Origin of the sequence: Leptospira licerasiae serovar Varillal str. VAR 010, from assembly GCF_000244755.1 — a bacterium.
Taxonomy (GTDB): Bacteria; Spirochaetota; Leptospiria; order Leptospirales; family Leptospiraceae; genus Leptospira_B; species Leptospira_B licerasiae.
The window spans coordinates 2,501-117,160 of the sequence record NZ_AHOO02000014.1; the positions used below are offsets into that span (position 1 = coordinate 2,501).

At 41.3% G+C, this 114,660-nt stretch carries 114 protein-coding genes, 4 tRNA genes and 1 riboswitch (2 of these 119 only partly in view); of the genes, 52 read left to right on the plus strand and 66 right to left on the minus strand.

Annotation, left to right across the window (positions count from 1 at the left end):
• Positions 1-365, plus strand: partial view of a carboxymuconolactone decarboxylase family protein gene (locus LEP1GSC185_RS18495; protein ID WP_008593087.1) — the 3' portion only. The gene continues 76 nt to the left of window position 1, outside the view; 365 of the gene's 441 nt are visible here — the last part of the coding sequence; its start codon lies off the left edge, out of view; its stop codon occupies positions 363-365.
• Between the two features lie 90 nt (positions 366-455).
• Here LEP1GSC185_RS18495 and LEP1GSC185_RS18500 read toward each other — a convergent pair whose 3' ends face one another.
• Positions 456-2,030, minus strand: coding sequence for a methyl-accepting chemotaxis protein (locus LEP1GSC185_RS18500; RefSeq protein WP_008597407.1), 1,575 nt, complete (start codon positions 2,028-2,030; stop codon positions 456-458).
• Positions 2,031-2,126: 96 nt separating this feature from the next.
• Positions 2,127-3,206 (minus strand): hypothetical protein, encoded by a 1,080-nt coding sequence (locus LEP1GSC185_RS18505; protein ID WP_232298473.1) that lies wholly within the window; start codon positions 3,204-3,206, stop codon positions 2,127-2,129.
• Between the two features lie 108 nt (positions 3,207-3,314).
• Here LEP1GSC185_RS18505 and LEP1GSC185_RS18510 point away from each other — a divergent pair, with 108 nt between their 5' ends.
• Positions 3,315-4,232, plus strand: a complete 918-nt coding sequence (locus tag LEP1GSC185_RS18510) for a hypothetical protein (protein ID WP_008593357.1) — start codon at positions 3,315-3,317, stop codon at positions 4,230-4,232.
• Between the two features lie 2 nt (positions 4,233-4,234).
• Here the strand turns inward: LEP1GSC185_RS18510 and LEP1GSC185_RS18515 are convergent, their stop codons facing one another.
• From LEP1GSC185_RS18515 to LEP1GSC185_RS18535, 5 genes are all read right to left on the minus strand, one after another.
• Positions 4,235-5,464 (minus strand): hypothetical protein, encoded by a 1,230-nt coding sequence (locus LEP1GSC185_RS18515; RefSeq protein WP_008593405.1) that lies wholly within the window; start codon positions 5,462-5,464, stop codon positions 4,235-4,237.
• 82 nt (positions 5,465-5,546) lie between these two features.
• Positions 5,547-6,470 (minus strand): DMT family transporter, encoded by a 924-nt coding sequence (locus LEP1GSC185_RS18520; RefSeq protein ID WP_008593278.1) that lies wholly within the window; start codon positions 6,468-6,470, stop codon positions 5,547-5,549.
• Position 6,471: 1 nt separating this feature from the next.
• Positions 6,472-7,986 carry a M14 family zinc carboxypeptidase gene (locus LEP1GSC185_RS18525; RefSeq protein ID WP_008593177.1) on the minus strand — a complete coding sequence of 505 codons (1,515 nt, stop codon included), beginning with the start codon at positions 7,984-7,986 and terminating at the stop codon, positions 6,472-6,474.
• Positions 7,987-8,129: 143 nt separating this feature from the next.
• The gene (locus LEP1GSC185_RS18530) at positions 8,130-8,579 is read right to left on the minus strand and encodes a DUF2147 domain-containing protein (protein WP_008593141.1); all 450 of its coding nucleotides are present in this window, start codon (positions 8,577-8,579) and stop codon (positions 8,130-8,132) included.
• A gap of 58 nt (positions 8,580-8,637) precedes the next feature.
• Positions 8,638-9,087: a DUF2147 domain-containing protein gene (locus LEP1GSC185_RS18535; protein ID WP_008593319.1), complete on the minus strand. Its 450-nt coding sequence runs from the start codon at positions 9,085-9,087 to the stop codon at positions 8,638-8,640.
• A gap of 212 nt (positions 9,088-9,299) precedes the next feature.
• Between LEP1GSC185_RS18535 and LEP1GSC185_RS18540 the strand changes: the two genes are divergently transcribed.
• The 3 genes from LEP1GSC185_RS18540 to LEP1GSC185_RS18550 all read left to right on the plus strand — a co-directional run bounded on the left by LEP1GSC185_RS18540 (position 9,300) and on the right by LEP1GSC185_RS18550 (position 13,637).
• A complete protein-coding gene (locus tag LEP1GSC185_RS18540; protein WP_008593420.1) occupies positions 9,300-10,457 on the plus strand; it encodes a hypothetical protein in 1,158 nt (385 codons plus the stop codon).
• A 121-nt stretch (positions 10,458-10,578) separates the two neighbouring features.
• The gene (locus LEP1GSC185_RS18545; protein ID WP_008593192.1) at positions 10,579-11,469 is read left to right on the plus strand and encodes a formylglycine-generating enzyme family protein; all 891 of its coding nucleotides are present in this window, start codon (positions 10,579-10,581) and stop codon (positions 11,467-11,469) included.
• A gap of 62 nt (positions 11,470-11,531) precedes the next feature.
• On the plus strand, positions 11,532-13,637 hold the full coding sequence (locus LEP1GSC185_RS18550) for a PP2C family protein-serine/threonine phosphatase (RefSeq protein WP_008593381.1): 2,106 nt from the start codon (positions 11,532-11,534) through the stop codon (positions 13,635-13,637).
• Here LEP1GSC185_RS18550 and LEP1GSC185_RS18555 read toward each other — a convergent pair.
• Positions 13,629-14,555 carry a hypothetical protein gene (locus LEP1GSC185_RS18555; RefSeq protein ID WP_010515932.1) on the minus strand — a complete coding sequence of 309 codons (927 nt, stop codon included), beginning with the start codon at positions 14,553-14,555 and terminating at the stop codon, positions 13,629-13,631. The genes LEP1GSC185_RS18550 and LEP1GSC185_RS18555 overlap by 9 nt on opposite strands.
• 365 nt (positions 14,556-14,920) lie before the next feature.
• Between LEP1GSC185_RS18555 and LEP1GSC185_RS18560 the strand changes: the two genes are divergently transcribed.
• Positions 14,921-15,124: a hypothetical protein gene (locus LEP1GSC185_RS18560; RefSeq protein ID WP_008593165.1), complete on the plus strand. Its 204-nt coding sequence runs from the start codon at positions 14,921-14,923 to the stop codon at positions 15,122-15,124.
• A 75-nt stretch (positions 15,125-15,199) separates the two neighbouring features.
• Here LEP1GSC185_RS18560 and LEP1GSC185_RS18565 read toward each other — a convergent pair whose 3' ends face one another.
• Positions 15,200-15,934, minus strand: coding sequence for a hypothetical protein (locus tag LEP1GSC185_RS18565; RefSeq protein ID WP_008593377.1), 735 nt, complete (start codon positions 15,932-15,934; stop codon positions 15,200-15,202).
• A gap of 51 nt (positions 15,935-15,985) precedes the next feature.
• The gene (thiC, locus tag LEP1GSC185_RS18570; RefSeq protein WP_008593083.1) at positions 15,986-17,575 is read right to left on the minus strand and encodes a phosphomethylpyrimidine synthase ThiC; all 1,590 of its coding nucleotides are present in this window, start codon (positions 17,573-17,575) and stop codon (positions 15,986-15,988) included.
• A 114-nt stretch (positions 17,576-17,689) separates the two neighbouring features.
• Positions 17,690-17,782, minus strand: a riboswitch (TPP riboswitch).
• 342 nt (positions 17,783-18,124) lie between these two features.
• Between thiC and LEP1GSC185_RS18575 the strand changes: the two genes are divergently transcribed.
• Together LEP1GSC185_RS18575 and LEP1GSC185_RS18580 are read left to right on the plus strand one after the other, a co-directional pair.
• Complete coding sequence (locus LEP1GSC185_RS18575) at positions 18,125-19,021, plus strand: porin OmpL1 (RefSeq protein WP_008593180.1); 897 nt, start codon at positions 18,125-18,127, stop codon at positions 19,019-19,021.
• A gap of 160 nt (positions 19,022-19,181) precedes the next feature.
• Entirely contained in the window at positions 19,182-20,075 is an 894-nt protein-coding gene (locus tag LEP1GSC185_RS18580; RefSeq protein ID WP_008593418.1) for a porin OmpL1, read from the plus strand.
• 3 nt (positions 20,076-20,078) lie between these two features.
• Here the strand turns inward: LEP1GSC185_RS18580 and LEP1GSC185_RS18585 are convergent, their stop codons facing one another.
• Positions 20,079-20,780 carry a protein-L-isoaspartate O-methyltransferase family protein gene (locus LEP1GSC185_RS18585; RefSeq protein ID WP_008593231.1) on the minus strand — a complete coding sequence of 234 codons (702 nt, stop codon included), beginning with the start codon at positions 20,778-20,780 and terminating at the stop codon, positions 20,079-20,081.
• A 39-nt stretch (positions 20,781-20,819) separates the two neighbouring features.
• Between LEP1GSC185_RS18585 and LEP1GSC185_RS18590 the strand changes: the two genes are divergently transcribed.
• Positions 20,820-20,892: transfer RNA gene (locus LEP1GSC185_RS18590), tRNA-Phe, on the plus strand.
• Between the two features lie 8 nt (positions 20,893-20,900).
• Here the strand turns inward: LEP1GSC185_RS18590 and LEP1GSC185_RS18595 are convergent.
• Complete coding sequence (locus LEP1GSC185_RS18595) at positions 20,901-21,140, minus strand: hypothetical protein (RefSeq protein ID WP_008593308.1); 240 nt, start codon at positions 21,138-21,140, stop codon at positions 20,901-20,903.
• Between the two features lie 131 nt (positions 21,141-21,271).
• Here LEP1GSC185_RS18595 and coaE point away from each other — a divergent pair, with 131 nt between their 5' ends.
• From coaE to LEP1GSC185_RS18640, 9 genes are all read left to right on the plus strand, one after another.
• Positions 21,272-21,898: a dephospho-CoA kinase gene (coaE, locus tag LEP1GSC185_RS18600; RefSeq protein WP_008597316.1), complete on the plus strand. Its 627-nt coding sequence runs from the start codon at positions 21,272-21,274 to the stop codon at positions 21,896-21,898.
• Positions 21,895-22,551 (plus strand): SPOR domain-containing protein, encoded by a 657-nt coding sequence (locus tag LEP1GSC185_RS18605; protein ID WP_008593186.1) that lies wholly within the window; start codon positions 21,895-21,897, stop codon positions 22,549-22,551. Before coaE ends, LEP1GSC185_RS18605 begins: the two co-directional genes overlap by 4 nt.
• A gap of 86 nt (positions 22,552-22,637) precedes the next feature.
• Positions 22,638-23,288 (plus strand): FFLEELY motif protein, encoded by a 651-nt coding sequence (locus LEP1GSC185_RS18610; protein WP_008593379.1) that lies wholly within the window; start codon positions 22,638-22,640, stop codon positions 23,286-23,288.
• Positions 23,289-23,384: 96 nt separating this feature from the next.
• Positions 23,385-24,074 carry a hypothetical protein gene (locus tag LEP1GSC185_RS18615; RefSeq protein WP_008593243.1) on the plus strand — a complete coding sequence of 230 codons (690 nt, stop codon included), beginning with the start codon at positions 23,385-23,387 and terminating at the stop codon, positions 24,072-24,074.
• A 25-nt stretch (positions 24,075-24,099) separates the two neighbouring features.
• The gene (locus tag LEP1GSC185_RS18620; protein WP_008593348.1) at positions 24,100-24,918 is read left to right on the plus strand and encodes a CPBP family intramembrane glutamic endopeptidase; all 819 of its coding nucleotides are present in this window, start codon (positions 24,100-24,102) and stop codon (positions 24,916-24,918) included.
• A gap of 145 nt (positions 24,919-25,063) precedes the next feature.
• Entirely contained in the window at positions 25,064-26,635 is a 1,572-nt protein-coding gene (locus LEP1GSC185_RS18625) for a methyl-accepting chemotaxis protein (RefSeq protein WP_008593361.1), read from the plus strand.
• 197 nt (positions 26,636-26,832) lie between these two features.
• Positions 26,833-27,942 carry an NHL repeat-containing protein gene (locus LEP1GSC185_RS18630; protein ID WP_232298472.1) on the plus strand — a complete coding sequence of 370 codons (1,110 nt, stop codon included), beginning with the start codon at positions 26,833-26,835 and terminating at the stop codon, positions 27,940-27,942.
• 174 nt (positions 27,943-28,116) lie between these two features.
• Positions 28,117-28,198 (plus strand) — tRNA-Leu (locus tag LEP1GSC185_RS18635).
• A gap of 114 nt (positions 28,199-28,312) precedes the next feature.
• Positions 28,313-28,729 (plus strand): winged helix-turn-helix transcriptional regulator, encoded by a 417-nt coding sequence (locus LEP1GSC185_RS18640; protein ID WP_008593077.1) that lies wholly within the window; start codon positions 28,313-28,315, stop codon positions 28,727-28,729.
• A gap of 34 nt (positions 28,730-28,763) precedes the next feature.
• Here LEP1GSC185_RS18640 and LEP1GSC185_RS18645 read toward each other — a convergent pair whose 3' ends face one another.
• From LEP1GSC185_RS18645 to LEP1GSC185_RS18655, 3 genes are all read right to left on the minus strand, one after another.
• Positions 28,764-29,564, minus strand: coding sequence for an SDR family NAD(P)-dependent oxidoreductase (locus LEP1GSC185_RS18645; RefSeq protein ID WP_008593414.1), 801 nt, complete (start codon positions 29,562-29,564; stop codon positions 28,764-28,766).
• A gap of 109 nt (positions 29,565-29,673) precedes the next feature.
• Complete coding sequence (locus LEP1GSC185_RS18650) at positions 29,674-30,390, minus strand: IspD/TarI family cytidylyltransferase (protein ID WP_008597328.1); 717 nt, start codon at positions 30,388-30,390, stop codon at positions 29,674-29,676.
• A complete protein-coding gene (locus tag LEP1GSC185_RS18655; protein WP_008593339.1) occupies positions 30,365-31,636 on the minus strand; it encodes a diaminopimelate decarboxylase in 1,272 nt (423 codons plus the stop codon). Before LEP1GSC185_RS18655 ends, LEP1GSC185_RS18650 begins: the two co-directional genes overlap by 26 nt.
• A 77-nt stretch (positions 31,637-31,713) precedes the next feature.
• Between LEP1GSC185_RS18655 and LEP1GSC185_RS18660 the strand changes: the two genes are divergently transcribed.
• From LEP1GSC185_RS18660 to LEP1GSC185_RS18690, 7 genes are all read left to right on the plus strand, one after another.
• Positions 31,714-32,781, plus strand: a complete 1,068-nt coding sequence (locus tag LEP1GSC185_RS18660) for a zinc dependent phospholipase C family protein (protein WP_008593401.1) — start codon at positions 31,714-31,716, stop codon at positions 32,779-32,781.
• A gap of 17 nt (positions 32,782-32,798) precedes the next feature.
• Complete coding sequence (locus LEP1GSC185_RS18665; protein WP_008593235.1) at positions 32,799-35,273, plus strand: penicillin-binding protein 1A; 2,475 nt, start codon at positions 32,799-32,801, stop codon at positions 35,271-35,273.
• Between the two features lie 347 nt (positions 35,274-35,620).
• The gene (locus tag LEP1GSC185_RS18670; protein WP_008593196.1) at positions 35,621-36,031 is read left to right on the plus strand and encodes a bactofilin family protein; all 411 of its coding nucleotides are present in this window, start codon (positions 35,621-35,623) and stop codon (positions 36,029-36,031) included.
• A gap of 93 nt (positions 36,032-36,124) precedes the next feature.
• Positions 36,125-37,246, plus strand: coding sequence for a peptidoglycan DD-metalloendopeptidase family protein (locus tag LEP1GSC185_RS18675; RefSeq protein ID WP_008593205.1), 1,122 nt, complete (start codon positions 36,125-36,127; stop codon positions 37,244-37,246).
• Positions 37,247-37,255: 9 nt separating this feature from the next.
• A complete protein-coding gene (locus LEP1GSC185_RS18680) occupies positions 37,256-38,344 on the plus strand; it encodes an alpha/beta hydrolase (protein WP_008597343.1) in 1,089 nt (362 codons plus the stop codon).
• Positions 38,345-38,650: 306 nt separating this feature from the next.
• A complete protein-coding gene (locus LEP1GSC185_RS18685; RefSeq protein WP_008593399.1) occupies positions 38,651-40,024 on the plus strand; it encodes a histidine kinase dimerization/phosphoacceptor domain -containing protein in 1,374 nt (457 codons plus the stop codon).
• Between the two features lie 43 nt (positions 40,025-40,067).
• On the plus strand, positions 40,068-40,892 hold the full coding sequence (locus LEP1GSC185_RS18690; protein ID WP_008593201.1) for a crotonase/enoyl-CoA hydratase family protein: 825 nt from the start codon (positions 40,068-40,070) through the stop codon (positions 40,890-40,892).
• A 70-nt stretch (positions 40,893-40,962) separates the two neighbouring features.
• On the opposite strand, the gene LEP1GSC185_RS18695 is transcribed toward LEP1GSC185_RS18690, so the two are convergent.
• Positions 40,963-41,142: a hypothetical protein gene (locus tag LEP1GSC185_RS18695; protein ID WP_024864064.1), complete on the minus strand. Its 180-nt coding sequence runs from the start codon at positions 41,140-41,142 to the stop codon at positions 40,963-40,965.
• 113 nt (positions 41,143-41,255) lie between these two features.
• Here LEP1GSC185_RS18695 and LEP1GSC185_RS18700 point away from each other — a divergent pair, with 113 nt between their 5' ends.
• A complete protein-coding gene (locus LEP1GSC185_RS18700; RefSeq protein WP_008593350.1) occupies positions 41,256-42,104 on the plus strand; it encodes a tetratricopeptide repeat protein in 849 nt (282 codons plus the stop codon).
• A gap of 13 nt (positions 42,105-42,117) precedes the next feature.
• On the opposite strand, the gene LEP1GSC185_RS18705 is transcribed toward LEP1GSC185_RS18700, so the two are convergent.
• Complete coding sequence (locus tag LEP1GSC185_RS18705; RefSeq protein ID WP_008593408.1) at positions 42,118-43,602, minus strand: helix-turn-helix domain-containing protein; 1,485 nt, start codon at positions 43,600-43,602, stop codon at positions 42,118-42,120.
• Between the two features lie 429 nt (positions 43,603-44,031).
• On the opposite strand from LEP1GSC185_RS18705, the gene LEP1GSC185_RS18710 reads away from it, so the two are divergent.
• The 4 genes from LEP1GSC185_RS18710 to LEP1GSC185_RS18725 all read left to right on the plus strand — a co-directional run bounded on the left by LEP1GSC185_RS18710 (position 44,032) and on the right by LEP1GSC185_RS18725 (position 49,480).
• The gene (locus LEP1GSC185_RS18710; protein WP_008593106.1) at positions 44,032-44,364 is read left to right on the plus strand and encodes a hypothetical protein; all 333 of its coding nucleotides are present in this window, start codon (positions 44,032-44,034) and stop codon (positions 44,362-44,364) included.
• A gap of 132 nt (positions 44,365-44,496) precedes the next feature.
• Positions 44,497-47,724 carry an efflux RND transporter permease subunit gene (locus LEP1GSC185_RS18715; protein ID WP_008593434.1) on the plus strand — a complete coding sequence of 1,076 codons (3,228 nt, stop codon included), beginning with the start codon at positions 44,497-44,499 and terminating at the stop codon, positions 47,722-47,724.
• Positions 47,725-47,733: 9 nt separating this feature from the next.
• The gene (locus LEP1GSC185_RS18720) at positions 47,734-49,056 is read left to right on the plus strand and encodes a TolC family protein (protein WP_008593256.1); all 1,323 of its coding nucleotides are present in this window, start codon (positions 47,734-47,736) and stop codon (positions 49,054-49,056) included.
• Between the two features lie 10 nt (positions 49,057-49,066).
• Positions 49,067-49,480, plus strand: coding sequence for a hypothetical protein (locus LEP1GSC185_RS18725; protein WP_010515945.1), 414 nt, complete (start codon positions 49,067-49,069; stop codon positions 49,478-49,480).
• A gap of 37 nt (positions 49,481-49,517) precedes the next feature.
• On the opposite strand, the gene LEP1GSC185_RS18730 is transcribed toward LEP1GSC185_RS18725, so the two are convergent.
• Positions 49,518-50,216, minus strand: coding sequence for a FecR family protein (locus tag LEP1GSC185_RS18730; RefSeq protein ID WP_008597374.1), 699 nt, complete (start codon positions 50,214-50,216; stop codon positions 49,518-49,520).
• Between the two features lie 67 nt (positions 50,217-50,283).
• Positions 50,284-50,610 carry a DUF1330 domain-containing protein gene (locus LEP1GSC185_RS18735; protein ID WP_008593324.1) on the minus strand — a complete coding sequence of 109 codons (327 nt, stop codon included), beginning with the start codon at positions 50,608-50,610 and terminating at the stop codon, positions 50,284-50,286.
• Positions 50,611-50,807: 197 nt separating this feature from the next.
• Between LEP1GSC185_RS18735 and LEP1GSC185_RS18740 the strand changes: the two genes are divergently transcribed.
• On the plus strand, positions 50,808-52,259 hold the full coding sequence (locus LEP1GSC185_RS18740; RefSeq protein ID WP_008593393.1) for a flavin-containing monooxygenase: 1,452 nt from the start codon (positions 50,808-50,810) through the stop codon (positions 52,257-52,259).
• A gap of 31 nt (positions 52,260-52,290) precedes the next feature.
• Positions 52,291-53,130 carry an SDR family NAD(P)-dependent oxidoreductase gene (locus LEP1GSC185_RS18745; protein WP_008593321.1) on the plus strand — a complete coding sequence of 280 codons (840 nt, stop codon included), beginning with the start codon at positions 52,291-52,293 and terminating at the stop codon, positions 53,128-53,130.
• A gap of 63 nt (positions 53,131-53,193) precedes the next feature.
• On the opposite strand, the gene LEP1GSC185_RS18750 is transcribed toward LEP1GSC185_RS18745, so the two are convergent.
• From LEP1GSC185_RS18750 to LEP1GSC185_RS18780, 7 genes are read right to left on the minus strand one after another with little or no spacing between them, the layout of a single operon-like run.
• Entirely contained in the window at positions 53,194-53,556 is a 363-nt protein-coding gene (locus tag LEP1GSC185_RS18750; protein ID WP_008593373.1) for a response regulator, read from the minus strand.
• Between the two features lie 3 nt (positions 53,557-53,559).
• Positions 53,560-54,402, minus strand: coding sequence for a CheR family methyltransferase (locus tag LEP1GSC185_RS18755; protein WP_008593237.1), 843 nt, complete (start codon positions 54,400-54,402; stop codon positions 53,560-53,562).
• A gap of 5 nt (positions 54,403-54,407) precedes the next feature.
• The gene (locus LEP1GSC185_RS18760) at positions 54,408-55,496 is read right to left on the minus strand and encodes a protein-glutamate methylesterase/protein-glutamine glutaminase (RefSeq protein ID WP_008593410.1); all 1,089 of its coding nucleotides are present in this window, start codon (positions 55,494-55,496) and stop codon (positions 54,408-54,410) included.
• Positions 55,497-55,499: 3 nt separating this feature from the next.
• Positions 55,500-57,110, minus strand: coding sequence for a methyl-accepting chemotaxis protein (locus LEP1GSC185_RS18765; RefSeq protein ID WP_008593132.1), 1,611 nt, complete (start codon positions 57,108-57,110; stop codon positions 55,500-55,502).
• 10 nt (positions 57,111-57,120) lie between these two features.
• Complete coding sequence (locus LEP1GSC185_RS18770) at positions 57,121-57,564, minus strand: chemotaxis protein CheW (RefSeq protein WP_008593305.1); 444 nt, start codon at positions 57,562-57,564, stop codon at positions 57,121-57,123.
• Between the two features lie 3 nt (positions 57,565-57,567).
• Positions 57,568-60,105 carry a chemotaxis protein CheW gene (locus LEP1GSC185_RS18775; protein WP_008593363.1) on the minus strand — a complete coding sequence of 846 codons (2,538 nt, stop codon included), beginning with the start codon at positions 60,103-60,105 and terminating at the stop codon, positions 57,568-57,570.
• A gap of 12 nt (positions 60,106-60,117) precedes the next feature.
• Complete coding sequence (locus tag LEP1GSC185_RS18780; protein ID WP_008593391.1) at positions 60,118-61,401, minus strand: response regulator; 1,284 nt, start codon at positions 61,399-61,401, stop codon at positions 60,118-60,120.
• Positions 61,402-61,786: 385 nt separating this feature from the next.
• Here LEP1GSC185_RS18780 and LEP1GSC185_RS18785 point away from each other — a divergent pair, with 385 nt between their 5' ends.
• From LEP1GSC185_RS18785 to LEP1GSC185_RS18795, 3 genes are all read left to right on the plus strand, one after another.
• On the plus strand, positions 61,787-62,998 hold the full coding sequence (locus tag LEP1GSC185_RS18785; protein ID WP_010515949.1) for a DUF1577 domain-containing protein: 1,212 nt from the start codon (positions 61,787-61,789) through the stop codon (positions 62,996-62,998).
• Positions 62,999-63,054: 56 nt separating this feature from the next.
• Positions 63,055-63,738 (plus strand): YwaF family protein, encoded by a 684-nt coding sequence (locus LEP1GSC185_RS18790; protein ID WP_008593371.1) that lies wholly within the window; start codon positions 63,055-63,057, stop codon positions 63,736-63,738.
• Positions 63,739-63,943: 205 nt separating this feature from the next.
• A complete protein-coding gene (locus LEP1GSC185_RS18795) occupies positions 63,944-64,321 on the plus strand; it encodes a hypothetical protein (RefSeq protein WP_008597322.1) in 378 nt (125 codons plus the stop codon).
• A gap of 29 nt (positions 64,322-64,350) precedes the next feature.
• Here the strand turns inward: LEP1GSC185_RS18795 and LEP1GSC185_RS18800 are convergent, their stop codons facing one another.
• From LEP1GSC185_RS18800 to LEP1GSC185_RS18810, 3 genes are all read right to left on the minus strand, one after another.
• Positions 64,351-64,785, minus strand: a complete 435-nt coding sequence (locus tag LEP1GSC185_RS18800; RefSeq protein WP_008593167.1) for an OsmC family protein — start codon at positions 64,783-64,785, stop codon at positions 64,351-64,353.
• Positions 64,785-65,213 carry a MamS/MamX family magnetosome protein gene (locus LEP1GSC185_RS18805; protein ID WP_010515951.1) on the minus strand — a complete coding sequence of 143 codons (429 nt, stop codon included), beginning with the start codon at positions 65,211-65,213 and terminating at the stop codon, positions 64,785-64,787. Before LEP1GSC185_RS18805 ends, LEP1GSC185_RS18800 begins: the two co-directional genes overlap by 1 nt.
• 133 nt (positions 65,214-65,346) lie before the next feature.
• Positions 65,347-65,850, minus strand: coding sequence for a DUF1554 domain-containing protein (locus tag LEP1GSC185_RS18810; protein ID WP_232298471.1), 504 nt, complete (start codon positions 65,848-65,850; stop codon positions 65,347-65,349).
• Between the two features lie 631 nt (positions 65,851-66,481).
• On the opposite strand from LEP1GSC185_RS18810, the gene LEP1GSC185_RS18820 reads away from it, so the two are divergent.
• Positions 66,482-67,765 (plus strand): transposase, encoded by a 1,284-nt coding sequence (locus tag LEP1GSC185_RS18820; protein ID WP_232298474.1) that lies wholly within the window; start codon positions 66,482-66,484, stop codon positions 67,763-67,765.
• Here LEP1GSC185_RS18820 and LEP1GSC185_RS18825 read toward each other — a convergent pair.
• A complete protein-coding gene (locus LEP1GSC185_RS18825; RefSeq protein WP_008593353.1) occupies positions 67,718-68,995 on the minus strand; it encodes a PilZ domain-containing protein in 1,278 nt (425 codons plus the stop codon). The two genes, LEP1GSC185_RS18820 and LEP1GSC185_RS18825, sit on opposite strands and share 48 nt — an antisense overlap.
• 176 nt (positions 68,996-69,171) lie before the next feature.
• On the opposite strand from LEP1GSC185_RS18825, the gene LEP1GSC185_RS18830 reads away from it, so the two are divergent.
• A complete protein-coding gene (locus LEP1GSC185_RS18830) occupies positions 69,172-69,699 on the plus strand; it encodes a hypothetical protein (RefSeq protein ID WP_008593110.1) in 528 nt (175 codons plus the stop codon).
• Positions 69,699-70,487 (plus strand): enoyl-CoA hydratase/isomerase family protein, encoded by a 789-nt coding sequence (locus LEP1GSC185_RS18835; RefSeq protein WP_008593264.1) that lies wholly within the window; start codon positions 69,699-69,701, stop codon positions 70,485-70,487. The genes LEP1GSC185_RS18830 and LEP1GSC185_RS18835 overlap by 1 nt, the downstream gene beginning before the upstream one ends.
• A 56-nt stretch (positions 70,488-70,543) precedes the next feature.
• On the opposite strand, the gene LEP1GSC185_RS18840 is transcribed toward LEP1GSC185_RS18835, so the two are convergent.
• From LEP1GSC185_RS18840 to LEP1GSC185_RS18860, 5 genes are all read right to left on the minus strand, one after another.
• Positions 70,544-71,800, minus strand: a complete 1,257-nt coding sequence (locus tag LEP1GSC185_RS18840; protein WP_010515954.1) for a hypothetical protein — start codon at positions 71,798-71,800, stop codon at positions 70,544-70,546.
• Between the two features lie 88 nt (positions 71,801-71,888).
• Positions 71,889-72,650, minus strand: coding sequence for an LIC_10740 family protein (locus tag LEP1GSC185_RS18845; RefSeq protein WP_008593307.1), 762 nt, complete (start codon positions 72,648-72,650; stop codon positions 71,889-71,891).
• A complete protein-coding gene (locus tag LEP1GSC185_RS18850) occupies positions 72,631-73,722 on the minus strand; it encodes an N-acetylmuramoyl-L-alanine amidase family protein (protein WP_008593416.1) in 1,092 nt (363 codons plus the stop codon). Before LEP1GSC185_RS18850 ends, LEP1GSC185_RS18845 begins: the two co-directional genes overlap by 20 nt.
• Positions 73,689-75,359: a DEAD/DEAH box helicase gene (locus LEP1GSC185_RS18855; RefSeq protein WP_008593259.1), complete on the minus strand. Its 1,671-nt coding sequence runs from the start codon at positions 75,357-75,359 to the stop codon at positions 73,689-73,691. The genes LEP1GSC185_RS18850 and LEP1GSC185_RS18855 overlap by 34 nt, the downstream gene beginning before the upstream one ends.
• Positions 75,356-76,156 (minus strand): class I SAM-dependent methyltransferase, encoded by an 801-nt coding sequence (locus LEP1GSC185_RS18860; RefSeq protein WP_008593428.1) that lies wholly within the window; start codon positions 76,154-76,156, stop codon positions 75,356-75,358. Before LEP1GSC185_RS18860 ends, LEP1GSC185_RS18855 begins: the two co-directional genes overlap by 4 nt.
• Positions 76,157-76,293: 137 nt before the next feature.
• Between LEP1GSC185_RS18860 and LEP1GSC185_RS18865 the strand changes: the two genes are divergently transcribed.
• The 5 genes from LEP1GSC185_RS18865 to LEP1GSC185_RS18885 are packed head-to-tail and all read left to right on the plus strand — an operon-like array spanning position 76,294 to position 79,459.
• On the plus strand, positions 76,294-76,752 hold the full coding sequence (locus tag LEP1GSC185_RS18865) for a RidA family protein (protein WP_008593246.1): 459 nt from the start codon (positions 76,294-76,296) through the stop codon (positions 76,750-76,752).
• On the plus strand, positions 76,749-77,321 hold the full coding sequence (locus tag LEP1GSC185_RS18870) for a hypothetical protein (RefSeq protein ID WP_008593444.1): 573 nt from the start codon (positions 76,749-76,751) through the stop codon (positions 77,319-77,321). The genes LEP1GSC185_RS18865 and LEP1GSC185_RS18870 overlap by 4 nt, the downstream gene beginning before the upstream one ends.
• A gap of 8 nt (positions 77,322-77,329) precedes the next feature.
• Entirely contained in the window at positions 77,330-78,010 is a 681-nt protein-coding gene (gene modB / locus LEP1GSC185_RS18875; RefSeq protein ID WP_008593126.1) for a molybdate ABC transporter permease subunit, read from the plus strand.
• A gap of 13 nt (positions 78,011-78,023) precedes the next feature.
• Positions 78,024-78,788 carry a molybdate ABC transporter substrate-binding protein gene (modA, locus tag LEP1GSC185_RS18880; RefSeq protein ID WP_008593314.1) on the plus strand — a complete coding sequence of 255 codons (765 nt, stop codon included), beginning with the start codon at positions 78,024-78,026 and terminating at the stop codon, positions 78,786-78,788.
• Positions 78,788-79,459, plus strand: coding sequence for an ATP-binding cassette domain-containing protein (locus LEP1GSC185_RS18885; RefSeq protein ID WP_008593158.1), 672 nt, complete (start codon positions 78,788-78,790; stop codon positions 79,457-79,459). Before modA ends, LEP1GSC185_RS18885 begins: the two co-directional genes overlap by 1 nt.
• Here the strand turns inward: LEP1GSC185_RS18885 and LEP1GSC185_RS18890 are convergent.
• The 12 genes from LEP1GSC185_RS18890 to LEP1GSC185_RS18945 form a co-directional block, all read right to left on the minus strand.
• Positions 79,456-79,788, minus strand: coding sequence for a metal-sulfur cluster assembly factor (locus LEP1GSC185_RS18890; protein WP_008593331.1), 333 nt, complete (start codon positions 79,786-79,788; stop codon positions 79,456-79,458). The two genes, LEP1GSC185_RS18885 and LEP1GSC185_RS18890, sit on opposite strands and share 4 nt — an antisense overlap.
• 65 nt (positions 79,789-79,853) lie before the next feature.
• Complete coding sequence (chrA, locus tag LEP1GSC185_RS18895; protein WP_008593203.1) at positions 79,854-81,008, minus strand: chromate efflux transporter; 1,155 nt, start codon at positions 81,006-81,008, stop codon at positions 79,854-79,856.
• A 22-nt stretch (positions 81,009-81,030) separates the two neighbouring features.
• The gene (locus tag LEP1GSC185_RS18900; protein ID WP_008593415.1) at positions 81,031-81,240 is read right to left on the minus strand and encodes a helix-hairpin-helix domain-containing protein; all 210 of its coding nucleotides are present in this window, start codon (positions 81,238-81,240) and stop codon (positions 81,031-81,033) included.
• Positions 81,219-82,049: an AraC family transcriptional regulator gene (locus LEP1GSC185_RS18905; RefSeq protein ID WP_008593344.1), complete on the minus strand. Its 831-nt coding sequence runs from the start codon at positions 82,047-82,049 to the stop codon at positions 81,219-81,221. Before LEP1GSC185_RS18905 ends, LEP1GSC185_RS18900 begins: the two co-directional genes overlap by 22 nt.
• A gap of 95 nt (positions 82,050-82,144) precedes the next feature.
• Positions 82,145-82,582, minus strand: coding sequence for a PIN domain-containing protein (locus LEP1GSC185_RS18910; protein WP_008593074.1), 438 nt, complete (start codon positions 82,580-82,582; stop codon positions 82,145-82,147).
• A complete protein-coding gene (locus tag LEP1GSC185_RS18915) occupies positions 82,583-82,933 on the minus strand; it encodes a type II toxin-antitoxin system Phd/YefM family antitoxin (protein WP_010515965.1) in 351 nt (116 codons plus the stop codon). It lies immediately after the preceding gene.
• Positions 82,934-82,937: 4 nt separating this feature from the next.
• Positions 82,938-83,363: a Fe-S cluster assembly sulfur transfer protein SufU gene (sufU, locus tag LEP1GSC185_RS18920; protein WP_008593422.1), complete on the minus strand. Its 426-nt coding sequence runs from the start codon at positions 83,361-83,363 to the stop codon at positions 82,938-82,940.
• Positions 83,347-84,588, minus strand: coding sequence for a cysteine desulfurase (locus LEP1GSC185_RS18925; RefSeq protein WP_008593404.1), 1,242 nt, complete (start codon positions 84,586-84,588; stop codon positions 83,347-83,349). The genes sufU and LEP1GSC185_RS18925 overlap by 17 nt, the downstream gene beginning before the upstream one ends.
• A gap of 27 nt (positions 84,589-84,615) precedes the next feature.
• Positions 84,616-84,930 (minus strand): Rieske (2Fe-2S) protein, encoded by a 315-nt coding sequence (locus tag LEP1GSC185_RS18930; protein WP_008593389.1) that lies wholly within the window; start codon positions 84,928-84,930, stop codon positions 84,616-84,618.
• The gene (locus tag LEP1GSC185_RS18935) at positions 84,930-86,111 is read right to left on the minus strand and encodes a SufB/SufD family protein (protein ID WP_008593343.1); all 1,182 of its coding nucleotides are present in this window, start codon (positions 86,109-86,111) and stop codon (positions 84,930-84,932) included. The genes LEP1GSC185_RS18930 and LEP1GSC185_RS18935 overlap by 1 nt, the downstream gene beginning before the upstream one ends.
• A 4-nt stretch (positions 86,112-86,115) precedes the next feature.
• The gene (gene sufC / locus LEP1GSC185_RS18940) at positions 86,116-86,877 is read right to left on the minus strand and encodes a Fe-S cluster assembly ATPase SufC (RefSeq protein WP_008593171.1); all 762 of its coding nucleotides are present in this window, start codon (positions 86,875-86,877) and stop codon (positions 86,116-86,118) included.
• Positions 86,878-86,955: 78 nt separating this feature from the next.
• The gene (locus LEP1GSC185_RS18945) at positions 86,956-88,200 is read right to left on the minus strand and encodes an EAL domain-containing protein (protein ID WP_008593189.1); all 1,245 of its coding nucleotides are present in this window, start codon (positions 88,198-88,200) and stop codon (positions 86,956-86,958) included.
• A gap of 222 nt (positions 88,201-88,422) precedes the next feature.
• Between LEP1GSC185_RS18945 and LEP1GSC185_RS18950 the strand changes: the two genes are divergently transcribed.
• Positions 88,423-89,385 (plus strand): hypothetical protein, encoded by a 963-nt coding sequence (locus tag LEP1GSC185_RS18950; protein WP_008593190.1) that lies wholly within the window; start codon positions 88,423-88,425, stop codon positions 89,383-89,385.
• Here LEP1GSC185_RS18950 and purQ read toward each other — a convergent pair.
• Genes purQ through LEP1GSC185_RS18985 form a run of 7 tightly spaced genes read right to left on the minus strand, consistent with a single transcriptional unit; the run spans position 89,382 to position 94,347 of the window.
• A complete protein-coding gene (gene purQ / locus LEP1GSC185_RS18955) occupies positions 89,382-90,041 on the minus strand; it encodes a phosphoribosylformylglycinamidine synthase subunit PurQ (protein WP_008593370.1) in 660 nt (219 codons plus the stop codon). The genes LEP1GSC185_RS18950 and purQ overlap by 4 nt on opposite strands.
• Entirely contained in the window at positions 90,038-90,286 is a 249-nt protein-coding gene (gene purS, locus LEP1GSC185_RS18960) for a phosphoribosylformylglycinamidine synthase subunit PurS (protein ID WP_008593368.1), read from the minus strand. The genes purQ and purS overlap by 4 nt, the downstream gene beginning before the upstream one ends.
• Positions 90,262-91,131: a phosphoribosylaminoimidazolesuccinocarboxamide synthase gene (locus LEP1GSC185_RS18965; RefSeq protein WP_008593229.1), complete on the minus strand. Its 870-nt coding sequence runs from the start codon at positions 91,129-91,131 to the stop codon at positions 90,262-90,264. Before LEP1GSC185_RS18965 ends, purS begins: the two co-directional genes overlap by 25 nt.
• Positions 91,128-92,276: a PP2C family protein-serine/threonine phosphatase gene (locus tag LEP1GSC185_RS18970; RefSeq protein ID WP_008593440.1), complete on the minus strand. Its 1,149-nt coding sequence runs from the start codon at positions 92,274-92,276 to the stop codon at positions 91,128-91,130. The genes LEP1GSC185_RS18965 and LEP1GSC185_RS18970 overlap by 4 nt, the downstream gene beginning before the upstream one ends.
• Before the next feature lie 52 nt (positions 92,277-92,328).
• Positions 92,329-93,012, minus strand: coding sequence for a cytochrome c biogenesis protein CcsA (gene ccsA / locus LEP1GSC185_RS18975; RefSeq protein WP_008593412.1), 684 nt, complete (start codon positions 93,010-93,012; stop codon positions 92,329-92,331).
• Positions 93,013-93,058: 46 nt separating this feature from the next.
• Positions 93,059-93,727 (minus strand): heme exporter protein CcmB, encoded by a 669-nt coding sequence (locus LEP1GSC185_RS18980; RefSeq protein ID WP_008593426.1) that lies wholly within the window; start codon positions 93,725-93,727, stop codon positions 93,059-93,061.
• Positions 93,724-94,347, minus strand: coding sequence for an ABC transporter ATP-binding protein (locus LEP1GSC185_RS18985; protein WP_008593452.1), 624 nt, complete (start codon positions 94,345-94,347; stop codon positions 93,724-93,726). The genes LEP1GSC185_RS18980 and LEP1GSC185_RS18985 overlap by 4 nt, the downstream gene beginning before the upstream one ends.
• On the opposite strand from LEP1GSC185_RS18985, the gene LEP1GSC185_RS18990 reads away from it, so the two are divergent.
• Both LEP1GSC185_RS18990 and LEP1GSC185_RS18995 read left to right on the plus strand, forming a co-directional pair.
• Positions 94,347-95,390, plus strand: coding sequence for a tetratricopeptide repeat protein (locus LEP1GSC185_RS18990; protein ID WP_008597381.1), 1,044 nt, complete (start codon positions 94,347-94,349; stop codon positions 95,388-95,390). The two genes, LEP1GSC185_RS18985 and LEP1GSC185_RS18990, sit on opposite strands and share 1 nt — an antisense overlap.
• A 64-nt stretch (positions 95,391-95,454) precedes the next feature.
• The gene (locus tag LEP1GSC185_RS18995; protein ID WP_008593432.1) at positions 95,455-96,078 is read left to right on the plus strand and encodes a hypothetical protein; all 624 of its coding nucleotides are present in this window, start codon (positions 95,455-95,457) and stop codon (positions 96,076-96,078) included.
• A gap of 83 nt (positions 96,079-96,161) precedes the next feature.
• Here LEP1GSC185_RS18995 and LEP1GSC185_RS19000 read toward each other — a convergent pair whose 3' ends face one another.
• The gene (locus LEP1GSC185_RS19000) at positions 96,162-96,848 is read right to left on the minus strand and encodes an ABC transporter ATP-binding protein (protein WP_008593112.1); all 687 of its coding nucleotides are present in this window, start codon (positions 96,846-96,848) and stop codon (positions 96,162-96,164) included.
• A 52-nt stretch (positions 96,849-96,900) separates the two neighbouring features.
• On the opposite strand from LEP1GSC185_RS19000, the gene LEP1GSC185_RS19005 reads away from it, so the two are divergent.
• Positions 96,901-97,797, plus strand: coding sequence for a hydroxymethylglutaryl-CoA lyase (locus LEP1GSC185_RS19005; RefSeq protein WP_024864067.1), 897 nt, complete (start codon positions 96,901-96,903; stop codon positions 97,795-97,797).
• A gap of 23 nt (positions 97,798-97,820) precedes the next feature.
• Positions 97,821-98,735, plus strand: a complete 915-nt coding sequence (locus LEP1GSC185_RS19765) for a TIGR02757 family protein (protein WP_010515969.1) — start codon at positions 97,821-97,823, stop codon at positions 98,733-98,735.
• Here the strand turns inward: LEP1GSC185_RS19765 and LEP1GSC185_RS19010 are convergent.
• From LEP1GSC185_RS19010 to LEP1GSC185_RS19025, 4 genes are all read right to left on the minus strand, one after another.
• Positions 98,714-98,788 (minus strand) — tRNA-Glu (locus tag LEP1GSC185_RS19010). The two genes, LEP1GSC185_RS19765 and LEP1GSC185_RS19010, sit on opposite strands and share 22 nt — an antisense overlap.
• A gap of 20 nt (positions 98,789-98,808) precedes the next feature.
• Positions 98,809-98,881: transfer RNA gene (locus LEP1GSC185_RS19015), tRNA-Lys, on the minus strand.
• Between the two features lie 115 nt (positions 98,882-98,996).
• Positions 98,997-100,271 (minus strand): adenylosuccinate synthase, encoded by a 1,275-nt coding sequence (locus tag LEP1GSC185_RS19020; protein ID WP_008593070.1) that lies wholly within the window; start codon positions 100,269-100,271, stop codon positions 98,997-98,999.
• Between the two features lie 68 nt (positions 100,272-100,339).
• On the minus strand, positions 100,340-101,371 hold the full coding sequence (locus LEP1GSC185_RS19025) for an ATP phosphoribosyltransferase regulatory subunit (RefSeq protein ID WP_024864068.1): 1,032 nt from the start codon (positions 101,369-101,371) through the stop codon (positions 100,340-100,342).
• Positions 101,372-101,568: 197 nt separating this feature from the next.
• Here LEP1GSC185_RS19025 and LEP1GSC185_RS19030 point away from each other — a divergent pair, with 197 nt between their 5' ends.
• Positions 101,569-103,581, plus strand: a complete 2,013-nt coding sequence (locus LEP1GSC185_RS19030) for a 1-acyl-sn-glycerol-3-phosphate acyltransferase (RefSeq protein ID WP_008593423.1) — start codon at positions 101,569-101,571, stop codon at positions 103,579-103,581.
• A gap of 8 nt (positions 103,582-103,589) precedes the next feature.
• Here LEP1GSC185_RS19030 and LEP1GSC185_RS19035 read toward each other — a convergent pair whose 3' ends face one another.
• The 4 genes from LEP1GSC185_RS19035 to LEP1GSC185_RS19050 form a co-directional block, all read right to left on the minus strand.
• Entirely contained in the window at positions 103,590-104,264 is a 675-nt protein-coding gene (locus LEP1GSC185_RS19035; protein ID WP_008593119.1) for an SH3 domain-containing protein, read from the minus strand.
• Positions 104,265-104,355: 91 nt separating this feature from the next.
• The gene (locus LEP1GSC185_RS19040) at positions 104,356-105,030 is read right to left on the minus strand and encodes a TetR/AcrR family transcriptional regulator (RefSeq protein WP_008593341.1); all 675 of its coding nucleotides are present in this window, start codon (positions 105,028-105,030) and stop codon (positions 104,356-104,358) included.
• Positions 105,031-105,104: 74 nt separating this feature from the next.
• Positions 105,105-106,712: a xylulokinase gene (locus LEP1GSC185_RS19045; protein ID WP_008593115.1), complete on the minus strand. Its 1,608-nt coding sequence runs from the start codon at positions 106,710-106,712 to the stop codon at positions 105,105-105,107.
• A 280-nt stretch (positions 106,713-106,992) separates the two neighbouring features.
• Positions 106,993-108,087 carry an L-dopachrome tautomerase-related protein gene (locus LEP1GSC185_RS19050; RefSeq protein WP_008593269.1) on the minus strand — a complete coding sequence of 365 codons (1,095 nt, stop codon included), beginning with the start codon at positions 108,085-108,087 and terminating at the stop codon, positions 106,993-106,995.
• A gap of 424 nt (positions 108,088-108,511) precedes the next feature.
• Between LEP1GSC185_RS19050 and LEP1GSC185_RS19055 the strand changes: the two genes are divergently transcribed.
• Positions 108,512-109,753, plus strand: coding sequence for an MFS transporter (locus LEP1GSC185_RS19055; RefSeq protein ID WP_008593195.1), 1,242 nt, complete (start codon positions 108,512-108,514; stop codon positions 109,751-109,753).
• 174 nt (positions 109,754-109,927) lie between these two features.
• On the opposite strand, the gene LEP1GSC185_RS19060 is transcribed toward LEP1GSC185_RS19055, so the two are convergent.
• Positions 109,928-111,214, minus strand: coding sequence for an NADH:flavin oxidoreductase/NADH oxidase family protein (locus LEP1GSC185_RS19060; protein WP_008593450.1), 1,287 nt, complete (start codon positions 111,212-111,214; stop codon positions 109,928-109,930).
• Positions 111,215-111,347: 133 nt separating this feature from the next.
• Between LEP1GSC185_RS19060 and LEP1GSC185_RS19065 the strand changes: the two genes are divergently transcribed.
• The gene (locus tag LEP1GSC185_RS19065) at positions 111,348-111,980 is read left to right on the plus strand and encodes a TetR/AcrR family transcriptional regulator (protein WP_008593411.1); all 633 of its coding nucleotides are present in this window, start codon (positions 111,348-111,350) and stop codon (positions 111,978-111,980) included.
• Between the two features lie 382 nt (positions 111,981-112,362).
• Here LEP1GSC185_RS19065 and LEP1GSC185_RS19070 read toward each other — a convergent pair whose 3' ends face one another.
• Entirely contained in the window at positions 112,363-113,610 is a 1,248-nt protein-coding gene (locus LEP1GSC185_RS19070) for a beta propeller repeat protein (protein WP_008593403.1), read from the minus strand.
• A 104-nt stretch (positions 113,611-113,714) separates the two neighbouring features.
• Positions 113,715-114,155, minus strand: coding sequence for a hypothetical protein (locus tag LEP1GSC185_RS19075; RefSeq protein ID WP_008593421.1), 441 nt, complete (start codon positions 114,153-114,155; stop codon positions 113,715-113,717).
• A 70-nt stretch (positions 114,156-114,225) separates the two neighbouring features.
• On the opposite strand from LEP1GSC185_RS19075, the gene LEP1GSC185_RS19080 reads away from it, so the two are divergent.
• Positions 114,226-114,660 carry the 5' portion of a hypothetical protein gene (locus LEP1GSC185_RS19080; protein ID WP_008593227.1) on the plus strand. It continues 267 nt past the right edge of the window, so 435 of the gene's 702 nt are visible here — the first part of the coding sequence; it begins with the start codon at positions 114,226-114,228; the stop codon falls past the right edge of the window.

The window sequence follows — 114,660 nt, forward strand, 5'->3', positions numbered from 1 at the left end:
AAAGTTCAGGGATCGAAATCAAACTTTATGAGCTGATCAAGATCAGAGCTTCTCAGATCAACGGTTGCGCTTTTTGTATTAACATGCACACAGTGGATGCCAGAAAATTAGGTGAAGAAGAAAGAAGGATCTATCTCTTGAATGCCTGGAGAGAGGCTCCTTATTATTCGGAAAAAGAAAGAGCCGCTTTGGAATTAACGGAATACGTGACTAAAATTTCAGAGAAGGGAGTCCCGGACGATCTATATACAAGAGTCAGAGCTCATTTCGAAGAAAAGGAATTTATAGCATTGGTCGTAGTAATCAACACGATTAACTCCTGGAATCGGATTGCGATCTCTACCGGAATGACCGCTCCGAACTAAAACTAGACTCTATTTAAAATCTCATACGTGCCTTGGATCGGTTTTTCGATCGGAGGGCGTATGAAATCCTATTTGGGTGCCGACGGAATTTTAATCCAACTTAGTTGCTTCCAATGTTTTTGTCAAAGACAGGGAAGTTACTTTTAATCTTTCTAAACTAGTTCTGAGTTTTTCAGTGATCTCGGACATTTCCATGGACCTTCTACTCAGATATTCTATCCCATTCAGTATCTGTTTGGCCCCATTCGATTGTTCTAATGTAGAATTTTTCATCTCTTTAGCGAGATCACGGATATGTTTATTCTTATCTTCCACTTCTGTAGAAAGACTTTTTTGTTTATCCACTGAGTCCCCTACCTGAGCTAGCGCTTCTCCGATAGAACCGATCCCTGAAGTTAATTCTCGAAACGCTTGCACCAATTCCCCGAATTTTTCGGAACTTGTGTCGGAAGCTTCTCCTAAGGCGCCGATCTGCTTTACGATCTCTTTTGCATTTCTGGAAGATGAGTCCGCAAGCTTACTTACTTCTTCCGCGACCACTGAGAATCCTTTTCCAGCTTCTCCCGCTCTTGCCGCTTCGATAGCTGCATTCAAAGAAAGTAAATTTGTTTTTCCTGCAAGATCCTGGATCACTCCTAATATTTTACTCACTTCCTGGACAGTGCCCTTAAATTGTGAGAATACATCCAATGCTACTCGGACCGTGCCCTCTCCTTCGATCGCGGTGGCAGCCGAGCCTTCTCCCAAACTTCTGGCAAATGATACCGCCTCAAAGACTCTTACCATCTGGTCCTTCCATTTATCTATAGAAGAAGAAGTATCGTCCCCGAATTCGTCCTGCTGTTCCGCCATCTTTGCGATAGATTCTATACTTGCTCCCATCTCTTCCAGAGTGGCGGATGTTTCCTCTACCATACTTGCAAGATCGCGACTGCTATCTTCGTTTGCTCTAGCGACATCCTCTACATCTATTAGAGATTTGCGAAGTTCTTCCGCTACAGTTTCGGAACTTTGTAAGATCTCTTTTGCGGATGTATAATTTCGAATGGCTCTTTCTTCCGCATTTTGGGCTTCTTCTACTAATCTTCTTACGAACTTGGTCGCATAAGAAATGGTAACTCCGAATGCGAATAAAAATACTCCCATTAAAATTACCAGAGGAGACCTCAATCGGATCATTCCTTCGTAACCCATGGTAAGAAGTTGTGGGTTCAGAACGGTAAGCGTTAACGCCATTGCGGTGAACTGGATCGAAAGAACAGTGGAAGTGATAAATGTGAATCTAGGGTTGAACCTAAAGATGGTGCCGGATAGAATTAAGAAATAAATTCCATAATTAGCGGGACTCAAGATCCCATTCGGTTTCCATTGGTCTTCCGTTCCGAAATAACCTGCCTGCACGATCGCATAACCTATAAATTCCATGAAAACCGTAGCATATTTTAGCCAAGGTCTGTAGCCGAAAAACTTCATTACAAAAATGGAAAAGAAGATGATAAAGGAATACGCTATGATCCCGCCGATATAATATCCTAAAACCGCTTGGATCCCGCTTTTCCATATTAATCCGAACGCGGTCCCGAAAATAAAAACTATGGTTAAAAAAATCCGCAGATAGTTTGCGGCGACTTCACCTTGGCGTTCTAATTCCAAATTTCTATTCATTATCCCTCGGTTAGGCGGTTTCGGTTCTTGACCCAAAATCGTCTCAAATCGACCGAGTGTCAAGCAGGGATATTATACAGATCTAATTTAGAAGAATTAAAAGTCGATTGGGACCATCAAGGCAAGTTCCAACGTGCTCATATGGATCGTATATCCTGAATCCTTGAACAACGGTCCATGCCAACTAAGCCTGGCTTTTACAAACCCGAATTTAGGCGTTTCTACATAGATCATATAAGCGAAAACTTGCTTATCTTTAGTATTGATGCTGGTCCTTGACAATGCACTTAGAGCCAATAATTCCAAAGGATTGTATTTATCCTGCAAATTCGCATAAACTAAAAGCGATATTATATCCGTGGAAAAATGAGTGCCTTGGCTGGCAAGATAAGCACCCATCAATTCCAAATTGTTTCCTTGGCTTAAATTTACTAAAAGATAATTGAATATAGGATCTCCTTTTCTCAGATCCACCAAACCGGAACTCAATTGTAAAAAACTTAAGGTATCTAGAAATGTATTACGATCACCCATTGCACCGTACATTTTTCCTATCGTTTCTCCCGGATCCCTAAAGTCCACATTCCCTCTCATTCTCATATCCGCTAGCCCGAAACCAAACCCCATACGGAATCCATCCACTTCCGGATTTCCCCAATAGAACGTAGGTATTATATAATTGTAATCCACTTTGACGTTGGTCCCAAGATCGGCTGTAACGGAATTTTTATCGTTCTTGCCGGTGGTGCCGCTACCGGAAGAAGAGGAACTTGAATCGGAAGAAGCACCGGTATCAGGTGCGGGCACGGAATAAGATTGTTTATCGAATTCCTTTCTGGCAGAATGAAATAAAAGTTGTACCCCGAACGCCTCGTTGATCTTTAAATCCTTACTTCTTATATCAAAAAAGAAATTCGGTCTTTGAGACTCCGTCGTCATCGCAGCGGATCTCCCTCTTCCGCTGATATCCAGATCTGAAATAAAATCGTAACTTCCTCCAGGTTGTATGGAGAAAAATCTGGCCTTAGGAGTTTTAGGGACTCCCAAATCCCTATCAAACTTGTTCGCTTTCTGTCCGGAATCATAATGATCTCGGATCTCTTTCAGAACATCTTCGTCTAAATCTGTCTTTAGGGGAGAAGCAAAATTAGAAATTGGAGAAAGGATGCAGATCAAAAATAAAAAAAAGAATTTTGTCCGAATGTTTCGCTTCATGAATATAAAGAAGAATATTCCTTCTCTCGATACAATCCAAGTCAACTAACAAAACGGATTGAATAAGTAATGCTATCCTTTAAGATGGAAACAATGGATTGGAGATTTAGATCCCTACTCATACTTTGCGTATCCTCCCTAAGCTTAGGTTGTCTAAAAACATTTCCGGTATTAGAAGAGCCTACACCCGGGGAAGAAGGTTTAATAGCCTTCGGGCTAGTAGTTGCTAAAGGCGGTATCTCAAATGGGATATTCAAAGGTGTAGAAGAGTCCGTTCCGAAAGAGACTCATATTTCTTCTATCGAAGGCAATTCTCTGCGTATCAATTTAGAAGATCCAGGAAAAGAAATGGAAGGAGATGGAAATTACAGATTTATATGGGTCAAAAAACTGCAGTTAGGAAAATCCGAAGAAGGAGCTCCCAGATATTTCGTAGTTACCAGATTGCCTAAAAATCAATCCTTAATACTGGACAGCGCCTCCTATACGTATACTACGACTCATACTTACACTACAGTAAACAAATACGGGCATGTGCAAACACATACTTATACCGTTCTTCACACTAATTCCATTCCGATAGAATACGATCCATTAGAAAAATCTAAATTTTCATTCTACAATCCCGGAGGCTTAGAGATCAGATTTGTCGGGAATTTTATCGCACATCCGAAAGGAATTAATTTCTCCTACGGTGGTCCTTATACAGGCACTTACATTCTGACTAATATAGACACTTATCTCAAAGAAAATCCTAACCTTATCTCTGATTTCAAAAATAAATTTTACGGCAAAGAGGAAGTAAGCCCGAAAGGAGCAGAGATCCATTTTCTAAAAAGATTTATTAAAGAAAATAGATCTCGTTATTGGCAGGATATCGCTATCAAAAAACTTTTCAGATTAGATCCTAAAACCAAAGAAGCTGCGATCAATGCAAAGATCCCTATCCCAGTTCAGGATTTAAGTTCAGAAAATCATACTCAATAGAATTAAGGTTTAGAGATTAGCGTATTGATCGTTCCGCTAAAACCTGTCTCCAAGACGGTCCAAGAAGAAGGCTCCAATCCTGTTTCGGAATATACGACTCTTCCGGACCTTCCCGCCCCAACGAATTGTTTTACATAAGAATTATAAGTTACACTTAAAAAATCAGGCATTCCATTATCATAAGTGCAGCTTCCGATAGAAGCGTATGGAGTCCAGTTAGCTCCTGCATCCGTCGAATTCATCCAAGTACAAGCATCACCCAATGCCACTATTAAATTTCCTTTATATGCAGCTGAATTCAATAAAAGACCGTAAGTATAGGGAGCCATAAGTACGTTCGTGGCTACTTCTACCCAATCCCCACCGGGTAACTTTCGGTTTATGTAATTTGCGCTATCGCCCTGCCCGAACGTAAATCTGGAATGATTCGGTCCTCCGTAAAACCAGGAAGTACTCGGATTATAATTTGGAGGCGAATCCGGAAATGCTGCATAGCCCATATAACTCGGAAGATCTGCATCCGCCACCCAAACCCCGGAAGAAGAATTGTATTTTAAGATCGCATCTGAATAAGAACCGGTCTCTCCCGAGCATCTTGCTACACCATTGTCTATTTCCAAATAACAAGTGGTCATCAAACCGCCATCCACAGTAGGAGTGGGACCTAACTTTTTGAAAGCCCAGTTCATTCCATCCAGACTGACCAGTCCATAGTAGTCTTCATTTGCGGAGACTCCCATTTTATGACCAGCAGCAAAGAACATTCCGACGCCTCCCACGTTACCGAATACTACTGATCTAAGAGGAGTATTAGAAAAACTCAATATATTTGGACTAGGACAAATATGTCTTACCCAGTTCACACCGTCCGCACTACTCCAAAGACCACAATTGTTCGCAAAAGTCAGGTAATCGTTCGTCAAGGTCCCGACTGCCACCCATCTTCCGTTCCCTTGAGCCAATCCATAGATTACTCCACCGGAACAATTCGCAAACGGAGTGGAAGCACCTTGTAGTATATTCCAACTTATCCCATTGTTAGAGGTAAAAAGAGAACAATTATCTCCAGCTGCCATATACTCCGGCCCGGCATCTCTTCCATTAATCGCCTCGGAGATACTAATATCCATAAGGAGGCCGATAGGCGATTTTGCGGAGTCTATATCGATTGATTTAGCCTGATTACAAGCCCAAACAGAGGAGAAGAATATAATGAAATAAATACGCCTCATGGCAAGTACTCCTAGCTTTTATACGACAAACCGAGGCTTAAAAAATTGCTCAATTTTCACTAAAAAGGAGAATAAAATAGGTTTAGAATTTCTTTTCTCTTCCCAATAGTTCGGCTAACAAAACGCCGGTGAGCACCAGACTACACCCAATCAAACCGGTTGCATCCAATCTTTCTTCCAAAGTGAAATAGGCAAGAATAGCAGAGAATACAGGCTCTAAAGAAAAGATCAGGCCCGCTCTAGTGGGAGAGATCCCCTTTTGGTATTTTGTCTGTAAAAATGTGGTCCCCACAGAAGAGATCAAACCGTTATAAAATAATGCAGGCATTACCCTGGAATCCATTTTAATGAACAAAGGTTCGAATTCAGACCAATGCAAGACGAACGCTAAAATAAAAGCGAATACGCTTGTGACCAATGTTTGGGACAAAAGAAGAATGTCCAAAGGACAAGACTTACTCGCTTTATCTACATAAATAATGTATAAAGAAAAGAAGAATGCTCCACCTAACGTGAGAACATCGCCTAGATGATAGGATATTACAAGTTTATGATCTTCTCCCACCGACTCGGCGGAAAGGAAGAATAGACCGAACATTACTACAATCACTCCCAGCAGGTTTCCGGAACTGGGCATACGTTTCAAAAACAAAGTTTGTAAGATTGGAGTGATGACCACCAGGGTTCCGGTTAAAAATCCGGACTTAGTAGCGGTCGTATATTTTAATCCTACCGTCTCGAATGCGAATCCCATAAACATCCAGAAACCTAATAGGAATGCTAAAAAGTATATATGCTTGTTTGTCTTCCAATCCGGATAGGATACGGGATTCTTTCGGTTTTTAAGAAGAATATAAATTATGAAAACGAATGTTGCGATCGCAAATCTGATCCCGATAAATAAACAGGAAGAAATAGAAACTAAGCTCAGTTTTGTTGCGGTGAAGGTCCCGCCCCATATCAAAGTGCAAAAGATTAAGGCAGCCTCGTTTTTGTATCTGTTCATCCTATTGAGCCGGGACTTTTTTCCTCATAACTATATCGACTGCCTTCCAGGATCTCCAAGTGGTTCCTTCCCAATTGACCGTTTCATATCCTTCTTTTTCAACTTTTAATTTAATTCCGCGAATACCCGGGAAGGATTGGAAAAACATCCCATCTTCTTTACGGGAAGTTCTGACTTCTCCATGGTAAAAAATAACTTTATCGTATTTGATATTCGCTGCGATCGGATTCCCATGTTCGTCTTTGATCTTAAAATAAAGTTTACTTCCGTCTGCAATTTCTTCCAAGAGGATTGTCCAAGCAGGTCTCAAAGATTCCACAATTTTAGGAACATCCGAATAAGGCGGATTCAAATGGGAAGATTCTATTAAATATGCAAGAGTTCCGTACTTAAAGAAATAATAATCTTGGTCTACTCCATCCACACCGTAGATATTTTTTTTAGCGCTAAAATTATGATTTGGATTTTTACTTTCTACGGAAGAAGCGATCCTTTTTCCCAAACTCCAAACCAGATCAGGCTCCGGGTTAGAAGTTCCGTCTATCGTGTACGGGACTAAAATACAATTTGCAAATGCGTGATAACTGATAGAAGCTGCAAACCTTTCCTTCTCCGCTAAATTCATCATCGCTTGGGTCTCCGGCTCGGAACCAGGATAAGGTCCTCTAAAAAAAACGCTATTGGATACGGATGAAGTCTGATTCGATTTTGTTTTTCCCCAAAAGAACGGATAATTCCGATTTATATCCACTCCAGGATTATCTTTTTCTGTGACCTGCCCCCAACCGGGATATCCGTTCTTTCTTCCCATAGACATATTCTCATGCCAAAATACACGAGAACCGTCCGGGTTAACGATCGGAACCACCCAAATCTTTAATTTTGCGAGAATATCGCCATACTTCTTCTTATGAGCCAATAGCTCATAGATCACGTCGTAACAATGTTCTACAGAAACCACTTCGTTAGAATGATGAGCGCAATTGAATAGAACTGAAATTTTATCTTCGTCGGAAACAGTCGGATCGGTAAGTAAGATCGCAGGTATCTCTCTTCCTCTACTCGACTTGCCTATTATTTTGTATTGAGTATGTTTCGGAAATAAGCGATGCACCCAGTATAAATAATGAGAATTTAATATATTATCCTTATATCCTTTTTTAATATCAGCTAACGCAAAGATGGATTCGGATAGGGAATCCTGATAATTTCCAGAATAATATTTAAATGGCATCCCTTTTGCGATGTTGATCCCTTCTTTAGGAAAACCATACAATTTTAGTTTATCCTTATGGATCACTGCATAACTATGATCCTTTTCGATAAAAGTATAGGGAACTTTCCAAGAAGTCGCTCTCTCAAATTCTTCTCTGGCATTTTTATCAATTTTTAGAAGAATAGAAATAGAGCCGTCGTTCAGCGGTCGCGAAGGAATAGTTTCCCTAAGAATAGAACAGGAAACTATGGAAGAATAAAATAAAAAAACGAGTAGAAAGACCCGAAAGAAGCCCGTCACAGTTTAAATTTCGGAAAACGAATCGGAAAGAAAAGAAAGAATTCGGTTCTTAAAAGGAATATTTATAAAACTTATACAAGGAAGGAAAGATCGAAAATCGGGAAAAGGCAGTGCCCTTCCCCGAATTGAAAATGATCTTTGGATTATTTTTTCTGCCAGAATTGAGAACGACCTATTAAGGAAAATCCTATATAACCGCGGACTTCTAATTTCTTTCCGCCCTCGGTCGCTTTTAGGCTACATTTGTACCAAGTTCCATCGTTTGGATCCAAGATACGTCCTCCTGCCCATTTTTCTCCGTCAGGTCCTAATCCTTTGATAATGACCATTCCTAAGATTGGTTTATCTTTTTCAGGTCCGTCACACTCGGTGCAACGAGCAGGTTTTCCGTCTTTATCGTTTGGATCGACAAGACTCAGGATCTTTCCGAAAATCTTTCCGTCCTTCTCATAGATCTCAACCGTAGATTCTTCTTTGGTTCCTGCGTCGTTGAATGTTCTCCAAACTCCGGTAACTGGAGCTGGATCTGCGGAAAGACCGAATGCTCCCGCAAAAAATAAAGCGAATAAGAATATTGCGTTGATCCTCTTCATAAAATCACCTCATTAATATAGAAATAAACGGGGAGAATTCTCCCCGCTACTTGGAATTTTATTTTTTAAGCCAAGTTTGAGTTCTACCGATCAATGAAAAACCGATAAACCCTCTAACGCTCAATTTAGCACCACCGTCAGTGGCTTTTAATTTACATTTATATATTTTACCGTTGTTAGGATCCATGATGGTCCCGCCGGTATATTCGTCATCGTCCAAGCTCAGACCTTTGATGATAACAAGGCCGATAACCGGTTTATCTTTATCCGCACCTTCACATTTGGTGCAAACTTTCGGTTTACCGTCTTTATCTAAAGGATCTCTTAAGCTAGCGATCTTTCCGTAAATTTTGCCGCCTTGCTCGTAGATCTCTACTACGGACTTTTCTTTACCGTCTTCGTCATCAATGGTTTTCCATTTTCCGACTACAGGAAGCGCGTCAGCAAATGCGGATTCGCCGACTAAAAACGCCGCCAAAACGACAAACAAAACGAGTGATTTTTTCATTTTTGATGAACCCCTTAACGTTTCTATTGAAATCGGTTATATTTAGTCTTCTTTGGAAGCTAGCAAGCAAACTATTCTTTGAACCATTTTTTTTGCTCAAAAACCCGAATTTTGCAGGAAAGAAATAGGGTTTTACGCAAAAACATGCAGTCTTATAGGTTAATTTATAAGAGAAGGCCGGTTTTTGCCAGTTTTCTCAGAGTATTTCCTGTATGTTTACGAATCGTTTTCTCCCCTATTTGCGAGTTTTTTTATCAGTCCTTATCTCCGCATTCTTCCTATTTTATTGTTCGCAGGAAGATAAAAGTTCCAAAACAAACGATTTGATCACGTTATCCTTACTCACAAATAGGGACCAAATTGCAGAGGCTTTGACCTCGGCCATGGATCCGGTATCTGGTTCTATGGAAGGCTTAAGTGGAGAAGGTGCATCTGTTGCAATCCGAGGGAATCGTATCACTTTACCCGAAAGGATCAGCGCTTTAGGGCATCGTATTTGGAATAAAGGTCCTGATTTCGGAGAATTAGAGGCTTACAATTTTTCGTTCAACTGCTGGGGCGGAGGAAATTATTCCAGACAAGTTTTTTCTACCGATACAAACGCATACGATTTCTTAGATTATATATTGAACGGAAATGATCCGTCTTCTTCTTTCTTAGTCTCTAAAGAATTCGGGAATTGTAGATTTTTACCTTTCAGCAATTGGGTGATAGACGGGCTGACTGAAAATGTTTGGAGTAATCTTTCCGGTTCCTCTCCTTTTGTTCAAAACGGTACGAACCTGAAAATTGGAGTAAATCGAACGATCCAAAATTCGTTCCAGGGAATTTCAGTAAAAGTAACCGGAACTGGAGCACCACTTTCGTACGCTGCAGGAACTCCAACAACCAATCAAGCTTACTCTATGACTTGGAATAATATTCTAACAGGAGCTTCTCCGGGAATTTCTTCTTACTCGCAAGACGTTTCCGTTTTGAGAGAAGGTTACTCCGGTGGCGATCTCATCTTTTCTCATGAGGTAACCTCTTTAAGTTCTTTGCAGTACGGTGCGGATAGAAGCGACTCTAATCCTTTATCTTGGTACCGTCTCTGGAGTGCGGGTTCTTTACAAGTAGTCCATGTGGAGAAAAATTTCACACTAGCGGTTTCAGTAGATGAACCCGTGAAATGGAAATACGTAGATTGTCTTCCTAGATCCGGAAAAGTATCCTTCACGTTGAGCGGAGATCTGACCGGAACCGGAACAGTCTCCTTCTCCGGTGGCTCCGGCTACTATGTTTACACTGTAACGGATTCAAATGGGAATAATTCTACGGAACAAGGAAATCTAGACTTCTCCTCTTGCAGCGTCCCGCTTTTTATTCTCTAAAAATTTCCGGACCAAAAACTTTCGGATTTTGGAAAGAAGGCCCGCTTTTCAGAGTCAATTTTTCTCTTGCATAAGAACCTACCCGGACAGATCCTTTTGGGAAAGGACTCTTCCAGGTTTGATGAACTCATATTCCTTTCGTCCGATCCATTTTATTATTTTATGTTTATCCATAATCTTTCTGGTCGCTCCTCATGTACTTGGATCTCCGGACCCGAGCAAACCCTGCTACGGAAAAAAAATCAAAGGAATGCAATGTATTCCGGAAGGATATTTTATCCGGGGAAGTAATACCCACGATCCGGACGAGGCCCCCGAACAAAAAATTTATCTCAGCGACTTTTTCATAGATCTATACGAGGTCACAAACGAGGACTTCAGCAAATGTATAGAAGAAGGGTCCTGTAAAGACTGCCTATACAATGGGACCTGCGATTACATAGGCCCCGCATACGGCGATCTATATCTAAAACCGAAACAACCTGTACTCGGAGTAAGTTGGTATACCGCAAAAGAATACTGCGAGTGGGTGGGTAAAAGACTTCCGACGGAAGCGGAATGGGAGAAGGCGGCCAGAGGTCCAAAAGGAAATTTATTTCCTTGGGGAAACAAACCCGCAAACTGTAAGTTAGCCGTCATTGAAGAAGACGAACGAAAAGGTTGCGTGTATAAAAAGATCAATCCTCCAAATTTAATGCCTACGGCCCCTGTGGGGAGCAGACCCGCAGGGGTGTATGGGCTATTTGATATGGCCGGGAATTCCTGGGAATGGGTCCAAGATTGGTACTCCGAAAACTACAAAGTATGCGGAGAAGCATGCAGTGGAAAAGATCCGAAAGGCCCTTGCGAAGGAGAAGATAACTGTCCCGGTTTTGATAAAAAGACCTTAAAAGGCGGATCCTGGTGGTGGCCTTCAAGTTATGCAAGAGGCTCCAAAAGAAGAGCGCATGTCCCCCAAAATTTCCCTGAGTACCATCATTTTGGGTTCCGTTGCGCGAAAGACGCAGGTTAAAAAGCTATACAACGGACGGCGCTCTTATAAACAAACGTAAGAAGCCAAAATGGTTATGCGAAATGAAAATAAAAAATCTAAAGAGACCTATCGTTTCTGTCTGGCTGGTTCTTCTACTAGGATGCGGATCTTCGAAGCCTACTCCAATCCTAGGAACGGAAGTCCCATCTACGATATGGGAACAAGACAAGAGTCCTTATATAATTTCTAATTGGGAATTTGCAGAAATCCCTCCCGGAAATTTTTTCCACGGACATTTTCCCGTTTTACCCGGACAAAATCCAGATAAACCTTCCGGCAAGATCCCTGAGGACCGCGAAACGGACTATAACATAGAATCGTTTTTAGCCACCCCCTCCGATATTTCCAAATATAATCCTAAAAGAAACGATTCCTCTCTAGTATTCTTTCATTCGGTCAAGAGAAGTAAGAACGATCTAGATATATTACTTTCTGCTTATATACCTTTTTGTCCATCCGGCTGCTATCTAGGAGTAAAATCCGAAGGGAAAGAGCAGATGATCGTTCCGGGAGAATCGGAAGACTCCTCCAAACCAAGGATCGTAGTCATTCCTTTTCAAGATGAAGAAGTTACATTAGCCCTACAATTATTCCCTTTTAACGGGCCTAGGAACATGATGGAAAATCCTGTTGTAGGTAGTTTTTCGGAAATACAGACAGTCTACCTGGTAAAAGCGCTAAGAGTACTTCTATTCAGCTCTTTGGAATTTTTTTCCTTCTTCTTTTTTGCTTTCATATATATCAGAAGGCCACAAGACAAATTCAATCTTTCCTTTTCACTTTTAAATTTGTCTCTGGCGATCTGGTATCCCGCTTACGAAGGCTGGTTCCAATACATTGTGGATTCTCCCTGGACTTGGGTCATCTTCGGATATTCGTTGGGAGCGTTTCTTCCCATTTTATTTTACGAATTCACGATCGGTATTTTTCAGGCACCTAGAAATATTCCCGGTAGAACATTACAATTTCTTTTTATTCTACTGACCATATGGCCATCTCTAGAATATGGACTTACAGGAGGACATCAATATTTCGGAAAGATCGCTTTTCATATATTCTTAGTCATACTAGTATTCTTTTATTTGAATACATTGTATATCTTCTTCAGATATAGATGGAGCAGTATTCTTTCATTTCGATGGGTGGTGACGGGTCTAATTTTAGTCGCTGTATCTTCTTTTTATACTGTATTGAGTTTTGCCGGTTTCGGCCAAATCCAGCCTTGGGTAAACGAAAGCTTTTTAGTCTTAACATTACTTTTCAGTTTGGCTCTCGCCAAAAGATATGCGGAAGTTTTTAGAGCTTTAGAAAAATCGGAAGGCAAACTCAAATCCTTAAACGAATCTTTGGAAACAAAGGTAGAAGAAAGGACTAAAATTATAGAGCTTCAAAAAGCGGAACTTGTACAAAAAGGAAGAATTTTAGCCAAGGACTTGTCGATAGCGGGAAAGATCCAAAACGCACTTTTACCTAGAGAACTTCCCGTAATACCAAATGCAAGAATCTCCTACAGATACAAACCGATGATGGAGATCGGCGGAGACTTATTGGATGTGATCTACGATCCTTCCACAAGCTCCTTAGGAATGTTCATCGGAGATGTGACCGGCCATGGGGTTTCCGCCGCATTATTAGCATCCATGCTAAAAATGACCTTAGGAGACTGGTCCATTCTTCTGCAGGACCCATCTTCTCTTCTATTACATATTCGTAATCAATTTGAAGGAAAATTGGACGGTCATTTTATCACAGCAACCTTAGTGACGGTGGATCTAAGATCAGGCAAAACATTGATCGCAAACGCTGGGCATCCAGAATGTTTAGTTTTAAGAAAAGGTGGAGTTGTAGAATTTTACAGACCCAAAGGAGTCGCAATCTACGAGGCGATCCCAACCACTTACCAAACGGAATCAGTGGATCTTTTGCCTGGAGATAAAGTAGTATTGTATACAGATGGGATTCCTGATTCCAGAAATACAGAAGGAGAATTTTTTGGCGAAGATCGTTTATCCGATCTGCTAAGAAAAAATTCTTTTAGACCGCCTGAAGAACTATGCGATTCGGTTATCCGCGGAGTTCAGTCTTTTCAAGGAGAATTCCAGAACCAAGACGATATGGCGTTATTAGTTTTGGAGTATTTAGGTTAATTCACGCACCGCCGGCTCGGTAATTTTTAAGGAGAGCAAGGAGTTTGAATATTTCGGTAAATGTAAATCTTCCGCAAGCTTGGAAGCTTCGTTCAAATAAGAATTAATTAGATCGCCGATCTGTCTTTCCAACTGGATCTCTTGTAAAAGCCCTAAAGTTTCCCTTTTTTTGCTCCTTTTCCAATCTTGCCTTTTGTCTTCCGGAAGAAAATAGATCATTGAGGAAATATCTTCGTTCTCCAAATCCTCATTTAAATCCTGATAATCGTCCAAAAGCCTCCAAGCTATACCGAAGAATTCGTACATTCTTTTCACGAGTTCCGCTTGGTCCTTGGAAAAAAAAGACCTAGCAAGTAAGTAAGGTTGTAAGGACCAAATCCCGATTTGAGAACAAAATCTGGAAAGATGAGCCTCTAAACTTTCCGCAATTCCCAGATTTACTATGGACTTGAAGTATCGGTCGATGAATTCCTCTGCGATCAAAACGCCGTCATGCACTTCTCTGCCGAATAATTTACTGGATTGAGCATATCTTGTCCAAGCTTCGGTCCTAAGTTGCAGAATGATATGATTCGCTCTTAAAGATCCGTCCGTTAAATGGTCGTCAAGAGAATGAAGTAATAATGCAGAAGAATGGGATTCCAAAAGCAAGGTCAACCAAGGATTTTCCCAGGGCAATCCATGTGCGGATTCATTAATCCAATATAAGATAGAATAACTCGGACTATAATATTTTCTTAAAAAATTAAATCCTTCCGTTATGCTATTTTGGGAATATTTATATAAAAATAAGACCGCCTCGGTCCTGAGCGAAATTGGCAATCCATAACAAATACTTAAAGCGGAACGATTCAGTAACTTGCAGAATTCCTCCGCCTCTCCGGGGTTATCCGAAAGACCGAAATCAAGCCTTTGCATGGCCACATATTAGAGAATTTTCTTTTTTTTACCATTTATTTAATTTCTTCTAAGAAATTTTTGTGATAATTAAGGTTTTTTAAAGATTCTTTCCGGAATGAATATTCCATTTTAGTATTTTAGAATTTGATAACGGTTCTTACCCCAATCAAGGTAGGAGGATTTAACACGTTGAGCGAAACAATAGATTATGTCCCTTGATTCAAGAAAAAGACCCAAAAAAATATTCACCCCTACCTTTTGTTAATCGAAATCCAACCTTTCGAAGATTATAAAATTGGAATACATATTCCGCGATTTACTTAATATTTTTCTTGCAGATGCTAAATCTAGATAAAAATCTCTGGAGAGGGGCCTGAAATAGTTTGAGAACTTTTTTAGATTTTATTCATACGGAAAAAACAAATCATCCTCAATTCGTGCTTAGCATACAAAAAGAAGATCCTAATTTTCTACAAAATTGGTTCCAAACAATAGGATACGATGTTTCTGCTTGGGAATGCTCCAAGGTGATCGAAACATTTAAGACCACGATAGGTCACAAAACAATAGACTCCGAATCTTTCTAATACATTAAAAATTAATAATATAATCGCTCTCGCAGGCTTACAATTGTGCCCGCACAAAAAGCTATAAATTGATTTTCAGATCGCTATACCGAACAAGATCTGCAACTGGGCGCCGTACGGATTCTGATGAGTTCGAGCTTCTTTTTCAGGTTCTTGCCAATCTTTTTGTAATTGTCTATAATCCCAGCTCGTATTAGTGCCATAGGAACCCCGTTGTTCATGAGTGCCTCTTTCCGGATAGAATAGAATATTTCCACCTACATGAATAAAAAATCCAGATGTGAAAATGTATCTAAAACCGGCACCCGCAGAAAGAAAAAGTTTTTGTTGAGAAATATTCCAAGCATAATCTCTATAATTTCCACTCGGAACATAGGTCTCTGTCTTTCTTTGTTTTTCAGAATAAGTTTCCAATCCTCCCCCCGCCGCAAAATAATAAGGGCCGGAAAAAGGGAACCATTCCATTTGAAGCGCCAATTGTCTTTGGATCTTTTCCGAATTTGTAAGAGTGAATATTCCAGACAGATCTGACTGCACACCGTTCGCATCCAAATCGAATCTTTGGATCACTCTTTGCTCCTGCCATTGTAAAGAAGTAGCCAATTTAGAAGAAAATTGGATACCTGAACCGAACCAACTCAGACCGTTTGCAGTAAAACCTCCGATGAAAAACTTTCTGGAACTTCTTCGACCGGCCTGTTCCAGTTCGCCTGGAACAGGAGCAAGTTCGTTGTTTCCCTGAGCAAAAGCCGCGGGAGCGATCAATAAGAAGAATACGAAAATAATTTTTTGAACGAGGTTTTGTTTCATACGAGTCCGTCCAGCCGATCCAGGATTCCAAATTTATTTAGAAAGGTCAAGCTACTCGGAGGAGACGTAAACAGTTCCGCCTTTATTTAAAAATTCTTCCGATTTTTCTTTGAACCCCTCTTCCATGGCTTTTTCGTCCGAAATTCCTTTCTCTTCCGCATATTTTCTAAGCTCTTGGGTCAAATGCATAGAACAGAAATGAGGTCCGCACATAGAACAAAAATGTGCGGTTTTCATTCTGTCTTGGGGAAGTGTTTCGTCATGAAATGACTGAGCAGTATCCGGATCCAAGGAAAGTGCAAATTGATCGTCCCATCTAAATTCGAATCTCGCCTTACTTAAGAGATCGTCTCTCTCTTTTGCACCGGGATGTCCTTTAGCAAGATCGGCCGCATGAGCCGCGATCTTATAAGCGATCACTCCTTGTTTTACATCTTCTTTGTCCGGAAGTCCCAAATGTTCTTTTGGAGTTACATAACAAAGCATTGCAGTTCCATGCCAACCTATCATCGCAGCGCCGATCGCAGAAGTGATATGATCGTAACCTGGCGCAATATCGGTTACTAAAGGCCCTAACGTATAGAATGGAGCTTCCTTACAAATTTCCATCTGCAAGTCCACATTCTCTTTGATCTTATCCAATGGAACATGGCCCGGACCTTCTATCATTACTTGGATGTCTTCTTTCCAAGCAATCTGAGTGAGTTCTCCCAAGGTCCTTAATTCTGAGAATTGAGCCTCGTCGTTTGCATCTGCGATACTTCCTGGACGTAAACCGTCACCTAAGGAGAAGGACACTCCGTATTTTTTCATTACCTTGCAGATCTCTTCGAAACCTGTATAAAGAAAATTTTCCTGATGATGGGCCAAACACCATTTCGCAATAATGGAGCCACCTCTAGAAACAATGCCGGTTACTCTTTTGGAAGTCATCGGAATATATCTTAGGAGAACTCCGGAATGGATGGTAAAATAATCCACACCTTGTTCAGCCTGTTCTTCCAAAGTTTCCAGAAACACGGAAAGACTTAAATTCTCAGCCTTACCCTTTACCTTTTCCAAAGCCTGGTAGATAGGAACAGTTCCAATCGGAACCGGAGAATTACGAATGATCCATTCCCTAGTCTCGTGGATATTTTTTCCTGTCGAAAGATCCATTACGGTATCCGCGCCCCATTTGATGGACCAACGGAGTTTCTCCACTTCTTCTTCAATGGAAGAAGAAAGAGCGGAGTTCCCTATATTCGCATTTATTTTCACTAAGAAGTTTTTGCCGATAATCATCGGCTCCAGTTCAGGATGGTTTTTGTTGGAAGGGATGATCGCCCTACCTCTGGCAATCTCACTTCTCACGAATTCAGGATCCATTCCTTCTCGGAGTGCCACATATTTCATTTCTTCAGTTATCAATCCCTGTTTTGCGAAATACATTTGAGAATGATTTTGAACTGGAGAAGGACCCGAAACTCTTCTCTGGATCCATTCCGCCCTAAGTTTAGGGATTCCTGCCTTCCAGTCGGAAGGGTTCCATCCGTCTTTCCAAGGACCTTCTGTAGTGTAAGCGTTATAAACGGATCCGTTGCTTAATCGTATCTCTTTTCGAGGAATTTCGAATGGAGTAGTAGTTTGATTGGATTCCATAGTGTTTCTCCCATGTCGGGGAAAATTCCGGAATCTGAAAAAGAGGAAAAGAAAAAGGACCCAAGAAAAAGTTCCATACGAAATTTATAATCTTTCGCGGACCTAGTCTAGGATGTTTGTTTTTTTCCGTTTCCCTTCGCAGGCATTATCCTGATCAGGTTCCGGGGACTCTCTCAGAGACTTTTGGTCCCACCCCCAACGGTTCTTCTCCATTGGATTCCTAAATTCTAGTCTTGCAAGGAGTTTTTCCGAAACTTCCCATCCGAATTCGTGAGAGAAAATTCACTGATTTTTCTCAAAGCTTTAAAAATCAAAATTAGCGAACGGATGTTAGTCCTCTCACGAACGAGGAAGTGAATGTTTATTTTTTACAACAAATGTTCAAAATAAAATCTGATATAACGGACTTTTTTATTTTATCCAGAATATCTGTTTGACACCCAAGTCCGCGTCGATATTGTCCTGTCCAATGCTTGGGCCCCGCTATAGACATAAATGGTCCAGGTGAAAAACCACTCTACTATACGAAAAGTTTAAGGAGCTATTTAAATGGTTCGTAACATCACGAAAGCTTTGCTAGTTTTCGCCGTACTTTGTTCTTCATTCGGCTTAAGCGCAAAGTCTTACATCACTGGAGGCCTCGGTCTCCAATTTGACCTTGGATCATTGGGCGATACAATTGCAACTGATGGTTTGGATGCATCTGGAAGTTATAAAACAACTGACTCCACTGGAACTCAAGCAGGGGTTCTTCCTCGTCGTGCAATCATTCCTGAAAACCGTTTGTTAAGCTTACAGCACACCACAAACGGATTAATCAGCGCTAAAACCAGCGGTGCAATGACTGGACTTACTCTTTCCTTAGGATATGAGCAAGATTTCGGAAAAGCTTTCTTCTGGAGAGTTAACGCACACTACACTCGTAAAGTTATGGGTGGAGATACTTCCGCTAAATTCTTAGGCCAAGGGTTCTATGATATTACTTGGGACTACCATGCAATTCAAGTTCCAGTGAACGTAGGTATCAAACTTTCCGTTACTGAAGACACTGCTTTCTACATTGGAGCAGGGGTTCACTACTTTAACGGTGGATGGAGCTTAGCAGGAAGCAACCGTTTGAACGACGTTCATAACGCTCTTGTTGGAGCCGGTGTTACTAACACCACTATCTTAGGACTTGTTGCTGATGGAACTGATCCTTCTGCAAACTGGGAAAAAACTACCTTCCAAGTTTCTGGAGTTGCTCCAAACTGGTTGATCGGAGCTCAAACTAAAATTTCCGACAAAGGTTCTCTATATATGGAAGTTGAAACTCTATTCTCTTTCAAATATGGTATCGGTCACCCAAGATCAGCGGGTGGAGCGCAAGGTTTAGCGCCTTCCGTTGCTTATCCTCAAGTTCTTGGTGGAAACCAATACAGATTCGGATACAAACACGAAATCTAATTCTTAGATTTTTTGTTTGGATGCAAAGGCTCTCCGAAAGGAGGGCCTTTTTTATTTTTAAATGACAAATATAAACCTCATCCTACCCGAAAAATAGTCGCTGTTTTGGGGACTAATTTAATTCAATGGGCTTGTTTAAGAATAGTTAATGGAGAATACTATGATACAAGCTGCCAAAAGAACGATCGCAACATTTCTTCTCTTATTGCCGGGAATCTATTTAGAAGCAAAGTCATACGTAATGGGAAGCGCCGGATTACAATTTGATCTAGGGGCATTAGGAAACACAATCTCTACGGACGGTTTAGATTCTTCGAATAATTACAAAGCGACGTCCACAGATGGAGGAACCGGAGTTCTGCCACGTTTAGCGGTCATTCCGGAAAACCGTTTGCTAACATTACAACATTCTTCCAACGGATTAATTAGCGCCAAAACAAACGGTGGGATGACCGGTCTTACTCTGTCTTTCGGATACGAACAAGATTTTGGGAAAGCCTTCTTTTGGAGAGTAAACGCGCACTACACTCGTAAGGTTATGGGAGGAGATACAGAAGCAAAATTTGCAGGCCAATCCTTCTATCATATGATCTGGGATTATAATGCAATCCAGATCCCTATAAATATAGGTATCAAACTTTCCGTTTCGGAGGATGCAGCTATTTATATAGGAGCCGGGATACATTACTTCAAAGGTGGTTGGAGTTTAGCAGGTCATAATCGTTTAAATGATGTACATGAGGCCTTAGTGAATGCAGGTATTACAAATACTACCGTGCTCGGCTTGGTCGCGGATGGAACGGATCCTTCCGCAAACTGGGAAAATACTAAATTTAATGTCTCCGGAGTTGCTCCCAATTGGTTGATCGGGGCCCAAGCCAGAATGTCCGATAAGGGCCATATTTATATGGAAATGGAAACGTTATTTTCCTTTCAATATGGGATCGCTCATCCTTCTTCCTTGGGCGGCATCCAAGGTCTAGCACCGAGTGTAGCCTATCCCCAGGTTTTAGGCGGAACCCAGTATAGAATCGGATACAAACACGAGATCTGATCTTTAAACCAAATCCGTTCTTCCCAAAAGTGGAACGAATTTCACAGGCAAACGGTTTGTTTCAATGAATCCGTTTTGTTTTTTTTGGAGGGTGAGAAGTAACTGAACATCTTCTTTCCACTCTACCGGAAACACTGCGACCCCTTCTTCCAGAAGGGATTCGAAGATCAGACTTCCAGGTCCGGGAATTTTCGGGAAACATGCAGAAGATACGAATTTAGAAAATTTTTCTTTCGTTTGGGCGAGAAGTAATGCATCTCCAAACAAGATCTTGTTCCGTTTTGTAAATCCGGGAGACCAATTTTCCAAAACTTTCGACGATCTTTCGTACAATTCAGGTACGATTTCCGAAGAGACAAGTTTTGCTCCGAGTGAATCCAAGATCGCGGTCAAATATCCGGAGCCTGTGCCTATCTCTAAAATTGTATCTCCGGATCTCACATGGAGTTGGTCTGCGATATATGCGACTATATAAGGTTGAGAGATGGTTTGTTCTTCCCCGATCGGGACCGCTTTGTCTTCATAAGAATGTTCTCTGGTTTTTTCCGGAAGAAAGATATGTCTGGGAACTTTTAGAAATGCGGAAAGCAGGTTCGGGTCCTTGATCCCTCTTTCTGAGATTTGTGTTCGGACCATTCTCTCTCTTGCAAGAACAGTCTCCGCGTCATCAAATGGGGAGACGAAGCCTAAATCAGGATTTTCCATTGACGTATGGACCCGGCTCAGTAATTTGGTTATGGGTTCGGCTTTGTAGCTCAGTCGGTAGAGCAGAGGACTGAAAATCCTTGTGTCGGCAGTTCGATTCTGCCCGAAGCCAAAACCCGATTATCCGTTCTTTCTTTCCTCTCCTAGCTTCCATAATTCCGTAAATACCAGATCCTCTACTTGTTTACAAAGTTCGGGCTTATATAATTTTTTTACCGGTGGTTTAGGGTAGATATGTATCTCATCCGTGTCCGGTATATAAGTAAGCATCCGTAAAATCTGGTCCTCCCCTTCGATTTCATACATCGTGTAAGACATCCCCTTAGCTGGGATGATCTGAGAAGTTTCCAAGTATTTCATGATTCTACTTCTCTATCAAGTCTAGATCTTTTGGAAAGAGATTTATTCTCCCCTTTTGCCTCATCATTTTACTTATATGAGAGATTCTTAAAAAGCTTGTACTAAAAAGCCTTTTCTTATAATCTTTCCCAATGACTCGGTCCTCTCTTAGAACTGACGGGGCTTTTCTTGTCGGGATCACTGGGATGATCGGCGGAGGCAAATCCACTGCAACTAAGATCTTAGAAGAGATGGGCGGGATACGGATTAGCGCTGACGAGATCGCGCGTAAATATACCGATCCGGATAGTCCGATCTCTCAGGAACTGATCGATTCTTTAGGCCCTGAAATTCTGGATGAGTCCGGCAAAATTGATCGGAAAAGGATCGCAAAATTGGTGTTCGGGAATCCCGAAATGCTAAAGATCCTAAACTCTTTGACCCATCCAAGGATACGTAAGGAGTTTTTGGAAGTTCTGAACGGCTTGGAAAAAGGAAGCCTAGTTCTGTGGGAGGTCCCACTTCTATTCGAAACGGATTCATATACACTTTGTGATGCAACTGTATGTGTCATCTCTGACCCGGAAACTTCCCTTGATAGAACTGTCAAAAGGGACGGGATTAGCAGAGAAGAAGCGGAAGCGAGGGCAAAAAGCCAGCTTTCACTTCAGGAAAAAGCGAAGAAGGCCGACTATTCTATTAAGAACACAGGGGATTTGAATGACCTTCGTAAAGAATGCGAATATTTGTACGCTGAGTTAAAAGGAAGAATGAAATGAAGGAAAAAGTTTTCTACGTCATCAATCTGGACAATAAAAGGATCTCTCTACTCTCCCTATTTTTAGTGGGACTTCTTTTTTCATTCTTCTTCTTAGGAGTCTCCGTAGGCAGAAAGAGAGGCCAAGTGCAAGACGACCTGGCTCTGAACTCCAATAGAGAATCCTTATCTTCTTCTACTGTGAACCAAGCGATGGAAGAATCATCGGCTACCTCTGCCGTTAAAAAGGAAGAAGAAGTTAAATTCAGAAATCTTCCTCCTGGCGCCGAAGTTGTGGATCTAAGATCCGAAGTTTCTCCCAGCAAAAAAGAAGAGCCATCCAAAATAGATGTGGAAGCTCCGTCTTCTTCTCATCCTGAAAAAAAATTAGTCCGGAAAGAAAAGGAATCCAAAAAATCAATCCATACCTCTCCGCGTAAGACAGCGGTCCACAAAGCTGATAACGATTTTTTTGTTCAGGTAGCTGCGTTTAAGACCAAAGAGAAGGCTGATGAACTCAAGTCGTCTTTAGGTGGGAAGTCCTACGTGAAAAAAACCAAAAACGGTTACTTTACGGTCCGTATGGGAAATTTTCCATCCAAGGAGGACGCGGAAAGATCTATGAAAAAACTTCCAGGTAACTTGAAAGAAAACGCTTTGGTCTCTAAGGAATAATTTTTTTAGATATTTCGCCGGCCGATCTTCTATATTTTTTCAATTGACCCAGGAACCGTAAAACCCCAAGTTCGTTGTTAACAGAAATGGATCTGAAAGAACTCGAACCAGTTCGTCTTGCCGTTGTCAGATCCACAATCGAAAGATTGCGTCATACATATTCGGATCTTTTAACGTCGATTAAGGGATACGACGGGATCCCTGGCTTTTTCGAAAACAATCTCTACGCTCCCTCCAATAAGGAAGAAAGGGACAACGCACTCGAAAGTTTGTACGAAAAATTAAAAACGGTCGCCGGTAAGGCGATGACCGACAATATCCATCAGATTATTCTACTAAACAAACTCACGGACTCTTTGGATTTTGATACTGCCAAAGTAGTTATCGAAAATAATCTTATAGAGAACGGTGAGATCCCTCAAGAAAATCTTTATGCTGCATTAGGCGCAGTAGGAAGATTCGACGACAGAAGAACTCAGATAGGAATGGTGGGAGATACTCTTAAGTTTTTCTTCTCTCTTTCCAAACTTCCCATGGTAAAACTGATTATGGCACCGATCAAAGTTGCAGCCTCCATGGTAGGAGCTACTTCTTTAGTGGATACTATGGAGGCTGGTTATAATCTATCTTCAAAGATCAAAGATTTACAACCTTTCATTGATTCGTTTATCGATAGGGAAAACAGACTTTTAGGCAAATTGATCAACGGCGAAAAACACGAGCCGATCCAATTTTAATTTTTCCGAAGAACTTAGTTCCAGATTCCCTCTTGCCTTTTTTTAGATTTCCTAGATCCTTTGCTCCGGCCGGATCTTTGGCCTTGGGGCAAACTCATGTTTATAGGACATTATAGCGTTTCTTTCGCTTCTAAAAAAGTGGAACCTAAAACTCCTCTCTGGGCAACCTTTGTGGGAGTTCAATTTGTAGATATTCTGTTTATGATCTTTATCTTATTCGGGATCGAAGGTATCAGATTCGTTCCGGGTTTTACCGAAGTGAATAATTTCGATCTTTATTATATGCCCATCACTCATAGTTTAGTGGGAGGGATTGGTTGGTCGATCTTATGTTTTCTAATTTTTAAATTCGTCTTTTTAAGATCCAAACCGTATTCGGATTCTTTAAAGAATAAAATTTCAGGTCTAATCGGTCTTACAGTTCTTTCTCATTACTTTTTGGACCTCCCGATGCATACACAGGACCTACCTATACTATTCGATTCAGGCCCTAAAATCGGTTTCGGTCTTTGGCATAATAGGACTCTTTCCATCGCAACTGAAGTGACAATTACAGTGATCGGTTTGGCTTTATATTTTAGGGCAACTAAACCAGGTCCTACATTCGGTGGAAAATACGGAATGCAGATCTTTGGCGGAATACTTTTGGTACTAGCCGTCGCGACACCATTCTTCCCTCCTCCGCTTACCATTCCTGAATTTTCTATCCAAGCATTAGTCGGTTATATTCTTCTTGCTTGGGTAGCAGGTTGGTTAGACGGCAAAAGAATACCTGTGGAATCCTGATCTTACTTAGGTATTTTTCCAATCCGTGCAAAATAAAAATTATCCGTTTTTAGGGGCGGTACTTCTCTGCCTCTTAGTTTTAGTTACCGGTATCGGAATAGGGATTGTATTTGTGATCCTTCAATCCGTTCTAAAATGGAATCTAGATGGGAAAGTAATCACGGCGATAGGGAACTCGGCTTCCTTCGGATTAGCGATCTGGATAGGGCTCAAAATTTCTAAAAAAGAATATTCAGAAGTTCTGCGCCTCAAACCTTTAAAGCCGCTCGAGGCGATCAGCTTTGTTATCACAGCGATCGGTTTTTCCTTTCTACTTTCCGAAGTGGATAATTTGTTTTCCATGTTAGTTCCAAAGCCGGACTTCATCATAAACTTATTCCAAGGATTATTCGATGGGGAGAATATATTCTTATCAGCGATCTTACTTTCCGTCATAGCTCCGATCACTGAGGAACTTATGTTTAGAGGAGTAATCTTAGATAGATTCTTAAAACATTTTTCGGTTCTTTCTTCTTTCCTTCTTTCCTCTTTATTGTTCGGGCTGATCCACTTGAACCCTTGGCAATTTATCGGTTCTAGTATTCTCGGGATCTATATGGCTTGGGTAGTTTACAAAACGGATTCGATCTGGAATTCGATTTTAATCCACGCAGTTTTTAACGGGATCCCGTTGATAGTTTTGCATGGGCTCCGACTCGAGATCCCGGGTTTTTCCGCGCCCATTTCCGGAAAAATTCAAGTGCTACAACCGATTTGGCTAGACCTTTTGGGTTTACTCATTACTTGTTTTGGATTATCTTTTACTCTCTTTTTGTTCGGAAGAAGGAAGGAAAAAACCGCATAAGCTAACGATACGAAGGTCCGTTTTTTCTATTCGGATCAAGACTGTGTAGTTTTTTCGTTTTTAGAAGTCGAACAGTATTGGCCGAAACCTCTCGGCCATTCGTATATTCGGATCACTCCGTTAGAATTAAAAAGGCAAAATAACAATGGTTGCAAACTCCGTCCAAACTACAAATTTTTCAGAAAAAGGAGCGATCAGCATCAATAGGATCCGGATTGGATTCTCTATAGTGATGCTTTTTGTGAATGTTCTGGCTTTATTCTCTCAAGGGTCCAGCTCCCAAACCAGCACACTCATAAACTTTCTAATAGAACTCACTATTTTCGGTTACGGGATCACTCAGATCTACCTACTCAAAAAAGGAAAACTCAAAAGTGTATTCGTAACTTTTTGCGTATATTTAGATATCTTAATGTATTCGCTTATCTTCATAACGGTAACCGTCTATGCAGCGAATGCCGAAGCAATGGTCGGAACGTTAAAGATGCCATTCTTCATAATGTTGTATTTTTTTGTGATGATCTATTCCGGTCTCCTACTTTCGCCTAAAACCACTTTAATGGTAGGATATCTTGCTTTGATCGGAACATTCTCCATGGATTATTTCGCCTGGTTGAATGGAGTGGAATTTAAATACAATACAGATAAACCGACAGAGATCTCTGTGTTTTTTGAGATCATTCGATTCGTATTTTTCGTTTTAGGGATCCATATCTTAACTTCAGTAGTGAAATTTTTAGTTTCAGTTTCAGACGTCGCCATTAAGTCCACCGTCGAGGCAGAAGCAAAAAGTGAAGAAGCAGAGAAAACCAAGAACAGAATTTCGGAAGAAGCCACAGTATTGAACAGAAACACTTCCGAGATGAAAAACGAAATGGATACTCTAAACTCGGAAATCCAGAGCCAGGTTTCTAGCATGGAACAAATTAGCGCTTCGCTCGAAGAATTAGCCGCATCCACAGATAGCGCGGCAGAATTCGTAAAAGCACAATTCGGCAAAATAGAAGAACTGAACAAAGAGAGTGATACTTTAAATTCGATCTTAAAAGAAGTTCGAATTTCCACAGATTCATTATCCAAGACAACGGAAGAATCCAAAGTTTATAGCAAGGATGTTTCCGGGGCTATGGAAGTATTAGGAAATAATTTCGGAGAAGTAAGTAAATCCTTCCAAAAAGTCCAAGATGTAAACGATATGATGAGAGAGATCGCGGATAGGACAAACTTACTAGCATTAAACGCTTCTATCGAGGCAGCAAGAGCGGGAGAACATGGAAAAGGATTCGCAGTAGTGGCGCAAGAAGTAGCAAAACTTGCAGATAGCGCCTCCGAAAACGCGGCCACAATCTCTAAAATTATCGCAGAAGCGGCAAAACTGATCACGAACGGAAACACTGCAGCAGAAGAAACAAAACGAAAAGTTTCCGTCCAAGAATCCGGATTTACTTCCGTGGTAGATAACCTGAACCAATTGAGATCCAGGGTAGAAAACCAAGGGCGCATCCACGAATCCTTCTTAAAATCTTTCCGCGAATTATTCGATCTTTCCAGACAAATCGAATCCATCGCAAGCGAACAGAAGAACGGGACCAAAGAAGTGGTCCACGCTCTTTCTTCTATTGAACAATCTTCGAATATCATTTCGGAAGGTTCGAATAGAATGAGGGCCAGTTTAGAGGAACTGTCGGAACAATCGGAAAGGCTGGTGATTCAGTAAGTTTTAGGAAAAAAATTCTTTCTAAAAAATTGGAGATCAAGAGTAATTCCGTTGTCTTTAGCGGAAATTTTTGATTTCCGATTGTTGTTATACAAATGGAAAACTTCGGTTCCAGGTTTTTCTCAACAATACTAATTGCCTCAGGAGTTTTCATATCCTGTGGACGATCCTCTAAAGAGAATCCCGCACTTTTAGGGATGGAAGCGATCCTTCTGTCCACTCAACCGAAGGGTTTTCGTATCGTTTCTACAATAGAATACAATTTTGATAATCCTTATGCAATCGCGGTAGATAGCCAAGAGAACGTATACGTCGCAGAGAAATCTTGGACTTGCGATGTACAACATGATTATACCGGAAGCTGCCCCTTATACGTTACAACTACTAGATCCAGAGTTTTAAAGTTCGATCCTTCCGGAAAATTTTTAGGATGGCTTGGATTAGATACGAATGGAACAACTGGATTTCATTCAGCGCCCACAAACGCAGTCGCAGCCTTCGGACTGAACCCGGAAGAATTTACTATCATAGGCGGGCTCGCAATAGATCCCCAAGATCGTTTGTACGTTTCTGACGCATATCGGGTGCAACGATTCGATAGTTCTTTAAATTTTGAAGCATGGTTAGGTAAGGCTAGCGACAATAGTATCGGTTGGCATACAACCGGCCAACCGCAAGGTAATCCTTCGGCAGTACAAGACGATGGAGCAATGAATACTTTCGGCTCTATTTCTTTTTACGGAAATAAGATCTATGTAGCCGGCGAAGTATTATATTATGTGAATCGCTACGACCAATCAGGAACCTATGAAGGCTGGCTTGGAAAAGATGCGAACAATGTAAAAGGCTGGCACACCCCTTTAGCAGGCATAAATTATCTAAGAGGAAGCTTCCACGGAAACGATATAGGTGCTTTCAATATTACAAAAGATGCAAGTATAGATTCGACCATCGGAAATTTATTAGTGGTGGATTCGGTTCACGATCCAGTTCTTTCCGTATGGGCTCCGGATGGAACTTATCTCAATGGACTTTTTCACGTAGGAACAGGAGTGAAACCATATGCAATCGCGACAGACTCCTTTGGAAATGTGATCATATCAGATATGTACCAAGGGACCATTCGTGGATATGACCCCTCTTTACAACAAAGAGCGACTCTACAAGTGGAACCACCATCTATTCCGAATGTGTATTATCCGATTGTGGGAGCAAAACTTACGGTTGCGAGTAACGGTTATTTATATGCTGTCCATCAGACCGGCAATCGAATTCTAAAGATCAAGATTGTATATTCCGAATGGTAAATTTTGCCGCGTCCCTCGCAAAACATCCCCGCTGTCTGCTCGGGTCAGGCTCTCGCCTCCGGTCAAAAAATCGCATTCTCGATTTTTATGACCCCGGCTCGATCCTTCGCGGGTGCTTATACAATATTCTTGACTTCCCCACCTCTATTGAAAAACTGACTTTCGTAACCCGTCGCGAGTGTGGTGAAATTGGTAGACACGCCAGATTTAGGTTCTGGTGCAGTAATGTGTGGGGGTTCGAGTCCCTCCACTCGCAAAAACTTTCCTCTTCATAACAATCAAACATTCTGATACGTACATCCAGAAGTTTTTACTTTTATATCTTCTTGCAATATGCAAGTGGTGATTTAAAGTGAATCAGGAAAGATATATGACTAAAGGTAAAAAAAGGTCGGACTGTCCGATTAGCTGCTCTCTCGATGTTTGGGGAGATAAATGGTCCTTACTCATTATAAGAGATCTAATGTTCGCAAAAGAATGTACTTATGGCGATTTCCTAAAGTCCAAAGAAGGTATAGCGACCAACATTTTGGCTTCAAGACTACAGGTTCTAGAAGAAAATAAGATTATCGAAAAGCACGAGCACCCGGATAGCAAGGCAAAAGTATTATATAAACTCACTCGGAAAGGGATAGATCTGCTTCCTATATTGTTAGAGATAAATTTATGGGCGGAAAAATATTCTACAATCCCTGCAGATAGAAAAGCGATGTTAAAAGAAGTAAAAAAAGATAAGCCGGGATTTATCAAGGCAATGACCAAGGAACTGGAGAAGGCCCAAACTTGATCTAGAATCGACATCCCAGCAGATCATTTTAGTTTCATGTCTGATTTACTTTTTTTAGAATTGCTCGTTCAAAAGTATTATAGGCAAATCTTTGTAATGTTAGAAAAAGAGATGCACCTTTTCCGACTGGATAACTGAATTTCGGAGTTTTTTCGTTCACAATTTTCAGGACTGTATTTACGACCGGTTCTGGTCCGGGCACATTATCAAATTCTTTTTTTGTAAACTCTACGATCTTCCCACGGAAAGAATCATATTCACCTATAAGTCCCTTGGCTGAAATCGAATTGTCGCTGATATTCGTTTTAAACGCCATAGGCTCGACCATACAGACTTTGATGTTAAATTGATTCAGTTCGAACCGTAAAGATTTGAAATATCCTTCCAATGCATGCTTCGAAGCAGAATAATAAGAAACGTTCGGAAGACTAATTAAGCCTAAAAAAGAACCGATAGTGATTATTTTTCCCGATCTTTGTTTTCTTAAATAAGGCAACAACTCGTTTGTAAGCTTAAGAGTTCCCCAAAAGTTTGTTTCAAATTGTTGTCTCCCTAGTTCTATCGAAGTTTCTTCGGCTAATCCTTTTACTAAATATCCTGCATTATTGATCAATACGTCCAACGTATCGATTTCACTAAACAATAACTTACCGAAAGAAACGATCGAATCGTCATCTGCGATATCCAGAGGTAATAATTTGAAAGGTACTCCCGACTGAGATTTTTTGGGATTACGGCTTGTCCCAATCACATTATGGCCGTTTTCGTGAAGTTTTTTGGCGATCAGTAATCCGATCCCGGAAGAAGCCCCAGTCACTAAAATTGTTTGTTTCATCTTTTTATCCAAATTTTTACTTGCATTTCACAAGTAAAATAACTCAATTCAACTTGCAAAATGCAAGTGTTTTTTGCAAGTTATTCCGGATACTAAAGGCAAAAAAATATTAAATTATCTCATTCTTCCAATTTTGGAACAGCGGTTGAATAGCTTCCGCAAGGGAAAGATCGGATTTTTCGGTAATTTTCAGATTGTAAGGATTGGATTCTACCAGCCTGGAACCGATTCCCTGCTCTTGAGCCCATGTGCATAGATCCGTAGGTTCTACTCTGGATGGTTTTTCTAGGATCTCTTTCAGAATATCTCCCCTAATCCCTTGGGGAGTTTTCATAAACCAGATTTTATCCCGGTTTAAAAATTTAAGGCCGTCTTTCACTTCTTCCAAAACTGTTTCGTGATTTTTAGAAGCAAGAGTGGCCACTCCGAATTTTTCCGTAGCGCTGGATAATCTGTCCAAGTCGTCCGGAGAAACGAACGGTCTTGCCGCATCATGGATCAATATGATATCGTTTGCAGAAAATTGAATACTTGAAATCCCAGCTAATGTGGATCCGTGTCTTGTGTCTCCGCCCTCTACAATTCTATCTCTTTCCCTCAAATACGGAGAACAAAGAGTTTCCGATCTTAGGATATAATCCTTGTGAGATACAATGACAATACTTTTGGTCTTTCCCCAGTCTATTAGAGTCTGGAGACTATGGATTAAGATTGGTTTTCCGTTTAATTCTAAGAATTGTTTCGGAAGTTCCGACCTCATTCGGGAGCCTGTTCCTCCCGAAAGAAGCAGCAGATAAATATTACCCGATGGAAACCAAGAGCTCATTTTGTAAAATTTGTTCCAGAGTTTGTTTTTTACGGACTAACTTTACCGAACCGTCCAGATCGATCAGGACTTCTTGAGTTTCGGGGTAAGAATTATAATTTTTTACCGACATGGAAGAACAATAAGCGCCGGTTCCTTCCATCACGACTAAGTCTCCGATCTCAGGAATTTCAGTAGTCCTAAGTTGTGGCCCTCCCCCTTCTTCCTGAGTGATCAAGTCGCCGCTTTCGCAACAATGCCCTACGTATACAAAATCTCCGGTCTTTTGTTCAGACTTTTCTTTTTGGGGAATAACAACCAACGGATGTTTTGCCGCATACAAAGCGGGTCTCGTATTTACATCCATTCCCATGTCTAGTTTTACGAAAGTATATCCGCCTTCCCCAGTATAGACTATATCGTCCACCTGAGTGAGAATTGCTCCGTTATTCACCATTAAGAATGAACCCGGCTCTATTTCCATTTTAAGTTGGATCCCTTTTTCTTTGGCGTAATTTTCAAAGAGTTCTTTGACCGGCTTTCCGATGGTTTGAGGATCGGTGGTTTTTTCGCCGATCATTCTTCCAACTTTAAAGCCTCCGCCTAAATTCACAGTCCTACAATCCGCAAACTGAGCTGCGATCTCCAAGGTATAATGTGCAACAGCTTTCCAGACTTCCGGATCTGAACCGGAGCCGATATGAGTATGAACTCGAACTAATTTAAGCCCGTATTTAGAAACGATCTCTTTCACTTTTCCGATCTCTTCATGCCATATACCGAAAGAGGATGTTTTACCTCCTACATCGGTTTTTTTGGTAGCCCCAGAACCTAAACCAGGATTAAAACGGACGCTTACTTCCCCGCCAGGAAATAATTTTCCGTATTCTTCCAATTGTCGGAGAGAACAGGCGTTGAATTGTACTCCTTGAGGAATCAGATCCTTTAAGGAGCTTGCCAGTTGTTGGGAAGTGAGTAGAATATCGGAAGGTTTGAATCCTGCGAGTATCGCGCGTCTCACTTCGTGTTCGGAAGATGCGTCTATATGTATTCCCTTCTTCCTTAATATTTCCAGAACTGTGCGCCCCGGATTTGCTTTCATTGCAAATCGAACGGTCAGGCCGAAAGCGTTGGGAAAGGCAAGTGCATCATCGCAACTTTTTTCGATCCCTTTGCGGGAGTACACAAAAACCGGAGTTCCGAAATTTGTAGCGATTTTTATAGCTTCTTCGGGAGTCAAAAATTTAAGATTTTCTATTGATTGCATAGGCTTAGAGGGTTTTCTAGATCCTTCTAGGCCATCTTTTAGAGCGGTCCGGGTTTTTTCAAAGGCAAAATTCCGATATGGCAGGCAAAATCACTCATCTCGAAGCTCTTTCTCAAGTCTGCAAACATCTGGATCACGGAACTGCGGAACAAAGAAAGATCGCAAAACTTTTGAGAGAAGAAGGTACTCGTAAGTTTGCCAATATAGGTGCGATCGCGCCCGATATTTTTTATTTTTATCATGTTCTTTCTCCTGTTCGCACCAAAAAAGCGCTTCCTTGGGGAGACCTAAGCCATCACGAAAAAGTTTTAGAATTGATCCTGAATTTTTTGGACGGAGTCCTTACAGTCGAGGAAGGAATATATAGAGATCGTTTTCTTGCATTCACATTAGGCTATATCATTCACTGCGCAGTGGATATTGTCACTCATCCATATATCTTCTTTATCTCAGGAGATTATTATAGTCCTGACAAACAAATCAGTTCCAAAGCGCAATACAATCATATGAGAGTAGAGTTCGCTTTGGATTCCTGGCTTCTGGATTTTAGATGGGGAATGACCCCGAAAGCATATGATTTCGTACAGCATGTGGATCTGATCTTCAAAGGAAAAGATGGGAAGAAAAAAATGGACCCTATGCTTTGGCACTTTTGGCTGAAAGGTTTAAAGGCGACTTTCCCGAAAGAGTTCAAAGAAAAATATATCGGCTCCGAAGAAAAGATCATCCCCGGAGATATTTTGAACGAATCCTTTTTAGGTTATTTGTACTTTCATAGATACTTGGATTCCAGAAGTAAGATAGTAAGAGCAGCGCTCAGTTTTTTAGATAAGATCACTTTGCATAAAGTAAATTCTTCGGTTCTAATGCTTCCATTAAAGGAACATATAGATAAAAGGATCATGAACGAAGAAAAAAGAGAATGGTCTTATCCTGCGGACCCGAACCTGATCCGAAATGATTCCTTCGTGGAGTTGATCAACAAGGCTTGCGAGGCTGCAAAAGATGCGGTTACAAACGCCTGGGGTTATGTTCACGACAAAACTTCTCGATCTTCCATGATCAAAGAATACCAAGGATATAACTTGGATACCGGTCTTAGGTTCCACGGCATAGATAAGATGCGCCAATTTTCGCCTTTATAAGAATCAGAAAAAACCAAATGAAACACGAACCCGTAGATTTTTTCACAAGATATTTCGTAGTACTTTTCAGGGACAGGATCCAGTCCCGTTTGGATTCTTCCGACCCTGTCCGCAAACTTTTGTATCTTGTTTTGGGACTTATATTCTTAAACGGATTTTTATTCGTATTCTCCATCAAAGATATTTGGCAGGTCCCTAAGGCGGATCGTTACGAAAAACCTTCTCTACTCTTCGGGCTCAACTCGGATGGAAAATACGAACCTATCGCGGAGTTTTATAGATTTTCCAGAGTGGTAATCACCGACGAAGATCTTCCGGGTGGTTTCGAAGAGAATAAGGTCATTCGTTGTTTTGTCTCTACGGAAGATAATAATTTCAGATCCCATAAAGGATTAGATCTTCGCGGGATTTTCAGGGCCACGATGGTCAACCTTCTTGCAGGAAGAGTGAAAGAAGGTGCTTCCACAATCACTCAACAAGTCGCAAGATTAAAATTCTTAAACACGGAAAGATCCTTTTTACGTAAGGCGAGAGAAGCTTGGCTTGCACTTCTTCTTGAATTGGTATTCGATAAGAAGACCCTAATAGGAATTTATTTAAACGAGATCCCTCTCGGTCATGGCACCATTGGTGTAGGTGCGGCGGCAAAGTTCTATTTTAGAAAAGATATCAAGGACCTAAGCTGGGGAGAAGCTGCACTACTTGCCAGTTTGACCACAAGACCCAAGGAATTTTCTCCTTTAGTAAATCCGAATACATCCGCGTCTAAGGTCCGAGTCGTTTTTAAAAAACTGGTGGAAAACGGGATCTTGGATGTGGAGACCGCAGAAAGAGAATTCGAGGCATTTTCCGAATATTATATAACCTTAAATCGTTCGCCTAACGATTCTGCATTCTCGGATCGTCTCAACAAATTCCCTTATTTTACGGAATATGTGCGTAAAAACCTGGCCCGTTATATACCGTCCCAACAGATCTACGAGGGCGGTCTAAAGATCTATACCACCCTGAACATACAACACCAAACCCAGGCAGAAAAGGCATTATCCGCAGGTCTGAAACAACAAACCCAATTATCAAATCAAAGGGCCTTTACTAAGATCGACTCTTTCGAAGATACCTACGGTTCTACTTATAAACTTTTGGCAGAATTACACGATCTTCCTGAATTTAAATTTAAGATCTCCCGTTCGTATAGGACTTTCAACAGGGCCTGGCAGGAAGAATTCAGGGACGATCTATCCGTTCTAAATTTGATTTCAGGCACGGAAGGCTTGGGAGAAGCGATCGATTGGAACTATAGGACCCAGGCCACAGAAGACCATTTACTTCCTGTAGAAGGTGCGTTAATCTCCATTCGTCCGGATACGGGTTACATCACCGCGATGGTAGGAGGTTCTGGATTTAGATCGGATAACCAGCAGATCCGTGCCTTCCAAGCGTATAGACAACCAGGTTCCGCATTCAAGCCGTTAGTATATGCTTCCGCGATGGAATACTATCATGAACATCCGGACGATAAGAAGAACGTTACCGCTGCTTCTCTATTCGATGATTCTCCTTTACAATACGTTTTGGAAGACGGAGATGAATGGAACCCAAGCAATTATTCGGGAGAATATTCCGGATTCATTCGATTAAGACAAGCCTTGGAGCTTTCCAGGAACAGTGTTGCTGTGCGACTCTTAGAGCATACTGGTCTGAATAATCTTTTACCGAGACTAGAAAAACTTTTACAGGTAGAGAATAGAAATCTACCTAGAGACTTTTCAATCGCATTAGGAAGTTTTGAAGTTTCTCCTTATGAACTCGCACGAGCATACGCAGTATTTGCTTCCGGAGGAAAACAAGTCTTTCCTCTTAGCGTTTTATATGTGGAAGACGAACAAGGAAATCTGATCAAAGATTTCAGAAAAGAATTCGAATCCAAAGAAAGAAAAAGATTACTCTCTCCGGAAACAAGCTACGTCATCACTTCCATGATGGAAGATGTGATCAAAAAAGGTACCGGAACCGGAGCAAGATCTTACGGACTCACCCGTCCTGCCGCAGGAAAAACAGGAACCACAAATAATTTTAGGGATGCTTGGTTTGCAGGTTATACCCCCGAACTTGTAGCGGTCGTTTGGGTGGGATACGATACAGGAACACTTTCGCTCGGCAGAGGAATGTCGGGTGCAGTTGTAGCCGCTCCCATCTGGGGAAGATTTATGGCAAACGCACTCGTTAAAGAAAAATCCAAATCATTCGATTTCGGAGACGCAAAAATTGTGCGTAGAACCATCTGCTCCATCTCCGGAAAACTTCCAGGCAGCCATTGTTACCAGACAGAAGAAGAAGTTTTCGACAAAGATACTGTCCCTAAAGAAGTCTGCGAAGACCATAGAGGAATGAGCGAACCGGATCCGACTCCTACCCACACCACAGACCCAGGAACAACTAAAAAGAAAAAACCGAACCTCTTCGAAGGCGACGAAGACGTAATCCGGTAGGGTCTCACGCAGAGCCGCGAAGCCGCAGAGAGGGAAAGATTTTGGATGTGGGAGTTCCTACATTTAAAAGCCCTCCGCGTCTTTGGGCCTCTGCGTGCCAAAAACTCAAAAAACTCTTCTTCCCCTTTGAGACCTTGCGTGGAATTTCCTTTTTTCTTTCTTAAATAAAATTAGGTCCGGGGTCCGAAGAAATAAGATTCCCGGAGAGGGGGTAGCGGAAGACGCAAAGCGGCTGAAGCGAGGGGGACACCTCCCCCTTATATCTTCTCTTATCCATCTCATACAAAAAGAGTTGTCGATTTCGGAACCGCCCACCAAATAGATGAATCAGCAGTCAGGAGTAACAGATGGCCATCGGTAAGGATAATAATAACAGCGTAATCGGCCCGGGTTCCATATTTGAGGGCAAATTCTATATCGCTGGTTCCCTACGTATCGACGGAAAATTCGAAGGGGAAATTAAAACCGACGACGCATTATTTATTGGAGAAACAGGTAAAGTCCGCACTAACATTTCCGCAAGAGAAGTGATCGTAGCAGGGACTTTGATCGGAAATATTAAGGCGGAAACAGAAGTCCGCTTAGAAGAAACTGGACGTCTCTTAGGGGATATTATCGCTCCCGCTCTTTCCCTGGCAAAAGGTGTGGTAGCAAAAGGAAATATCACCGTAACCGGCGGCCAAAAGAAAGACGTTAAAAAGATCGTGGAAGAATCTTTTGGCGGCACAAGGACCCTGGACAACGGTAAGGAAGAATAACTCAAAGGCCATAGAGTTCTTTTTCCCATCTCTTAGATTTGTTCGAATCAAAAACTCGGGTGGTTCTCCGCCCGATCGACCGATACTCATAGTATGATCTTCAAGAAGCCCAGGCAATTGACCGCAGGAAAAGAAATCCTCCGGACAGATAATTTCACCCTGATCTACCTGGGCGCCTTCCATTTCCATTATTCCTTTTATTTCAGAGGAAACCTGTATCACGGAAACCTGGACTTCAGAAGACGCAAATTCCGCGTTATCCCTCTTGTAGCATCAGTCATCTTTATGGTCCTATTTTTAGGGATTTGGATGAGTCCGTCTAACGCTTCTATGGAATCCGCATCTACAGAAGTGACAGAGAACGATTCAGAAGACTTAAAAGCCAAAAAAGGCGACGAAAAATTCTTAGAAGAATCCGAAAAGGCAAAACTCACCATCTTGATGGCGAACGAGATCAAGAGCGCTTCCGACAAAAAGAAACAACTCAAAGTAGTTACTTACAAAGTTAAAAGGAACGAAACACTTTCGGAGATCGCAACCCGTTATAAGGTCTCCATGGAATCCATCGCGGGTTCTTCCAGTATCAATCTGGAGGATACTCTATATCCGGGACAAATATTACAAATCCCGAATAAACAAGGTCTATTATATAAGTTCAAGGCGGGAGATACTGTCGCCAAAGTAGCTTCTCTTTACAAAGTAAACTTGGATGAAATTTTAGAAGAGAATAAACTGGACGATCTAGACATTCTTCGTCCAGGTCAAAAAGTTTTCCTTCCGGGTGCTGTGATCCCGGACCCAACTCCTAAATGGGTAGTTCCTGTAACTTCTCATGTGGTCACTTCCAATTATGGATGGAGGACTTTCCCTCAACATAAATTCCACGAGGCTTTGGATTTAAAAGCGAACTACGAAGCGGTGATGGCCGCTCGTAACGGTAAGGTAGTTTTCTCCGGATGGATGGGCGGTTATGGAAACGCGATCGTGATCGAACATAACGACGATTTCAAAACATTATACGCTCATAATTCCAGACTGAACGTAAAACGTGGAGACTATGTGGTTGCGGGTAAAAAGATCTCAACCTCCGGATGTACAGGTTATTGTTTCGGTCCTCACCTACATTTCGAGGTGATCCACAAAGGGAAATCGGTAAACCCCGGAAAATATCTAAAAGGTCTCAGCTATAAAAGAGGCTCCAAACCGAACCATTAAGATTTTATGATGTTTCGATCTGTATTTTTTCTTTTCTCAAGTTTTCTTCTTACCTTAAGTTGTGGGCCTTCCATTTCCGAGCACTTGGAAAAAAGGACCAATTCCCAATATTCCACCACTCATGGGATCGAAGTATTTTTTAATACTTCCAGAGCGGTAAATCCCGGCACACAAGTCGCATGTTCTAATTCTTATTTCCTGAATTTCGGGAATATGGGAACTCAATCCGGCTCCTGCTTGGTAAATGTTCCGGCAGATAGAGAGATAGGTTCCCTGCCCTTCGGACTCGGAAATAAAGAAAAATCATTTCAATTCTTAGAACATAGAGTCTCTATCCAAGGCAAAACCAAAGAAGAACTGGAAAAACTTTGGTGGAAAAGGATAGAAGAAGACCCTTTCGAAGAAGTGATCGTATTCGTTCACGGATTTAACGTAAATTTCGAAGAGGCCATACTAAGAGCGGCTCAACTCAAATACGATCTGAAATTTCCAGGCAAGGTAGCTTTATATACTTGGCCTGCGGGAGGAGACGGCTCCATGCTTGGGACCTTCTTCCTTAAAAACACTTATGAAAAAAATTTAGTCTCCGCCAGAAGTAGCAGGGATTCTTTCAAACATTTCCTGAAAAGAATGGCTTCCACTAATAAGAAAATCCATCTATTAGTACATTCGATGGGACACCAGGTAGTTTTGAATTCAGTTTCGGAACTTTCCAAAGAATGGGGAGATAAACCTTTTCTGAAAGAATTGGTCCTGAACGCTCCCGATTATGATACGGGTGAGTTTATACTCATACTAGACAGCTTATTAAAATCTTCGGAAAGGATCACATTGTATTGTTCTCCCGGAGACTCCGCATTGTTCGCCTCCGCGCAGATCCACCAGACAGGAAGACTAGGCGCCTGTTCCAAATTTCCAGGTGTGGATGTGGTTAATGTGAATCCGATAGACTCTTCTTTATTGTCATTGGGTCACGGATACTATTCTTCCCGACCGATCCTTACGGATCTATACCAACTGTTTTTGGGTTTGGGAGCGGAGAAGAGACTATTCATCCGTAAGTCGTACGGAAACGAAAACTATATTCTCCGAAATTAAATCCTTTTAAACACGAGATCTATCCCCCATGCCGGAACAGGAGCAACTTTTGTCCGATATACGTTAGACGATATGTCAAAATATTTCCAATTTTAGTCCGAAAGGATTAGGGAAGTTTTTATATTCTGATGGTTGTTTCAAAAAAAATTACAGGTTTATAAGTAGTCTTTACAAAAATCCTACTCATATTCGATTTTACTTGCAAAGAAGGCTTTCAAATTCTTTTGCACATTTCCGCGGATATTTTCACCTATCATTTTACATTTATGTAGTTGAAACAATCGGTTTTATTCGTAGATTAGAAGTATGCTCACGAAACCTAAGATCCTAGTTGTCGAAGATGAGATCATAGTCGCAGTCAACTTGGGGCAAAAACTTAAAAAATTAGGTTACGATCTTGTGGGCATCACATCCTCCGGAGAGGAGGCCATCCAAAAGGCAGAGGAGAATCACCCTGACCTGGTCCTAATGGACATCAATATCGAAGGGAATCTGGACGGGATCCAAACTGCGGAACTCCTCCGAAACAGATTTCAAACGCCCGTTATTTATCTTACTGCATACGCGGATGAGAACACTCTTAATAGAGCCAAAAGGACTCAACCTCTAGGTTATATTGTCAAACCGTTCGAGTCCGACCAACTCCGCTCTTCCATCGAAGTGGCTTTGTATAAGAACGAGTTGGAACATAGAAACCGCAAAAACGAAGAATCCTTAAAATCCACCTTGAATCAAATGGAATCCGGGATCATCACCACAGATGAGAACGGTCTAGTATTATTCTGCAATCCTGTTGCGGAAAAGATCGCTGGCCTAAGCTACGCAGAATCCATCGGACTTTCCTTAACAAAGATCTTAAGATTAGAAGATTCCAATTCATCCGCATATGCTCTTCCGCTTTCGGATGTGCTAACTTCTCATCAAACAATTGAGAAAAATGGAATATTCGCGATCGACGGTATCGGAAATAAAACTGCGGTTTCTATCCAGATCTCCCCAATCTTAAACACCGAAGGCAAATCCAGCGGAAGTATCACAGTTCTTCGTTTGGGAGAATCGGATAATACCAACCAGTCCTATCTGAAAGAGATCCATCATAGGATCAAAAATAATCTTACAGTTATTTCATCCTTGCTGAGTATGAACGCCTCCAATTTGAAGGACCAAGAAACCTTGGATATTTTCAAGGACAGTCAGCATAGGATTCAGGCAGTCGCACTTCTGCACGAAGTGCTTTATGAAAATCATGACCTATCTTCCATCAGTTTCGATCTGTATGTTCGTAAACTTACCGACCTTTTGTTCGAGGTCCATAAGGTGGATCGTTCCAAATTCAAATTAATATTGGATATCCAAACCCCCAAGATCCCAAGCGAAATGGGAATGAACTGCGCGTTGATCATTAACGAACTTCTTACCAACTCGTTCAAACATGGATTCAAAGGTAAAGAAAGCGGTTCTATATTAATCCGTTTTAGTTTGAACGACGAACGGTATTTCTTAGAGGTCAAAGACGACGGCGTAGGTTTGTCCGATGCGGCGCCTCAAACACGCAATTCGGGCTCTTTGGGACTTTCTTTGGTGGATTCTTTTGTCAAACTTCTCAGGGGAAAACTTCAATTAGAGAACGAAAACGGCTGCAAGGCAACCCTAAGTTTCCCTGCAAGGCACGAGACCTAAAAAACGTTTTACTCGTCGGCCGAATGGGATAACTCTGATCCCGATGAAGACAAACTTTGAATTCTTTGAAATCGTCGAGAGAGAAGACGGAGTAGCCATCGTCTTCTTAAACCGTCCCGACAAAAGAAACGCGATGAACTGGAGTTTCTGGAGAGATCTTCCGGATGTCGTAAACGAAATTAACTCCAATCAAAAAATCAGATCATTCGTAATTGCCGCAAGGGGGAAATCATTCTCCACAGGTCTGGACTTGGACTCATTCTTCCAAGAATTCGGATCCGTAGTACAAGGAACTTACGGAGATGATCGTAAAAAATTCTACGAACTAATCCTCAGAATGCAGAAAGGTATCAATGCAGTCTATGATTCTCCTAAACCTTCCGTTGCCGCAGTCCAAAAACATTGTATTGGCGGTGGGCTAGACCTGATCTCGGCATGCGATATTCGTTATGCAACTTACGATGCAAGTATTTCCCTTAGGGAAGCAAAAGTAGCGATCGTGGCGGACATGGGTTCTATCAATAGACTTCCCTCTATTATCGGACAAGGGCACACGAGAGAACTTGCCTACACCGGTAAGGACATAGACGGAGAAGAAGCTCTCAGAATGGGACTAGTTTCTAAATTGTTCAAAGACCAGGACCAACTTTTGGAAGGTGCAATCGCTACCGCTTCCGAGATTGCCGCCAATCCGAGGATAGTGGTAGAAGGTACTAAAGAAGTAATGAACTTCTCCGAAGGAAAACCTTTAGCTGTCGGTTTGAACTATGTCGCGGTTTGGAACTCCAGTTTTATGGATTCCAGGGATTTTAGAGAAGCAATGAAAGCCTTTAAAGAGAGAAAAAGGCCGGAATATAATAAGGACTAACTTGGCGAGTGCGGATGTGGGAACTCCTACAATCGGTAGAATTACTTTTTGTGGAATTCCTACGTCCTAATTAAACGTACAGATCCAAAAGTCTGGATCTTCCTTCAGAAGCCTGGGCTTGCACTTGAGCCTCTACGTTCAGCTTCAAAAGTTTAGAATTCATATCCGACTGAGCTTGGAATATTTCTCTAGGCAGATTGGCAATTCTTTCGATCATGAGAGATTGGCTGGTTTGGCTACCGATTTCCATTTTCTTTACCTCGATGGACTGGGGATTTTTTCTTTCCTTTGCCCCCGTTTCAATCATCGGTTGATCTGCGGAAAACTTGATTATTTTAGGAATTTTTTTAGCCTGTCCCAGTCGTGGGTTTTAGGGAACTGATCATAAGCGCCATCCATAGGGAAAGGCAGAGAGAATTTACTAAGGCGTTCAACCTATACAAGGAATCCCTGAATTTTACCCAAAATCCCAAAACCATCCTCAAGGTGAAAAATCGCCAAGCCTGGTGCCAATATTATATTGGGAATACCAGGGAAACTCTTAATCTTTTTCAGGAATTGCAGGATCGTTTTTCCACTCATCCGGAAAGCAGACTATACTATGCGAATTACCTCATTAAGGTTCACAATTATAAATCAGCGAAAAAGATACTCACGACTGCAATCGAGATCTTTCCGGACCAATTGGAATTATATCTGACTCTTGCCAGTTTGTTAAAAGATACGGATAGGTCCAACGAGGCAATCCAAGTTTTAAAACAAGCTCTGTCCCAGGAAAAACTTTCCAGAGGAAGAGGGATCAAACGAAAAGATATTTGGTCCGAGCTTGGATATCTGTATTATCAAAGGGGCGATTATAACTCGGCATTAGCTTCTTTAAAAACGGCCATGAGAATGGACGAAGAAGAGACCTTTCTTCACTATGATATGATCGCCCAATGTTATCTGAAAGTTTCCGATCATAAAAACGCGCTTAAGTTTATAGATCTATACATCAAATATTTCGGAGAATCGGACGCGGACATACTCGTAGTAAAAGCGAGGGCCCACGCCCAGTTGCAGGAAAGTCACTTAGCATGCGCTTCCCTTCTCCAGGCCTACTCTATGGAAAACGGTCTTAAACTTTCCGCAGAGGATATGGTGGATTTCGGTCCGCTTTTGCAGACCGGTTTTTTTGATACATTAGAAAATGTTGAAATAGACGAAGCTTAGCCTAACAAGAGATCTATTCCCGTTGACTCGACTCCTTTGAAACGAGCACGGAAGTCCTTATTTTCCCTCGAAATTGGTTGGGGCTCATGCCCATCACCTTCTTAAACTCCAGATTGAAGGCAGATTTTGAACTAAATCCGGATCGAACTCGAACCTCGGCTATACTCATTTTAGGGAATTCAATCAATAGTCTTTTTGCAGTCGCGATTCTATATTGATTGATCAACGACGGAAAATTGGTTTTGAACTCTACGTTGATAATCTCCGAAAATTGATGTAAACCGATCCCTAATTCTCGAGCGAGTATTTCCTCTCGTAAAGGACTTCTAAGATAAACCTTATCTTCTTCCAACATTCTATGGATCCGATCCACAAGACCGCCGATTTCCAAAGATCCTAATGTACTTTTTCTGACGGAGTTCCTTTGGGACGAATCGATAAAAAAGTTCCGTTTAGACATGGTATATAAGCAGTATCCGACAATTATAAAATGGAACGGCGTAAATAAAACAAATGAGAAAATTGAAAGAGTGTTATAAGGATAAAAATCGAAATGGTACAGATTTTTGGCAAGATTCAAGATCAAAAATATCGCCCAGCAAGCTAGGTAAACGATAGTTACCGGATTTCGGAACTGAAAAAGCAATTTGTGAGATTTCAAAAAGTAATATGTGCTTAATCCAGTCGCTAACCCCAACACTATGATCCGATACTCGAAAATCGATTTGGAGATCGGTACAAATAAGAAAATTAAACCGAAAGCCGAAGCCAATAGGAATCGTTTCCGTATTGCAAGCACAGGTTCCCACAATCTTTTAACGTAGTGCAGGAACGCAAAAAGAATAAGATACGATACTGTCTGAAATAGGAAGTAGGGAAATTTAAACTCCCTTTCCTGCCAATCGATCAATAAAGAGAGAGGAGTTACATGCAAAACGAAAAAGGAAATCGATAATACGAACGCGAATAAGGATAATATCGGGAACAATATCTGTCGAGTTTTCAACCAATAGCCAAAAGAAAGAAAAAGAAAAAGTAATACTATACTCGAAAGTAGGAAAACCATCTCAGGATACAAATTGTTCAATTGGTGAAAGGAAGTCGTATCCAGTAGTTTTACGGGGAAATTCGCGTATGTCATATCCTCGCTGGAATCCAAAAAGTAATAAAAGGTCCTAGTCTCTCGGGGGTTCAAACGAATCGGGAAATGAGGAAATCCGGCATGAGAAATTTCGGAAAAATCGATCTCTTTCGGATGCGTATAAATATTCTGTTCATACTTTCCTTCCGAATCATAAAAGCAGGATTCCAGCTTCATGATATTCGTTGAGAAGAACACAATCCACTTCTTTGCCTCAATATCTGAATCGTTTTGAATGGAAATCCTAATCCAATTCCCGGCATCCATACGACGAACGCGCAAAGTGTCAGGAACTAAGTTGGTATGCCATTCCAAGTTCTGTAATTGAGTAAGTCCTTGGGGAGAACATCCGATCACCAGGTTTTTTCGGTATCGATACTCGAAACCAGAACTAATATTAAGTACCTCAGATAATCCATGCTGTATCCGAATCGCTTCCGAAAAAAGATCGAGAGGAATGCAACAATATAGGATAGCAGCGATTAAAATAAATGCACGACGCATGCAGTTTCTTTCATTCTCCTAATAGCTTCTATACAATATGCCTAACACTGATATCCACACCGTTACTTAGTCAAATAAAATTGAATTTTTGTTCGTAGTTCTTGTGCAATATCGTTACCTTCATCGTACCTTAGTCTTTCTTCAGGGTAATTTCTCAATCTTTCACTTCGCAAAAGTCCAAGTTTTTAAAATTGGTCCACTTTTTCCATGAATTAGAGACTAAAGTTTGAAACAGCCTTGACTTTGCACCCATCCAATAAAACGAAAGCTTAAGAAGTAATTATGCTTTATAAAAAGTGCATATATCATTTAAGGATCGTTTTCATTTTCGTCCTCTCTTTGGCGATGTTGATTAATTTCTCCTTTGCGAAACAAAACGTTCAAAAGGAAAAATATGCAACCGAGATCGAATTCGAAGATTGGAATGAAACTCGAGATGATATCTTAGAGTCCGAATCTCATCAGCTCCATACTCCATTTTTACTTTCTTTACATAATGTGCAGATACCGAATTCGGAATTACTTTCGTCATCGGTTATCGGAACTTTGTCTTCCTCCGAATACTTCTTCTTGCTTGCCGCGTCCTTAGTAAGCATCCCCCCTCCTCTACTTTAATTTAATCCTTATCCCAATTCGCGGTCAGTCGGAAGACTTTAGTCTTCTTTTATACTGACACGAACCTTATTTTGAAAGTCTTAACGGATGCTTTTAAAAATGCAACTAACGTAATCTGTGATGTGAGGCCCAATGAAAGAAAAGAACAAAACGAGGAATTCCGTTCAGATAGATGAAGAACACAAAGTTCTTCCATATCCGAATACCTATGAAGCCGCAGTAAAACAGGTAAATCAAAGCGGCATTGCGGCTTTCTCCGTTAAAAATCCCTATTTAATGATCGTTGGTTGCACAATCGTTTTGGTCTTAGGTATTTTAGCTCTTTTTAAAATGCCAAGGGACCTTTTACCTCCTTCAATCCAACCTGCAGTCCAGATCTTAGATGTGTATTGGGGAATGCCAACCTCTAGCACCGAGACTATTCTCACTTGGAAATTCGAAAGATATACAGGTCAAGCTCCAGGGCTCATCCATCAGGAATCCAAATCGTATCCGGGAGTGAGCGTCGTGAACAACTTCTTCGATGAAGCTTCCACTACAAGACCTGAGGCGATGGGATCTACCGTCGGTTACATCATGTCGGTTCTTAGAAGACTCCCTCCAGGAGCAATGCCGCCGATCGTTCTACCCTTCGACCCAATGGGATCTACACCAGTATGTTTAGTAGCGGTCAGCGGAGACTTCCCGATAAACGATCTTTATGACCGAGGACAATACGACGTTCGAAGAGCCTTACAAGGAACACCAGGTACGATTGCTCCAACGGTAATGGGAGGCGCGGAGAAGCAAGTCATCATAGAGCTAGATCCGAATAAATTAAAAAGATTTGATATGTCCGCAGCCGAAGCAATGGAGAAGATAGAGAAACTCAACACCTTCATTCCGGCAGGAGACGTAAAGATCGGGGACTTTGATTATCCGATCTATACTAACGGTGTCGCCGACACAGTGAAAGCTTTCGACGACTTTCCTCTAAGAAGCCGAGAAGGAATATCCGTCTTCGTAAAAGATGTAGGACAAGCGAAAGAAGCGAGTATCGTTCAAACTGAAATGGTTACCTTGGACGGTAAAGAGATCGTATACGTTCCAGTACTTCGTCAACAAGGCGCAAACACTCTCGCAGTAGTGGATGCTGCAAAAGAAGCGATGAAGGAACTCGAAAAAGAATTCAAAGGATTAAAACTCCGGGTCGTTGCGGATACAACAGTGTTCATCCGAAAAGCGGTGGAGACTGTTGCGGAAGAAGCGATGTTCGGAGGGGGGCTGGCCGCTTTAATGGTGTTCCTATTCTTAGGTAACCCCAGGGCAACTTTCGCTACATTACTCTCTCTCCCTTTTTCAACATTCTTCGTGTTGATGGGACTCAAGGCCACAGGCTCCACAATCAATATCATGACTCTGGGCGGAATGGCGCTCTCCATCGGATTGTTAGTGGATAACTCCATCGTTGCGATCGAAAACATCATGCGACATCTCGCGGAAGATAAAGATGTCAACCGAGTGAAAGTGGTAGTTCGCGCCGCTCAAGAAGTGACTCCTCCGATCATTGCGGTTACATTGTGTAACATAGTGGTTCTCTTTCCGATACTCCTTACGAAAGGAGTGGTTAACGTTTTATTCGGAGCAATAGCGAAAACTGTTATCTTGGCAATCACCGGGTCTCTTCTTTCCGAGACCGCTATCATTCCATTATTTGCCAGTAAATTTCTAACGGGTCCGCCTCCTAAACTTCCTAGATTCTTTCAGATCATACAGGATTGGATAGCCAAGTTGACGGAGGTATATGGAAGGCTACTTGAAAAAGTTATTTTCAATCTAAAGGGAGTACTCATAGGAATCGCGATACTATTTACGATCGGAGGGATCTGCGTTCCATTTATCGGGACTGAACTATTTCCTAGAGCCGATGCAGGCAGTTTCGTACTACACCTAAGATTCCCCTCAGGTCTTAGGATCGAAGAAACTAGCGATCGTGCAAAACAAGTAGAAGCCAAATTGAAAGAGTGGCTCAAGTCAGACTTGGAAATGGTATTATCCGATTCCGGCCTTTATCAAGGATTTCCTGCGGCATTCTCCCAAAATGGTGGAACCCAAGACGTTACAATGAACGTGGAATTAAAGGAAGATCGCAAAAAGACTTCGCAATATTACGCGAAATTGATCCGCGAGAAGTTACCGAAAGAATTTCCGGACGTTCAGCTAGGGATCGAATTGGGAGGACTCCTTTCCTCTTCCTTAAATGGAGGCGCTCAAGCTCCTATCAATATCCAAGTCAGAGGTGCAAATGCGGCAGAAGCTTACAAAATTGCACAGGGACTACTTCCCGAAATAAAAAAGGTAAAGGGAGCGACCGATGTTCGTATATTAGAAAGTTTTGATACTCCTGCTATTGAAGTGAACATCAATCGAAAAAAGGCGGATGCACAGGGAGTATTGACCACGGAGATCGTTCAGAACATAGTAAGTGCGCTTTCCGGAAGTATTGTATACAAACCGGCGATCTGGGTAGATCCTAAAACAGGTATCGACTATGCCTTAGGAGTTCGCTTTCCTCAGGAAAATTTCAAGACGATGAAGGATTTCCAAGGAATCCCTGTCACGGGAAAATTCCAAGAAAGAGCGATCCCACTTGATCGCCTTTCCGATATCGAAAAGACGGAAGGACCGACCGTTCTTAGCCGAGTAAACATGAAACGAACCGTAAATATTTTAGCGGACGCGCAAGGGAGAGATATAGGCTCCGTATCTTCCGATATCGAAAAGATCATCCGAGAGACCAAGGCTCCTTCAGGTTACAAGATAGTGATCACCGGTGAGATAGAAAAAATGAGGGACTCGCTTACTCAATTAGGCGGAGGATTCTTTCTCTCCGCGTTTTTAGTGTATATGATCCTAGTAGTCCAATTTAGATCCTTCATTCTTCCAGGAATCATGATGATGACGGTTCCCTTAGGAATGGTCGGGATCGTATTAATGTTCGCGTTAAGCGGAACATACTATAGCCTCCAAGCAGGGATCGGAACAATTTTCCTTATCGGGATCGCAGTTTCAAATGGAGTACTTTTAATAGAATTCATACTTCATATGATCCAACACGAAAGAATGGATTTGGATCGTGGGATCATCGAGGGAGCTAAAGCTCGTTTAAGACCGATCATGATGACTTCGCTTGCATCGATGCTTGGATTAACTCCTATGGCAATCGGATTCGGTAAAGGAGCGGAGGCGAATATTCCATTAGGAAGAGCCGTAATCGGAGGACAATTCTTAGCGACATTACTCACGATATTCGTCCTACCTGCAATCTTCAGATATCTGTACTCCAAATTTTATCTGAAGAGCGGAAAGGTTGAGGTTTAGGAGGAAACGATGTTCAGAAAAACAGTTCAAATTATCTTAATATTCTTATTCTCCGGTTCTCCAGGGCTCTTTTCCCAAACGGAGACGGTTATCAGCATCGAAGATTTTATGGCTAAGGCGGAAAAGACCAGTCCAGACGTGGCAGCAAAAATTTTCCAAGCAAAACGAGCTGAAGAAGATGTAGGAGCAGCCAAATCTGCGTATATGCCTACCGCATACTTTTCGGGAATGGTAACCTCCGGACTTCCGGGATCATTCGGAGAACCCGGAGTCATGGTTCCAAGAGGTGTAATGGTCTCTCCTTTTCATGCGGGACCTTCTGCCGGTATTTGGGGGCAATATACTCTCTATGATTGGGGAAGAAGGGAGAATGACGTAAAAGTTGCAGAGACGCAAGCAAAAGAAAGAAAAGAAGAGATCCGCATAGCTAGGGTCGAGGTTTTAGACACTTCGGTCCGAAGTTACTATGCATGTTCTAGAAATAGAAGTCTTTCGGAGCTTTGGTCCGGACTGAACGGTGACTTGGAGATCATTCACAGAGAAGTACTCCGATTCGTACGGAACGGGCAGAAGTCCATCGTGGACAAATATCTGATCGAAGCCCAAGTCGAGCAGATCAAGACCCAAACACACGACTACGAACTTCGTTTAAATAAGGGAAGAGAGGAACTAGGTCTATTGATCCAAGAGGATTGGAACAATTTCTCTTGTCCATCTATCACTTCGATTAATTTGGGTCCACTACCGGAAACGGAAAGTAAATCCTCAAAGGAATCTCAATCGGAAAAGAACACTACTTACGATAATTCGCCGATCGTAAACCGTGCAAAAATGGAACTGCTTGCCGCTGAAGCAAAATTGGACCGTTCCAAGGCCGACTTTATGCCGGAACTTAAGTCCTCTTACTCAGTGGGAACTTTCGAGCAAGCTCGCTTGGTTCCTTACCAGAACTATTCTGCAAACCTTTCCTTAGTAGTTCCCGTCTTCGAAGGAATGAAAACAGTAAGAGAAGTAAAAGCCGCCGAACATGAAGTTTCTTCAAAAAGAAAAGAACTTGAAGCTGCAAGAAAGAAAATAGCCGAGCTGAACATAGGCTTAGGAAAGACCATCGATTCCTCTGCACTGCGTATCCGACACCTAAGAAACGAAGTAAGTCTTGCTAAAACAGCCTACGAAGTCGCGAGGAACCGTTACACAAGTTATCAAGGGAATTTAGTGGATTTTAGGGAAGCGTTCCGAAATCTACTGCGTGCAAACGGAGAACTGATCGACGCGTATACGGAATATCTGATCTACACGAAAGTGAAAGATCTGGTCAACGGAAATATATAAGGAATTCTTTATGAAACAAACTCGACTCGTATATTTTCTTACGTTCGGTACATTCATACTTACGGTCGGATCATTTTGTATGAAAGGAGATCCGACGTATACCGACCAAAAACATGCTAAAAAATTATTATTCGAAACCGGAATGCTCAAATGCCTTTCTTCAGGAGGGACTGCTGGGGATATAGGTAATGTGCAAGCCTTGGTCACCGAGATAATATCTCAGAATCCAACTATTGCGCCTTCGGACGAATCCAGCCAATATTTTAAATCGGACGCAGTCCATAATTGTGAATTGGCAATCTTAAATGCGGATATAGTCGCCTGCGATTTCAGTGATTTTATCGCGGCGGATTATTTTTCCGGCCATAAGATATGCCATCTCACACCAAGTAGAAAATTCAGATTGGATAATCAGAATCACTGAAACTGGAGCGCAGAAAGAACAATTTGAAAGAATCTCTTTAGGACTTTCCTGCTAATTTTTTCTTAGCAAGTTCCTGCATCTTTAGGAATTCCTCTAACTTCATATTTGTTCTTTCTCCAACCGGAGAATTGTTTACTTCGCTATGATTATGAACGTAAGGGATCCCGATCTTTAATAGATCATCCTTATCTATTACGATCGTTTTTGCTCCTTTTGTAACCGTGAGATAGTCCGACGTGGGGATCATCTTAGAATGGTCTGCACTATTTTCCAGTTCCACCTTACCTTGGCAATGACAGATAAAAGTCATGTCATCCACGATGGAAGTATAGAACTTAGTTCCCCTTACACCTGCGGTGGTTGTCGGAGTTCCTAAACTTAAGCCCTCGCCTTTTACAAGTTTATTGGAGAGGATCCAAGATCTTCCCTTTTCTTGAAAAAATTTTTTATCGGAATTAATATCGTCGAAACGGAATCTGGAACCGGATTGGATTTCCAACAACGAAGAATTCTCTCCGAACGCGATCATCGCAGTCGCGCCCTCGTCCGTTACTAAGATGTCTCCTTTTTGGATCTCTTTGCTAACTTCCGCCTTTGATTTTTCCGGACCTCTTTCTAAGGTCACGTTCCCAACAACGAATGTGATTACCCCTTTACCTGCATCCGCTTCCTTTTTGCCGCAGGAAAACAGAATGCATATTAAACCCAAAAGAAATAGAACTGATACCTTTTTCATAGCGATCGATCTTGGAGACATTATGGAAGTAAGTAAATCGATTTTTAAGAGATCGATCTACTTATTATTATTCTAAACGAGGAATATTCGCGAGCTGATTCACATCCTCGCCAGGAACTAAAATAAATTCTCCAGTGGAACCTTTTAGTCTGCTTTCGAGAAACGGTTTGTATTCTTCCGAATTATAAAATTTTTGCACTGCTTCTTTGGAAGGCCATTCTATGATCAAAAATAATTGAGGGAGCTGCCTGTCCCCTTCCATCTTCTCCATATTCGTTGTCCTGGAGAGATACCTTCCTCCGAATTTTTCCACCATTTTAGTTACATTACGAACATATGCGGGGATCCAACGACTGCTGGCTATATTTAATTCTGCTACTGAGTAATACTTCATGACCTTCTCCATTCTAAGATTTTGAGATATAGGCAAGTCTTTTCGGCATTAATTTGAAGAGTAAACTACTACTTTTTGAGGATGATATTATAAGATCAGTCGAATCGTACTCGGTTTTGGTGCAAAATTCTTCCTGAAACAGCGGGATTATAATCGGTCTTTAGAAGGATCGATAGAATATTCCGGCCGAGGAAAAAATGCAAAAAGAACATTTCGATGTGATCACCGTGGGCGCAGGTTTATCAGGGATCAGTGCCGGCTATCATCTGCAAAAACTTTGCCCAGGCAAAAAATACACCATCTTAGAAAGTAGATCGGATATAGGCGGGACTTGGAGCTTATTTCGTTACCCTGGAATTCGCTCCGATTCAGATATGTTTACCTTAGGTTATTCTTTCCGACCTTGGAAGGAAGCAAAGGCAATCGCCGACGGACCTTCTATCCTAAATTATGTAAGAGAAACTGCATCCGAATTCGGAATAGATCGCAATATACGTTTTGAACATAGAGTAACGTCAACCTCTTGGTCCAGTAAGGAAAATTGTTGGACGATTAATGTAGAAGTCGGACCCAAAAGAGAAAAAAGAACTTACACTGCGGATTTTCTTTATATCTGCAGCGGTTACTACAACTATGATAAAGGGTTCACTCCGAATTTTCCGGGGGCAAAAAACTTTAAGGGTCAGATCATCCACCCACAACATTGGCCGGAAAATTTAGACTATAAAGGCAAAAAAGTCGTGGTTATCGGGAGCGGCGCAACTGCGGTCACATTGGTCCCGTCTATGGCGGACGATGCGTCTCATGTAACGATGCTGCAAAGGTCACCGACCTATATTACTAGCCTTCCTTCTAAGGATATAGTTGCGGACTTTTTACGATTCGTTCTACCGGCGAAAATTGCTCATCATATCACTAGGATCAAAAACATTCTGATCCAGATTTGGTTTTACCAAATATGCAAAAGATTTCCCAACTTTGCGAAGTGGTTAATCAGAGCAAGATTGAAAGCTTCTCTCCCTAAAGGTTACGATATAGATACTCATTTCAAACCGAACTACCAACCTTGGGACCAAAGGGTCTGCTTGGTCCCTGACTCTGATCTTTTCAAGGCGATCTCCAAAGGTAAAGCGTCCATCGTTACAGATCATATTGAGACTTTCACACCGAAAGGAATTACATTAAGATCAGGAAAGGAATTGGAAGCGGACATTATCGTTACCGCGACAGGTTTGGAATTGCTCGCAATCGGCGGGATCCAATTGAAGGTAGATGGGAAAGAAATAGATATTTCCAAACAATTTACGTTCAAGGGTTTAATGCTGAGCGGAGTTCCAAATTTTGCATTTTGTGTGGGTTATACTAATGCATCCTGGACCTTGAGAGCGGATCTAACTTCTACCTATGTTGCAAGACTACTGAATCACATGCAAGCGAACGGTTATAAACAATGTGTACCAGTTTGTGATCCTTCTAAGATGGAGAAGGAGCCGATACTCGATCTAAATTCAGGATACATCCAAAGGGCAATCGATCAATTCCCGCAAAGAGGAGCCAATCGTCCCTGGAGATTCCATCAGAATTATCTAATGGATCTACTCGATATCAATTTTGCGAATGTGAACGACTCCAATTTGTCGTTCGGATGAAAAAAGTTAAAATAGGAAGAAGAAAAATCAAATGAAAAGTTTTAAAAACAAAGTAGCCGCTATTACTGGAGCAGGATCCGGAATGGGAAGAGAGCTTGCAATCCAACTAGCAGAACAAGAATGTAACCTCGCACTTTCAGACGTAAACGAAGCAGGTCTCGCGGAATCGGTCCAACTTGTAAAAAAGAAAAACCCAAATATTTTCGTCACCAGCCAAAAACTGGATGTATCGAATAGATCCGCTGTTTTTGAATGGGCCTCTAAAGTGGCCAAAGAGCATAATAAGGTAAATTTGATATTCAATAACGCCGGCATCGCCTTCGGCTCCACGATAGAAGGATTCGAGTCCGACGATTTTCAGAGAGTTATGAATATAAACTTTGGAGGAGTGGTAAACGGAACCCAGGCATTTCTACCTTATCTAAAAGAAAGTGGAGACGGCCATATCATAAATACTTCTAGCGTATTCGGTATCATCGCCGTTCCGGGAACTTCCGCCTACAATGCTTCCAAATTTGCAGTTAGAGGGTTTACCGAGACCTTAAGACAAGAATTGGATCTTACTAACGCAAAAGTTTCCGCGACAAGCGTTCATCCCGGAGGGATCAAAACCGCTATCGCAAAAAGTTCCAAAACGAACGATAGTGTGAGAGCTTTAGGTTTGGATCCTAATACTGCAGGAGAAAAAATGTCCGCTCAATTTATTACTACTCCGGAACGAGCAGCGAAAGTGATCTTAAAAGCGGTAAAGAAAAATTCCAGAAGAGTCTTGATCGGACCGGACGCGGTCTTTGTAGATCTTATGCAAAGATTACTTCCAACTTCTTATCAAGTGATAATCGGAAAACTTCTGCTAAAACAAATGAGATAAATTAGATCTATGGAAGCCGATAAGCGGCTTCCATAATTAAAATCCATTTATTTGGATCAAACCTCACTGCATAACCTGTTTTATGATATCCAGGAATTGTGCGGGACGAAACGGCTTAATGATCCACCCATTTGCTCCTGCTTCGGCTCCCTTCTGTTTAATATTTTCTTCCGACTCTGTAGTCAAGGTTAGAATAGGTACGTCCGTATTTCTTTTTCTGACTTCCCGGATAAAAGTAAGTCCGTCCATCACAGGCATATTTATATCCGTTATGACTAGATCGTAATCGGAGTCGGTGAATTTGTCTATGCCCTCCTTTCCGTCGGATGCAAGAGTGACGTCATATCCGCCTATTCCCAACGTTTGTTGAACCAGACTTCTCATAGTCGCCGAGTCGTCTACTGCCAGTATTCTTAAGTTCCCCATATATTAAGCTCCTTTAATAAATAACGTAAAGTTGGAAGGATTCAATTCATAAAAGCGGCAGAGGCCGAATTCACGAATGATAAAATTTTTCGAATATTCCGATATAGACTCGGCGGATCCCAGAATAAGAAAACTGTCTTGATTCAGGGCTTTTTCTATTTTATTGAATAGACTTCTTCTTTCCTGTTGGTCGAAATAATAGGACACATTCCTACATAGTATCAAATCACAGTTAGACGGATAAGGATCATAGATCAAATTATGCTGTTTAAATTCTATAACGGATCTTACCTCCTCATTTACTACGTATAATCCTTTGGAGACAGGATCGAAATATTTCGCAAGATGAGCCTCGGACAATCCTCTTCCGATCTCAAAAGCCGAATAAATTCCACTCTTGGCTTTTTCAATCGTATCTTTTGCTATATCCGTTGCAGTTATGCTAATATTCTTGAATAGTTGAGGATACTTTTCGTGAATAGAGATCGCCACGGAATAAGGTTCTTGCCCGGTAGAACAGGCAGCCGACCATATCTTGATCTTAGCGTCTTTTTGCTGTTTTCTTTCCAATATCTCGGGTATAATTCTTTCAAGGATCGCCCCAAAAATACTTTCGTCCCGAAAAAATCTAGTCTCATGAGTAGTTACTCTCTCTATAACTTTCTCATTGAATTCGAGGTCGTAACCTTCTTTAAATTTTTTCGATAGCTGACCGAAATCGGATAAATTATAATCCGATAATATATCCGAAAGACGACTTTCCAAAAGATAGATTTTTTCCTCTGTTAAGGATATACCTGTCGCTTGTTTTATCACTTCCATCAATTCGAAGGTTGTATCTTGCATTATAATTAGTTCCTTTGTAATAAGCTGGAAATCTTATCTGCGATGCTGTCCACATCCAATACTTCGTCGACAAGCCCTTCTTGAACCGGGCGATTGGGCATTCCGAAAACGGTGCATGATTCTCGGTTCTGAGCGATCAAGTAAGCTCCGTTCTTCTTTAGCTCTTTCATGCCTAAGTAACCGTCCTCTCCCATTCCAGTCATAATGATCGCAGTGGTTTCTTTCGGAAAATTTTCCGCTAAAGATCTGAAAAGGATATTTACGGAAGGTTTACATAATTCTTCTTCCGGTCCGTTAAACACTCTTGCCGCAGGGCCTGAAGCGCTATTGACGATCTCGAGTTGTTTTCCTCCGGGAGCTATATAAGCTACTCCTTTCCGCAATACTTCGCCGTCTTCCGCTTCTTTGATCAGCATATTTGCAGCTTGCGAAAGACTTTCTGCGAGATAATTGGTAAACAAAGGAGGCATATGTTGAGCGACTACGATACTACCGTTAAGATCCGGCGGTAATTTTAGGAAAAGTTGGCGCAAAGCGATCGGCCCACCGGTGGAAATTCCTATTGCGCATATCGCACAATCTTTCTCCCTTCTGGTTTGGACCGTTTTAACTGGAATATTTTTCTTTTCAACCGGACTCTGAACGATAGGTTTGATCGGGCTAAGAGCTTTGATCTTGGAAGTCAATAACTCCAAAGTTTCACTTAACGCTCCCTCTTGCCCTCCGTTCGGTTTAGGTACGAAATCGATCGCCCCCATATCCAAGGCTTTCAAAGTGATCTTAGCCCCCTCCTGTGTCAGGGAACTAAGCATAATCACTCGTGTTTCCGGAAATTTCGATTTGATTTCCTCTAACGTTTGGATCCCGTTCATCTGAGGCATTTCTACATCCAAAATCACGAAATCCGGTTTTAGTTGTGCGATCTTAGGAAGGGCAAATTTGCCGTCAATTGCCGCTCCCAAAAATTCGATCTCACCGTCCTGAGAAAAAGTGTTCCGAAGAAGGTTCCGATAGACCAAAGAATCGTCCACGACGAAGACCGATGTTTTGCGGGACACTTTGTTTTTTTCCACAGGTAATTCCAAGGCGCTCACCTTTCACTTAGCCGTATTCGAGATTTTGAATTGATTCACCAACATTGTCAGACCTGCGGCAAGATCCTGTAAAGATTGAGATAGTTTAGAAACGCTGCTCGAATCCTTAGCACCGTCTAAAGATGCGGTTGAGATCCCGTTGATGTTTTTGGTTACATCGTTAGAAGTAAGCGACGTTTGACTTACGTTAGCCGCTATCTCTTTCGTAGTAATTGACTGCTCTTCCACCGCAGATGCGATGCTTCCGCTAATCTCGTTCACTTCGGCGATCACGCTTGTAATTTTGCCGATGGATTCGATCACTTTTTCCGTACTTTTCTGTATTGCAGAGATTTTACTTTTGATCTCTTCGGAAGATTCCGCGGATTGACGAGCAAGCTCTTTGACTTCGGATGCGACTACAGCAAAACCTTTCCCGGCATCCCCTGCTCCTGCTGCTTCGATTGCGGCATTCAACGCGAGAAGTTTGGTTTGAGCGGCAATGTTAGAGATACTTTCAATTACGTTCCCGATCTCGTTCGCATTCTCACCTAGTTCTTTTACAACCCTACTGGTTTCGATTGCGGTAGAATTCGCTTCTCTCGCTATCTTTGCCGAGTCGGCTGCCTTTTTCGCGACTTCTCCTACGGAAACGGACATTTCTTCAATGGAACTCGAGACAACATTCAAATTCTGATTCATCTGAGTCGCAGCAGCTGCGATGGTTTGAGATTGTTGAGACATCTCTTCGATCCCCGAGGATAAGTTCAGACTTGCTCCCGATAAGTCTTGAGCGGATGAAAAGAGTATATCTCCGTTCTCCTTTAAACGAGAGATTAAAGCTGCCGTATTGATCAGCATGTTCAAGATCGCTTTTCCCAATTCACCCAACTCGTCGTTGCGATTATGAGCGATATTAACCGAAAGATCACCGGTCGCTATTTTGTTTGCGATATCTGTCGCCTCTTTTAAAGGTTTAAGAATATAGAAGGTAAGATAACCTCCTAATAAGATCTGAAGTGCCGCAAAAAAACCTGCTATCCCGATAGTAACTTCGGAAGCTAAACCGATAAATTCGGAAACCGCCAAGCTTCCAAGACCTAATACGCTCAGAAAGATAAACAGGAATAACTTTGTCCGAATGGACATTTTTCTCTTCTGAGTAGGCTCTAATTTGCGTTTTCCCGCGAGTATATCGGTATATAATTTGGAAGCCGCTTCAACTTGTTGGCGTGTCGGAGTTCTTCTGACCGACATAAAGCCTACAATATTCCCGTTTTCTACCTTCGGAGCTACGTTTGCATCAACCCAATAATGATCTCCGTTCTTGGATCGATTCTTGACGATTCCTCTCCATGGTTTACCGCTCTGGATCGTATCCCAAAAATCCTTAAATACGCTTCTAGGAATATCCGGGTGCCGAACGACGTTATGAGGCTTACCGACTAACTCATCGTTGGTCAGACCTGCTATTTCCAAAAATTCCTTATTTGCATAAATGACTCTTCCTTTCAGATCAGTCATCGAAACAAGGGTAGTCCCATCCTTTACAAAACGTTCAACGTCTGTTAACGTTGTGGACATTTGTTTTCTTTCACTTTCCTTCTCTTTGCCTTGAGAAACAAAACCTAACATATAACACTCCTCACTCGTCTTCCAGACGTAGTAATTCTTCCCTATTCAAAATTATCATGGTCTTATCTTTTAAAATGGTTACATTTCGTATGAATCTCGCTTCTTTCTCGTTCAAATGAGAAGGACAACTTTCAAGATCCTTATTCGCCACCTCTACGATATCCGAAACCGAATCCGAAAGAATAGCGAAGGTTTCCTTTTTTCCCTTCAAACGAATCAGAGAATGTTTCCCTTCTCCGCTAATATCGTCCTTTCCGAAAAGAGATCTTAAATTCAGTATAGTAACGAGATCCCCTCGCAAGTTCACGATTCCCTCTATATACTCAGGAGAATGAGGAACTTTTAATATTCTTTTATTATGATCCACTTCCTTACATGCTTCTAACGGAAGCCCGTAGATTTCAGCCCCAAGGAAAAACGATAAATATTGCTTTTTATCTTCCTGCTCCACCACATATTACTCCGAAATAATTTCCTGACGGACCGGATCTTTTCCGATCTTTTTCAAAACGACAATGGGATCGATTACGATGACCGTTTGTCCTAATACTATCCCGTTACCAATAACTCCTGAAGATTGATCTTCGTTCTTGTTAAAAGAGCCGATTTCCCCCACAACATTATGGATTTCTTGTACAAGGATTCCTTTTTTACCTAAAGAGGTTTGAATAAGTATCATAGTCCTCTCGATATTCTTTTCCTCGTTTTTCAGATTAAAATAACGGTCCAACCTGCAAAGTTCTATGACTTCGTCACGGTACTGGATCACCTCGCTATCCATAACTCGTTCGAAACATTTCGGATCAACTTGTTCGATCCGAATAACGGATCTTGAATCCAATCCAAACATCTGCCTATTCACGGAGAAGAGAAGATAATGTTCCTTATCGTTGATATCGTGAATAGTTTTAGAGCGAAGTTCCTCTTTTACATTAGTATGCAATTTTAAGAATTTACTGATCCCGGAAATATCCAGTATCAACGCAACATTTCCGTCGCCCAAGATAGCAGCGCCCGTATAAAGATTGATCTTTGCTAAATCCTTCGAAAGCGGTTTAACTACGATCTCCTCAGGATTTTCTATCTCCTCGATCAACATTCCGAATTTATGTTTTTCCGTGTGAACGACCACGATATATTTGTCGCTCCCATCTTCCGCATGATCGGAAGAGAGTCCGAGTATTTCTCCCGTTTTGATCAAAGGAAGAAGATGACCCCTAAGTTGATATACCATCTTCTTTTCCAAATATGATACGGATCTTTTATCGAGTAGAATAAGCTCCGAGATATTTTGCTGAGGTATCGCGAAAAGCATTCCGGAAGTCTTAACCATTTGGCAGTTAATGATAGAAAGTGTCTGAGGCAATGAAGCGATAACGGAAGTCCCTATACCTTGTCGAGACGAAACCGAGACAGTCCCTCCGGCTTTCTGGAAATTCATCTTTACTACATCCATTCCAACGCCGCGGCCCGAGGTGGAAGAGACCGCATGGGCAGTGCTGAACCCCGGAGAAAAAATGAATTCGGATAATTCTTCAGGAGATTTTCTTTGCGCTTCCTCTTGCGTTATAAGTCCTCTTTCGATCGCCTTACTCTTAATGCTCTCTATGTTCAATCCCCTGCCATCGTCTTCTACTTTGAGGATGACGTTTCCTCCCCTTAAGGAGGCGGATAAATGTATTTTTCCTTTGGCAGGCTTTCCGGCTGATACTCGCTCTTCTGGTGATTCTATTCCATGATCGACTGAGTTTCGGATCATATGCGTGATCGGGTCCGTGATCGAGTCTATTATATTTTTATCGAGCTCGACTTCTCCTCCTTCGAGCAACAACTCAACCTCTTTGCCAGTAGTTCTCTCAAGATCGTGGATCAATCTTGGAATCCTTTTATACAGAGATTCCAATTTTTGAAGCCTAGTTCGCATAACGCTTTCTTGCGAGGATGTGATCAACTGGCTCAAATTTCGAACTATAGATAACAAAGAAGGATCGTCGTAATTTTCTATCTTTTGGAGAAGCTGGTTTCTTACTATTATCGTTTCACCTGCAAGATTGATCATATGATCCAAAAGTTGCAAAGGGATCTTAAGATAATGTTCCGCTGAAACTTCTTTTGATTTAGCCTGGACTTCAGGCTCAGCTAAAGGTTTTATCGATCGTTCCTGTATAGGCGGAGATACGATCGAGCCTGCCTTCAGTTCAGGTTTGAAAATTGTCGAAGCCGACAGTAAGGAAACGGGAGAAAGTTTCAAAAAACTTTCTTTATCTGCAGAATACATTACAACAGCATAATGTATCTTATTCCCCGATCCGTTAGATAAATTTCCATTCTTGCCGCCGAAATCCCCATGGCTCAAAACCATTCCTATGCCGGAAAACTTTTCCATCAGATCGGAACAATTTCTATCTTCCGAGTCCTTTTGCTGAAATTTGATAAGAAAAAGAGATGAACCTTCTTGTTCCGCCTTTGCGATATAACTTTTGGGGATCAACACCTTCCCATCTTTGAACAAAATTCCGTCACCGTCCTTAGCCGGAGAAGGAACGACCGGTTTATTCTTTTTCGGAGGAGTAAATAATCCAAACCTGGGTTTTTCATCTTCTACAGATTTTTCATCCTGCGCCTGCAAGCTTTCATTGATCCGCGACAACAGTTCGGAAACTTGAGAATCCGAAACACTGTCTTTGCGCTCGTTCATTTCTTTAAGAGCGTCTATACAATCCAAAAAGAGACCGATTTCCTTATCTGCCGGCTTAGTTTCCTTCTTACGAAATTGATTTAAAAGACTTTCGAATGAATGAGCCAATCCGGTAATCAATGGAAAATCGAAAATGGCAGAGTTACCCTTTATGGTATGGATCACTCTGAAAAGGGTATTGATCTGTTCCGGTTGATAATCCTTCTCTAATTCTAGAATCGACTCTTCCGCCATATCCAACAACTCTCGAGCCTCTACTAGATAATCTTTTAACAGGTTTTCGTAATCGACTTCCATATATTCAGCGTCCTATGCAGATATTACCGGAAAGAAGGCTTCGGCCATTACGCAAGGCTCAACCACCGCAGAAGTATGATCAGAAACATTATGTATATTGAATATTCCACGATGTTTATTCACTATCATATCCACAGCCGTCAGACCAAGGCCCATTCCAAATTTCTCTAACTCCGAAAACTCTTCGACAGGCGGAAGCAGGCGAAAAAAAGGACGAGTCACTAACACTTCCTTATTTTCCGCATCAACAAGATCCTGAGCGGAAGTGACTACGTTCTTGACTGCAATGCAGAAATATCCATCTATCTTGCCGAAATAAACGTCTATGAAAGTCGACTTCTTGGAATATTTCATTGCGTTCAAGATAAGTTCATCGAATACGATATTTGCCCAATCCAGTTGTATCTTGAGCGACTCTTTCGATTTACTGGACGAAAAGCGAATCTTTAGGTCCTTTTTGTCCAAAAAGGGGACGAATGTCTCAGATCTTTTGGTTAAAGTATGTACCAAATCGCTGATGGAAATTGTTTCCAGCTTCGCCTGTTCTCCTGCCAAGGAGAGAACCGTGGACAAACTGCCCAGTTGCTTCCGTAAAACATCCTGACTTGCATAAAGAAGATTCAATATTTCATTACTTACTAATGCGCCGTTCTCAGTAGTCTGATGCCCCATTTTCAACAAATCAAGGAGGGAGAGAATAGCTCCGATCCCCGAACCTTGAGAAAAGGAAGTGTTCAAAGACTTTATTGTAGAAAGAGATAAAGAGTTTTCATCGGATTTTCGGATGGATTCTTTATACGTTAACCAATCCAACTGTTCTTTCAACACGTCACGATTCGATCTTTCCACATCTGCTTGAAAATCTCGCAGACCACTGTATTGAAAAGCTAATGTGACGGTTCTATCAAAGGCCTCCTTTGTGACCGGTTTGACAAGATAATCGAAAACACCTAGCTTCATTACTTCGATTATTTTGTCAGGTTCATCCAAAGAAGATTGTACAATAATAATAGCATTCGGATCCTTCTCCTTTAAATCTCTTATAAAGGAAGCTCCGTCTAGTTCAGGCATCACCAAATCGACAATATAAAGCGAATAAGGTTTCGAAGCAGAGAGGAACTTTCTCATTCCTTCCTTGCCGTTAGTGGCAATATCGAACTCCCAATTCATCTTTCTGCAAAAATGATCGTAGACTAATGCGATCTCCGGCGAATCCTCTAGTATCAGAATTTTTCCCGTTCCGAATTCTCCGGAAAGCACCTGCATATCTACAACTTGATCTAACTCCCGACTCATCTATTTTCCCCCGTTCGCGTTACGCTCCCCTTGTTAAAGATCGAGGATCGCTATCGAACAAATTTTAGAGACTGGAGATAGATCGAAATTATTACGCGTAACTATAACTTTTGAATAAGATAAATACAATGAACGTATGTTTACTTATTTGCATATACCAGCACTATCACTTAAGGAACAAACGTTATGCACATTATCCCTAAAGAAATAGCAATATATTGACAAATGTCACCTTGCCCTCAGCCAAGAAGCAAAATGTAGCTGCGACATTTTTAAAAGATAAATCTAAATAGATCTCCGTGATTCACGGATCGCAGTGGGGACATTCCGCATTTTTCGTCATAAGATCGTAGAGAGTAACGAGGTCCCAATTTTGGAAAAGACAATGGAAAGTCGGGAAATAGATAAAAGGCCTTGGGATATTCTATCTGATCCCATTGCGATTTCTCGAATTACAGAGTCTTTCCTCTACATGGAAGAACTTACAGTAAAGAGTTGGTCTTCCGACACAAAGGCGATCATCACAAAAACTTTCGGGAATTCAGGACAGATTGCCTTACGTTTTCAGAAGGGAGTTCTTATCTCTTTGGGTGAAAAAATTATTCTACAAAGAACTCTGAAACATCATATAGAGCTGAGCTGCAAGACCATTAGGCGACTTAACGACTTTGAATTCTTAATGCAAGCCGAATCGGTTTATATCGCCAAAACCAATCGAAAAGAAGAAAGACTTCGTGTTAAGAATGATTCCGTATTTGCAACGAATATAGTATATCACCCGGAACGTTTCGAATTCAACCGTCATATCTCACTGAACGTTATTCGGGAAGCACTAGAAACCTTCAAAGAAGACCTGAAACATCCCAAATTCGGAGAGATCAAGATCGGACTATTTCAATCAGGCCAAGAATCAAAATTTGAGATAGTCAGAAAAACCAAAAAGATCTTTTACATTCAAAATACGAGTAAACCTAGTTCTTACACTGAAGTTCTTCCTCAATTTGTGAACTATAGCACTTACTTCGGTAAAAATATTCTTTCTGCGATTAGAGGTTATAAGAACGAATCAATAATATCGGAGCTTATACTTCCCATTTTATATGATAAAAACGATAAAGACTCGTATCCGAAAGCTTATCTTTGGATCAGGAGTCCGCAAGAACCGATCTTAGCAGAGGATCTTTCGGAACTTTACGCGCTATCGGAAAGGATCATCAGTACGATCCGCAATTCGGATTCGATTAAGGCCACGGACCGATTTGAAGTACTTAATATTTCCGAATCAGGCGCAAAAATAAGGATACATCAAAAAGATATACTATACAATGTTTACGGGAAAGAGAGTCTTAAATTCGATCTTGTCTTCAAAGGAAGACCGCCCATTCATATGAACGCAAAGATCTGTTGGCGATCCGTGGATAGGAATGGAAAACTTTTTTTAGGTTTAAAATTCATATACGACCACGAGCAACTTGCCAGTTTAAGAAAACTAGAATACGATCTCCAATCTTTACGCAATCGTATTAACGCAGGCGGGGCTGACGCGACTGTCTTTAAAATTTACCGAAGTCTGCGTCCGAAAAGAAAGAAATTTTAATCCGATTTTCTCGCCTTTTGCTTCCGTATTTATATCGTAATTGAAATAATATCGATATGAAATGGGTGCATTGGTCCTTTCTACATATTTCTATCCTGGTCTTTTCTATAACGATCTGCGCGTTAGTCATCTGGATCGGAAAACGTATCCGGAATTCCAAAATCGCTCCCTTTATCGGGTATTTGTTGGGCAGCGTTCTCGTATTGAATGGGATAATATATATAATATATAGAATTCAAAAAGGTTATTGGGAGATCCGTTTCGATCTACCCATGGAATTTTGCGATTGGGCTATGTTCGTTACGGTCGCCGCACTATTCACTCATAATAGGCTTATGTCAGAATTATCCTACTTCTGGGTATTAAGCGGATCAATTCACGCCCTCTTAACGCCAAACTTAGCGCAAACATTCCCTCAGTTATCCTTCTTTCTTTTTTTTATCGGACACTTAGGCCTAGTTGCTTCCAGTCTTTACATAGTATTTGGGTTAGGTTTATTTCCCAGACAGGGTTCCATCCTTCGAGTTATCGTATTCTCCGAACTATATTTCATATCGGCGCTCGCTTTGGATTTTCTAATCGATGCGAATTACGGATATCTTCGCTTTAAGCCAAGCGGAGGATCGATCCTAAACTACTTAGGCGCTTGGCCAGTCTATCTCGGTTCCATACAAATTCTGGGGATAATTGCGATTGTGGCGCTTTATCTGCCGTTCAAAAGAAAACAAAGTCAAACTTAAAATCGTATCCTTTACTCGTTCAGCGCAAATCGGAAAATTCGGTATCATCGAAAACGAAGGAATATTTGATAATTATCATATTCTTATTAGAATAAGCGGCGACCAAGGGCTTGACCTCGACGAAAATTAATGACAAAATACAAAGACTCAGGATCCGAACTCAGAAATCGAATTGATGAGTCTCTGACTTTGAAGCGAGGAAAAAATGTCTTACAGTATTTTATCGATCGATAAATCGATGGCAAAGGAATTCGTTTTTACAAAAGATCTTTCTAATAGCTCGGTCATTCTACATCATGCAAAACCGGAAAAACATGATACACATTTAGATCGGATCGACAGCATCAAATCGGAAGATCTAAAACATTTTTTTGAGGAAGTCGCATCCAAACTGACGGAGGTCGAAAATATCTTGTTAGCCGGACCAGGTATGGCAAAAACACAATTTAAAAATCATTTGCTATCTCACCATTCCGCTTTAGCTAAAAGAATAGTGGGGGAAATTACTACCGATCATCCATCCGACGCAGAGCTAATAGCACTCGGAAAAAAATATTTCCAAACCCACAAACCCAAACATTAAGAGTAATGGATCGGAATCAATACTTTTAATTAAGAAATATCTACATTCATTACAAGACGAACAACTGTCTTTATTGAATTCGATATTAAACATGCTTTTTCCGATTTTTCCATAATTTTCAGGGCTTTGGCTCGGTCTGATTCGTTCGGAATTCGGATCTTCGCATCCAAAACAATTTCAGTGATCGAGTAACGTCCATCGAGCATCTCAAGTTTGCCATTCGCGGAACTTTCAAAACTGGAGTATTCAAGTTTTGAATTTTTAGCGATCGCAAGAAAAGTAGTCATATAACAACTATTAACAGAAGCTACAAACAAATGTTCCGGTGACCAAATTCCGGGATGACCACCGGGAAATTCCGGTGGTGTAGCTACTTGTATAGAAGAAAGGCCTGGCGCGGAAGCGATTCCGATCCGTTCCTTCTCCCATTTTACATGCACTTGATAGAAGTGAGTTTCCTCCATCAACGTCTTCCTTTCCCTCTTCCTCCGCGTCCGCCACCCCGGCCCCATAGAGGAGCTCCAGTCTCAGTACGAAGAACGAGTTTTTGTCCGTCTTTCGTCACTTCGCGTGCTAGTAGCATGTTTCCCATCTTGGAACCGATAATTGTGATCGTGTCATCTTTTCCGACCTTGACGGTTTGTTTATCCAGATAAAAAGAAGGCCCAAGCATTACTGTAAACGTTTCATTCTCTGATTGGAAGGTTAGATGAATCCCATCGCCCTTGTTGCCGTGAGGGATTTTCGTAACTTCCGTAACCTTACCGTTCAGCGTTACTTCTTTGGATAGGTCGTATTTCATTCCCATCCCTTGGCCCATTCCACCGCCTCCTTGGGCTTGGATCATGGAAGCTACCAACAAACTACAGATTATCATCAATATTCGATTCATATGATTCACCTTATTTTCATATGAAGAATACATAATTGAAAGATCGTTTCAAGAAAGTTTAGGGCAAATATTGATGATTTTAATCACTCAGCCGGATACTTGATGGGCGAGAAGTTCAAGTTAGTTTATTGCTTTATTGCTCTACACAAACGATCTTCATTGCTGAGCTAGAACAACCAATTGAACCCCCGGCATAGATCGCATCGGTCGACGTTGCCGTGTGATCTGCAAAATTAGCACTACTCGAGCTAGCAGTGCTCCAACCACTGCAATTATTACCACTGCTAGTCCAATCCGCAAACATTCCAGTTACGGTGAGATTTGTTCCTGAAAAAGTGGATTGAAATGGGTTGCTCAGAGGAAAGGTAAATATTCCATTTGAAGTAGTAGTCCCAATAACGGTAGTACCATCAGATTGTACATATTTTTTGTTGGCTTTTAGGACCCAATCCACATGTTCGCTCGCCCCACTCGTCGCACAATTTGCAGAAGTGCAAGCTACACGATTCGTTCCATCCACAACCAAAGCTTTATACGTTCCGCCGCCAGAGGGTTTGTTTGAATCACTGTTGCACTGAGAATCCAGACCGGAAAGCCCGCCTCCTACATCGGCCTTAACGGCAGCAATCGCGAACATCTTACTACCAGCGGAAGACTGTGACTGCATCGATAAGAGCGCTACGACCAAAGCGGAGTCATTGTCTGACGGCTTAGAACAGCCTACAGAAAGTGTGAAAATAAAAACCGTAACGAAAAGGCAGATGTATATTCTTAATGTGTGTTGAAATCCTAAGGGTCGCTTCATTTTGATTCCTTAAAAAATGAAAAATAGATAAAACCCCGTGCAGAGTTTTATTAGATAAGATAATCATTTGCCCAAAGAGATTGGGTCAATCGATTTATCTTTTAATACAATGATAAGTCAAAAAAGCAATTTAACGAAAATGAAATTTATCGGAACGAATTTAATTCCGAATGGCAATAAATTCATTATAGCGTACGAATTAGAATCATTATTTTGATAAACGAATTCTATTTTCATAAACAAAAAAAACGGGTTCATTATATTTATCGGACCATAAATCCATTCCTTAAGGAACATTATTGAACATTTGTTTATGGATTTCTTGATCTCTTGCAGCATTCCATCACAAAGTATCAAAAGAAAATCACATACTTATTACAGATTATTAAGAGCAAAAAGAAAAAAGTCGATCTTAACGATCGTGCGATAAATCAGGACAGAAGCAGCCTTAAATCCATATAAAATCTCAACAACCCCACCTAATCCTTATTCATTTAATACTCGTAATCCAAACCGAGCAAATCCTTTCCCTCAAATCCAAACCGCTCCCCCTGTATCAGAAAATAAGAATATAACAACTTTCCCCTTCAAGACTCCCCTACCTAAACACTACAATCCTGCTCTCAACACACCCTACTTTACAGATATAACTAAGAGGATACTAACTGACTTCTACCCGAAGAAGTGTCCTACTCCTGAATGTAATAGTAGAATCTTAGATAAAGAAATCTCTACTCGACCAGATCTCATTAGATGCCCACAATGTAGGTATCTAACATCAAGACTAAGTTACACTCCCCTTCATCATTTTAAACTCCCAATATGGATGTTCGGATTCGTCCTTTATGAATCTATAATCCAATACCCTAAGGTAGTAACAGCAACAGAACTAAGTAAGAAACTGAGAATAGGATATAATGCAGCCAGTTTACTAAAGAGAAGGTTTCAACTATTCGCTTCCGATCAATTACCAAAGTATAAGACCCTAACCTTCAATGCTTTAGAAGATAAATTCAGGGACTTCTTACTACCTCCTAATGAGAATAAAGACATCACCTCTAAGATGAGAAACAAGCCTTACGTTTGCGTAGACACTGCTGTATTGTATTCTGCAGGTGAGAGAGCAAGCCAAGGTAGGAAACGATACAGCCACAGAGGACAAACATCTTCTATCTACCTTTCTGAAAAACTAGGAGGGAAGCAGATTGGAACCCTAGTCCAGACTATAGCAGTGAAACATGGACCAGTATTCTTTACTTCGGTCCCGAACCAAAAGGCAGAAACTTTAGAACCTTTAATTAAAGAACATCTCCCAACCAGCACTCCACTTTTTACAGACCAAGGCTATCCCTGGCTTTGGGGAGTATATAGAAACCACAGATCAGTGAATCATTCCGCGAGATCCAAGGACAATAGGTTCAGGTTTGCTCGTAACAGATGGAGCAAGAATGGAGTTCATAACCAAGTAGCAGAAGGCAATCATAGAGTCCTTAAAACTGCTTTTGCTTCTTATGGTTACATCAGGCCAGAGTATTCGCAATTATATCTGAATGAGTTTAGCTTCATTAAGAATGCTAATGTATTTGGTTTGGATATTTTAGTAGGAGAAGGTGGGGGATCTTGTTTGAGTAGGGATGCTTTTTCTTCCAATGCGAGAGCGACGGCACGGGGAGCGGTTCGGATTGGGGGGAAAGGATCCTTATTCGAAAAGTATCCTCATCTTCTTGCTGAAAATATAATGCTGTAAGAAAACCATATCATCCGGATTTGAATCGAAAAAATTCACGCCTAATTGGTATTTTCCATTTCCGATCTCTAAGAATCGGACAACCTCTCCTCTTAGGACCAAGTTCCTTTCAGAGATCGGAACAAACATTTTGATAATATTATGCTGCTTTAAATAGTTAAAGGTCCTATTATCTTCTATTTCGAATAAAAGTCCGTTCATACTGATATCAAGGATGCGAGTCACAGCTTTTTCATTTCGGAAATTTTCTTGGCGGATATACACTTTAGTCAATGCGTAAGTAAGAATATCTCCTAATTCTTCTATATATAAGGCCTGTTGTTGAACGATTGAGAATTTATCCATCGCAGTAGAGTATACTTTTACATAGCCGATCGGATCGTTAAATAAACGAATTGGTGTGACAATATAAGAAATTAGGAAATTACGGACTTCTTCCTTTTGGAGTTCTCTAAAGAATTCGTCCGCTTTTGCTTGGCCCTTGGTTTGGATCAGGCTCAGATACTCATCTCTGAAATTATTCAGATACGGATCCTGCCCTTCTCCTATATAACTTTTGATCAAGGAGCAATCCGGAACATAAACGGAACGATTATATTTTTTGACGAAGTCTCCAAAAAATCCCCCGTCTTTCCCCGGTCCGAAAAATACGAGCTCGTAGTCTTTGGAGATACCCAAAATATATTCCGTAACCATTAAATTGATCAACTTAAGACTGGGATTATCCTTTTTAATCTCTTTCATAAGATGGAAAAATCTTTGCTCTACACTTAGATTTTTTCCAAGTTCTCTTTCTCCTCCGCTCAATGAGCGATAGAGAATCACATAATTCATAAATAAGTCGTCTACGGCGACTCTGAGATTTTTTCGGAATGCGGCTGCCTGTAATTCGGAAGGGATCTTTATCCGGACATGATCTTCCCAAAAGTCGAGAAGTACCACTTCGAATTGATAGAGTATATTCAAGATTTCGAAACTGATTTTCGCTCTTAGTATTCCTTTAGGTTGCAGATAGGGAACGTATAGAACGAGAGTATCCTCGCCGACTTCTTCGACTACTGAGTTAAGTTTCTCTCCTTCATAATCGAAAGGAAACTCTCTTTGGTCCGCTTTCAAACTATAGAATAGGTGTTTAACCAGATTGATATCGGAACCGATGATTGTTTCTCCAAACATCGTTTCTAAAATTGTAATCAGTTCCTGGAGTGTATCCGATCTTCCTACAGCCATAGCGGTCCGGGTAAAATTTTCCCTTATCTTTATTTTCGACTTCGGGACTTTAGGAATCCAGTGCTGTCCTCCGGAAATCGGAGCATTCTTCTTTTTTTCTAAAATGAGACATATACGAGTATTTTCCGGAAGGAAATTATTCGGGGGAATTTTATCCTTTTGCCGAAAAATAAATCATGGCAGAGAACAAGTCCGAACTGAATCCAGAACTTTTCGATATGATGCGTCGTGGACAACTTTCCGCGAACAAGATCCTCAACTTAATTTCACTTAGGGAACTTGTGGATAAATTCGCAACTAAGCCTTTTTTAGAAGATGATAAACTGCAGGAGATCAAGGCGCGCACTGGAGTGGAACCGGACATTCTCACTTGGGGCGATTATTTCCAGACCGAGATTGCTTCCCGCTATTTTGATAAGTCTGATTCTGAATTTTCTAAGATCGTGAACACTATCCGTTTCGATCTGATCTCGGCACATCTCATCTTCTCAGATAAACCTGATTATTTTGTGGATTCAGTCAGAGGCCAGGCTCTTGTCTCTAAATCTATCGATAGCAGTTTCTGGACTTTGGAAGACGAAGAGAATGTTCATTTAGAAATTCTTCTGGATTATTACGACCAAATGGGCATCGGCGAAAGACCTCTTTCAGTTTCCGATAGAGTTTGGTACGAAAGTTTTGAATTAAAACAGGAAGCTGTTTAATGGCATTAGTCGATTCAGAAACGGTAGAACTTTCTTCCGAATCAAGAATAGAAATTCTTTATCTGAACAACCCTGAGACCAAGAACTCCATGACCGTTCCGATGGGTTTGGAGTTTAAAGCTCATATTGAAAATCTGAAAAAGAACCCGCCTAGAGCGGTTGTGATCGCTGGAAAGAACGATATTTTCTCCGCCGGTGGCAACTTTGAATTATTAAAATCTTTTGCTGAGAAATCTTTCGAACAAAACAAAAAAGAAATGTTCGAATTTTATAATCTATTCTTAAGCGTCAGAGATCTAAATGTTCCTGTGATCTGTGCGGCAAACGGTCACGCAGTCGGCGCAGGTCTTTCCATCACTCTTGCTTGCGACTTAAGGGTTTTTGCGGACGAAGGAAAATACCAATTTAATTTCGTAAAATTAGGGATCCATCCCGGGATGGGTTCCAGCTATCTCACTAAAGAATTATTCGGAATGGAAATCGCAAACAGGCTTCTATTCTTAGCGGAGACTGTAAGCGGCAAAGAAGCTCTTTCTTTAGGCATCTGTTACGATTCAGTTCCAAAGGCCGAAGTTTTACAAAGAGCAACTGAGATCGCCATATCTCTCAGCGAAAGCGCTCCCATGGCCCTTAGCGAATTAAAAAAGAATATATACGATCGTGAAAAACTGAATGCGGCGTTGCGTAAAGAAGCAGAATCCCAAGCTCTAAACTTTCTATCTCAAGACTTTAGAGAAACGATTAAATCTATAGAAGATAAGAGAAAGCCGATATTCAAAGGACGTTAGTCAAATCGCCCAAGTTAAAACGGGCTGCATTGGTAATCTTGGTCTTAGGACCGGGATTATAAATTCTTTAACAAAGGTTTTAATTCCAGAAGTATCTGTTCTTCAGGAATTGCTAAATCCAATTTATCCACTTTTTTAGGAATTCTTCCGGAAGAAACGTCGTCTCCGAGCGCCTTTATCTTAGCTAAGATCGCCTGGTCCGTACAATTTGAGATAGAAATGATATTAGGCACTTCTTTTCCCCAAGAAAATTTAAGTCCTGGAGAATCCACAAAGAAGGATTCGGTAATCCCATCCCCTTCCTTGTCGATCATCGTGTAAACCGTGGAATCTCCGGTAACTACTGTTACCTTCTTTCCTTTTAAAAAACGATCCACTTTGATCCGGGTATTCGTCATGTCCCGGTTCCAAATATAATAATACAATTTATCTATCTGAGAATCGATCAGTCGGTCTACAGCGGTTTTAAAAAGTTGTCCGTATTTTTTCCCAACTTCTTCTTCTCCTTTCATGAGACCATCTACTTCTCTTGGAGTGGTAGAATGTAGATAAAAGTCAGGGAGTCCGTTAGAATGATTCGTATAGAATACTTGTTCTTTTCTATCTCCCGGATAAGGATTAGAATCTACGGAAGTATTATGCAAAAAACCTAATAGGAATTTTTTCCTTTCCTGGGTTTTAGATTTTTGCTCTTCGAATCTTGTTCTAAGAGAACTCGTTTTAGGAGAATCTTTTCCATAAATACGTTCGGTTCTTACGTATTCGGCATATGCAGCTTTCTCGGCAGCATAGGACTTCAGAAGTTCATCATCATATTTTAATAGAAGATCGAATTCCTTATTCTTTTCTTCCGGTTCAGAAGAAGCTCCCGCACTAACATTCGCTTTGCTTGTTTCCGCCTGGTTTGGTTCCGTTTTAGAAGTAGGTTTGGTTCTTTCCGATTCAGGTAATTTATAATATTCCTGTTCCAGTTCTTTTAATCTGGTGAACTTATAAATTTTATTTAAGTAATCCTTTTCCTTCTCCTTTACCTGGGCCGGATCGTCGAATCCGTCCTTTAAAAGGGTAAGTTGCCCTCTATCTATGATGAGTAACGTAGCTTCGGAAGTATCTCTGTTTAAATTTCTTTCCGGAAGTGCCTTACCATCCTTATCCACCAACTGAATATAATGAAACGCCACGCGATCTGTGCGGAAATCGTTGATATTGGTTACGTCAGGAGAATTTTGCAGATCCGGAGCCGCAGATAATATTGCACCGCTTATGATCAAAAGAATAAAAACGACTAAGGTTGTACGTTTGGACCCGGACATGTCCTTAATACTATCGGCTTTAGAAAGGGCCAAAACAACCCTTTCGCCCAGTTAATTTAGCAGGAAAACCTAGGATAAAGTAGAAATCTTAAGGCTGTCTTGTGTGGGCGGAAGATAACAAATAGCTTAAACCGGGTAAATCTCCTGCTTCTCCGCCTAATCGATATTCTATCCTATTTAGATCAGGATAGTTTTCGAATAAGGTTTTTTCGGTAGCTAAGAATGCGGAAGATAATAAGCCCAATTTTTTACGCTCTATCTCTGCAGATTTCTGTTCTTCTGTCATCTGACTTGCGTAAGTATAATCGATCCTAAATTTCATATCGGAAAGTAGATTTTCTAATGTGGACTTTCTCAGATCCAAGATCAATACATCTCCTCTTTTCCAGATAGAGATGACTGAGTCTTGCAAGTTCGGAAGTTTTTTTAGATTTCTATATTGAGCGGAAGCATTCGGAACAGTAGGATCGAAATAACTGGACTCTCCAGCTTCTCCCACTAATGTCAAAACATCATGTCTAAAGTCTTCGCCGGTTAAGAGGACCTTTCTTTTTACAGGGAATACCTGACCTTCTCCATCTGAACCGTATATTACGATTTCTTTTCTAGGATCGAAATTAGGTAGATCGTATAAAGTAAATGGAACCAGTAGTTTTAAAGGATTTTTTCCGGCAAGGATGAAGCCTGTAAGAAATAATAATACGATGATCCAAGAATAAGTTAAGAATAATATCCTTTTGGACTCTTTGGAATCGGCAGCTCTGGTTGCGAGCCCGAAAACCCAAGCATAGAAGGTATCCAATTGAGCAAGGAAGCGATTCCAAATTTCCTTAATCTTTTGCAAGTTCATACGCTCTCACACCTTCTAATATACTTTTGGCTAATTTCACTTGGTGAGTTTTATCGGCCAATACCTCTGATTCTTTGTTATGGGTGAGGTAACCCATTTCGACTAGGATTGCAGGCATCAAACTTCCCCTTAACACGGAAAAGTCCGCTTTCTTCACTCCTCTAGACAATATCTTTGGACCAAGGTTTTTTTTCATCTCGGATTCGACACTTCTGGCGAGAAGGCGGCTTCTTCTTTGGATCATGGAGGACATCATTCCGGCCTGGATCTTGCCGTAGGAGCTCCCACCTTTCTTGCCGGAAATCCCGTTTTCGAATAAGGAAACTTCTCGAGCGGTCTCGGTACTAGGGGTCTGGGATAAATAATACACTTCGAATCCGTTTACATCGGAAGAGATGGAAGCATTACAATGCAAACTTACAAACAGGACCGATCCGCCCTTTTGGATCTCTTTATTTGCGATCTCTGACCTTCTTTCCAATTCTATAAACGAATCGTTGGATCTGGTCAGTATCACTCTGACTTCAGGATATACCTTATTCAGGAATTTTTTCAAAAAACGGGCCACCTGCAGGGATACTAACTTCTCTTGCATCCCTTTATCTGAAGAAGTCCCCGGGTCTTTTCCTCCATGTCCCGCATCCACTATGATTGCGGAAAGTTTTAATCTTTCGGCCTTGGGTAATAGATCGAATACAAGTTCATCTTCTTTAAATTCGTAACTTACATCTCCGGGCAATAAACGAACGAAGATCGCCTCGACCAGATCAGGAGGAAGTAAGAAATCCTTATCTTTATAGACCACAGGTAAATTCGTTTTTTCCAAACTACCATTGATCGCATAAAAGGAAGCTCCGATCCGAAATCGTATCTCACCGGAGGCATGAGAGATAGAGCCTACCAATGTGGCAGACTCGAATTTGGATTGTAGTCCCGGGATCTTTTTATGGATCTCTTCGAAGGAAACGTATCCGTTCTTGCCGATGGTTTGTATCCTAGATTCGGCAAAAACAGGTGCGCTAAAGATTAAAAAGAATCCTAACCCCCAAAGAAGGATTTGATCCTTGTCCAAATTGATCCCTTCTTCTTATCTGATGATCTTTTAGAATCGTTTATATCGAATAGATTACGTTTGCTCTTATCGTAATTCGATTTTTGTTTTTTATTCTCGTGATTTTGATGATTTGGAGAATGTTGTTTTTGGAAATCGGAACGTTGTTTTCCTTTCTTCTGGTTCTGATTTTTCTGGTTTCTATCTTTACGAGAGCCATTGGAGCCGAACACGCTGTCCGCTTTTTGTAAAAACTCTTGGGCTTCTTGGATAGCGGCTTCCGGTCTTTTTTTGTGACCACCGTTCTGCTTGGCCGGTCGAGAATCTCTGTTAAAATCTTTTTTGCGATCTCCAGATTCTCTATTCCAGTTTTTCTCCCCTCTTTGATTCCCGCCGTTACCGTTACGTTGGAAATCACCCCTTTGTTTTTTGGGACCTCTGTCTCTTCCTTGGTTTCTATTCCCATTTCTTTCGACAGGAGCATTGTCAAACGCATCTCCACCTATAAAAACTTGGAACTCACCTGCAGGGAATGTAAGCGCTTCTTCGTGGACAGGAAGAACATCTATCTTTTGTTTCAGATATTTTTCTATCTTCTCTAATTCTACGTAATCAGATTCGGAGCAGAAGCTGATGGACTTGCCGACTCTTCCCGCTCTTGCAGTTCTTCCGATCCTATGCACATAGTTCTCGGTGTCTTGAGGAAGATCGAAATTAAAAACTACTTCGATATTTTCGACGTCGATGCCGCGACTTGCAACATCGGTCGCGACCATAAACTTGAACTTTCCGGATTTAAAATCCCTCATCAGTCTAAGTCTTTTTTTCTGGTCTAGGTCGGAAGAGATCCCTGTGATAGGAATTCCATATTTTCTGAGAGAATAGACTATTTTAGGAATATTCGCTTTAAAATTTGTGAATATAATTCCTTGTCCTTCCAGTTCTTCGGCAAGGATAGAGTTCACCATATAAGGTAACTTCTCCTCTCTTCCCAAATGAACCAGTTTTTGGTCGATCCTTTCCGTAATGAGTTTATCCGGATTGATCTGTATCTCCACAGGCTCGTTCATAAAACGATATGCAAGACGCATAACTTCGACCGAGAGAGTTGCGGAGAAAAGTAAGGTTTGTTTTCTATTCTTACATTTATGAAGAAGCCAACGTATATCGTATATGAAACCCATATCTAACATACGATCCGCTTCGTCCAGAATGAAGAACTCTACCTTTTCTAGATCGGCGCTTCCGCTTCTTGCTAGGTCGATCAATCTTCCCGGAGTAGCAACGATAAGGCCGTTGAGTCCGTTTAGATCTCTGTTCTGGACTTTATAGTCCGTTCCGCCGATAATCGGGACAACTCTGTAGTCCGTATATTTCAGCAACTTTTCGGCTTCTTCCGAAATTTGGATCACTAACTCTCTAGTTGGAGCAAGGATCAGAGTGCTGACTCCTTGCATTCCTCTTGTCAAGATGGAGTGAATGGTAGGCACCAAGAATGCCACAGTCTTGCCGGTCCCTGTTTGAGCTAAACCGGTTACATCCCTACCTTCTATTCCGGGAGGGATTGCTTTTTCTTGTATTGGAGTGAGCTCGGTAAATCCTGCTTCTTGGATTGCTTTTTGCAGGTTAGGCTCTAGATTTAATTCTTCGAATTTCATATTTTTTTAATCGCGATTGAGTGGAATGTGTCGGCGTAGCAGGAGAGGTTTGCGTAGCGAACAAAGAGCCGATGTGTCAGGTATTTGCCTTTCCATCCCTTGTCTCTATTAGGGTGGTATGACATTGGTTTCCTATATACCGTGACGAGACCGTACATTTTCAACATTTTTTTCAGAGAATCGGGTGAGTAATCCCAAAAATGGTCCGACGGATGAGTACGAAACCATTCTTCAGGATTAGTTTGAAAAGAAGGTCCATTCAATGAAGGAAGACCTAAGAATAAGAGCCCGCCCGGCTTTAACAATTTGTTGATCCTATCGAAAACAAGCTCCGCATTCGGAAAATGTTCTATTACAAAAAACGCACAGACCGCATCGAAAGTTTCCTTGGGAAAAATGGAGTCGTCCAAAAAAGAACCGGAGATAACATCCAAACCTAATTTATCTTTGGAATACTCCGCTTCCGTGGAGGAAAGCTCCAGACCTTTGACTTTATATCCCTTCTTCTCCGCTTCGGATAAAAAGAAGCCTGCTGCAGATCCGATCTCGAAAAGAGTTTTTCCTTTCGGATCTTGGAATGCGCTCATCATTTCTAAACGTGCCTTAGCTAAATTTCTAAGCTGAGGTTCATCCTCATAGTAGGTCTTTTTGTACTGATTCTTGTATTCTTCCTGAAAATAGGAATCTTCGTAATGCCTTTCCTTTGCCAATTTATAGAAATGGACCCCCGTGCGACGGCATACCATATAGGCTTCCGGATATTCTGGGTGAGGTTCCAATTCGAGTATTGAGGACATGCTTGCCTACAAGAAGCTTGTCATAAAGTCTTCCCTACGTAAAGGAAAATCCCCGGGCCTGGAACGAAATACGTGCTTGAAAAAACGAGAAACCATCCAGGAATAGAAGAGAAACGGGAAAAGGAACCCCTCATAGAATGAGCATACTCGAAAAAATCAAATCCCTTGGGTTGGAACTCCCACCTGCGCCTAAGGCGATTGCAGCTTATATACCTGCCATACAAACAGGAAATCTAGTATTCACTTCCGGTCAATTGCCCCTCCAAGACGGCAAGCTCATGCTTACAGGAACCCTGGGCGTCGGACTGTCCGTTGACGATGTAAAGGCCGCCGCCGAGCAAGCTGCATTGAACGGACTTGCGGCAATTGCGGGAGTGATTGGAGATCTGGACAAAATAAAAAGTATCGTAAAGATCGGAGTATTCGTAGCTTCCAGTCCTGATTTTACGGAACAACATCTAGTCGCAAATCATGCATCCAATCTGCTCTTAAGTATTTTCGGAGAAGCAGGACGTCATGCGCGCTTTGCAGTGGGAAATTCCGCTCTTCCATTAGGAGCTCCTTTAGAAGTTGAAATGACGGTTTCCTTAGGATGATAAAAAATCTACTCAGAGATCTAAGTTTAGCCTTGCCTGCGACATCCGTAGTTTTAAACGGATGGAAAAGATTTCTCTCCCAACTTTTAGGAAGATTTATAGAATTCTATTCCGAAAAAAGCGGAAAGGAAAAGTTGATCTTTGTTTTGGCACTTCTGCAGTTGTTCTTTAGTTTAGGAAGCTGGATCAACTACTCCATCAATCTAGGAGTAGAATCAGGGCAGGATCTAATTTCCAAACTAGGCAGCTTTTTCGGAATAGAACCTATCCGCAGCGGTTTAGAAGAAGTGAATGTAAGGACCGCAGCCAATATATTTTTTATCATCCCTTGCTTTTTGACATTCTTTTTCGGCGGTTTTTGGAGAAGTGAGTGGGTCGGCAAAACGATTGTGGTCCTCCAAGGATTTTCAGGGATATTATTATTACTCGGGATCTTATTGCCGGATGTATTCTTTGTAAGTTTTATTAGAGACCAAGACTATTATTATAATTTCAACTTTTACGCATTCTGTTCTTTTTGGGCATTAACTACAATCTCCTCCCTAACATTGTGGAATTCTAAACTTTAAGCAGCCTGATGGATACTTTCGACTGGAACTCCATCAGACATCCTCTAATTCTCACACTTAAGGTAACATTCTTCTCCACATTCTTTGCCGCTTTACTCGGAATATTTTTCGCTTATTGGATGTCCAAGTTACGATTTTTCGGAAGGGCATTTGCAGACGCAGTTTTGACTTTGCCTATGGTGCTTCCTCCCACAGTACTCGGATATTATCTATTGGTCGTATTCGGTAAAAAAGGAATAATAGGCCATTTCCTTGCAGAACAATTCCATTATTCTATATTATTTAATTTGCATGGAGCCGTTTTAGCTTCTACAATCGTTTCCTTTCCTTTGGTTTATAGATCCGCAAAAGCTGCCTTCGAAGACCTCGACCCGGAATACGAAGAGATCGCTCTCACTTTGGGAAAATCCAAATGGGAAACTTTTTTAACCGTGATACTTCCGCTTTCCTGGAGAGGAATATTAGCAGGATCTATGATGGCATACGCAAGAGGAATGGGAGAATTCGGGGCCACATTAATGATCGCAGGAAACATTCCTGAAAAAACGCAAACGATCGCACTTGCAATTTATGATTCAGTTCAATCGGGAAAAGACGAATTCTCCATGGTCTTAGTATTCGTTGCATCAGTCACTTGCGTATTGGTATTGACAGTTTCCGGGATCTTACTTAAAAAATCTCATTGGTAAGAACAGGATACGAATGATCAAAAGAATATATATTTTACTTCCTTTTTTACTTCTGCTCATCCAGTTCCCTTCTTACACTCAAGAAGAGGAAAAAGAGATCACAATCTCCGCCGCTTCTAGCTTAACCGATGTGCTCAAAGAACTTGGAACAACATTCAAACAGAAAACAGGGATCAAAGCGGTATTTAATTTCGGATCTTCGGGAAGTTTATACCAACAGATCGAAAAAGGAGCACCTGTAGATGTTTTTATTTCTGCAGACCAAGACATCGTAGACAAAGGGATCAAGGCAAAGGTTTTAGAATCTTCTTCAAAAGCGATGTTGCTCAAAAATACTTTGGTACTCATCCAACCTAAGAGCAGCAAACTTAAAATCAAAAAATTAGAAGACTTACAATCGTCTGAGATCAAAAAGATTGCGATCGGAAATCCAAGTTCTGTGCCGGCAGGAAAATACGCCGAAGAAGTTTTGGCCAAAAATCATTTAAACATTTCTCTGAAAGAAAAATTCATCCCTGCAGAAAACGTAAGGCAGGTATTGGACTATGTGGGAAGAGAAGAAGTAGAAGCCGGATTCGTATACATCACAGATGCTGCCGTCGCAGAATCTAAGGTTAAGGTTTCGTTGACCTTAAGCGGACACAGACCTATCTTATATCCGGGAATTTTAGTGACCGGAACCAAAAATCCGGAAGAAGCAAAATCATTTCTGGAATTCTTAAAAAGATCTCCGGAAGCAAAAGAAACATTCCTAAAATATAAGTTTATACTTCCTTAATGTCTTTAACCGTAGATATCCGAAAAAAACTTTCCGATGGAAATCGAAAATTCGAGCTGGATGTGCGGTTTGAATTTTCGGGAGAATTTCAGGTATTGTACGGTCCTTCTGGAGCGGGAAAAAGTCTCACCTTACGTGCATTAGCCGGTTTATTAAAACCGGATTCGGGAAAGATATCTTTCGAAAACATAGTATATTTCGATTCTTCTTTTAAAAAATATATTCCCCCTCAAAAAAGAAATTTAGGATATGTTCCCCAAAGTTATGGGCTCTTTCCTCATTTAACAGCCAGAAAAAATATTGAATTTGGATTAAACGGTTTCTTTCGCACTTTGAGTAAAAAAAACAAGGAAACTGTTTCTTATTTGATGAATTTATTCGAGATAGAGGAAACTTCGGAAAGTTATCCGAAACATCTATCTGGCGGACAAAAACAAAGAGTGGCGATTGCAAGAGCGCTCGCCAGAGATCCTAAAATTTTACTTTTAGATGAGCCATTTACGGCGCTTCATACGGACCTAAGACAAAAGATGAGAGAAGAGTTAAAAAGTCTAAGAGAGAAGATCAATATGCCCATTCTTTTGATCTCTCACGATCCAAAAGATCTGGAATATTTCGGGACTAACGCTCTTTATATGGAAGACGGAAAAATCGTCAGCAATCGTCCTTAATAATCGAAAATCCCAAGATCCATTTTGGCTTCTTCCGAAGCCATAGCTCTAGGGTCCCATTTAGGTGTCCAAACTACTTCCACTTCTACAGAGTTGATCCCTTCTACCCTAAGGGCGTTGTCTTGGATCTCTTGCTTCATTTGAGGACCTGCGGGACAAGCCATAGAAGTATAAGTCATTTCGATCTTTGCCTTATCACCTTCTACTTGGATCTTATAGATCAGACCTAACTCCGCCACGGAGATCCCGATCTCCGGATCTTCTACCCTATGGATCTCAGCATAGACCCTTTTCTCGATCTCTTGAGTTGGTTGTTCTAATAATTGCATCTAACAATTAGTCTACCGGAACAGCGACTTCGTGTAAAGAATTTTAAGGACCTTCTTATTTTCGATTAGAACGGATTTAGAAAGGGAGAACTTAAGCCTATGATCAAGATCAACCAGTTTGGAATTTTTAGAAAAACCATCAATGCGAACAAAGAACAGAATACAAAAAGATCATACGCGGAATATACGGAGGAAGTGAAAACGGGAGTACAGAAGGCGGACCATAAAATTCCCAAAGCCGAAAATTGAATGGCATCAATGACGGTTCTCATCTTGGGATAATTTCGTATTTTCTCCCAAAGGGGAAAAAACCCGAACACCAGAAAGAAAGATGGAAGAAATATGAAAACAGTGGAAAGGATTGCCCCGCTAGTACCCGAGATCATGTAACCCAAATAAGAGGCGAATGTAAATAAAGGACCGGGCATCGCTTGCGCCGCGCCATATCCCGCTAAAAATTCCTCTTTTCCGATCCAACCTTGTCTTACTACTTCGTTTTCCAATAAAGGAAGCACAACATGCCCTCCTCCAAAAACCAAAGCACCTGATCTGTAAAACGAATCTGCAATTCCAAACGGCAACCAACCTGTGAACGATCTTAACAAAGGTAATAATATAAGAAGAAGGAAGAAAAAACCTAAACACGAAAATGCGATCTTTTTCTGGACCGAAAAAGAAACGGAAACGTAAGGAAGATCAGATTCTTCCTTAAATAGAAAAAATCCTATGCCTGCTCCAACTAAAATTACGATCAATTGAGTAAATGCGCCAGAAAAAGCTAAGGTTGTAATTGCAGAACCTATCACCAAATAAATTTTATAAGGATGGCTCTTCGAATTTTTCCACATGGTTAAAATTGCATGGGCTACAACCGAAGCCGCCACCAATTTTAAGCCGTGAACCCATTTTAGATCCGGAACTATATTCGATTTTAATAAAATACCAAAACCGACCATCAATAAGATAGAAGGAAGGGTAAATCCGACCCAAGCAATACAGCCTGCTTTCCAGCCGGAACGAAGAGTACCTATACAGATCCCCAATTGGCTACTTGCTGGGCCGGGAAGAAATTGGCAGACTGCCAGTAATTCTTTATAGATCTCCTCGGAGATCCATTTTTTTCGGATTACAAATTCCTGATAAAAGTAAGCTAAATGGGCGGTGGGCCCGCCGAAAGAGATCAGACCTAATTTTAAAAAAGTGAAAAATACTTCCTTCATTCGGAAATACTAACTTCAAATTTTAAGAAGAAAGTTTCAAATCCTTTCCGATGTCTTTCAAAGCTGCACGCAGGACTCGGATTGCGTTCTTACCGATCCCGTGAAGCTCCAACAATTCTTCTTCCGAATATTTAGTTAATTGTAATAAAGAATGGATCCCTTGGTTTGCCAAGGCCCTGCGAGCGGGTGCAGCAAGGCCTTTCGAAAAATTTAATTCTCTACTGGGATCCAAATCTCTAAACCACCCATTCCTGTGACAGGATTGAATTCTTTCCCATATCGTTCCAGGTTTGCACCTTCGAAAGGTTTAACACCGGAATCCGGGAACCATTTACCTGCGGCTGCAAACGTAGCTCTGATACCGGCGATATGACCCTTATGAGTAAACACTGCATATTTCTGAGAAGGGATCTTAAGGACCTGAAATTCTTTTGGTAAGCCGGAAGGACTGGAAACTTCTACCCCACACATATAATCGAAATTACCTTCTGCATCGAAATTGTAACAAACTCCATAGGCAGCATCTCCTACTTGAGAAGGAATATTTCCGAGATAAGCTCCGAAACTTTGCCATTGGTTTGGGATTCCTGCGGGCATCTGGCAGTCATAATGTTCTACAATGCCAGCGAACATTCTAGGTGGGATAGTTTCAAATCTGGGTGGATCGATTTTTGGAATTGGTTCTGAGTTCAAGGTAATAGCCTCCACTAAGTTGACATTACCAAGATGACCCTGGGCTTTTACTTGCTCGGGAGTGATTGAAAACTGATCTTTGAAAGCTCTAGTAAATGCTTCGTGCGATCCGTAACCGATATCCAAAGCAAGATCTAAAATATTGGATTCTTTTTCCACCAATGTTTTAGCGGCCTCGCTCAAACGACGCTCTCTCAAGTATCTCATCAAAGAGACTCCCATGGTCAAAGAAAAAGTTCTTGTGAGATGAAAGGGCGAAACCCCCGCATTTTTAGCTACATCTTCAAGAGAAATATTTTCTTTAGAATGACCTTCTATAAACCAGAGAGCCTTTTGAACAAAATCCATTACAGTCCTTGGTACTGTTTCCAGAATCCTATACTTAAACTTTTATACGTGCTTGATAGTTCTTGCGATCTGAGAAAAAAATCGCAGGATTAAATCTATTTTTTAGGATATAATTTGAAGCCCATTTTTTTAGCTACTGATCTGAATTTTTCGTCCATAGAACATAAAATCAGATCATCAGAGATGGATTTTCGAATATGCAATGCTGTCGCGAGATGAGCTGCGTCCAAAGATTTAAGTTCTAAAACTTCCTTATTCTTTTGGATCTCTGTCCGAATATCAGCATCTAGATTCTTTAAATTGATCTGGGAAATGAATTCTCCCAAAAAAGATTCTGCATCTTTAAACCAGGTTTTAGGGAGGCTTTTGCCTTCTTTAGAATAGGTGAAATGTAAACTTCTGAAACTTTCTATCTCAAGCAAGATAGAACCGAATTTGAGATCCGATCTGTTAAAATAATCCAAATGGTCCTGGTAACCGGCTTCTGCATAAAGAATATTTAATAGAAGACTAGTATCTATATATAAGACCATTTAATCCCTGTCCGCTTGGTAAACCTCCTTCCAAGCTGCAGAAACTTTAGTTTTGGTTCCAGCATTTAATAATAATGATTTTGGAATATTGATTCCTTTAGGATTTTTAGCAGGGGTGATAGAGTTAGAAGCCACTGCTTCTTCCAAATATTGTTTGGTGAGATCGGATTTTTGGTCGAACTTTTTGATCTCTGCAATAGGATGATTTCTATCCAAAATGAGAAGTGTCTCCCCACCTCGTACAAAATCCAGAAAACTACTCAGATTATTTTTTAGATCCTTGATCCCTACCGCTTTCATACCATTTATAGTAGCTACCGTAGCTACCTTTGTCAACCCTTTTCGCCCCAAAAACCTACTTTCCGATCGCCTTTTCCAATGTATTCCATGCGAGTGTTGCACATTTGATGCGTGCCGGAATTTTTTTTACCGCTTCCATAGATTCTAGATCCTCATATTCTTCCGAAAAATTCGGGACCTTATCCTCTAAAAGCATTCCTTTAAATTCATGTATTAGTGATTTTGCTTCGGAGATCGTCTTACCATATAGACTGTCTGTCAGCATAGAAGCGGAAGCCTGAGAGATAGAACAGCCCTTCCCTACAAAACTGATCTCGGAGATAATATCCCCATTCAGTTTAAGGAATAATTCCACTTCGTCACCGCATAAGGGATTCACTCCTTCTTGATGAAGATCGGAATGTTCCATCTTTCCGTGATGTCTTGGATTTTGATAATGATCGAGTAGTACTTCTTGGTAAAGACTATCGCTTAAGGACACGGCCGAAAATCTCCTTCACTTTCTTTAGACCTACCAAAAGAGAATCTACGTCTTCTTTGGTATTATAAAGATAGAAAGAAGCGCGGCAGGTGCCTGCGATCCCTTTGAAGTCCATAAACGGCTGGGCGCAATGATGTCCCACACGGATTGCGATCCCTTCTTCGTCCAGAATGGAGCCTACGTCGTGCGGATGTACTCCAGGGAAATTAAAGGAGATCACTCCGCCCCTTTTGCTTAGATCGTTTGTCCCATACAGCTCCAAACCGCCGAAATCTTCCAATCGATCTAAAGCATATTGTAGGAGTTCCAACTCGTGGTTTCTGATCTCCTGCATTCCTATGGATTCCAGATATTCGATAGCCGCTCCGAATCCGATAACTCCGGAAATATTCGGTGTTCCGGCTTCTAATCTTGCGGGAAGATCGGCATAAGTGGATTTGTCTTTCCAAACCTTGGAGATCATATCTCCCCCACCCATCCAAGGAGGCATGGTATCTAAGATCTCTTCCTTAGCATAAAGAATCCCCACGCCTGTTGGTCCGAGCATCTTATGAGCGGAAAATGCGTAAAAGTCAAAATCTTCTTTTTGAACGTTTGTTGGAAGATGACAGATCCCTTGGGCGCCGTCTATCAACACTTTTGCTCCGACTTCTCTCGCTCTACGAATGATCGCAGAAAGATCGTGGATCGTGCCGGTTACATTGGACATCTGAGCAAGAGCGACTAACTTTACTCTCTCTGTGATGATCTCGTCCAAGTTGCTTAGATCCAAAGTTGAATCCTGGTTGAGAGGGATAAATTTTAAGACAGCTTGTTTTTCCTGTGCTAACATCTGCCAAGGAACCAAGTTAGAATGGTGCTCCAATTCAGTGAGAACCATCTCGTCGCCCTCGTGGATGTTGGTGCGTCCCCAAGATTGAGCGACTAAGTTGATGGATTCGGTAGTATTACGGGTAAATATAACTACTTTTGCGCAGGCAGCCCCGATAAAACGGGAAGTTTTGATGCGGGCCATCTCATACTTTTCGGTGGCCTTTTGGGAAAGATAATATACTCCACGGTGAATGTTCGCATTCTCCGCTTCGTAATATTTACGTATCGTATCTATAACAGACTTTGGTTTTTGAGAACTAGCGGCGCTGTCCAGAAACACCAAGGGCTTACCGTTCATCTGTGTAGATAGAATCGGAAAATCTCCGCGTATCTTTTCGAGATCAAAACTCAAAGCTTCTGCTCTCCTCGGTTCCCCATGTCAATCCTCTAACTCTACTTCGACTTCGTCACCTACGATTCTTGTCTTATAGACTGGCAAATCTTCCACCGCAGGCATACAAAGTACCTTTCCGGTGCGGATATTAAACCTTGCGGAATGCCTTGGACAAACAATTACGTCCCCTTCCAATTCTCCCGTTGAAATATCCTCTCCATCATGAGTGCAAAGATCCGCAAAGGCACAGATTTCGTTCCCTAGTTTAGTCAATCCTATCCTATGGTAACGGGTTTCTGCAACAAACACCTCTCCTTCTTTTAGATCGGAAAGTTTTGCAAGTTTCTGAAATTCTGCCATTACTCGCCCAACATCCTAGATTCTATCATAGAAGATAATTCTTCGCGAACCGTTTCGGAAGGAAATTCTCGAACAACTTCGTTCAGAAATCCTTCTACGATCATTTTGCGGGCTTCTTCTTCGGAGATGCCGCGGGAAGCTAAGTAAAATAACTGTTCTTCGTCTATTTCTCCGACTGTGGCTCCATGCTCGCATTTCACACTGTCAGCGAATACTTCCAATTTAGGAATGGATTCCGCTCTTGCAGTTCTGTCCAGTAGAAGGTTATTATTGATCTGGACAGCGCCCACATCTTTACAACGAGAAGGTATATGAAGGTTTCCAGTGAATACATGGTGAGCCTTCTCTCGTACAACGGTGCGATATAAAATGGAACTTTGCGCATGGCTTTCGGAATGAAGAATACGGACTTCGGTGTCTTGAAATTCTCTTGCCTTCAAAGGAGAAAGGCCCACATAACGTGTCCAACATCCCTTTCCTGCGACATTCGTATCATAGAATGATTTTCCCTTGTATCCGCCCCAAGAAGCAAGACTCGCATGGAACTTGGAATCCTTCTCTTGGATCCCGTAAGTAGCCCTAAAATGAAAAGTAGAATCTCCCAGATTTTCCAAACTGGAATATCTAAAATCCCCATTCGCAGGAGTGAAAAGAACGGTAACTCCGTTCATGAGCACGAGATCTTTTCCGGAAGGAGATTCCCATCTTTCTATAAAATTGGATTTTGTTCCCGAAGCCGCTTCCACGATCAAAAGTGGAAGGATTACATTTCCGTTCTTACATTCGATTTTGATCTCAGGAAAAGAAGAAGGATCGGAACCTAGCTGAACATAATACGCATGAGTGAATTTGGAAAATACGAAAAGTGGGAACCATTCTTTTGAATAAAAGGAAACTGCAGGTTCTAATTTTTTTAGGACTTCCGAAAGTTTCTCGGAAGAAAGATCTTGCAGTTTCGTGACTTGTACATCTCCGGAAACAGAAACGGAAGAATCCGGACAAACTTTAGTATATTCAGAAATTTTAAAATTAGAAAGACTGATCTTCCTCCAGGATTCGAGAGAAGGATCCGGAAATGTAGCAGCGTTCAATAGTTTTTCGGCGCTGATACGGAATTCGGCAAGAATGGAAGGTTCCTTCTTCTCCTTGATATATTCCGAAATGGATTCCGCCAAAAGCATCCCTTTAGTTCGCTCCGTTTAGGATCCAATCGTATCCTTTTTCTTCCAATTCCAGAGCGAGCTCTCTTCCGCCAGTTTTCAAGATCTTACCTTGAGCGAATACGTGAACGAAGTCAGGGGTTACATAGTTCAACATTCTTTGGTAATGTGTGATCAGAAGTATGGACCTGTCCGCTGATTTATTTTTAGTAATCCCTTCGCTGATAATTCTAAGTGCGTCTATATCTAAACCTGAATCAGTCTCGTCCAGGACCGAAAGTTTAGGTTTGAGAAGTGTCATTTGGAGTATCTCATTCCTTTTTTTCTCTCCGCCTGAAAATCCGTCGTTCACGTATCTTCCGATCCAAGTATCAGGAACTTCTAATAAAGCTGTGGCTTCTTTGAGTTCTTTACGGAATTCTTTTACAGGTAAGTCCTTGCCTCGGACCGATTTTAATATAGTGCGTAAAAAATTTCCGATCGTTACACCTGGGATGCTAGTTGGATATTGAAAGCAAAGGAAGATGCCTGCCCTTGCCCTTTCATCCGTCGGTTTTTCGAGAAGGGATTCTCCTCTGAAAAGTATATCCCCGGAGATCACCTTATATTTCGGGTGACCCATGATGACATTTGATAAGGTGCTTTTTCCGGATCCGTTCGGACCCATGATGGCATGGACTTCTCCCTCGCCGATGGTGAGGTCGACTCCTTTTAAGATTTCCTGGATTTCACCGGATTCGGTTTCCACTCCGGCGCGAAGATTCGAAATTTTTAGTAGTTCCGCCACGTATAGGACCCCTGCCTAGGACTATGTTTTTATTCCTGAGACGGAGATCAATAGGAAAGATGTTTGGAAGTCTGGACTTCAGTAGGATTCCCAGTCCAAGCGGAGAATGAGAACGTGATTCTCGCCCAGATTCAGGGTGAATAAGACATATTGACGTTTGGTTTCTATATCGTGGAAGGGTTCCGTAAATCCGGAAACTCTGCTGGAATGGTAGGTTTCTGCCTTATGGCGGATGAAGAATGGCTTCCAAGCATAGTTGTTGCCCACCTCGGTAAGTAATCTTGTCCAAGGAAGATCGTATGCTTCTCTCTTGAAAGTAGGAGTCACCTGATAACCATGCATATCGGTAACCAAAACAGAAGTTGTCTCCAGAGGAAGTTTGTCCAGAATCCCACCCAATGCTTCCGTCATCTTTTCTTCGGAAGAAGTTTCGAGATCTTTGAATAAATTCACGAACTGATCCAGAAAGGATTGTTCTTTTCTAAGATTTTCCAGGATCTCCAAGAACCTTAGTCCTGAGAATTTTTCAAGAGAGGTCTTGAGAGTTTTATTAAAACGTTTTTTATCCTGAAAATCCAAAGCAGGACGAGAAAAATAAAAACCTTGCAGAAGATTGGCTCCCATGGACAGAGCAAGATACAATTCTTCTTCGTTCTCCACACCTTCGAATAAAAGTTGAGAACCTAGCCTTTGGGACATTTCGGAAATTGCAGAAAGGACATTCTTGAAAGAGCGTCTATTCAAACTCTCTCTCATAATTTTTATGTCCACTTTCATTATATCCGGATGTATATAACCGATCCTCTCCAAATTGGAAAAACCGACTCCAAGATCATCCACTGCGATCTTAATCCCTCTTTCTCTAAAAAGGCTGACTATATATAAAAGTTTTTCAATATTTCCTTCGAACTTATCCTCAGTGATCTCTAAAACTAGATCGTTCGGATTAATATCGTATTTATCGATGAGGTGAAGAATATGAAGACGTTTGATATCCAACACTTCTCCCGTGTACACCATGGAGAGAAAATTCGGCATCATGTTCAGGAAAATTTTAGTCTTAAGACCTGTTTCTTTCACATGTTTGATCGCTTTTTCGCGAATAATACGATCGATATGAACTAAACGGACAGTATCCGTGTCAGGATTGTGAAAATGATAACCTAGAGAATGGTATTGGTTGGATTCGGGAGAAAATACTCTGCCTAAAACCTCGTAACCTATAATATTACGATTTCCGACGTCTAAGATCGGCTGGTAATGAGGGGTATAATAACCTTCTCCCAGAGAGAGAATGTGTTGTGACTCGTATTCGGCGAGCATGCAGATTCCCTCACTACTAGAATCCGGTTGAAGAATACACACAAGCATATTTCCCTGAAACGGCGTTAGGAATGAAGACGAAAGCTTGGAAAATTCCCCTTTTTTTCTTATTCTTTTCCTACATTATGGCAAATTATTTGTTTTCTTTTGTTACAAAGACCCGTCTCAGCCGGGTTCTTATCCGAAAAAAAAGGCGACTAATCGCGATTAGATGAACTACATATGAAAGAACATTTAGGCTCCATTCTTCACCCTTCCACATTAGAACCTATGTTTGGAAAATATTTCGGTCCGGTGCAGATCGATAATTCCAAAGAATACGATGCAGGACTTTTTTCAAAATTCAGATCTGTAGACTCTGTCCTTGTAGATATACTGAGCGAAAAGATCTTTTTGGAACTCAGGATCTATGCGACCAAATTCAAATCGGGTGCAAATCTTCTGCTCTGGAATAGAGATACTGGAAATTTGCAGGAGATCTCTCTTTTAGAGAGTGGAACTTCTTCTTTTATTCACCAAGGAAGTTTTAAGAACGGTTATTGGAGTTTTACCAAATCGGACAAAAGATTCAATTTCAGATTGGATGATAATATCCGTCAGGGTTACACACATTCGGCTATCTGGGAAAAAAATCTGAACTTCCAATTGGATGCGCTGGCTTATACGGGAGAAAAGAATAATGGAAATTGGTTCACTCAAATTTCTCCTTCCGGCAAAGATTGGATCTTTAAAAACCACTCTCCCGATTTGAGGGTAGAAGGCCAGCTTGCATGGAACGATCTATCCGCTTCTTTAGAAAACGGACTTCTGTCTTATACGGTTGGTAAGGGTTACGGAGCCGATGCATTTCCTTTAGAAAATAGGATCTATCTGAATGTTTCCGCAAAAAAGAAGATCCATCTTTATTTGGAAGATGAGATCCTTGCCTGGACCAATGGAGAAGTTTCCGATCTAGGAAATGCAGTCTGGTCCGGCAATGGAAAACGTAAGATCATCCAAGACCAAAATTCCAAATTGGAACTGGAATTAGAACCAGAGATAGAAGCAAGTTTCTCCCGTCCCAAAAACTTAGGAACGGAAAAGTTTATCAAAACATTATATACTGTTTCGGGATGGATAAAGACCAAATCCAAAAAGGAAAAGGTCTCTGACGGAATTGCGATTTTAGAAAAGATCCAGAATTAAGAAGCGATCAGAAGATCTAAGACTGTTTTGCCGTCCATCTCGCCGGTGATCGGATTCATTGCTCTTTCCGGGTGTGGCATCATTCCTGCCACTTTAAAATCCGGAGAACAGATCCCGGCAATATCGTCCAAACTCCCGTTCGGATTATCACCTGCGTATAGAAATAGAATACGACCTTCGTCTTTCAATTGTTTGCGGATCTCTGCGGAGGCAAAGTAACATCCGTCTCCATGAGCCACCGGAACTCGTAAAATCTGATCATCCGCTAAACTTCCGCTGATCTTATTTGCGTTAGACGCTTTTTTAAGACCGATGGTCCTGCAGACATATTTTAGATTTCTGTTACGTATTAATGCGCCTGGAAGATAACCTGCTTCCGCTAAAATTTGGAATCCGTTGCAGATCCCGAATAATTTTCCGCCACGATCGGTATGTTCTTTTACCGATTTCATTACGGGAGAAAAAGGAGCCATTGCTCCGGATCTAAGATAATCTCCGTAAGAGAATCCGCCTGGAAGAATGACCAGATCGTATTTTTCGGAGAATTGGTCTTTATGCCAAACCTTGTCCACTTTCGCGGAATAGAATTCGGACAGAACTCTTACGATATCGTTATCACAATTAGAACCTGGAAAAGTGACTACCGCAGCTTTCATTCCGTTACAATCTCCGAACGATATGTTTCAATCACATGATTTACTAATAGTTTTTCGCAGAGGTTCGCCACTGTTTTCTTTGCAGTTTCGAGATCGGGAGAGTCCAATTTTACTTCGATATATTTTCCGACCCTAACGTCTTGGACCGATTTTTCGCCCAGTTCTTGTAGAGTAGACTTTACAGTGTTCCCTTGAGGATCGAGAACTGATTCTTTTAGAGTTACATTGATTCTTGCGATAAACATTTTAATAGTCGATCCTGTATTTCCTTATATGCCGCTTGTAATTCCACAATCAGACTCTCCGGCAAATCCGGAGGAGGGGGAACCTTGTTCCAACCGGACTTTTCCAGATAATTCCGTAAGATCTGTTTGTCCATGCTGGGAGGTGTGGTCCCGATAATGTAAGATTCTTTAGCCCAATAACGGGAAGAATCGGGGGTCAAAATCTCATCGATCAAGATGACCTTATCTTCCCAAATTCCGAATTCGAATTTGGTATCACAGAGCAAAATCCCGGCCCCAGCTACCAGTTCAGCGGCCCTGGTATAGAGGGAAATCGATTTTTCCTTCAAAATAGAGAAGAGTTCGGACCCGATCTCATTTTTCATTCTCTCTTCGGAGATATTCTCATCGTGTCCTGTATCATTCTTGATCGCGGGAGTAAAAGCAGGCTCCGGCAGTTTTTCGGATTCTTGCAAACCGGGAGGAAGTTTTTTAAAAGCAAGTGTGCCTTCTTGTTTGTATTCCTTCCAACCGGAACCGGAAAGATAACCTCGCACCACACATTCAAAATCGATCCGCTTACATTTTTTGACTAAGACAGAACGATCTTTTAAATCAGGATGATCTTTAAATGGAGAAGGGAATTTAGAAACATCGGTCTCTATAATATGATTCGGAATATCCTTAAAGTAGGAGAACCATTCTGCGGAGATCTTATTTAAAACTTTTCCTTTGCCAGGAACGATCTGACGGAACACCACATCGAATGCAGAGATCCTATCCGTAGAAGATAATATCAGGGAATTTCCTAAATCGTATACGTCTCTGACTTTGCCAATATAAGAAGGTTTCGGGAGTTCGCTCATCCTTGGATAACCATGAGAGCGATATCATCGTCGTGGGTCATGTTCCCCGAATGTGCCAATATCTTTTCCAGAGAAAAATTCAGTATATCTTCCTTGGATTCCACGGCATCTTTCAGGATCTTCTTCAGACTTTCTTCGCCCAAAATATTATAGTTCTCATCCGTTATTTCAGTGGCCCCGTCCGTGTAAAGTAATAGAGAAGCGCCTTTTTCCAAGACTACGGATCTAAACTCATCTTCTGTTCCAAGTTCTATCGGAATGATAAGAGGTCCCATACCTGGCAATTCATCGACATTACCATTATGGTAAAGCAACGGAGGAGGATGACCTCCATTCGCGTATTCGAAATTGCCTTTTTTATCCAAGATACCGTAAAAGAATGTGATGGAAAAATCTTCAGGCAGTATCTTTTCCAATTGTTGTCTAAGAGTTTTTACTTTTTCGATAAGAGTATTACTTCTTCCTAAATTGGAGACCTGCATCTTTACCATTGCGGAAAGAAGTGCTGCAGAAGGACCATGACCGGAACAATCCGCAATAAAGACATGAAGTTTGTCCTCTTCGATCCATGCGTCTATAAAATCACCGCCGATCTGCATTAAAGGATGGAAGACCGAATTCACTTTGAAGCCGTTCCATTCCAATTGTTTTTCGGGAACAAGCTCCTGTTGCACCCTTCTTGCCATCACTAGTTCTTTTTCGTACTTTTTCTTTTGTTGTAAAAGTTCGTCCTGGAGATTTTTGATCCGAATAAATGCCCTGATCTTTGCGACCAATTCTTTCGGTTGGAAAGGTTTATGAAGAAAGTCGTCTCCTCCGTGGGCGATCGCCTCGTCGAATCCCAACTCCCTATTATAAGCCGTAATAAAAAGTATCGGAAGAAGATTAAATCTATCTATCTCTCTCAATTCTTTACAAAAAGAAAATCCATCCTGGCCAGGCATACTCACATCTAAAAGAAGTACATCTACCTGGTTGGTCGCGAGAAGTGTGCGCGCCTCTTCCGTATTCATCGCGGTGAAAACTTGGAATCCCAGAGGTTTTAAAGTATGAACTAAAAGTTTAAGATTAATATCCGAATCGTCGACCGCAAGGATAGAATAGTCGGAATAATTCAATTGGCTTTCTTGCTTCTCTCTATCCACGATCCATCCCTATCATTACAAAATTCGTATTTTATAAAATTGAGTGAATTTTTCAATCCAACAATTCTTCTCTCACCGCTTTGATCTTATCCAAACGATAGACTATCCTGTATAAGATCAAAAAAAGTATATGATAGGCTAAGATCCCTATCCAAAAAGAAATCCTCATATCCGGATCCATCCCTTTTTTTCCCAACACGGAAGAAGGGTGATTTCCAGGATTGTCCATCCAGCGAATGGCTCCCCAGGTCAAGATCGCATTCACACTGCAAAACAAACTTAAAAAAGCGGAGAAGATATACTTTTTAGTTTGATCGAGAACTAAAAACCGCAATAGAAAATACGCCACAAGGCTAAGTACTAAAACGAAAAACGAATTTAAACGTGCATCGGTCGTATCCCAAGGAGTTCCCCAAGCCAAGTACGCCCAGATCGGCCCTGAAAATAAAACACCGATCGCAAACAAAAGAGAGATCTTATTTGCGGAAAGTGAAAGTGTATCCCAGATCCTATTTTTAGTTACCAGGTAAGCGATCGCACAAATGGAGGAAATTCCGGGACCATATAAAGCAACCCAAGCCACAGGCACATGGAAATAAAAAATCCTGTGGGAGATCCCCTGTTCTAAGATCACATTCGGGTAATACAAACCCAGAAGCACTGCAAACGGAAAAATCGATAAAAACAAAAGAGAGAGTATCCAGTCCCAGGCGGGATGCAGGAGGCGAATATTCATACGCTTGGAAGTGTGCAGGTATCCGCAATTTGTATCAACAAGAATCCTATTCGTCGGAAGTCATTTCTACCAGAAGTGCGCCCATGGAACCGTAAAAAACAGAGAACGCCAAAATTAGACAAAAAGAACCTACCAAGGCGGAAAAAGGTTGGGAGATAAATTTTCTCTCCGCTTCCATTCCGTATAAAAAAACCGGAATAGAAAGAGGTACTAAAAGTAATGGAAGAAGTATCTCTTTCAGACGAGAAGATAAACTGATATGGGAAAGACAAACTCCTAAAAAGGAAAGGCATAATAGACCAGGAAAGAAGAATACTATCTGTCTTCCGAATTCGTTTATGTCAGCGGGGAATGCGGAGAACATCAACGCAAAAAGCCCCATCAGATAAATAGCTGCAGCACACAACGCGATAAATACTAAAATCGATTTAGAAAAATATAAAACCCAAGGAGAAATGAACAGCCTACTTGCGGTTCCACCGCCGGCCTCCCTCTCTTCCCAAGTAAACTGACCGACTAATACGAATGAGGCGACAAATAGAATAGCCCATTTTAATCCTATAAGAGCGATCAGATCTATTTTGCCGTTCCTCTCTAAAGCATAATGGAATAAAAACACCATTGCGGAAACTAAAACGAGTAAAGAAAGTATCCCGTTACTTGCTTTTCCTAAAAGCCGGAACTCTTTTCGGATCAGAGCTAAAATCGCTTTCATTTGGGATTTTCTCCCAATTCCAAAAGTCTGGACTTTGCATTTAAATTGAAATTAGGATCGTGGGTCACCATGATAATAGAAGAAGTATCCAGAACATTCTCTAAAACCGTTCTTGCCTTGGATTCTCCTTCGCTATCCAAAGCGGTCAAAGGTTCGTCCAAAAGATAAAGATCCACGTTAGGCAAAAGAGCCCGCACCAATGCTGCCTTTTGTTTCATTCCTCGGGAAAAAGAAGAAACTGGATCTTTCCTTCTTTGCCAAAGACGAAAATCCTTTAACCAGGAAATAATCTGGTCCTCAGGACGGCAATCCCCTGCAATCCCTCTGAAATATTCCAGATTTTCCTCAAGACTTAAAGTGGTATATAAACCAAGATCATGGCCTAGATAGGAAAGTTGCGTAGACTTGGAAGAAGGGAATTTGATCTGATCCCTGAATTTATCGTGTTGCAGGATAGACTTAAGTAAAGTAGTCTTTCCTGAGCCGTTCATTCCCCTTACAAATAAAACTTCGTTCCGAAAAACGGAGAAGGAAACGTTCTTTAAAACCGATTTTCGTCCGATACTGTACGATAGGCCGGAACATTCCAATACTGGGATCGATGTTTGTGATGAGACCAATGAGGACAATTTCCCTTTTAAAAGAGTATTTACAAGGCTTAAATTTTGCCAAGTCACTCTGCATATTCTTATTCTTGATCTTTCCTAATATTGCCTTTGCACAATTCAAAATAGGAGATTCGGAATACGCAGGTATACTCTGGGGAGAGAATGATTTTTTAGATCCTGAGTTTTATCAAGATGGAAGCTTGGCACGTTCAGAGCAGGACTTTATAGTAGCGGCAGGCAGACATTGGAAAGGCGCCCCTCCCCCATCTAAAGCAAGTTTCGAATACGAAGGAAAACAGATAGTAAACTGCGGTATCTTTAACAATGAAGCGGTAGGACTATTGCAGTCGGCAGATCCTAAAAAAAGAGAAAAGGCGATCTCCATGCTGGAAGCAGGGATGAGATTCGACCCTTCCTTCTTCGCTTTTAGATATAATTTAGGAAGAGCCTATCATATAGAAAAAAAATACCAAAAAGCGATCTTTCAGTACGAATACGCGATTGCAGAAGTCCCTAAATATTACAGGACTTATATACATTTGGGAGTACTTTATGAACTTCTGAACGAACAGATCCAAGCGGTTATATATTATAAAAAAGCGGTCGAATTGAATCAATTCCAGACAGAGGCATTGGTGCTACTTGCGGAACATTATATCAGAACGGATCTGAAGAATAGGGCCCAGATCTATATTAAAAAAGCGTTATCCATAGACCAGAACAGCCCGGATGCCAAATTAGGACTAGCCCGTTTGGAGATCATGGGGGGCAGAGATTACTATGCCTATAAGATATTCAGAAATACCGACCTGTATGACGACCAAGGAAAGAAGAGACCTTATAATAAAAAATTCCATTTTTATTTTGCGGAGACGGCGAGTAAGATAGGCGATTATGTCACGGCTGCCAAAGAATATGAGGAGTTATTAAAATTCCCCAACGACCCATTCTTTACCGAATTTTCCCTGAAAATAATAGAAAGAAGAAGGGACCTGGCAAAAAGATTCGCAGAGATCAAGGCCGCAGACGAGGAAGCTGAGAAAGAGGGACAATAACCTAAACCCGAAAAAGACTTGGCAAATCAAAATAATTCGTCCAATTTTACAGACGGAGGATCCAATGAAAAACCAAACCAGGCTTTTCGCTTTGGCGACCCTCTTCTTCTTCGTACCACTATTGGCCCAACAAAAACAAAAGGTCAACGAGGCGGACGTATTTCAGGACGAAACCAGCGAGTACACCAAGTCCCTTAAAAAAATCATCGTAGGTCTAGAAGCAACGATCAACGAAAGATTAAAAGACTTGGAGCGCAAACACGATATTCTCGTGGTCCTGATGCCGAAGTATGAGAAACGCCAAACCATTGTCACGGAAGACATTCCTTTCCAAGTTCAGGACGGTTACGAAAGCAATTTGCTCAAGTACATTACCTTCCAGTTCAACAGCGGAAAGGTATCCGATATCACTCTAGCATCCGAAAGTAAAAGGATCTACTACGAGGTGATGTTCGAGAATAAAAAAATAGTCTTCAAACCGACAGATTTAAAATCGAGCGAGGTTACTCATGAGGTTTTTGAAAAAACCGAAATAACCAGACTCAACGAGATGTCTCTCGAAAACCAGATCAAAGCTCTCCGATTGTTAGAAGCAAGTCTTCGTTCTTCCATTTACCGGATAGACATTCTATTAGCTTTGTATAAGGACAAAAAAGACCGCAAAAACTTGTATCATATCGAGTTCTAAAAAACTCTTTCGATCTAGTTTTGTTGAGACCCCGAGGTGCTTACCTTGGGGTTTTTTATTGGCAGAAGGTCCGTTCAAACGAATCAATTTGCTGCAGCGGCAGAAGAAGAATTTAGACTCTCCATCTCCACAACTCTAGAACAAAACTTTTTCGCGGATTTAATATTGTGCGTCACCCAAAGAATGGTAACACCTTCTCTCTTGTTCAAATCAGAAAGAGCCTGCAATACCTGATGATTCAAGATAGGATCTAAAGCGGAAGTAGCTTCATCCAAACATAAAATTTTAGGACGACAAAGTAACGCGCGAAGAAGAGAAAATCTTTGCAGCTCCCCTCCTGAAAAAAAAGAAGGAAGACGATTTCTATCCTTTCCTTCTAATCCCAAGATAGGTATCCACTTTTCCAACAAAGATTCGTACAAGTTTTCTTCTTTGAATAATTGTAATGGTTCTCTTAAACTTTTTTCCAAAGTCCACATTGGATTAAAACCCAAAACAGGATCTTGGAAAACGGGCTGGATCCATCTGGCTGGGATATCTTTTCTGGATTTCCCAAAAATCTGAATGCTTCCTGTTTTTTTCCAAGAAGAAGGGATCGGAAGGTCTAATATTAGTCGTAAGAGTGTGGACTTTCCGGAACCGGAACGGCCCAAAATACCGAGAAATTCTCCTGCTTCTACTTGCAGATTTACCCCGGACAAGTAGGTTCTTTCGGAAGAAGATAGGGAAACTTCTTCCAGAACGACGATCGGTTCTTTTTTCTCGGACACGGATACCGGTTTAGTGCTTGCTTAGAATTCTGACAACCAATCCCTTAAAGAAATGAGTTTGAAAATTACGGAAGTAGGACCAAGAGATGGACTTCAAAACGAAAAGTTGGAGGTCCCCACAGAGGATAAATTACTATATATACAGAAGCTTGTCGAAGCGGGCCTAAAACATATAGAAGCCACTTCTTTCGTAAGAAAAGAAAACATCCCTCAACTCGGAGATGCAAAAGAACTCTCCGCATCTTTAAATTTGAATGGAGATGTTCACTTTAGCGCACTCACTCCGAATTTAAAAGGATACCAAGCCGCAATCTCTTCCGGATTTAAAGAAGTGGCGGTATTCACCGCTGCGTCCGAATCGTTCACAAAAAAGAATATCAATCGGACCATCCAAGAATCCATAGACGGTTTTAAGGAAATTTTTGCAGAAGCAAAGAAGGATGGAATATTAGTAAGAGGTTATGTTTCTACAGTAATCGATTGTCCTTACGAAGGAAAGATCGATCCGAAAAAAGTTTTAGAAGTTTCTAAAATACTTTTGGACCAAGGAGCTTACGAGATCTCTTTGGGAGAAACGATCGGCACTGCGGTTCCTGCAGAAGTGGAAAAATTGTTGGATATTCTTCTGAAAGAAATCCCTGCGGAAAAATTTGCGGGGCATTTTCATGATACCTACGGGATGGCGATCTCCAATGTCCAGAAATCCTATGAGTTAGGAATTCGATCTTTCGATTCTTCTTCCGGTGGTTTGGGCGGATGTCCTTATGCAAAAGGCGCTTCCGGGAACTTAGCCACAGAGGATTTAGTTTACTTCTTCCACAAATCAGGAATACAAACGGGGATAGATCTTTCCAAATTATTGGAAGCTTCCGCATTTATGGAAGGTATCTTACAAAGAAAACTAGCTTCTCGTTCCTATATCGCATTAAAAGCAAAAGCGGCTTCTTAATTAGAAGTCGCTAAGAGCAAAATATGCCCCCTTCTTCCGTCCTCAAAGAGAAAGATCTGAAAAAAAGTTTCGATCTTCTCTATAAAAACTATACCAAACCTGAATTTTTAGATTCCGATCCTTTATTCTTATGTTATCTATACGACTCTCCGGAAGATAGGGAGTTTGTAGGACTTCTATCGGCATTATTTGCCTACGGGAATGTGACTGCGATCCGAGGCTTTCTCTCTAGACTTCTGGAACCGATGGGTAAACACCCCAAACAATATTTACTCAATCATGGCACCAAAATTTGGAAAAATAAACTAGGATCTTATCGTTTCCAAAAAGAAAAGGACATTCTTTTATTCTTGCAAGCGATCCGACTTGCCTATCTGGAAATTGAAAAATCAGGAGAGAAGTTTTTAGAATCCTGGTTTAGTCCGGTCCATCCAAAGGATGCAGGTTTAGAAAAAAGGATCTACGGTTTCCAATCCAGACTTTCCGAAATTTTAGAGGACTTAGATCCAGGTTGGAAGTCCTACGGACTTGGTTTTTTGATCGGACTCGGAAATCCAAAATCTGCACATAAACGTTATTGTATGTTCCTAAGATGGATGGTCCGTAAAGAAGAGCCTGATCTGGGACTATACAAACGGATCCAAACCTCGGAGTTATTATTTCCGTTAGATACTCATATAAATCGTCTTTCCAATATTTTGGGAATTACCGAAAGAAGGACTTCCGATCTCAAAAAATCAAGGGAGGTCACAGACTATTTCCAAAAGTTTTATCCCGAAGATCCGTTGAGAATGGACTTCGCTCTTTGTAGGCTTGGGATCTTGCGCAAATGCAAAAGTGTTTATATCGCCGAACTATGCGAGTCTTGCGATCTAAAAGAAGTTTGTAAGATTTACGGGAAAAAAAAGAAGAAAGTTGGTACCGCCACGGAGAATTGAACTCCGGTTACCAGGATGAAAACCTGGTGTCCTAACCACTAGACGATGGCGGCGTTTTATTTAGCTCAAGCCTTGAGTCGTTTGGGATTCGAACCCAAGACCCTCTCATTAAAAGTGAGATGCTCTACCGACTGAGCTAACGACTCGACGTAAGAACACGATATTTTTCGACCCTCTCTGGTCAAACGAATTTCATATAGTTTTTTACTAGTTTCGAGAAGATTCTAAACGCAAAAAAATCCGAAAAAACTTTGTCCGATCTTAAAATCCGGAAGCGATCGTATCTTTTCTGTCCGGTCCTGTAGAGATCAAATCTATACGAACTCCTATCAGTTTTTCCAAAGCACGGATATAATCCTTACAAGCAGAAGGAAGTTTGTCGAATTCTCCGATCCCAGTGATGTCTGTTTTCCAACCAGGGAATTCTTCGTAGATCACTTTTACTTGGTCCAGTCCTTGAGAAGGGAAACAGTCCAATTTTTTGCCGTTCCTTTCGTAAGCTACCGCCACAGGAATTTTATCGTAGGCGGACAGAACATCTATCTTAGTGAGTGCGATGGATGTAAGTCCGTTAATACGAACTGCATGTCTAAGAACTTCCGTATCGAACCAGCCGCAACGTCTAGGTCTTCCGGTAGTAGCGCCGTATTCGGCACCTAAAGTCCTGAGTTGTTCTCCTTCTTCTCCGTGAAGTTCCGTAGGGAAAGGACCTTCTCCTACTCTTGTGGTATAAGCTTTTGTAATTCCGATCACACTTTTTAAATGATGGAATGCAATCCCGGATCCGATGAATGCTCCACCAGTAGTAGGATTGGAACTGGTTACATAAGGATAAGTACCGAAATCAACATCAAGTCCGGTTCCTTGCGCACCTTCTAAGAGTACTTTTTTGCCTGCTTTTAATTGAGATTCCAAATAATAAGGAGTGTTGATGATCTTCTTTTGGATCTTGGAATAGAAATGTTTTACATTCTCTAAGATTTCTTTTGCGGAAATCTCTTCTACGTCGTAGAGTTTTACAAGCTCTCTGTTTTTCTCGTCCACCAGATGTTGTAGTCTGGTTTCGAAATCGTTTTCGAGAAGATCCCCTACTCTTAGACCGATCCTCATCATTTTATCCGCATAACAGATACCGATCCCTTTTTTGGTGGTTCCGATCTTACGATCAGGAGCGCAGGCACTTTCTCTTGCAGAATCTATCAATCCATGGAATGGGAAAAGAAGATGGCATGCATCGCTGATCAGAAGTTTTTCATAAACAGGAAATCCTTCCGCCTGTAGTTTATCACATTCTTCTATAAAGAATGTCGGATCTAAAACGACTCCGTTACCGATCACACAAACGGTTTGGTCGTAAATGATCCCGGAAGGCACCAAGTGAAACACATATTTTTTGCCATGAACCACAACTGTATGCCCAGCATTGGCTCCGCCTTGGTAACGTACTATAATATCCGTATCTTTGGAAAGGTAATCGATTACTTTTGCTTTCCCTTCGTCACCCCATTGGGTTCCGACCACTAATGTTGCGGGCATTGATTATTCCTTAATTCCTGTTTCTTTTTGTATACGATTTCAATTTTTACACGCTCTTCTTTATACCATCAGACCGGTCGTGCATCTTTCAATTTCCAAGTCTGGTCTAATACCGCTTCCAGCGCATCTACATTGATCGCAAATCCGCAGGCGTCTTTTTGAGTTCCGGAGAATAGTTCATATAAATGATCATAAGCCCCTCCGGTTAGAACCGGTTCTGAACTTCCTGACACATAACCTTGGAAAACGAATCCAGTATAATATTCCAAATCCGGAATAAGAGTATAATCCGAACAAAATTCCAAACCGGGAGTTTTGCCGAGTGACCCAATAATTTCCCCCGTTTCGGAGATGATCTTTTGGAAAGAATCGGAAAGTCCTAAAGAAGCAAACTTTTTACCTAGATCTTCCTTATGTGAAACAAATCCTAAACATAAAGATTCCAATACCGGGAAAATCCGGGAAGCGTTTCTACTTTCCAGAAAACGGCGGATCTCCGGAAGATTTTTCCTATATAATAAAAACGACAATTGCCTTTTTTCGGATCTGGAAAGTTCTAATGACTCCAGAACGGAATGAAAAACTCCCACGTTACCGATAACAACGGTTAAAGGCGAACGCAGTTTAATTCCGGAGAATAAACCGGAAATCTCTTTCAAAATTCCTAAAATAGCTGGAGCTCCCGAACCGCCTATATGCTCGGCGCCTACTTGTAGGATCTCTTTTCTAGATCCGCTCTTCCTACCATAGTCTCTGAAAATTTTTCCCTGATAAAAGATACGTTGGTTTTCTTTGCGGTGCGCAAAACCGGCCATACCTTTTACAGCCTGAACGGTCAAATCCGCGCTAGGAGAGATCTCATTTCCATCAGAATCCCTGAATCTGTACAGTGCTGAGGAATCTTCTGCCGACATGGTAAGCAAAAAAGAGGAAGAATAATCGAAAGAAGGTAAAAATACCTCAGAGTATTTGAATTCTTTGAGCTTGGAACCGAAGGAATTTAAAAGTTCCCTTCTTTCCGAACTCTCGTTCGGTCCAAAAAAATGAAATCCGTCCGGGATCCATTTTTTCTCACTAAACTCTGGAGGATTATGTGTCATCTGTTCTTTACGAAAAGCCCCAAAGAACAGTTCCTTTTGCCTAGGGTAGAATTCAAATCGTTTTTCCCAAAAAATAGAATGACAATAAGCCTTCCAAGGATAGAAAGTATTCTCCGGAAATCGCGTATCGAACCTTAAAGTTCGAGCTCTAAGCACCGAAACCAGATTAACCGCAAGACCCTAGACAGAGACGTATCATGGCAGAAAAAGAACAATCCGTCGGAAGATGGCAGAAGGAATTCTTCGAGAACATTCATTTATTCAAAAGATCAGGAATGAGTGAAGAAGAAGCAAAAAAGATACTTCAGAAATTTCTTTATCTTTGTTCCGTAACTCCAATGCCTCCGGTCATGGACGTTTTTAAAGATCCATCTTCATTGGAAAGGATCGGGGTTTACACCCCTCCGGAAAAGAAGGCCAGGGAATTCATGATCGAATTCCTTTCCCCTATCATGAAATTTTTTACGGTAGAAGGGATCGAAAATCTAGCGGCCGTAAAACCTTTGATCGGAAAATACCCGGTTACCTTGATCTCCAATCACCTCAGCCATTTGGATGCACCTGCAATCTTCCAACTATTATATCATGCCTCTCCGGAAGGGAGAGAAGTAGCGGAACAATTGGTGTTCATAGCAGGACGTTTAGCGTATGAGCCTGATTTTACCAGACTAGGGCTGTATATGTTCGGTACTCTTTTGGTCTGCTCTAAGAGAGACATGGCGGATAACCCAAGTCTTTCCGACGTGATGACCAAAATTAATATGAGAGCGTTCCGACATTCTCAAAAACTGCAACAAGAAGGAAAAATCGCCGCGATCTTTCCGGAAGGAACCAGATCCAGAGACGGAAGACTAATGCCTTTTGTGGACACAGTCTATCACTACGTTGCAAACAAGGTCATTCTTCCGATCTCATTGGAGAAAACGGACAAAATCCTTCCTACCACAAGTTTACTCTTCAACCAGGTGGCAGGAAAACTTACCATAGGCAAACCTGTGTTAGTTGGAGAATTATCTAAAAAGGAAATGGCACATTTCCCTAAAGATATCGAACATCTTCCATTCCCGGAACATGGGGACAAAAAACAATTCCTGATAGATAACCTTGCCTTGCTTGTAGGACAAAACCTGAACAAACACCAGCATGGCATATACAGGAACTTGTATAGTGCGGATGCAAGGGACGAAAACAAACTCATCAAGGTGCCAAAAGAACCTAAAGAGAAGGTTGTAGTGATTGGGAATAGCAGTATGGGAATTGCTATAGCAACCGTTTTAGCAAATAAAGACGTAAACGTTTTAGTCTATCATCCTGACAAAGAATACACTTCTCAATCAAACGCAGAAAGAAGAGATCTTAGAACTTATTCTCTCTACAAACTTCCTCCGAACCTGGTATTTACTTCCGATCCGGAAGAATTAAAAACTGCAACTTTGTTTATCCAAGGAACCAACCCTTGGGAACTTCATACGATCTATCCCGATCTTCAATCTTATCTTTCTAAGAATAAGGCTCCATTCTTCAATATTATCAAAGGATTTACAAGCGCGGGTTTGATCCTGGACGATCTGCAACATGGATTAGGGATCGAAGACGATAGGATCGGAGTGATCTCCGGCGCCTCTTATCCGGATCAGATCATGGAGAGAAAAATTTCGGGATTTGAGATTGCGGCGGTGAACGAGAGTCTCATACCTCGTATTCAAAAATTATTAACTACAGGTTACATTTTCCCAAGACCTGCTATCATTCCGACAGATGTAAAAGGAGTCCAGTTAGGCGGTGCTCTCAAAACGATTTACGCTCTAGTAATGGGGATTGTAGAAGGTTATTTCCAACAGACGCTGGGCGGGAACGTGGACAATTCGCTCTTCCATCTTTCCAATCGTTTCTTTAACGAGATGGTAAAAGTAGGCGTAAGCATGGGAGGAAAACCCGAAACGTTCCAAGGACTCTCCGGATTGACCGACTTTATGTTATCCTGTTTCGGAACGGATGCAAAAGACAGAAAGACCGGCTACGACATCGCAAACGGGCATCCTTCCGAAAAAATGTCTAACGGATTCTATGGACTAAAAGTCATGCCGAACCTAATGAAAATAGATCCGAACGAAGTGCCGATCATGTATGCTGCTTACGAAGTAGTCATCAATAAAAAAGACGTTCGTAAAGTTGCAGAAGCGATGGAAGAAAGGCTGTCGAGAGTTTAAAACTCTCGTCAGTCGCCTGCAACGAAGATAGTCAGTTTCCACTGATCCTTTTTGAAGGAGAAGAACGCTCTATAATCCACGGAGCTTCTTAAGTATGTATCACATACGTAACCGCTTTTTCCGGAAGCTAGACATACCTTCTTCCAAACACAGGATTTAGACTCGATCGCATCTTCAGTATCCAATTTCACAATTTGATAACTTAGATTATCGATCACCTTAGAATTTATATCTGCACTTTCTCTGATATTTACGTTCTTTCCACTGATCCAAGAATATTCAAATGCATCCAGATTTTCAGGAAACTTAGAATATATCGTGGGGGAAGTAAACTGCTCGGGATCTGATTGAACAATCCCAAAACGTAATGTGTTTTGGAGAGCGGCCCAGATTTCCGACTTTTCCGGATTTTTATCCAATCCCCATTCTTTCCAAAAACCTTTTTTGCCAGAATCAGCGCCAAAGCTGAATTTAATCTCCGGATCTATTATCTTATTTAAAAATTTGGAATCCTTAGATCCTAATGCCTTATCTAACTCCTTTTTGAATTCCGAAAAACTTCTGTTCTTAGAGGATTCGTCCGTAGGAATAATAGTATATTCTTGGAATTTTTTACAAGGTTCCGCGTAGGCGAAAGAGAAGGAGATAAAGGTCAAACAAAGGATCGTTAAAAAAGATTTCATTCTCTTTTCCAACAATCCTTCTGCTTTGTTTTTCCTACAAAAAAATTTTACTTTGTTACGAAACTTGTGCGAATTAAGCAACGAAGCGGCTTTATCGTCCGTTTACGAAAATTTCCAGAAGTCCTTCCGACAATGCTTCGATCTCGGAAGCTCTTTCTTTCAGAAGTCGGAATGTTTTTTGTAATGCGATTTCCATTTCTTCTTTAGGAACTCCGAATGTGGTCAGCCCCAATTGGATCACAGTTGCCATCATTCTAAGCCTGTCTATTTTTCCGGAATGCACCATTTCTTCCAAAAGGCTTTGGAATACTCCTCTGAAGGCCAAAGTACGGATCAGATATTCTTGTTCGTCGAACTGAGGATTATATTTTTCGAATAGGATCTTGCTTCTATGAGAACCTCGGTTTCCTATCATATCGGTCACACCTTGGGTCTTATAAGCTGCCAAGTATGTTTCCGCAATGGTAAGTTTTTTCTGGCAAAGATAGAACTGTAACCCTACCTCCATTGCAAAAACCAAAGGAGGATCCATTTCGCCTACTAGACGTTCGGCGGTTTCGCCCGCCTCGTTGAATACTTCTCCTGCTATTGCGAGAAGTATCTCTTCCTTATTCTTGAAAAAATGATATAGACTTCCTGTAGTGATCTCTGCTTCCTCGATGATCCTACGTATGGTCGCCTTTTCATATCCTTCGCTTACGAAAAGTTTTCGGGATACTTCTAAAATTTTAGCCCGAACTCGATTGGACTGCTCTATTCTCTTCATCTGTTGACACCCTGCTGGAACGAAACCTATACATTTCGCATAAGGAATCCCTTATGGGATAAACTCGTTCCTTTTTATTTATTTGTATTTAAAATTGCGTAATGCGCCTTGTTAGCCTCGTATAATTTTTTGAATACGGAAAAATTCCGATCGTATACTAATTTATTCGCGGGATTCGGATTCCATCTTTGTTTGCTCGGTATTAGATTTTTGATCTCTCCGAAAGAATGAATTTTACCTAATCCTAATGCAGCTATCGCAGCTGCTCCGGTCGCTCCCGCATTTTGGGGATGATCTATAGTTTCTATCGTTCTACCGGTAATATCCGCTAAGATTTGGCAAATGATAGGAGAACGTGCAACTCCACCCACAAATCGGATCGTAGAAGAAGCTGGAACTTTTGCGTGAGATAATTCCAAGATCCAACGTTTATGAAAGGATATACCTTCGATCACGGAGCGGATGAGTTTTCTTTTTCCGGTATCCAGACCGATATTGAAGAACATTCCTCTTGCTGCAGGATCTTCGAAAGGACAGCGGTTCCCGTGCAGCCAAGGAGTAAAAATGACTCCGTCACTTCCCGCTGGGGTATCTTTAATGGATTCGAATAAGAATGCAAAGAGGCTTTCGTGGACCGCGTCCTCTCCTTCTGTTACATTCTTTTTTTCTAAATAAACATCTATCTCGTCCAAGGCGAGATGGTCTTTTACCCATTGCAGACATTTGCCGGAAGTTTCCTGTTCTCCGAAATAATTATAATAACCTGCTCTTGCACCTACGATAGACGCAATCCTTGCATTGATATCCACTGTTCTTTTTTTAGTTACGGTTGAGACCCAACCGGAAGTCCCCGCATATATGTGAGTGTCCCCTTCTTTCACCGAGCCAGCTCCGATCCCGATCAGGGTTGCATCTCCGCCTCCTCCGAAAACCGCGGTTCCTTCCTTTAGTCCCAGCTCTTTTGCGGCAGTTTCAGTCAGACCACCGATCAAATCTGTGGACTCTATTAGATCAGGAAGATGTTCCGGACGAACTCCGAACATTTTACATAGCCCTTTATGCCAGCGAGTTTTACCCGGACGTGAATCATATAAGAAAGTAGCAAATGCGGAATCCAAAGTCATGGTTGCTCTGCCAGTGCATCTAGTGGTTAGATAGTCTTTCACATCCAACCACTTGTGAACTCTTGCGAATTTTTCCGCCTCTTTTGCCTCGACCCATTTATATTTCCATAATGGATCTTTTACACTTCCTGCAACCGCTCCAGTAATCTGCAAAGAACGAAGAAGTTTATACGCATTCAATCCTTCTATTTTGATCCCGTGTTCTATTCCCTTCTTCATTTGTTCACGAGCTCGTTGGTCCATATAGCTCATTGCAGGACGTACCGGTTTTAGATCTTTATCTACGAGAACGAGACCTTGCATTTGAGAACAGAATGAGATCCCACGGATTTCTGCTGGATCTAGTTTGGTCTCCTTTACGACTTGAGCAGTGGTATCTCTCATTGAATTCCACCAATCGTCGGGATCCTGTTCCACTCCCCCACCTTCTAAAAGTGTAAGTCCATATTCTTGGGATGCAGAATGTACGAGAGTAAGCCTGTCACCTATTTCAAATAGGCAAGTTTTGGTCCCGGTAGTTCCTATATCGTAAGCCAAAACATAGACTTTTGATTTCATGCAGTAGATCCTCCGAGCCCAGTTGTGAATTCCGCTCGATGAGTGAGTGCTCACTCATCAGGAGATTGGAAAGAGCCTCAAAAAGGGCAATCCTTTTTTCTAAAATGAGAAGGCGGTTATATTGGATTGTCCTTTCATGTCAATAGAATCGCGGTAACCAACGCGACAGAGATGCGCAGGTCTTTAGTCCGGGCTTGGCCCGGATGAGCGCGACTGCGCGAAACCGGAGCAGCGCGGCCCGAACGCAGTGAGCGGGTCGCCAAAGCCACTCTTATAAAGATTATCTACCTATGATCCCTTCCGCTTCCGGTTTGAATCTGTAGATATAATAAGGTCCTTTACTCAAGATAGTGCTATCCGTTTGTAAGAATACTTCGTTTAATGCGCTGCAAGTTAAATACATGTACCCGTCTGGAGCATAGCTAAATCCGTCAGGCCAACGGAAACTCGGATCCTTAAATAGTGTTGTGATCTTTTTATCCGGATCGATCAGGTTGACTGCAGAATGTTCCGCATCAGTCACATAGATATTTCCGCTCTTATCGATGCTAATACCGTCACTCATTGATTTTAAAGAATATTGTTCTACTTGCGCAGCGAGCTGAGCCGCAGTGATCGTAGAATCTCTAAGAACACTTGTCTTAGCACGATATAACTCTCCAGAAGTGAAAGGAGCAAAATATAACCATTCCCTATTTTGATCCAAAGCGATGGAATCCGCATTAAATATGATCGAAACTCCTGCTACCTGAAAAGGAGACCCGTTCACAACGATCTCGTTCCTTTCTCCAACAACGGAAACATGGTCTTTCAAGAGGCGCCTTGCTTTTTTGTTCGCGATATCATAAACAACTAAACCTGGATCCGGGATCAAAGGACTTGTATCCGTGATAAAGATGGTTTCGGCGACAGTATCGATCTGCATATCATTGAACAAAGAATCCTTTGGAGCGATCGAAATAGGAAATTCATACTCGTGGATGATAGCCCCAGTCTCTATATCGAATGCGTAAACCTTAGGTCTTGTTAGGCCTAGATTCCCATAATCCAAGGTCCAAAGCCGATTCTTATCATCCACTCGTACCGAAAGAACTGTGTTGAAATTTTTCTGAAAGTTTTGGTTCGGAAATGGAAGGACCTGACCGTTCTTTAACTCTGCAACTTTGATTGGAGGAGTTCCCTGGGGGAAAAAAGAGAAAAAGATCCTTCCGGATGCGGATATACTGATATTGCCGGGAGGGCGATCCAATTGGATCACTTTTTCCAAAGAAGTATTCGGATACTTGGGTAACGTTGTCCTATCTTCTAAATTTCCTGTTTCACATTTTACAATGGCGGAAACCAATGCAAAGACTATAGCCCATTTTTTTAACATAAAATTTTCTCCACTGCCTTATATCTTAAGGCAAAAAAGAAAACGGTCGTCCGCATTGTTTAAGTCGAACGTCCGAATTTAAGAAGTCGGTCCTTCATTAAAAATCGAAACTTACAACTTTCTTATTTCTTAAAGTACTAGGACTAACGATTGAGTGTAAAAGAACGAGATTATAGGATCGAATTACCTTGCACTTATATGCGTCTTACATTTTGAAAAATCACTTATTCGCATAATATTGAGGTCGTTATAATTAGAAACTAAAATCAGATGTACTTCCTATTCCAAAATTATAATTTGCTTGGAACTAGAACATATACCTCTTATACTGTCATTGTTACTTCCGAGCTTATTGTAATGACTCCTCGGACATAAGTGATGCGAACAATTATCTTTCACTATTTAAATAATAACGGGGCGTTCTATGCGTGAAAACCAAGTAAAGGTATACGGCTACAGATGGGTGATTCTTGGTCTATACGCACTAATTACGGCGATTATCCAAATCCAATGGCTGACTTTTGCGCCTATAGCCAGAGAAGCTAAAGTGTTTTACGACGTATCAAGCATTCAGATAGATCTTCTTTCCCTTATCTTTATGGGAGTTTTCGTATTGATGGCGATCCCTGCTTCCTATGTCATCGATACTTACGGAATTAGGATCGGAGTCGGGGTCGGCGCAGCTCTCACAGGAATTTTCTCCTTAAGTAAAGGAGTTTATGCGGATAATTTTAGTATAGTGATAGCTTCTCAAATCGGTTTAGCGATTGCGCAGCCCTTCATATTAAACGCAGTCACAAAAGTCAGTGTACAGTGGTTCCCGATTACGGAAAGAGCCACCGCGGTGGCAATCGGGACCTTGGCACAATTTATAGGCATTATTTTAGTAATGGCAATCACTCCTAGAATGTTAGGAGAAATAAATCCGAATCCTCAAGAGATCCCAGGAATTCTTTTAAATTATGGATTAGTAGCATTGGCTGGAGCGGCTTTATTTTTAGCATTCTTCAAAGAGAAGCCTCCCACTGCTCCCGATAGAGCAAACCTGCAAGATTCCAAATTTAAAGTTTTCGAAGGTTTAAAACATATCTTGAGTCAGAAAGATATGAGAAAGTCCTTACTTCTATTCCTGATCGGATTAGGAGTATTTAATGCAGTTAGCACTTGTATCGATCAGATCTGCGAAACAAAAAATCTGAACATGACCCAGTCGGGTGAAATTGCAGGAATGATGTTAATGTCCGGGATTATCGCTGGCATTTTTGTTCCGTTGATCTCCGATAAAGTCGGCAGAAGACAACCTTTCTTGGTGATCTCAATGGCCGGATTTTTACCCGGAATGTTATTATTCTCCTTAGCGAATGACTATACATTAGTTTTGGCCGGAGCATTCTTGATCGGATTTTTCTTACTTGGGATCGGAGCACCGATCGGATTCCAATATTGTGCGGAGATCACCTCACCTGCACCTGAATCTTCTTCCCAAGGGCTTTTGCTTTGGATCGGTCAGATCTCGGGGATCTTCTTTATTTTAGGACTGAACTTTTTAGGAATCGATCTGTTCTTAAAAATATTTATAGGTCTTGGTGTATTGAACTTAGCTTTGTCTTTCTTACTCAAAGAATCTCCTTTGATGCTTGGAGCAAAAGTACTCTCCAGAAAATAAATAAAAAAAGGTCCGTCGGAATTACTCCGACGGACGGTTTAAGGTTTGCTATTCAATGGATAAAGTCGTTTCAGTATACGATCCGCTTTGCTGAAATCCGTTCCAAAAATTTTCTATAGTCCGCTAAACGGACTTCAGGAGCGAAGAGACTATAGTCCGTTTTAAAAGTATAGGCTATCGATTAGTATCTAGGCCGGGCTTCGAGAGTTTTCGAAGCAAGTTCTTATAATTTTTAGCGTTACGTCTTCCTCTGATCTGGTCGGCGATCATATTCCAGATCAAAGAATTTGGAAGTCTTGGTTCTTTCCCTTCTCCCATTCTTCTGAACTGAAGACGAATTGCAGACATCTTAGAAAGCGAATTTAATGCAGGATTGGAAAGTTTTGGAATTTCTACTGAGACCTTTTCTATCTTTCCGGAAAGCAATCCGTTTACAAAAGTAGGATGAAATGCGAAAGGCGCGGCGATCCCCACTAAATCTGCCGCTTGGGAAACGACTGCTTCCTCCATTACCGATCTGCTTCTGAATCCTCCTGTTACCAACAGCGGGATCTTAGTGACTTCTTTTGCTTTTTTTGCAAAATCCAAGAAGTAAGCTTCTCTTTTGTTGGTGCCTGTGCCTTGCATTGCAGGAGATTCATAATTACCTCCTGATATTTCCAAAAGATCCAAACCGAGCGGCTCCAACATTTTAATGACTTGGATAGAATCGTCTTCTTGGAAACCTCCACCTTGGAAGTCGGCGGAATTCAATTTGACTCCAACTCCGAAATCGGAGCTAACGGAGGATTTGATCCCTTTCAAGACTTCCAAAAGAAATCTGGCCCGATTTTGTAAAGAGCCACCCCATTCATCTTTTCTAATATTGGTTATAGGAGAAAGGAACTGATTCAATAAATATCCGTGAGCGGAATGGACTTCTACCCCGTTGAATCCCGCCTTTTCCGCTATGACTGCGGCATCCACGAACTTTTGGATGAGTATTTTGATCTCTTCCCCGCTTAATTCTCTAGGTACTCCGAAAACTTTGGAGAACATTCTTCCGGGTATATTTACTTTGATCGGAGATGGAGCGACTGGCGTTTCCGAAATGAAGCCGAATGTTTGTCTTCCCGGATGATTGATCTGCATCCAAATTTTGGATCCACCGGACTGACCTATCTCCGCCCATTTTTTTAGAGAAGAAAGATCCATATCTTTTCTTAAGATCACATTTCCCGGACCTGTAAGCCCGTTCAGATCTACCATCACGTTTCCGGTAAGAAGAAGACCCGCGCCTGATTGGGACCATCTTTCATAAAGTTTGAATAATCTTTGGCTCGGAAGAAATTCGGTATCTGAAAGACCTTCTTCCATAGATGCTTTCACAATTCTGTTTTTGAGTATTTGGCCGTTAGGGAGTTTCAGTTCGGCTGAAATTCCTTCCCTGGATAATGCCTGGATCATAAAATTCTCACTCAAGTATTTCCTACCATTTGGTATTTATTGGATCAACCTGGTCAATAAAAATTCCTACCGGTTGGTATTTATTTTTAGGAAATTTGGAGAATTCGTTTGACGGGCGAAGGAAAAATTTAGAAACAGAGGGCAAGGAATGAAACTTAGCAAAGCAAAACCTGGCTGGAAAAAAATGCCGGAGGAGGTCCGAAAGGAATCCATCCTGCAGGCGGCTATGCAATGTTTCTTTAGTAAAGGTTTCGAAAAGACCTCTGTCCAAGATATAGCGGACGCAGCAGGCCTCACAAAGGGTGGGATCTATTTTCATTTCGAAAGTAAAGAAGAGATTAGAGACACACTCATCCAAAACTTTTTGTCCTGGGAAAGATTCGGATTCGAAGAGCCGGAAGTAAAGGCCCTACCCCCTCACTTACGCTTGGTAGAATACTTAGAAAGACTCGCAAATCGTCTAACAGTGGAAGGAAATTGTAGCCCTCGACTGTTTGCAGAAGCCACCGCTTGCGGCGCATTGGAAAAAGAAATATTAAGTTTTTATGATTCTTTAGAAAAACTTTTCGCTAAAACGATAAAGGAATCTCAAGAAAACGGCAAGATCAGGGCCGATCTTTCTCCGGAACTTTCTGCGAGGACCTTACTTGCACTTTTTGACGGCCTACAGATCCAATCGGATATTTCCAATAAGAGAGCTTTGCAGACCGTAGGAAGAGAAGTTTTAAAAGTATTTTTTAAATCTATGTTGTTCCTTCCTCAGGACAACTGCGAGATTTAAAGTCTGATTTAGCCCGGCAAGTCGCTCAAACCTTGATCGGAAGATAAATGCTCACTAACAAGAATGCCAAAGAAATTAGGATCGCCATAAGCGGCCTGATAATCCGATAAAATTTCCAAAGTCTCAATTTGTATTTTTGATTCTTCATCTCTATGTATTAGAGAACAAATGAAGAATGTAAGACTTACAATTTTGGCAAAATTTTTAGGATCCCTTAAGTGAGGGATATCGGCTTACGAATTAGATTATTTTAATTCTTTATGTCTTTTTTTGATCCAGAGTCCGTAAACAATCCCGACACAAAATCCGGATACGATTACTATGATCAGAATTGGGTCCATCTTCTTCCCAGATTTATTTTAGATCTAGGTTTTACAAGAGTTTACTTGTTTTTGCTAGTTACGGAAGTAATTTGAAGAGACACTCCGGCAACTTTTAAGTAAGTCCAATCAGTAGTTAAAGTGGGAGAGATATCAGTAGTCCCGATAGAACCTCCATCCCCTACAACTACCAGTCTATCTAGTTTAGTACTATAAGTCGCGGACATCCAGTCTTGGTAAGCACTTGTGGTTCCGCAGGCATCCAATGTATTTACCGTTGTCCAAGAGGTTCCTTGGTTGGATGAGTATGCCCATTTGCAGGAATTTCCGAAACTATATATGTTCCCAGACTCATCACTTGCAAATCCATTGGGTCGATTATTCGCCCCAAAACCGATCGCAACTGACGCAGGCCAGACTCCACTCGCATTCATTTTAGAACTTACCGCTATTGAATCGGCTGCTCTCATTCCAAATACCAAAAGTGAATTTGCCCTAGACACGAAGAACTGGAATGAATATTGATCGTATACGGTAGTATTCGGAGGAGCATATGTCAAAGATTCCAATGCATTACCGCCGCCATATGGAGGAAAACCCGGCATGTCAGAAGTAGAAGTGCTCGGATTATATTCTAAGGTCGCCGAATAAGACCCGCCTTCTTGAGCGCAGTACAGAGTATCATTATGGAACATGACCAAACATGATCCATTCACCGTTCCATATTCCGTTTCCGGAATATCTTCCATTACGGTCCAAGTCTTTCCATTTGTACTTTGGATCATGTATAATTGGTCTGCGCTTGAATTCGAGCCAAACTTAGTACCGGCTGCTACAAATTTTTTTACTCCACCGACCCTTCCGTAAGAAATAGATCTAAGCGGTAAATTTCCTTGGGATGGAAATACGCTACTATTCGGACAAGGGATCCTAGTCCAAGTTGTTCCGTTTGGACTTGTCCAAAGCCCGCAGTTATTTGTTCGAGTTTCGAATGAAGCGGAGAGAGTCCCAACAGCTACATATAATCCATTACCATAAGTTACCGAATATAAAGTTCCTCCGGAACAATCAGGAAACACGGAAGAACCGGAGGCGACGGCCCATTCGACTCCATCTTCACTTGTCCACAGGGAGCAAGCAAGCCCCACAGCTACAAACTCATTACCGTTCTCGGTAGGTTGGAGTTGATTTGATAATGTCAGATCCAAGGAAAGACCCACTAAGGATTGGGAAGCATCTATATTCACTTCCTTTGCTTGGTTACAATATAAGATCTGAAAGATACTTAGTAATAGAACGATACGTTTCATACGGGCCTTTTACTTAATAACAAATTTCCATAAAATCTTTCCCATCTTTTTTGGGATATCAACCGTTTGATTATGTAGAATTCTCTAGGATTTTTCTAGTTAGTTTAGGGTTCCAACTTATAATCAGGTTCTAAAATACGCGGACAATTGCTGAAAATTGTCCCTAAATAATGTCTGGCCAAAGAATGAAATAGCCACTCTCCCGCTGTATTTTGCACTTCCGCAGAACCGATTTCCGAAAAACCGTTTTTCTGAAAAAAAGAATCTAAGCTCCAATCCTCTTCTCCGGGTATTACCTGTACTTTTAACATAGCGTAGAAGCTGCCGGAATCAGGATCGAATCTAAATACGATGGATCTGCCACCTAATGGATTTCTAATGGAAAAGGTAGCCCATTTTGCTTTAGGTCCGGCTCCTTCCGATTTTAGATCATACAATTCATATTGTAAATCTTTCTCATCTCCAAAAAACTCATGAAAAGCGGAACGAAACGCTTCTCCGAATTCTAATTCAGTTGGGAAATAAGAATCTTCCGAGGGATCCATAGTACTGATTCTTGGAAGGTAGTATTCGCCATCAAGTTTTTAGAGAAATGGATCTTAGAAAATGAACGAGATGGTAGTCTTTTTCGATATTCCGACCGAAATAAAAAGTATGGGTCGGAAAAAATCTAGGATCTATGTACTACAGATTTTTTTCCTAATTGTACTAAGTGGGATTTATATCTTATCCATACCTATACTTTCCAAAGATCTTTCCGGAATTTACAAAGAATACCTAGTCCAAGATTTTGAAACCGAAATCTTCGGAGAAGAAAACGTAAAGGCAAAATTAGGTCCTGATTTCAGTCCGGAAGTAAGGATCTCTACCGTATTTAGAACTCCGGAAAGAGAATCGGAAAAATCCTTGTATGTGGAACTTAGTGCGGAAAAAAACCAATCTTTCCAGATCCTATTTAAGAAGCCTTGGTCATCCCAAGAATTCGTAAAGGAGTTTAAGTTCCATGTATACGCGAACGATGGTGGAGGTTCTCTTTTTATTTTAGTCCGA

Excerpts from the sequence above, each read along its gene's own strand:
- LEP1GSC185_RS18500 (WP_008597407.1), bottom strand. The coding sequence starts at position 2,030 with ATGAATAGAAATTTGGAATTAGAACGCCAAGGTGAAGTCGCCGCAAAC.
- LEP1GSC185_RS18510 (WP_008593357.1), top strand. The coding sequence starts at position 3,315 with ATGCTATCCTTTAAGATGGAAACAATGGATTGGAGATTTAGATCCCTA.
- LEP1GSC185_RS18515 (WP_008593405.1), bottom strand. The coding sequence starts at position 5,464 with ATGAGGCGTATTTATTTCATTATATTCTTCTCCTCTGTTTGGGCTTGT.
- LEP1GSC185_RS18520 (WP_008593278.1), bottom strand. The coding sequence starts at position 6,470 with ATGAACAGATACAAAAACGAGGCTGCCTTAATCTTTTGCACTTTGATA.
- LEP1GSC185_RS18530 (WP_008593141.1), bottom strand. The coding sequence starts at position 8,579 with ATGAAGAGGATCAACGCAATATTCTTATTCGCTTTATTTTTTGCGGGA.
- LEP1GSC185_RS18535 (WP_008593319.1), bottom strand. The coding sequence starts at position 9,087 with ATGAAAAAATCACTCGTTTTGTTTGTCGTTTTGGCGGCGTTTTTAGTC.
- LEP1GSC185_RS18540 (WP_008593420.1), top strand. The coding sequence starts at position 9,300 with ATGTTTACGAATCGTTTTCTCCCCTATTTGCGAGTTTTTTTATCAGTC.
- LEP1GSC185_RS18545 (WP_008593192.1), top strand. The coding sequence starts at position 10,579 with ATGAACTCATATTCCTTTCGTCCGATCCATTTTATTATTTTATGTTTA.
- LEP1GSC185_RS18550 (WP_008593381.1), top strand. The coding sequence starts at position 11,532 with ATGAAAATAAAAAATCTAAAGAGACCTATCGTTTCTGTCTGGCTGGTT.
- LEP1GSC185_RS18555 (WP_010515932.1), bottom strand. The coding sequence starts at position 14,555 with ATGCAAAGGCTTGATTTCGGTCTTTCGGATAACCCCGGAGAGGCGGAG.
- LEP1GSC185_RS18565 (WP_008593377.1), bottom strand. The coding sequence starts at position 15,934 with ATGAAACAAAACCTCGTTCAAAAAATTATTTTCGTATTCTTCTTATTG.
- thiC (WP_008593083.1), bottom strand. The coding sequence starts at position 17,575 with ATGGAATCCAATCAAACTACTACTCCATTCGAAATTCCTCGAAAAGAG.
- LEP1GSC185_RS18575 (WP_008593180.1), top strand. The coding sequence starts at position 18,125 with ATGGTTCGTAACATCACGAAAGCTTTGCTAGTTTTCGCCGTACTTTGT.
- LEP1GSC185_RS18580 (WP_008593418.1), top strand. The coding sequence starts at position 19,182 with ATGATACAAGCTGCCAAAAGAACGATCGCAACATTTCTTCTCTTATTG.
- LEP1GSC185_RS18585 (WP_008593231.1), bottom strand. The coding sequence starts at position 20,780 with ATGGAAAATCCTGATTTAGGCTTCGTCTCCCCATTTGATGACGCGGAG.
- LEP1GSC185_RS18595 (WP_008593308.1), bottom strand. The coding sequence starts at position 21,140 with ATGAAATACTTGGAAACTTCTCAGATCATCCCAGCTAAGGGGATGTCT.
- coaE (WP_008597316.1), top strand. The coding sequence starts at position 21,272 with ATGACTCGGTCCTCTCTTAGAACTGACGGGGCTTTTCTTGTCGGGATC.
- LEP1GSC185_RS18605 (WP_008593186.1), top strand. The coding sequence starts at position 21,895 with ATGAAGGAAAAAGTTTTCTACGTCATCAATCTGGACAATAAAAGGATC.
- LEP1GSC185_RS18610 (WP_008593379.1), top strand. The coding sequence starts at position 22,638 with ATGGATCTGAAAGAACTCGAACCAGTTCGTCTTGCCGTTGTCAGATCC.
- LEP1GSC185_RS18615 (WP_008593243.1), top strand. The coding sequence starts at position 23,385 with ATGTTTATAGGACATTATAGCGTTTCTTTCGCTTCTAAAAAAGTGGAA.
- LEP1GSC185_RS18625 (WP_008593361.1), top strand. The coding sequence starts at position 25,064 with ATGGTTGCAAACTCCGTCCAAACTACAAATTTTTCAGAAAAAGGAGCG.
- LEP1GSC185_RS18630 (WP_232298472.1), top strand. The coding sequence starts at position 26,833 with ATGGAAGCGATCCTTCTGTCCACTCAACCGAAGGGTTTTCGTATCGTT.
- LEP1GSC185_RS18640 (WP_008593077.1), top strand. The coding sequence starts at position 28,313 with ATGACTAAAGGTAAAAAAAGGTCGGACTGTCCGATTAGCTGCTCTCTC.
- LEP1GSC185_RS18645 (WP_008593414.1), bottom strand. The coding sequence starts at position 29,564 with ATGAAACAAACAATTTTAGTGACTGGGGCTTCTTCCGGGATCGGATTA.
- LEP1GSC185_RS18650 (WP_008597328.1), bottom strand. The coding sequence starts at position 30,390 with ATGAGCTCTTGGTTTCCATCGGGTAATATTTATCTGCTGCTTCTTTCG.
- LEP1GSC185_RS18655 (WP_008593339.1), bottom strand. The coding sequence starts at position 31,636 with ATGCAATCAATAGAAAATCTTAAATTTTTGACTCCCGAAGAAGCTATA.
- LEP1GSC185_RS18660 (WP_008593401.1), top strand. The coding sequence starts at position 31,714 with ATGGCAGGCAAAATCACTCATCTCGAAGCTCTTTCTCAAGTCTGCAAA.
- LEP1GSC185_RS18665 (WP_008593235.1), top strand. The coding sequence starts at position 32,799 with ATGAAACACGAACCCGTAGATTTTTTCACAAGATATTTCGTAGTACTT.
- LEP1GSC185_RS18670 (WP_008593196.1), top strand. The coding sequence starts at position 35,621 with ATGGCCATCGGTAAGGATAATAATAACAGCGTAATCGGCCCGGGTTCC.
- LEP1GSC185_RS18675 (WP_008593205.1), top strand. The coding sequence starts at position 36,125 with ATGATCTTCAAGAAGCCCAGGCAATTGACCGCAGGAAAAGAAATCCTC.
- LEP1GSC185_RS18680 (WP_008597343.1), top strand. The coding sequence starts at position 37,256 with ATGTTTCGATCTGTATTTTTTCTTTTCTCAAGTTTTCTTCTTACCTTA.
- LEP1GSC185_RS18685 (WP_008593399.1), top strand. The coding sequence starts at position 38,651 with ATGCTCACGAAACCTAAGATCCTAGTTGTCGAAGATGAGATCATAGTC.
- LEP1GSC185_RS18690 (WP_008593201.1), top strand. The coding sequence starts at position 40,068 with ATGAAGACAAACTTTGAATTCTTTGAAATCGTCGAGAGAGAAGACGGA.
- LEP1GSC185_RS18695 (WP_024864064.1), bottom strand. The coding sequence starts at position 41,142 with ATGGAAATCGGTAGCCAAACCAGCCAATCTCTCATGATCGAAAGAATT.
- LEP1GSC185_RS18710 (WP_008593106.1), top strand. The coding sequence starts at position 44,032 with ATGCTTTATAAAAAGTGCATATATCATTTAAGGATCGTTTTCATTTTC.
- LEP1GSC185_RS18715 (WP_008593434.1), top strand. The coding sequence starts at position 44,497 with ATGAAAGAAAAGAACAAAACGAGGAATTCCGTTCAGATAGATGAAGAA.
- LEP1GSC185_RS18720 (WP_008593256.1), top strand. The coding sequence starts at position 47,734 with ATGTTCAGAAAAACAGTTCAAATTATCTTAATATTCTTATTCTCCGGT.
- LEP1GSC185_RS18725 (WP_010515945.1), top strand. The coding sequence starts at position 49,067 with ATGAAACAAACTCGACTCGTATATTTTCTTACGTTCGGTACATTCATA.
- LEP1GSC185_RS18730 (WP_008597374.1), bottom strand. The coding sequence starts at position 50,216 with ATGAAAAAGGTATCAGTTCTATTTCTTTTGGGTTTAATATGCATTCTG.
- LEP1GSC185_RS18735 (WP_008593324.1), bottom strand. The coding sequence starts at position 50,610 with ATGAAGTATTACTCAGTAGCAGAATTAAATATAGCCAGCAGTCGTTGG.
- LEP1GSC185_RS18740 (WP_008593393.1), top strand. The coding sequence starts at position 50,808 with ATGCAAAAAGAACATTTCGATGTGATCACCGTGGGCGCAGGTTTATCA.
- LEP1GSC185_RS18745 (WP_008593321.1), top strand. The coding sequence starts at position 52,291 with ATGAAAAGTTTTAAAAACAAAGTAGCCGCTATTACTGGAGCAGGATCC.
- LEP1GSC185_RS18750 (WP_008593373.1), bottom strand. The coding sequence starts at position 53,556 with ATGGGGAACTTAAGAATACTGGCAGTAGACGACTCGGCGACTATGAGA.
- LEP1GSC185_RS18755 (WP_008593237.1), bottom strand. The coding sequence starts at position 54,402 with ATGCAAGATACAACCTTCGAATTGATGGAAGTGATAAAACAAGCGACA.
- LEP1GSC185_RS18765 (WP_008593132.1), bottom strand. The coding sequence starts at position 57,110 with ATGTTAGGTTTTGTTTCTCAAGGCAAAGAGAAGGAAAGTGAAAGAAAA.
- LEP1GSC185_RS18775 (WP_008593363.1), bottom strand. The coding sequence starts at position 60,105 with ATGGAAGTCGATTACGAAAACCTGTTAAAAGATTATCTAGTAGAGGCT.
- LEP1GSC185_RS18780 (WP_008593391.1), bottom strand. The coding sequence starts at position 61,401 with ATGAGTCGGGAGTTAGATCAAGTTGTAGATATGCAGGTGCTTTCCGGA.
- LEP1GSC185_RS18785 (WP_010515949.1), top strand. The coding sequence starts at position 61,787 with ATGGAAAGTCGGGAAATAGATAAAAGGCCTTGGGATATTCTATCTGAT.
- LEP1GSC185_RS18790 (WP_008593371.1), top strand. The coding sequence starts at position 63,055 with ATGAAATGGGTGCATTGGTCCTTTCTACATATTTCTATCCTGGTCTTT.
- LEP1GSC185_RS18795 (WP_008597322.1), top strand. The coding sequence starts at position 63,944 with ATGTCTTACAGTATTTTATCGATCGATAAATCGATGGCAAAGGAATTC.
- LEP1GSC185_RS18800 (WP_008593167.1), bottom strand. The coding sequence starts at position 64,785 with ATGGAGGAAACTCACTTCTATCAAGTGCATGTAAAATGGGAGAAGGAA.
- LEP1GSC185_RS18805 (WP_010515951.1), bottom strand. The coding sequence starts at position 65,213 with ATGAATCGAATATTGATGATAATCTGTAGTTTGTTGGTAGCTTCCATG.
- LEP1GSC185_RS18810 (WP_232298471.1), bottom strand. The coding sequence starts at position 65,850 with ATGTTCGCGATTGCTGCCGTTAAGGCCGATGTAGGAGGCGGGCTTTCC.
- LEP1GSC185_RS18825 (WP_008593353.1), bottom strand. The coding sequence starts at position 68,995 with ATGGCTGTAGGAAGATCGGATACACTCCAGGAACTGATTACAATTTTA.
- LEP1GSC185_RS18830 (WP_008593110.1), top strand. The coding sequence starts at position 69,172 with ATGGCAGAGAACAAGTCCGAACTGAATCCAGAACTTTTCGATATGATG.
- LEP1GSC185_RS18835 (WP_008593264.1), top strand. The coding sequence starts at position 69,699 with ATGGCATTAGTCGATTCAGAAACGGTAGAACTTTCTTCCGAATCAAGA.
- LEP1GSC185_RS18840 (WP_010515954.1), bottom strand. The coding sequence starts at position 71,800 with ATGTCCGGGTCCAAACGTACAACCTTAGTCGTTTTTATTCTTTTGATC.
- LEP1GSC185_RS18845 (WP_008593307.1), bottom strand. The coding sequence starts at position 72,650 with ATGAACTTGCAAAAGATTAAGGAAATTTGGAATCGCTTCCTTGCTCAA.
- LEP1GSC185_RS18855 (WP_008593259.1), bottom strand. The coding sequence starts at position 75,359 with ATGAAATTCGAAGAATTAAATCTAGAGCCTAACCTGCAAAAAGCAATC.
- LEP1GSC185_RS18860 (WP_008593428.1), bottom strand. The coding sequence starts at position 76,156 with ATGTCCTCAATACTCGAATTGGAACCTCACCCAGAATATCCGGAAGCC.
- LEP1GSC185_RS18865 (WP_008593246.1), top strand. The coding sequence starts at position 76,294 with ATGAGCATACTCGAAAAAATCAAATCCCTTGGGTTGGAACTCCCACCT.
- LEP1GSC185_RS18870 (WP_008593444.1), top strand. The coding sequence starts at position 76,749 with ATGATAAAAAATCTACTCAGAGATCTAAGTTTAGCCTTGCCTGCGACA.
- modB (WP_008593126.1), top strand. The coding sequence starts at position 77,330 with ATGGATACTTTCGACTGGAACTCCATCAGACATCCTCTAATTCTCACA.
- modA (WP_008593314.1), top strand. The coding sequence starts at position 78,024 with ATGATCAAAAGAATATATATTTTACTTCCTTTTTTACTTCTGCTCATC.
- LEP1GSC185_RS18885 (WP_008593158.1), top strand. The coding sequence starts at position 78,788 with ATGTCTTTAACCGTAGATATCCGAAAAAAACTTTCCGATGGAAATCGA.
- LEP1GSC185_RS18890 (WP_008593331.1), bottom strand. The coding sequence starts at position 79,788 with ATGCAATTATTAGAACAACCAACTCAAGAGATCGAGAAAAGGGTCTAT.
- chrA (WP_008593203.1), bottom strand. The coding sequence starts at position 81,008 with ATGAAGGAAGTATTTTTCACTTTTTTAAAATTAGGTCTGATCTCTTTC.
- LEP1GSC185_RS18905 (WP_008593344.1), bottom strand. The coding sequence starts at position 82,049 with ATGGATTTTGTTCAAAAGGCTCTCTGGTTTATAGAAGGTCATTCTAAA.
- LEP1GSC185_RS18910 (WP_008593074.1), bottom strand. The coding sequence starts at position 82,582 with ATGGTCTTATATATAGATACTAGTCTTCTATTAAATATTCTTTATGCA.
- LEP1GSC185_RS18930 (WP_008593389.1), bottom strand. The coding sequence starts at position 84,930 with ATGGCAGAATTTCAGAAACTTGCAAAACTTTCCGATCTAAAAGAAGGA.
- LEP1GSC185_RS18935 (WP_008593343.1), bottom strand. The coding sequence starts at position 86,111 with ATGCTTTTGGCGGAATCCATTTCGGAATATATCAAGGAGAAGAAGGAA.
- LEP1GSC185_RS18945 (WP_008593189.1), bottom strand. The coding sequence starts at position 88,200 with ATGCTCGCCGAATACGAGTCACAACACATTCTCTCTCTGGGAGAAGGT.
- LEP1GSC185_RS18950 (WP_008593190.1), top strand. The coding sequence starts at position 88,423 with ATGAAAGAACATTTAGGCTCCATTCTTCACCCTTCCACATTAGAACCT.
- purQ (WP_008593370.1), bottom strand. The coding sequence starts at position 90,041 with ATGAAAGCTGCGGTAGTCACTTTTCCAGGTTCTAATTGTGATAACGAT.
- purS (WP_008593368.1), bottom strand. The coding sequence starts at position 90,286 with ATGTTTATCGCAAGAATCAATGTAACTCTAAAAGAATCAGTTCTCGAT.
- LEP1GSC185_RS18965 (WP_008593229.1), bottom strand. The coding sequence starts at position 91,131 with ATGAGCGAACTCCCGAAACCTTCTTATATTGGCAAAGTCAGAGACGTA.
- ccsA (WP_008593412.1), bottom strand. The coding sequence starts at position 93,012 with ATGAATATTCGCCTCCTGCATCCCGCCTGGGACTGGATACTCTCTCTT.
- LEP1GSC185_RS18980 (WP_008593426.1), bottom strand. The coding sequence starts at position 93,727 with ATGAAAGCGATTTTAGCTCTGATCCGAAAAGAGTTCCGGCTTTTAGGA.
- LEP1GSC185_RS18990 (WP_008597381.1), top strand. The coding sequence starts at position 94,347 with ATGAGGACAATTTCCCTTTTAAAAGAGTATTTACAAGGCTTAAATTTT.
- LEP1GSC185_RS18995 (WP_008593432.1), top strand. The coding sequence starts at position 95,455 with ATGAAAAACCAAACCAGGCTTTTCGCTTTGGCGACCCTCTTCTTCTTC.
- LEP1GSC185_RS19005 (WP_024864067.1), top strand. The coding sequence starts at position 96,901 with ATGAGTTTGAAAATTACGGAAGTAGGACCAAGAGATGGACTTCAAAAC.
- LEP1GSC185_RS19765 (WP_010515969.1), top strand. The coding sequence starts at position 97,821 with ATGCCCCCTTCTTCCGTCCTCAAAGAGAAAGATCTGAAAAAAAGTTTC.
- LEP1GSC185_RS19020 (WP_008593070.1), bottom strand. The coding sequence starts at position 100,271 with ATGCCCGCAACATTAGTGGTCGGAACCCAATGGGGTGACGAAGGGAAA.
- LEP1GSC185_RS19025 (WP_024864068.1), bottom strand. The coding sequence starts at position 101,371 with ATGACACATAATCCTCCAGAGTTTAGTGAGAAAAAATGGATCCCGGAC.
- LEP1GSC185_RS19030 (WP_008593423.1), top strand. The coding sequence starts at position 101,569 with ATGGCAGAAAAAGAACAATCCGTCGGAAGATGGCAGAAGGAATTCTTC.
- LEP1GSC185_RS19035 (WP_008593119.1), bottom strand. The coding sequence starts at position 104,264 with ATGAAATCTTTTTTAACGATCCTTTGTTTGACCTTTATCTCCTTCTCT.
- LEP1GSC185_RS19040 (WP_008593341.1), bottom strand. The coding sequence starts at position 105,030 with ATGAAGAGAATAGAGCAGTCCAATCGAGTTCGGGCTAAAATTTTAGAA.
- LEP1GSC185_RS19045 (WP_008593115.1), bottom strand. The coding sequence starts at position 106,712 with ATGAAATCAAAAGTCTATGTTTTGGCTTACGATATAGGAACTACCGGG.
- LEP1GSC185_RS19050 (WP_008593269.1), bottom strand. The coding sequence starts at position 108,087 with ATGTTAAAAAAATGGGCTATAGTCTTTGCATTGGTTTCCGCCATTGTA.
- LEP1GSC185_RS19055 (WP_008593195.1), top strand. The coding sequence starts at position 108,512 with ATGCGTGAAAACCAAGTAAAGGTATACGGCTACAGATGGGTGATTCTT.
- LEP1GSC185_RS19065 (WP_008593411.1), top strand. The coding sequence starts at position 111,348 with ATGAAACTTAGCAAAGCAAAACCTGGCTGGAAAAAAATGCCGGAGGAG.
- LEP1GSC185_RS19070 (WP_008593403.1), bottom strand. The coding sequence starts at position 113,610 with ATGAAACGTATCGTTCTATTACTAAGTATCTTTCAGATCTTATATTGT.
- LEP1GSC185_RS19075 (WP_008593421.1), bottom strand. The coding sequence starts at position 114,155 with ATGGATCCCTCGGAAGATTCTTATTTCCCAACTGAATTAGAATTCGGA.